This is a genomic window from Dermabacter hominis NBRC 106157 (assembly GCF_001570785.1).
GTDB classification, from domain to species: Bacteria; Actinomycetota; Actinomycetes; order Actinomycetales; family Dermabacteraceae; genus Dermabacter; species Dermabacter hominis.
In genome coordinates this window covers 1-114,973 of sequence record NZ_BCSI01000002.1, presented here as the reverse complement: position 1 = coordinate 114,973, position 114,973 = coordinate 1, and the positions used below count along the sequence as shown (strand labels likewise).

Genomic DNA, 114,973 nt, shown 5'->3' with positions numbered 1-114,973 from the left:
GATCCGAACGCCGTTCAAACCCAGCTGGTCGTCACCGCAGGCCCCCTTCGCGGCACCACGATCCGCCTCGCGGCCTCGCCGATCCTCATCGGCCGCGCCCCGGAATGCACCCTCGTGCTTTCCGACGAATACGCCTCCAACCGCCACGCGCGCGTATTCCCTCACGATGGCGAGTGGTACGTCGAGGACCTGGGCTCAACTAACGGCACGACCCTCGCTGGCAAGCCCCTCGAAGGAGCCTCCGCTCCCTTCAAGCCAGGCGCCGCCATCACGATCGGCAACACTCAAATTGAATTGAGGCGAGGCCCCCGATGACCATCGCGTTGCGCTACGCAGCGAAAACAGACGTCGGGCTCGTACGCTCGAACAACCAGGACTCCGGTTACGCCGGCTCCCACCTCCTCGTCGTCGCCGACGGGATGGGAGGCCACGCCGGTGGCGACGTCGCCAGCTCAGTCGCCGTGGGCACGCTTTCGGAGCTCGAAACCGACGCACCTGGAACCGATATCGTCGCCGCACTCGAGGGCGCCGTCCTTGACGCAAACGATGCCATCCTGCGGCGCGCTCGCGAAGAACCCCTTCTCGCGGGCCTCGGCACGACCGTCACCGCGCTCTTGCGCGCGGGCAACAAGTTCGCGCTCGTCCACATCGGTGACTCGCGCGCCTACCTTGTGCGCGAAGGCACGTGCACCCAGGTCACAAAAGACCACACGTTCGTGCAGCGCCTCATCGACGAAGGGCGCCTCACCCCGGAAGAAGCCGAACGCCACCCGCAGCGCTCCATGATCATGCGCGTCCTCGGTGATGTCGACGCCGATCCCGAACTCGACCTGAGCCTCAAACCAGCCGTCCCAGGCGACCGCTGGATGCTGTGCTCCGATGGCCTCTCGGGACTCGTCTCGTTCGAAACCATCAGCGACGTCCTCTCGAGCATCGACGACCCCGATGAATGCGCCGAGCACCTCGTCGAACTCGCTCTCAAAGCGGGCGGCCCCGACAACATCACGTGCGTCATCGCCGACGTCATCGACATCGACGACCTTCACAAGGGCGATCCCGGCCCGTCGAGTGGAAGCATCGTCGTTGGTGCCGCCGCGCGCGACCGCCATCGCCCCACGGCCGCGACGGGACCCGCCGCACGCGCCGCAGCACTCACGCGGGAAGAAGTGCCGTACGAAGACGAAGACTACGAAGAGGAACCCCCGAGGCGCTCGAACTGGCCGGTGGCGGCGCTCTTCACCCTCATCGCTGCACTCCTCATCGGTGGTGCCTGGTTCGCCTATAACTGGACGCAAGATCAGTACTACGTTGGCACCAACGGCTCACAGGTCGTCATCTATAAGGGCATCGCGCAAGACCTCGGCCCCCTTTCGCTCTCCCACGAAGAGGCCGTCACCGACGTGGTCCTCAGCGACCTCCAGCCCGTGACCCAAACCCAGGTCACAAACACCATCAGCGCAAAGAACAGAGACGACGCCGACCGCATCGTCGCGCAGCTCGCGGCGGAGGGGAGCCTCTCGAAAGACCCGCAGGCCGGCGCAAGCGACAGCGGTGGCGCAAGCGATAGCGGCGGCGAGGCCGAAACCGGCCAGGCTCCCTCGGACGGCGGGCGCTAATGGCGACGGTCATCAGCTATCAGGCACGAACACGGCGCATCTTGCACCTTGTTCTGCTTCTGGCTGCCTTCGCGATCGGTCTCGGCGCGAACGTCCTCGTCGACCTCGGGCGCAACGAACAGATCGCCGCATCAACCTGGTGGCAGATTGGCGGGCTCGGTGTCGGGGCGCTGATCGTGTACATCGTTGCAGCAGTGCGCATCTCGTATGCCGATCCGCTGCTCCTGCCCACCGCTCTCCTGATCAACCTCATCGGCCTCGCCACGATCAAGAGCGTGGATCTCGTCTACGAGAAATACACGTCCTGGGGGCATGGCTTCGCCTCGCGCCAGGTCATGTGGACAGCGCTCGGCCTCGCGTGCGTCGCCGCCGTGCTCATGCTCATGAGGGACCACCGCCAGCTCCGTCGCTACACCTGGATCACGGGTGCCGTCGGACTCCTGTTCCTGCTCCTGCCGCTTGCCCCCGGCATTGGCGCCGCTAACTATGGCGCACGGATTTGGATCCGGATCGCGGGCTATTCATTCCAGCCCGCCGAAGTCGCGAAAATCCTCTTCGCGATGTTCTTCGCCGGCTTCCTCGTCTCGAGGCGCGACACACTCGCCCTCGCGGGGCCGCGCGTCCTCGGCATCACCCTGCCCCGCTGGTCGGATCTCGGCCCGCTCCTTTTCGCGTGGGCCGGCGCGACCGCCGTTCTCGTCTTCCAAAACGACCTCGGCACGTCCCTGTTGTTCTTCGGGCTCTTCGTCGTCATTCTGTACACCGCAACGGACCGCCTGAGCTGGTTCATCATCGGCGCCCTTATGTTCGCACCCCCGGGAATCTACTACGTGCTCAAGCTCGGTCACGTGCAGCGCCGCTTCGAGTGTTGGCTCGACCCCATGGGCAGCGGAAACTTCAGCAACTGCGGGCAGATTAACAACGGCATCTTCGGCATCGCGAACGGCGGCCTGTTCGGCGTCGGCCTCGGCGAAGGCCGCCAGGACACCGTCCCGTTCGCGCAGTCCGACTTCATTTTCGCGTCGGTCGCCGAGGAGCTTGGGCTCGTGGGCGTGTTCGCGCTTCTCGCGCTCTACGCGATCATCGTGCAGCGCGGGCTACGCTCAGCGGTCGGGATTTCCGACGGTTACGGGAAACTCATCGCGGCCGGGCTCTCATTCACTCTGGGCCTTCAAACGTTCATCGTCGTGGGCGGCGTGACGCGCGTGATCCCCCTGACCGGCCTCACGCTTCCCTTCATGGCCGCGGGTGGCTCAAGCCTCGTGGCCAACTGGATCATCGTGGGGCTCCTCATGAAACTGAGCGACGCCGCACGAAGGCCCGCGGCACGCAGCCTCGGCGAAACCGAAAAGCACATCGCGGCCGATCAGCACGCGCCGCACGCGATGAGTGCGGAGGTCACAGCATGAACAAACCGCTTCGCCACGTCTCGCTCGTGCTCACCGTATTGCTCCTCTTCCTCTTTGGCTCCACCACCTATTTCCAGGTCATCAAAGCGGAAGAACTCAACGCGAACGGCCGCAACGCGCGCACGATCTACAACGAGTTTGGGCGGCCGCGCGGGCCGATCGTCGTCGACGGTGTTGCCGTTGCCTCAAGCACGAAAGTCAACAATCGCTACGGGCTCAAGCGTGAATACGCTGAGCCGGGCCTGTACGCACCCGTCACGGGCTACTACAGCGTCGTGTACGGCTTCGGCGGCATGGAAAAAGCCATGAACGAAGAGCTTTCGGGCAAGGCCGACTCTCTCTTCTACGACCGCCTCATGACCGTACTTTCGGGCCACGACCCCCAGGGCGCGCAAGTCGAACTCACGATCAATGCGAAGGCACAAAAGGCCGCCTACGAGGCCCTCGGCGACCATCGCGGCGCAGCCGTCGCAATCGACCCCGATACAGGCGCGATTCTCGCGATGGTCTCGACCCCGAGCTACGACCCGAACGCCCTGGCTTCACACGATTCGAAGTCTGTCAGCAAGGCGTGGTCCAAGCTCAATGACGACCCGAAGAAGCCTCTGAGTAACCGGGCGATTGCGGGCAACCTCTACCCGCCGGGCTCGACATTTAAGCTCCTCGTCGCCGCGGCTGCGCTCGAATCCGGCAACTACACTCCCGAATCGGAAATCCCCGGCCCCGGAAGCTATCAGCTCCCGAACTCGTCCACGTCGATGTCGAACCACCCGAACGGCGATACCTCCCCGTGCGGCCCGAACGACGTGTCGAGCTTGCAGTCCGCGCTCCAGCAAAGCTGCAATACCTCGTTCGCGATGCTCGGCGTCCAGCTCGGCGAAGACGCTCTGAAGAAAAAGGCCGAGGAATACGGATTCGGCACGAAGATGCAGATCCCACTCTCGGTGACACCGTCGTCGATGGCCTCCGATATGGACGATGCCCAACTCGCCCTGAGCTCGATCGGGCAATACGAAGACAAGGTAACCCCGCTCCAAATGGCGATGATGGCGGGCTCGTTCGCCAACGACGGCATCGTCATGGAACCCCAGCTCGTCAAGTCTGTTCGCACGGGCGACCTCAAAGAGGTCAAGGCACTCGCTCCGCGCGAGAAGAGTCAGCCGCTTTCCGCCGCTCATGCCGCGCAGATGCGGCAAATGATGGAAGCAACGGTGACGGATGGAACGGCAAAGCGCGCCCAGATCGACGGGGCCGAGGTCGGCGGAAAAACCGGAACGGCGCAGTGGGCGAAAGGGAAGAAGCCGCACTCGTGGTTCGTTGGCTACGCCATGAAGGGCGACAAGAAGGTTGCGGTGGCCGTTGTCGTCGAGGAGGCCGGCTACGGAAGCACCGTTGCCACCCCCGTCGCGCGAGACCTCATGAAGGCAGTGATCGAGGAATAGCATGAAAACACGTAAAGGACTCGTTCTCGAAGGACGCTACGAACTCACTCGCCTCATTGCCACGGGTGGCATGGGCCAGGTCTGGGAAGGCAAGGACCAGGAGCTCGACCGCCCCGTAGCCGTTAAGGTTCTGCGCGAAGAGTTCGCGGGCGAAGAGGGCTACCTCAAGCGTTTCCGCGCCGAGGCACGCCATACCGCCGCGCTCGCGCACGACGCGATCGCCGGCCTCTATGACTACGGAGAGCTTGACGGGCGCGCCTATATCGTCATGGAGCTCGTGAAGGGCCGCCCCCTCTCAGACATCATCGAAGAAAACCCAGACGGTCTCGACGAAGACCGCGTGATCGCCGTGCTCAAGGAACTCGCGAAAGCACTGGATGCCGCGCATGTCAAAGGCGTCGTCCACCGCGACGTCAAGCCGGAGAACGTGCTCGTGGACGACACGAACGACTGGGCGCTCAAGATCACCGACTTCGGTATTGCCCGCTCTAACGACCAGGCGAAGCTCACGAAGACCGGCCTGGTCATGGGCACCGCCCAATACCTGTCTCCCGAGCAGGCCATGGGAAAGCAGGCCACGAGTCTTTCCGACATTTACGCGCTCGGCATCGTCGCCTACGAGATGCTGACCGGCTCACGCCCATTCACGGGCACGAGCCAAGTCGAGATTGCGATGGCCCAGGTTAAGGAGGCACCACCGGAGCTTCCCGAGCGCATCAACCCGGATCTGCGCCGTCTCGTCATGATGATGCTCGCGAAGGCTCCGGCCAACCGCCCCCGGTCGGCGGCGGTTGTCGCCCGCATTCTCGATTCGATCGAACGAGGCGAGGAGCCGCGGTTCGGGACGAGCAGCGTGCGCGCCCCTGGCGGACGTTCCGATGCCTCCGCCTCCGCCTCCAAGCGCGACGGTGGCCACTCGAGCCGCAAAATCACCTCGAAAGCCAACTCGCGCACGGCGAACCCGATTTCGCCCACTGGAACCCGAACGGCGGCGATGCCGCTCGCGGGCGTCGGCTCAAAGCCGGTCACCATCAGGTCCTCGTCAACGGCAGCGTCGGCACCGAGCGCGCGTTCGGCGGCGAGCGCTAACTCTGCGAGTAGCGCAAGTCGCGATCACAGGGCCGCCGCGCGGCGCGGAACATCCACGGGACAGAGCGTCGGTAGGGTCAGCTTGCCGCTTCTAATCGTGCTTGCCGTCGTTGTGATCGCCATTATTGTGGCGATTCTCGTGGCAACCGGAACGGTATCCCTTGGTGCGGGCACACACTCATTAGAATGGACGGGCGCGGATGTGAGCGCACTCTTGAGGAAGGCTACGGTGGCATTGTGAGCGAAGACCGCATGTTACTCAGTAACCGCTACGAGATTGGGCGTCTCCTTGGGCGTGGCGGCATGGCTGAGGTGTATCTTGCGCGCGACACGCGCTTGCATCGCACGGTCGCCCTCAAAGTGTTGCGCTCGGACCTCGCGCGCGATCCCCACTTCCAGGAACGCTTCCGCCGTGAGGCACAGTCAGCCGCGGGGCTCAACCATCCCACGATCGTGGGCGTCTACGACACTGGCGAGGACCACCGCACCGAGCCCACGGGCGAAGAGGTGACGATCCCCTACATCGTCATGGAGTACGTCGAGGGCGACACGCTTCGATCCTTCATCTCGGCGGAAAACCCCATGAGCGAGCAGCGCGCGTGCGCGATTATGGGGGGTGTGCTGGGCGCCCTCCAGTACTCACATAACGCGGGAATCGTTCACCGGGACATCAAGCCCGGCAACATCATGATCACGAAGAACAACGAGGTCAAGGTCATGGACTTCGGTATCGCACGCGCGGTATCCGAAGCGACCGCGGCCATGACCCAGACGCAAGCCGTTATGGGCACCGCACAGTACCTCTCGCCGGAGCAGGCGCGTGGCCAGCAGGTGGATGCGCGCAGCGATGTGTACTCCGCGGCGGTTGTTCTCTACGAGCTCCTCACGGGTCGCCCGCCCTTCACGGGCGACTCGCCGGTGTCGATCGCATACCAGCATGTGCGCGAAACTCCGGTGGTCCCCTCGACCTACAACCCGAACATCAGCAAATTCATGGACGCCGTCGTGCTCCACGGCCTCGCGAAGGACCGCGAGGTGCGGTACCAAAGCGCCTCGGATTTCGCGAAGGATATTACCGACGCGGCGGCAGGCCGCGAACCGCGGATTCTTGGCACCCTTGCCGCAGGCGCTGCGGGCCCCGCAAGTGCTGAAGCGGCAACCCAGGTGCTGAGCCCCACGGAGTTTGAAAACACGACGGCGTTCCAGGACCAGGAAACCCAGGTCATTCCCACGCATACGGCTCCGATGGCCCCGTCCGCTCCTGCGGCCGCGGCGGTAGCGTCGCCCACGCCGCAAGGGCCGAGGAGTGCACTCGATGAGATTGCGCCGGAAGAGGAAAAGAAACGTCACGTAGGCGCGTGGGTCGCCGGATTGATCCTCCTGCTGCTTATTGTGGCGGGCGCCGCGTGGTGGTTCATCGCGCAGCAGAATCGCGAGCCCGAACAGGTGGGCGTGCCGTCGGTCGTGGGCATGGCGGAAGACGATGCGAAGCGCACCCTTACCGAAGCAGGGCTCACCCCGAAGTTCACTGAAAAGGCGAGCACAGAGGTTGACGAAGGGCTCGTCATCTCAACCGATCCTGAAGCAAAGGCCCAGGTCGTCAAGGGCTCTACCGTCAACGTCGTAGTCTCGAGCGGCCCGGACTCCGCCAGCGTGCCTAAGCTCGAAGGGCTCACGAAGGATGAGGCACAGAAGGCTCTCGAGGACGCCGGCTTCACGATGACCGTTGCCGGCACCGAAGATTCAACCGAGTTCGATAAGGATGTTGTGATCCGTTCCGAGCCGGGCGACGGCGCGAGCGCCCCGCAAGGCAGCGCCGTTAAAGTCTGGATTTCGAGCGGTCAGCTCACCGTCCCGAGCGTGGTTGGGTTCACTCAGGCCGACGCCGAACAGGCTCTCAAGGATGCCGGGTTCGAGGTCACCGTGGCGAGCCGCGAGGCAAAGGATGGGGAAACCGTCGGCACCGTTCTCGAACAGACGCCCGCCGACGGCACCGCAATGAAGGGCTCGACCGTGCGCCTCGTCGTCGCCGCTGAAGCCGGCCCCGTGACCATTCCGAATGTCGTGGGTCAAACTCTCGAGGAAGCGCGCACACGCTTGAGCGTCCCCGAGCTCAACCTCGGCACGCAGGTGCAAGAGGAGTTCTCCCCGACTGTCGAAAAGGGTCGGGTGATCCGCACAGATCCGGAGGTCAACTCCGAGGTGAAGTCCGGGTCGAGCGTCACGATCATCGTGTCGAAGGGCCCTGAGCCCACGCCTACCCCCACGCCGACCGCGACCACAACCCCCGCCGCGCCTTCGGTCACTCCGGTCGACGGTGAAGGAAACGGCAATGGCAACGGAAACGGCAATGGCAACGGAAATGGAGCCGGCAACGGGCGTGGCCGCGGCAATGGCGGCAACTGACCCCACCGGCTCCTCGTGCCGCATCCTCGTGGTCGATAACTACGATTCGTTCGTGTACACGATCATCGGGTATCTCGAGCAGATGGGAGCCGAGTGCGTAGTTGTCCGCAACGACGCCGTACCTGAAACCTCGTCCGGTGCCCCTGATCTTTCGGGATTTGACGGCGTTCTCATCTCCCCAGGTCCGGGCAACCCCCTCACCGCCGGGCGAAGCCTCGACGTGATCGGTGAGTGTGCCCGCACGTCGACTCCGATGTTTGGGGTATGCCTCGGGCTTCAGTGTCTCGGCCATTACTTCGGGGCGATCGTGACGCATGCGCCGCAACTCATGCACGGCAAGACAAGCCTCATCCACCACGAAGGCCAAGGGCCGTTTGCGTCCCTACCCTCACCGTTTGAGGCGACCCGCTATCACTCGCTCGCTGTCGTGCCCGACACGGTCGACGAGGCAGTTCTCGAGGTCACGGCTCGCGCCGACGACGGCAGCATCCAGGGGCTTTCACACAGGAGCCTCCCGCTCCACAGTGTCCAGTTCCACCCGGAGAGCGTGCTTACTAACGGCGGGCACACGATCCTCGCGCACTTCCTCGAACTCGCAGAAGGTCGAGACGGAACGGGGGCTGGCGAGCGAGCCCGCACTTTCGCGCCGCTGCTCACTTCTGCGGCCCCTCACTGAGGGTGTAGGAAAGGGCAGTAGATCCCGTAAGGCAGGGACTGCCTATGCCGTTGTCGACGCCGCGGCTACAGGGCGCCGAGCGCCGAGATCGTCCCCTGGTTGAACGGCATATACGGTGCGATCAAGGGGAACACCCAACCGAAGAGCACCACGACAATCGCCGCGAACAGAATCAGCAGCACCAACACCTTGACCCACCACGGGCCAGGAATAATCCGATAGAGCCAGCCGTACATTACTTCTTAACCTCCGCGAGCTCTTTGGGGATTCCCTTGCTGCGATCAACCCAGTGGTCATACTTCGCGTACGTGATGTACCGCTCCGCAGCCGAATACATGGGGTGGCACGCCGTCATGGTGAGCATCCGCTCCGTTGGCTCCTCCCCCGGCTTATTCGGAACCGGCGCAATCACCTGCACGTCGTTCGGCTGCACAATCTCCGATCCCGTTACGTAGTACACGTAATAGGCCTTCGGCCCCTCAATGATGACCGGGTCACCGGGCTGAAGCCGCGCGATGTCGTGCAGTGGACGCCCGTATGTCGAACGGTGACCCGCAAACGCGAAGTTCCCCACTTCACCCGGGAGGGCTGTGTCGGGATAGTGCCCGTTGCCGATCACGTTAAGGACCTTCTCCATGCTCACGCCCTCGGCCATGGGAGACGTGGCCTTATCGAACTTCGGCACGTGGAGCTCGCCCCACACCTCGTTTTCTTTGACATTCTCGATCTTCGGCGGTTCGCCCTTTTCGGGGGGTGCGATCTTCTTCGGCGCGGGCCCGCCCCACTTCGACTGGAGCTCCTGGATGATGACGGCATGCTCGCGGTCAGCAATAACATCCGTCCACCACAGCTGCCACACGACAAAAAGAAGGAGGAAAGCTCCGACGGTAATCAACAGTTCGCCGAGCACACCAATAATGCTCGAGACCACGCTCCGTTTACGCTCGGGCGCTCGCCTATGGCGGGAAGAAGGCACAATGTCTCCGATTCGGCAGGGGGTTAATCGGCGGGCGTCGGAATAACACCAACCTATTCCTTCGCGCACTGTACCCTAATATATGCCGTTGCCGGCACCGCACCCACCCCTCGGGGCGGCCCGGCGCATCCGTGACCGTTGTGAAAGGTACCCCATGGCCAAGAAAGTTCGGCGTTCCTCGACCATCCCCACCCAGCAGAACCAGCCTGCACGGGATCGAGTGACTCGCGCCGAGGCCGAAACCCGCCGCTCGCGCCGCGCTCAAGAAAGCGCCGCGGAAGCCTACAAGCCAAGCCCAGCCTGGCTGGTGCCCACCGCCGTCACTCTCCTCATCCTCGGAATCCTGTACATGGTTGTGTACTACATTTCGAGCGCCCAGTACCCGCTCCCCATTGGCGACTGGAACCTTGCCGTTGGCATCGGCATCCTTCTCGCGGGCGGCGGGCTCCTGACCTTCTGGAGGTAGCATGAGCAGCGTCCCAGCCACCCCCCTTCACCCGTGGCGGCGATTCGTCGCCATCGGTGACTCATTCACGGAAGGCATCGGTGATCCCGATCCGCACGTGCCCGGAGGGGTTCGCGGTTGGGCAGATCGCGTCGCCGAAGAGCTCGGGCGCACGTGCCCCGATTTCGCCTACGCGAACCTCGCGATCCGCGGCCGGCTCTACAAACAAATCATCGAGGAGCAGCTCGAGCCGGCGATCGACCTCAAGCCGGATCTCGTGAGCTTCTTTGCGGGAGGCAACGACGTGATCCGGCGCGGCGATCCCGACGAGATCGCTTCCGAAATCGACGTCGCCGTCGCGCGCCTCGCTGAGACAGGCACCGACATCATCCTGTGGACAGGGCCCGACGTCGGCAACACCCCCGTTCTCAACCTCATCCGTGGGCGCTCCGCGATCTACAACGAAAACATGCGCACGATCGCCAAACGATACAACGCATTCGTCGTAGATCTGTGGGCTGCGCGCCAGCTCGTTCACGAAAGCATGTGGGCCGAGGACCGCCTGCATTTTTCACCTCTTGGGCACCACACGATTGCGCGCGAAGTCCTCGCCGTTCTCGACGTCCCGAACAACCTCCGCGAATTCACGCCCCACGACCCGCCGCAGCGCACGTGGCGCCAGGCAGCAGAAAAGGACCTCGTGTGGGCGCGCGATCACCTCGGCCCCTGGGTAATGCGGCGCATCCGCGGCGAAAGCTCGGGAGATGCCGTGCATCCCAAACGGCCCGAAGCCTCGCCCGTCTTCGGCGAAGGTATGCCGCCTGGTTCGGCCTCACGGGAAGGCGAAGAATAAGACCATGGTTGTGCGTTAGAGTACAGTCGCGCCCGTCCCTTTACACGCAAGGTCTCCCCATGACGACGACTCAGTCGAACCCCCTGAGAAAGTTCGCTGCGCTCTTAGTGATTCCTTTTCTCCTCCTCATCGCCGGCTGCGGGGACCTCAAAGCAACCATGACAGTAGAAAGCGCCGACAAAGTTGTCCTCGAAGGCGTTGCTCGGGGGTACAGTTCGGTGCTTGAAAAATACGGCATGAAACCCGCGGATGTTTGTACCTCGAAAGATACGACGGGTGCTGGTGGACCAGCCTTCGAAGGCACACTCAAGACCAAGCTGACCGAAACAGGCGACATCTTCGAGTGCGAATTCACCAGTACGATAGAGGATCCCGAACAGCTCAAGCAGATCCTCACTTACGACAAGGACTCGAACACCTACACACTGAAGGGGATCATGCCTGCCCCTGAAATCGCCGAGCGGCTCTCTCTCGGCGCCTTCATGACTAGCGTCACCATCGTCATGCCAGGCAAGGTTACTGAATCGAACGTCGGCAGGATCAGCGGCAACAAGGTTCAGATCAGCAGTATCGAGAGTTTCCTCTCGGACTACGAGATCAAGTCCGAGGGCCCCGGGTTCCCCTGGCTCATTGTCGTCATCATTATTGCGGTGGCACTTGCGCTCCTCTTCTTTGCGGCTCTCGCCATCACGGCTCTCATTGTCATCGCTCGCAAAAGGAAAAAGAGCCCTGCCGCAAACGCCCAAACGTTTCAAAACGGCTCATCTACGCAACAAAGTAGGCCAGGCCAGCAGCCCGAGATACGCGAGCCAAACTATCGAAGTCCCGAAGGCGCCGATTCTCGACATTACAAAGGTCAGGCCAGTATCGATAGCGACCCCCAAGCCCCGGTTCCGCAGGCCGCTGAAGTACCCACAGATTTGTCCACCACATTCCGGATTCCACGAAAGTAGAGGTTCCTTGTGACAGCACCACAGGCCAACCCTTTGAAGAAGATCGCAGCGTTAATGCTCATCCCGTTCATGCTCGTCGTTGCGGGCTGCGGCAAGCTCGACGCGACGGTCACCATCGAGAGCCCCGAAAAGATCACCCTCGAGGGTGTCGTCTCAATAAAGAAATCCTCGCTCGAGGAAATCGGCATGACCCCCTCTCAGTTCTGCGGCGATGAAGCTCTTGAGGAATTTACTGGCGAGACCAAGCCAGATCTCAAGCTAGAGGAGAAAGACGACGAGGTCGTGTGCACTTTCTCTGGCCAAAAGGATGAAAAAAACCCCATGGGCGATGCCTTGAAGTACGACAAGGAATCGGACACCTACACCTACAAGGAAGCCTCCAAAGGGTCGTTTGGCGACCAGGCGGCGGCTGCCGGCTTCAAGGTTGATTTCACCTTCGTTTTCCCCGGCAAGGTCACCGAATCGAGCGTCGGCAAGATCGACGGCAACAAGGTCCACATCACCGACACGAAAGAATACTTCTCAGACATCAACATCAAGGCCGAGGGCAGCAGCTTCCCCTGGCTCATCGTCATCATCGTGGTCGTTGTTGTTCTTCTCCTTGTCCTTGCGGCGGTTGTCATCGGCGCCCTCGTGTTCATGAAGCGCAAGAAGAAGTCCGGTGCCGGCGACGCACACTTCCAGCAGCAGGGATCCTTCCAGAGCTCGACCCACGGAGGCGCGCAGCCGCAGGGGCAGCAGGCACAGCCGGGTGCCCAGCCGAGCTTCGGCCAGCACCCCTCGCAGGGCACCTCGAACGCGCCCCAGCCGCCGAGCTACCAGGCTCCCCAGCAGGGCAGCTACGAAGCACCACAGCAGGGGCACCAGCCGCCTCAGCAGGGCTTCCAGGGGAACTCGTTCGGCGAACCTGGCAATCAGGGACCGCAGGACAACCCCGGCCAGACCTTCGGTAAGCAGTAACCCCTCCGCGCCCTGAGCGCATCGCAGCCGAGGGCTCGTGACTAGACTCACGGGCCCTCGGCTCGCACTTCGGGCCGTACCGGAGTAAAGTAATACAAGTCAGTTCGAGAGAACAGGCAAAAAGCGCCCGTAGCTTAACGGATAGAGCATCTGACTACGGATCAGAAGGTTGGGGGTTCGAATCCCTCCGGGCGCGCCAGCAAAAAGGCCCTCCACTTCGGTGGAGGGCCTTTTGCGCTCTCCATCGTCGATACGTGAATCTGTGCCCAACGTTTGTGGCGGAATGCGACCGGATACCGCCACAAACGTTGGGTTTAGTTTCCTAGACCAGGAAAAGGGCCGAGAAGCCCGGACGGAAGAGGTGAGCCGGGCCGGAGGGGTGGCCAGCGGGCCGGGCGATATGTGCATGGCGGGTCCGCGGTGCCGGGCCGGGATCCGACGCTTGCCCTCCCCCATCGCCCCACAAAGAAACGCCGCACCCCACCCCGTATGGGCGAAGGCGCGGCGTTTTCGTGCAACCTCAATGGCCGCGAGGCAAGCGTCAGGAAACGATCTTGCCGGGGTTGAGGTTCTTGCCCGGATCCTGAGTCTCGTAGAGATCACGCATCATCTTGACGCCGAGAGGACCGGCCTCTTCCTCAATCCAGGGCTGGTGCTCAGTTCCGACCGCGTGGTGGTGCGAAAGAGTGCCGGCGTGCTTCTGGAACTCGCTTTGCACCGCGTGCTTGATCGCCGTGTACTGCTCGAGCATGACCTCGTTGTTCGCATAGGGAACGGCGAACGTGAAGTACAGACATGCACCCTGGTGATAGCTGTGGCTCATGTGGCAGAAGAAGAAGCCGGGAATCCCGAGCTCATCGAGCTTCGCGTAGAACGTGTCATACACCTTCGAGTGCATCTCGTTAATCCGTGCCCACGTGGTGCCAGTATCGGAGACGTCGCCGAACACGTTGAGGCCGAGAAGGAAGTCACGAAGGTAGGGGGTATCGAACTTCTTCTGATCGTAGATCGCCCCGGGGCCCGCACCGAGGGTAATGCCGCCGGCCTTCTTGACGATCTTCTTCACTGCGGCCTGCTCGCGGCTGATCTGGGCCTTCGAGCCTTCGAAGCACACGTAGCTCATGCACATCTCGTTCTCGGTGTCCCAGCCCTTTTTGCGCAGATAGGCGAAAAGGGTGTCCTGGACCTTGCGGGTGATTTCTCCCTTTTTATCCTTGGGCTCTTTGAGCATCGACAGGCTGAAGGCAGTCTCCGGGCCGTCGCTCAGGCGCGTGAACACGGGGTGGACTTCGCTACGGGCAATGGCGTGCATGCCGCGGATGCCGGATTCCCAATCGGGGAACATGTACGCGATGACGACGCGGTTTTCCGCCATGCGATGCACGCGCACGGTGCATTCCGTGATGACGCCGAGGCGACCTTCGGAACCGAGAATCATTTCGTGGATGCTCGAACCGGAGTCGCGGCCGGGGATCGGCTTGGTCTCGACAATGCCGTCGGGGCGCACGACCCTGAGACCCCGCACGATGTCCTCAATGTCGCCGTAGCGATCCGACTGCATGCCGGTCGAGCGTGTCGCGGCCCAGCCACCGAGCGTCGAATAGGTGAACGAGTCGGGGAAGTGCCCCATCGTCCAACCGAGCTCGTTGAGCTGCTCTTCGAGATCGGGACCGTACACGCCGGCCTCAACGCGGGCGAGGCCGGAGGTATCGTCGATCGAGATGACCTCGCGCATACGGCCGAGGTTGATCGTGATGATGGCGCGCTGCTCGTCAACGTTCGGGGTGACGGATCCGGAGATCGAGGAGCCGCCGCCGTAGGGGATCGCCACGAGGTCGTGGTCGACGATGTAGGCGAGGATCTGCTGGACCTCATCGTCGCTCTTCGGGTAGATCACGGCGTCGACGATGCGAGCAAAGTCCCCGGTGCGCGCGCGGAACAGGTCGATCACGGAGCGACCGAAAGAGTGAACGACGCGGTACTCGTCGTCATCGAGAAGGTTGTCTTTGCCAACAATGCCGGCGAGAGCGGCGCGGTCCTCGGCGCCGAGGCGGCTCGCGGGAACGTCGTAGTCGCTCAGTTGCGGCTCCGGTGCCGGCGTGAGCTTCTCAAGGTCCATGCCGATCTTCGACTTTGCGAAGCCGGGGAAAGCGGGCTTGTTGTCCCAGCGGAAGGTGATGTCGTCAAGACCCCACCCCCACCACTTGTGTCGCTTAACCTCGCGTGCCGAAATGGGGCTGTTCATGACGCTTGCTCCTCGGGTGGTTGGGTTCCCATGATGGCTTCGTAATTGTGGGCTCTAAGGGTTCGGACGGCCGCCTGAATCCTCGCGTTGAAGCTGAGTGCGCTTTCGCCTTCCTCAGCTCGAAGGGGCGCACCAATGACGACCCCGACCGGGGGCCTTCCCGGCTTTGGCCAGCTGCGGCCTTTGGGCATCGCTTCATGCGCACCGATCAGTGCAGCTGGAATGACGGGCACGTTTTCGCTGATGGCGAGTGACGCAGCGCCGGGTTTGAACTCGGCCATCTTCCCCGTCTTCGACCGTGTCCCCTCGGGAAAAACAAGCACGGGAATGCCCGCGGTGAGCAGTGTTCGCGTGATGCCCGAGTGCTTGCGGGAGCCGTCGCGGTCGATGGGGAAGGCATTGAAGAGTGCTCGCACGAAGATGCGGCGGTACCAAATGTCAAAGAAGTACTCTCGCGCGACGCCCGTGGAGAGGTATTTTCCCTGGGTAAAGGGGAGGCCTTGCGCCAGCATAGGCGCATCGAGGTGGCTCGAGTGGTTCGCGACGAGCAGGTAGGCACCGCGCACCTTTTTCACTGCGGGATCGACGACGATCTTCTGCGTCACGGCGCTCTTCACGACGCCCTTGAATCCGACTCGCACGAGCAGCGCGCGAAGGTACGCGCGCCAGGTCGAACGGTAAAGGGAGGGGTCGTGATACCTGCTCACTTGCTTCCCTTCGTGACGGATTGAGAAAGCGGCTTCTCGCTGTTGCGCCGTTTGGTGAACCACGCCGCGATTGAATGCATGATGTTCCGGGGAGCGATCCGCGCGAGGAAAGCGAGCACCTTAAAGCGCTTTGAGGGGACCGAGATGAGCTTTCCGCGCGCCACATCCTGCAGGCATTCCCTCACGAGGCGCTCCGGCGAGAGCCACAGGAAGTCGGGGATCGAAGAACCGGAGATACCCGCACGCTCGTGGAACTCGGTACGAACCCAGCCCGGCTGGAGCGAGGTCACTCGCACACCGCTGCCCGCGAGGCGAACCGCGAGCGCTTCGGTGTAGGTATTGCCCCACGCCTTGATCGCAGAGTAGTTGTTTTGCGGGAGATAACCGGAAACGGAGTTCACGTTGATGACCCACCCTTTGCCGCGGCGAGCCATGGCGCGGCCGGCTGCATTAGAGAGGTGGAAGACGGCCCTGATCATCACGTCGATACCCGAGTCGTGAAGCGAGAGGTCCTCGCCGAGAATGTCGCTACGCACGCTGAAACCTGCGTTGTTCACGAGGATGTCGACTGCCGGGTGCTCGCTGCTTTCTTGGGCTAGACGCTCTTCGACGCGATCGCGATCTGCGACAACTTCGAGATCGCACACCATCTCTTCAACATCGATGTCGTAGCGGGTGCGGAGGTCTTGTGCGAAACGCGAAAGACGATCGGCGTTGCGGGCGACCAGCACGAGGTCGACACGCCGCTTGGCGAATTCGCGCGCGAAAGCGGCCCCAATACCAGAGGTGCCGCCGGTGATGAGGGCCCTATGCATGGCCCCTACGATACACTAGGCACGCATGCCCACGCGGGCGCCCCAGTACTTTCACCAATGCTCGATCGCGAGGATTTAAACGCATGTCTGTACCCTCTACCAGCGCAAATACCAAGTATCGCGAAGTTCTTCTCACGGGGGCGACAGGCTTTCTAGGCCAGGCTGTTCTCCAGGCTTTCCTCGAGCATTTCCCCGAGGTTCGCGTGACGGCTATCGTGCGCCCCAAGGGGACGCTCACGGGTAAGAAGCGGCTTGCCACCTTGCTGCGCAAGCCGTCGTTCACCTCGTGGAGTGATCGCGTAGGCGAAGATGCCGTGCGCACAGCCTTCGAGGAACGCACCGACGTCATCGAGGGCGACCTGACGAATCTCCCCCCGCTTGAGCGCACGTTTGATGTCGTTGTGCACTCGGCGAGCTCGGTGAGCTTCGACCCGCCCATTAACGAAGCCTTCGCCACGAATGTGGGTGGAGCGAAGAACCTGTATGAGGCTCTCCTCGAATCGAAGAAGACGCTGCCAGGCGGCCAGGATCCCCACGTCATTCACGTGTCCACCTCGTACGTGAGCGGTCTCGCCAAGGGCCTGTGCCGTGAAGGCCGCCTCACGCACAACGTGAACTGGCGCGAAGAATACGACGCCGCGTTTGCGGCGGCACGCGAAGTCGATGCACTCTCGCGCACGCCCGAACAGATCAAGAAGAACCTGCGCCTCGCCGAGCTGAAGAGCGGAAAGATGGGCCCGAAGGCAATCGCCTCGGTCGCGGAGGACGCTCGCCGCGCGTGGGTGCGCGCTCGCCTGCAGGATTACGGCCTCCAGCGCGCGAACTCGCTTGGCTGGACGGACATTTACACGTTCACGAAGGCCATGGCCGAGCGCGTTGGCGAAGAGATGTGGGCCGATTCAGGCCACCGCCTGAGTTTCGTACGTCCCGCCATCATCGAATCCGCTGTCTCTCACCCCTTCCCCGGCTGGATCGACGGGTACAAGGTCGCCGACCCGCTCATCATGGCCTACGGCAAGGGTCGGCTCTCGGAGTTCCCGGGCCTGCCCGATTCGATCCTCGACATCATCCCCGTCGACCACATCGTCGGTGTCATCCTTGCGCTGGCAACTCAGAACGTTGAGCGCACGGGCGATGAGGCGTACTACCAGGTCGCCTCGGGCAACTCGAACCCACTCCCCCTCCACGAGATGGTGAGCATCGTCCACGACTACTTCGTGGAAAATCCCCTGACGGACGACAAGGGCGAGCCGATTGCGGTTCCCATGTGGACCTTCCCGTCGGTCGATTTGGTAGAGGCGAAGTTCTGGGCCACAAACACGGCAGTCAAGGCGGCCGAGGTTGCCGTCGGACGCCTCCCCGGCACTCGCACTACCCGCTCCTGGGCAGGCAAGCTCCACAAGAACTCCTCCGCCCTCGACACCCTCAAGAAGTTCATGGGTCTCTACAAGGCGTACACGAAGACCGAAATGGTCTTTGACGACGCAAACACGCGCGCGCTGCGCGCATCGCTGCCCAAGGACTTCCTCGAGAAGTACGACTTCGACATCACTGATCTCGACTGGACCTCGTACTTCCGCGATCACCACCTGCCCGCTGTCACCGAGCTTACGAACGCCTACTCACGCCAAAAGGCAGCCCGCAAGGCTCGAGCCGAACACAAGCCGAGTGAGCTGACCGCCTCGAGCGACACTCTCGCCGTGTTTGACCTCGACGGCACCGTGATCGCGCAGAACATCGTGCAGCAGTATCTCGCGATCGTGAAGGAAACCCGTTCAAGCGCCGGTGGCGCAAAGGAAGTCGTCAAGCTCGCGGGGGCGCTCCCCCAGTACCTGCGCAATGAGCAGCACTCGCGCTCGGAGTTCATTCGAAGCGTCATGCGCCGCTACCGCGGTTTCACCACGGCAGAACTCCAGGAGGTTCTCGCGGGTGAACTCGGCGAGAAGGTTCGCGGCCAGATTAAAGCCCAGGCACTCGAACGCCTCAAGGAACACCGCGCCGCCGGGCACCGCACGATCCTCATCACGGGGGCCCTCGACATCCTGGTGGAGCCCCTCGCGGATCTCTTCGACGAGGTCGTGGCAACCCACATGCACGAAGAAAACGGCGTCCTCACGGGCTACCTCGCCACTCCCCCGGTGGTCGGCGAGGCCCGCGCAAATTGGCTAAAGAAGTACGCGCAAAACGGGAACTTCGATCTCGCTCACTCCTACGGTTACGGTGATTCGCATGCCGACGCCGCCTGGCTCGGTGTGCTCGGGAACCCCACGGCGATCTCGCCCGACCTGGGTCTGTACGCCGAGGCGAAGAAGAACCGCTGGCCAATCGTCGAGTGGAAATAGCCGCCAATTTCCACTAAAGCTGGGGCGAAGGCGTAGGCTAGACCCAAGGCGCTTAATGCGCCAAAGGTCCCTTTACCCCTGATCCCTAAAGGAGACGTCCCGTGGACGACCTCGCAAATAAGCTCAATATTCCGCCTGCGCCTGCCATGGCGAAGGCACTTGAAGACGGCATGTACGCGAAGGCCACGATGCCGGCCTGGAAGATTTTCTGGCTCGGCCTCACCGGCGGCGCCTACATTGCGTTTGGCTTCATCATGTTCGTCACCACTCAGCAGGGCGCTCCCGGCGAGTGGCCGCTCGGCATCACGAAGATGATCGGTGGCGCGTTCTTCGCGACCGGCCTCATCATGGTCATCAACTCCGGCTCGGACCTCTTCACTGGTACGACCCTCAACATCATGCCGCTCCTGTCCAAGCGCATTACCGCCGGCCAGCTGCTCCGCCACTGGGGCCTCTCCTACGTCGCAAACTTCATCGGTTCGGTGACGATCGCGATCCTCGTGTTCCTCGCCAACACCCCCGCCACGAACAAGAGCGCGTGGGGCCTCATCGTCCTCAACGTCACGAAGGGCAAGCTCTCGCTCGACTGGGGCAACGCTTTCGTTCTCGGTATTCTCTGTAACTTCCTCGTGTGCATGGCCGTGTGGCTCACCTTCGCGGGTCGCTCGTTCCTCGACAAGGGCCTCGCCATCGTCGTACCGCTCGTGATCTTCGTGTCCACCGGCTTCGAGCACTCGGTCGCGAACATGTTCATGCTTCCCATGGGCTGGCTCATCAAGACCTTCGGCGCGGATGCCTTCTGGGCTGGTGAAGCCGTCACGAACGCCGGCGTCACTGCCGCGGACTTCGACATGATCAGCTGGGACAAGATCATCCTCGGCAACCTCCTCCCCGTGACCCTCGGCAACATCATCGGTGGCGCCCTGTGCGTGGGCTGCTACTTCTGGGTGGCCTACCGCAAGGATGCCATCAAGGCCGAGCGCGAAGCCGCTGTCGCCGCCAAGTAACGGCGCACCTTCCTCGCCAACAGTCAAAGGCCCGGCTCCCTCACATCGAGGGGCCGGGCCTTCACGTTGACCGTGCAGCGGCGAATCAGCCGGTGTTCTTCAAACCAGCGGCAACCCCGTTGATCGTCGTCAGCAGAGCACGCTTTTCCGCATCCGTAATCTCGATGCCTCGTTCGTGCGAATCGCGCACACGCTGCAGCATCGCGACCTGCATGTAGCTAATCGGGTCGAGGTAGCGGTCACGCACCTCGAGGGTCCTCTTGAGCACGGGCGAGTTGTCGAGAAGATTGAGAACGCCAGTGAGGCGTTCGATCTCCGCGACCGTGAGCTCGTACTCCTCGCGGATCGTCTCGAACAGGTGCCACAGGCGCGTCGGCACGAGCGAATGCACATAGTGCGAAGCGATGCCCATGTCGGTCTTCGCGAGCGTCATTTCCACATTCGAAATGACGGTGCGGAAGAAGTGCCAGTTCTCGTACATCTCCTTGAGATCGCCCTCGTAGCCGGCCTCGCGCGCGGCCTTGAGGCCTGAGCCCGCGCCGAACCATCCGGGGACGATCTGGCGGGACTGCGTCCAACCGAACACCCACGGAATCGCGCGCAAACCGTCGAGGCCCTTCTCGCTCGTCGTTCGCTTAGAGGGGCGCGAGCCGATCTTCAAGTCACCAAGCTGCTCCACGGGCGTGGAGGCCACGAAGTACTCGGGCAGGTCGGGATCGTCAATGAGGGTGCGATAGCGCGCGAAGGAGGCGTCGGAAAGACTTTCCATCACCGTGCCGAAGCGCTCCAGATCCTCAGGGCTCGTGCGGGGCTTTCGGTGCAGAGCCGAGCCCTGCATGACCGCCGCGAGCGAAAGGTCGAGGTTTTCGCGTGCGAGCACGGGCAGCATGTATTTATCGGAGATGACCTCGCCCTGTTCGGTGAACTTGATTTCACCCTCGAGAACACCGTAGGGCTGGGCCAGGATCGCGTCATACGTGGGGCCACCGCCGCGTCCGACGCTTCCCCCGCGACCGTGGAACAGGCGTAGGGTCACGTTGTGTTTGGCGGCAACATCGCGAAGGCGACGCTGCGCCTGATGGATCTCCCATTGGCTCGTGATGACGCCCGATTCCTTGTTCGAATCGGAATAGCCGAGCATGATCTCGTGACGATCGCCGCGAAGGCGCACGATCTCGCGGTAGCTCGGGTCACTGAGAAGTTCGTCGAGGATCTCGCCGGCGTGGCGAAGCTCTTCGACAGTTTCGAGGAGCGGGCTAAAGCCGATGTCTGCGCGGGGTTCGTCGCCTGCAAGGTTCACGAGTCCGGCTTCGCGCGCGAGCAGTGCCACGGCAAGGATGTCGTCGGCGCCGCGGGTCATCGAGACGATATAGGTCTGGATGACATCGGGGCCGTACGTACGCTGTGCCGTGCGGATTTCGCGGAACACGTTGAACGTGTTCTGCACCGAGGGATCGAGCGGTGATTCCTCGCCGAGTAGCTGCGCGCTGGCGAGTGGCCGCTTCGACGCAAGCTCGGAGGAGAGCACCTTCGTGCGCTCTTCGCGCGTGAGCTCCCCATAGGCCTTGTCGAGTTCGCCCACGCGGTCGAACATCTCCGCGAGCAGGTCATGATGTTTTTCGGCGTGCTCACGCACGTCCATGATGGCGAGGTTGAGACCGCTGCCAGCGAGAACGGACTGCGCGAGGGCTACCGAACCGTCGGCCATGAGGTCACCGCGGTGGGTACGAAGTGATGCGCGCAGCTCTTCGAAGTCGTCCTGGAGCTCCGCACCCGTGAGATAGTCGACGCCGGGCTCGTGCGCCTCGCCATTGTGGATGCGCTTGCGTGTTGCCGCGAGTTTCGCTCGCATCGAGAACAGCTTGAGCCGGTAGGGCTCGTGGGCGAAGAGCTCGAACTGTTTCTCAGGGACAAACGCGAGGGCCTCTTGATCCTTCTTGAGACTCTCGTTGAACTCCTGGTCTTCGCCGATGAGGGTTGAGCTCATCGACAGTTCAAGCGTGAGCGAATCGAGGAACGCCTCGGCGATATCGATCGCGGCATCGGCCTGAAGTTTGAGGACTTCGCGCGTGACATCGGCCGTCACGTACGGGTTGCCATCGCGATCGCCGCCAATCCAGGAGCCGAAACGCAGCGGCACCTTCCTCACGGGAAGATCCGCGCCGTAGTCGCGCAGTTCGTGGCGAAGAGCGTCGAGGACCTCGGGGAGAGTGTGGAGGTAGAGAGAACGCAAGTAGAAGATGGCGTTGCGCGCCTCATCTTGGGGCGTTGGCTGGGTGCGACGCAGCTCGTCAGTCTGCCAGAGCGCCTCGATCGTCTCTGCAAGGTCGCGATCCTGCTTTTTACGCGCACGCGTGCCTTCGTCGGTGTCGGTTTCGAGGAGGGTGGACACGCGACGCAGCTTCGTGAGAACCGCGCGGCGCGATGCTTCGGTGGGGTGGGCCGTGAAGACAAGGCGCACATCGAGTTCATCGACCGTGCGCTGAAGCTCCTCGGCCCCGGCTTCTTCTGCAATCGACCGCACCGTGCGAGGGATCCACGAATCGTTTTCGTTCTGCCCCTGCAGTTCTCGCACGCGATAGGTCTGCTCGGCGGCATTCGCGAGCAAGAAGTACTGCGTGAATGCGCGGGTGAGTTCCGTCGCCTGCTCGATGGGCAGTTCCGCGAGGCGGCGCTGCACGCGCATCGTGTCCTCGGCCGATTTCGACTGCTTCGATTGCTTCGCAAGTTGGCGCACCTCCTCAACCAAGTCGAGGAGTTCTTGGCCGTGCTGATCGGCGAGCGTTTCACCGAGGAGCGTGGAAAGCCGACGCACAGTCGCGCGAAGCGGCGCGTCAATGAGCGGGTCATCGCCCACCACCGGGAATTCGGCCGTCAACGTGGGCACGTTGTGAAGGCTATCGTCGTGCTGTTCGCGCACCTGAGACCTCTCGTTTGGAAGCGGGTGGCACCCGTGGCGAACCGAAAACACCGGCGCGGCGCCCGCGGTTCCCCATCAGCGCCGAATGAGCCGGGGCCAGTCTACTCCCACACGTGTCCCACCTGCATCCACGGGGTTGAACCGCATCCGCCACGCATTGCAGCGAGTGTTACGCGGCCGTCCAGAGCGTTCGTTACCTGTGCGACGCAACGTGAAAAATCAACGCGGCAAAGGTTAAAAGATGTTCCCCCACCCGCGTTAAAGCGGGCGGGGGAACATCCCATCCGCGGAGACGAGAGGATTTGAACCTCCGAGGCGGCTCTACACCGCCTACTCCCTTAGCAGGGGAGCGCATTCGGCCACTCTGCCACGTCTCCTTGCGCGCACGGCGCTGAGTCAGCCTACCGAACTTCGTCGAGGGGCTCAAATTTTTCGCGGTACGCGCCACATTGCGTGGGGGCGAAGGTCACGGTCTGACGTAGATACCCTTGCTTTCAAGCTTCACGACGGTTAAGCCCATACCGAGCTCCTTACTTTTCACTTCCGCGGTTCCGTCGCCGTGGTCGTCGACGGTAAAGGCAGCCCCGTCGAGGGCCTGTCTGATGGATTGTGCCTTGGCCGGATCCACGGGCGGAACGTTCTGATTCGCGGCGCGTATGCATGCGTCCTTCTCAATTTGGCTCTCGAGCACAAAGTAGGACCCGTTACTCTCGGCGGCCGCCAGCTCGCACGCCACCTGCCAGTTGCTTTCCATGCGCGCCTGGATGTACGCCGCGGTGACTTTTACGGCCTGCTGCTTTTCCTCCTCCGTGAAGGGCGTCGGGCTGAGCTTGAAGGTCGCGCCACCTCCGTCGGCTGGATCTTGCGTGGCCGGCGCGGGCGCAGGGTTCGGCGCGGGTTTGGGAGCGGGACCCCCACTCGGGTTTAGCTGCTTAGGCGCAGGTGTCGAGGTCGTCTCCCCGGCTCCCGGTGTGGGGGCGGGCTTCGAGGATTCCGACGGTTGCTCGCTCGACGTGCTCGCCGAGCTCGACGGCTCACTGCCACCTCGCGAGGAAAGGATGGCGCCACACCCGGTGAGCGTCCCCGCCACGAGAACCGCAGCAAGAGCAGTGGATAGAGGACGGGTTCTCCGGGCGGGGTTCATCGTTTCGCCTCCGTATCGGTGAGGAGTCAGGACCACGTGGGGCGCCGAAAAGCTTTAGAAACCCTCGATCAGGATACGCAGACTACCGTCGTCAAGCCGTACGAGTTTCTCGCCGCTGACCTCGCCATCGCGCTCGTAGGTTGCAGTTCCGTCGCCATTGTCGTGGAGCGTGAAGCGTTTGGGGTCCGAATCTTCCATGATCTTCTCTTTGGGCATCGAGGAGATCTCGCCCTTCTGTATGTTCTCCTCTAGCTCTTGCGCACACAGAGATTTGAGCTCGGGGACATCAGCTCGCAACAGGTCGCCATTTTTCGCGAACACGAGCATGCCGCACGCTTGCTCATACTCCCCCTCGAAAAGTTTCAAGACGAGGTCCTGCGGGAGCTGCTGACCTTTCTTCATCTCTTCAGCGGTGAGAGGTGTGGGATCGAGCTTTGCGTGTGCGTTTTCGGGAATCTCTTTCCGCGACCCGGCATCGCTACCGTTTGAGGAGGTCGGCGACTGTTTGTCGGCGGGATCGGTGGCGCCGCGAGAGTCATCAGCCTCACTGTCGCTCGCGCTTTCGGCAGGCGTGCCTGGCGTCGCGGCCGACGAGGACGAGGTTGCGTCCTTTTCGTCTCTGCCTTCTACATTCAGGGCTCCGCACGACGCGACGCTTGCAGCCAGTGCGCTAGTCGCGACTGCTACTGCGATGGTTCGAGAAATACGATTCTTAACTTTCATCTGGCTCTCCTTCTGTACTATCTCGTCGAGTTCACCGCGTTTTCCCAAGAATCTAGTTCGGCTGGCCAGAGAGATCGACCTGGTCTGCTACAACGCGAACCCCGCCATCCTTGATCTTGAGGATACTGAAGCCAAGGGATTGGCCTTTCATAGACAGGGCAAAGGAACCGTCGCCGTTGTCCTTCAGTTCGAACGTGGCGGGGTCAAACAACGATTTGGCTTGCTCCTCGGAGACTCCGCTTCCTCCTTGACCAGCGCCGCCAGCACCGGCGATCTGCCCCACGAGTTCAGCACACTTCTCACGCATTTCTGGCTTCTTGTCCATGCGGTAGGGGGTTCCGGAAGGGTCCTTGAAAACGGCAATGTCACAAAGTGAAGAGAAATCCCCGGACGTTGAGATCGCGACAAAGAAGTCGGCCATCATCTGCTTGCCCTTTTCCTTCTCCGCCTCGGTAAGAGGAGTGGGGTCAACCTCGACTGGATCGCCCTTGACCGCTGGAGTACCGCCCTTTGGGGCAACGGTACCCGTAGGGTCCTCGCCGGGTTTCGCCGGGGTCGAAGGTGTTGTTTCATCGGTCGACGGTGTCGTGGGCCCATCGACCGAATCCGGAGTTTCACTACCTGAATCCGACGGTTCGTCGGCTGGATTCGAATTGTCGCTGGAGGAGGGCGACTCCGATGAAGTTGCCTCTGAAGAGGAGGATGCGGACGTCTCCTCATCCTTGGATGTCTTCATGGCGCCACAGCCGACTGCGCCGAAAACGAGAAATCCCGCGGCGGCAACAGCGGAGACCGAACGTGTCATACGGAATGTCTTGGTCATGGGAACCTCTCACATGAATGAGGCGCGGAGCACGCCAGGTGGTGTCGTAGGACTAAAGTAACGGGCGTTCCTGGCATATTCCTCGACCACCACACCCACAGTATTTCCAGCCTGCGCAACCTCGGCGGCCACCCGCACATAGCGAACTGGCGCCGTTAAAAGTTGAAGGTGGCTCGGTAGACGAAACTACCGAGCCTCCAAAGCTTCACTCTTTTTCTCGCCTCAACTCGGGGGGATCGCCCCGAACCGTGGAGGCGATCAGGAAGGCATATTCCTCAAGTCGAGGAGCGGGCCTGCGCCCTTCACCTTGACGAGCGAGACGCCAAATTCCTGGCCCTGGATCAAAACCTTGGCAGTGCCGTCCCCGTTCGGCTGAATCTCGATGATGTCTGGCGTGATCAACTGCTTAATCTGCTCAGCCTGCTCGTCGGTGACGCCCTGGCTGGAGAGGAGCCGCTCGCTCTGGGCAGCGCACAGCTCGCGGACCTCATCGGTATCCATGCGCTCGTAGGCGTTCCCGTTCCTCATCACCATGTCCGAGCACGCGTCCTCGAACTTCTTATCGAACGAGCTGGTCAGGGCGTCGGCCACAACCTGTGCGCCCTTCTTTTTGTCTTCCTCCGTGAAGGGGGTTTCGTCAAGCTCCACCGGCGTCCCGTGAATGCTCGATTGGATGTCGTCTCCCGTGACAGCGCCGTTGTCGCCGTCCGAGGCCTCATCCGAGGCTGAGGGTGAGCTCTCGTCCGACTTCGAGTCCTCCTCGTTTGCCGAGTCCTCCTCGGTTGTCGAGTCCTCCTCGTTTGTCGAGTCCTCCTTGGCTTCTGAAGCGGTCGTGGTCTCCTTCGTGTCGGATTCATCCTCCTTCGTTAAGGAGAAGGCTCCACAGCCCGCGAGGCCAAAGGCGAGCACGCCAACGGCAGCAACAGTGGAGAGCGATCGGGTCATACGGATTGTCTTGGTCATGGGAACCCCTCTCATGAATGAGGTGCGGAGCGCACCGGGTGGTGTCGCAGACGAAGCGTAACGGGCGTTCCTGGCACGTTCCTCGAGCACCACACGCACAGTATTTCCATCCTGCGCAACCTCGGCGGCCACCCGCACATAGCGAACCGTCGCCGTTAAAAAGCGAAGGAGGCCCGGTAGACAACACTACCGAGCCTCCCAAGCTTTACTCGTCTCTCACCTCAGAGCGGGTGACCGACCCGAACCATGGAGAGAATCAGGAAGGCAGATTCCTCATGTCGACGAGCGGACCCACGCCCTTCACCTTGAGGAGCGAGATGCCGAGATCCTGGCCCTGGAACAAAACCTTGGCAGTACCGTCGTCGTTCGGCTGGATCTCGAGGTTTTCGGGCTTCATCACCTGCTTAATCTGCTCAGCCTGATCCTCGGAGATACCCATGCTGGAGAGGACTCGCTCGTTCTGAGCAGCGCACTGTTCGCGGATCTCAGGGGTATCCATGCGCTCGTAGGCGTCCCCGTTCCTCGCCACCATGTTCGTGCACGTATCTTCGAACTTCTTATCGAGCGAACTGGTGAAGAAGTCGGCCACGACCTGTGCGCCCTTCTTCTTGTCTTCTTCCGTGAAGGGGGTTTCGTCAAGCTCCACGGGCGTCCCGTGAACGCTCGAACCGACGTCGTCTCCCGTGACAGCACCGCTGCCGGAGTCCGAGCTCTCATCCGAGGACGAGGCTGAGCTCTCGCTCGACGTCGAGTCCTCCTTGGTCTCTGAAGCGGTCGTGGTCTCCTTCGAAGCGGAATCATCCTTCTTCGCGTCGTTGGAGGCGCCACAACCTGCGAGGCCGAAAGCGAGCACGCCGGCAGCAGCGATGATGGAGACCGAACGGTTCTTACGCATGAAAGTAGACATCGTCAACCTTTCGTGTTGGTCAGGGCCAGCAGCCCAAGGGTCTCGCCCTTCGCAGAGCCCTTGAGGCCCACAAAGGAACGCGGACTAACGTAGCACCACCTACTGACGGAAATTCTCAGGTTTAGGGAGGGCCGTCACATTTGCGCATCGAGGTTCAAAGCTTTGCGCACAAACTCCACGTGTTTCGGGGTGCCAACGCGATACTTCACTGCGGTGAGCACGCCATGAGCATCGATAACGAAGCTCGAGCGGATCACGCCCATCTTCTTCACGCCGTACATATTCTTTTCGCCCCAAGCGCCGTACGCCTCCATGACGGCATGGTCCTCATCTGCGGCCATCGCAAAAGGAAGATTTTCTTTTTCCACGAATTCCTCGACCTTGTCAATCGGGTCGGGGGAAATGCCGAGAATGCGGGCACCGTTCGCAGTGAGTTCTTCGGCATGATCTCGAAGGTCGCGCGCCTGACGCGTGCACAGCGAGGTTCCGGCGGCGGGGTAGAACCAGATGAGGGCACTTTCGCCGGCGAGGTCAGCGAGCGTGATTCGACCACCACCAACGAGCGGGAGGTCGAAGTCGGGGGCCTTATCGCCCGGAGCGAGTTTGACGTTCATGATTGTCTCCTTAGTGGGGCTCGACTCTCTCGATCGTACGTATATACGCGGCAGAGAATACAAAACCCCGTCCTCGACGTGCCCAGCACGTCGAAGACGGGGAACAGCACACGGCAAGCCCGTGTGCTCTAGTGCGGAGAGTAAGGGATTTGAACCCTTGGTGCAGGGTTGCTGCACAGCGGTTTTCAAGACCGCCACATTCGGCCGCTCTGTCAACTCTCCTTGCGCCGCTTGCGAGGCGCCCGTACATCCTACCCGACGCGCTATCGGGCTGGAGAAAATTAGCGGGAGTCAGCAGAGAGAAGGTGGCGCAGCACGAGCTCCGCGCCGTGCTCGTCAATGCTGAGGGTCTCGGCGTCGGCGTACGACTTCACGCGCTCGCTCGCCTGACCCATTGCCACGCCGACGGCTGCCCAGTCGAGCATTTCCACATCGTTCGAGCCATCCCCAACTGTCACGGTGTGCTCGGGATCCACGCCAAGGCGCTCGCGCAACGCTTCAAGCGCGCTGGCCTTCGTCGTGCCGGGCGCTGACATGTCGAGCCAGCTCGACCAGCCCACGGCGTATTCACAGCCGCTCACGCCGGCGCGCTCGACGATGCGCGCGAACTCATCGAGGGGAATATCGGGTGCTGTCACGACGACGCGCACGACCTCTTTCGCCCCGAAAAGCTCCTCGATACTCGCAGGCTCCGCTTGGATGCCGAAGTCGAGATCGTCGAAGCTTTCGGTCCCTATAAAGCCACCGCTCGCCCTCTCAATCGCGAATCGCGCCGTGGGGACGGCCTGATACATCGCGCGTAGCGCGGGCTCGGGGTCAAAAGTAACGGTCTCGACAATCTTGTAGTCGTCGTCGCCAGCCCCGGTAATTTTCGTGGTCACGGCACCGTTCGCGCTCACCGACCAACCGTCTGACACGCCCGCCACACGCACGATCGGGAGGGTCGTGTTGAGCGAACGGCCCGTCGCGATCACGATGTGGTGGCCAGCCTCGCGCACCGCGTGAAGCGCCTTCTTCACCCGCGGGTCCATGATGCCGGCGTGGTCAACGAGGGTGCCGTCCACGTCGAGGCCAATCAGGGCCCGGTGCCCCGCGAGAGGCTCGAGCAGAGCGCGAAGGTGCGCCTCGTCAAAGCCCTTGGTGCTGCGCGCGGGACTCATCGAACCTCGAAGATTTCGCGGCCGCCAAGGTAGGGACGCAGCCCCTCGGGAACCACGACGCTGCCGTCGGCCTGCTGGTGATTCTCGAGCAGCGCGACGATGAAGCGGGTCGTGCCAAGAGTGCCGTTGAGGGTCGCGACTGGGCGGAGCGCCCCGTCCACTCGCTCGCGGATGTTGAGGCGGCGCGCCTGGAACTGCGTGCAGTTCGACGTGGACGTGAGCTCGCGGTACGTGTTCTGGCTCGGCACCCACGCCTCGCAGTCAAACTTGCGGGCGGCGGATGTGCCGAGGTCGCCCGCGGCGGTATCGATCACGCGGTAGGGCACATCGATGAGCGCCATCATCTCGCGCTCCATGTCGAGGAGCCTCTCGTGTTCTTCGTAGGAGTCCTCGAGCTTGCAGTACGAGAACATCTCGACCTTGTGGAACTGGTGGACGCGGATGATGCCGCGCGTGTCCTTGCCGTAGCTGCCCGCCTCGCGGCGGTAGCACGCGCTCCACCCGGCGTAGCGCAGGGGCCCATTGTCGAGGTCGAGAACTTCGTCGCGGTGATAGCCCGCGAGCGCGACCTCGCTCGTGCCGACGAGGTAGAGGTCGTCGTCCTTGTCGAGGTGGTAGACCTCATCGGCGTGTTCACCGAGGAAGCCGGTGCCATCCATCGTTTCAGGAAGAACGAGGGTGGGCGTGATGACGGGCGTGAAGCCCGCACGGGTTGCCTTGTCGAGTGCGGCGTTGAGGATCGCGAGCTCAAGTTGCGCACCCACCCCGGTGAGGAAGTAGAAACGCGAGCCGGAAACTTTCGCGCCACGCTGCATGTCGATCGCCTTGAGCTTCTCGGCGATGTCGAGGTGATCGCGCACGTCAAAGTCGAAGCTCGGGATCTCGCCGTGGGTCTCGCGGACCTCAAAGTCCTCTTCGAGCCCTTCGGGGGCGCCTTCCGCGATGTTGGGGATCGCACGCAGCGCCTTCTCGCGCGCCTCCTCAGCTTCGCCTGCGCGCTGCTCGAGGTCCTTGACCTTCTGACTCAGCTCTTTCGCTTCGGCAACGAGAGCCTGCTTTTCCTCACCCTTGGCCTGGGCGACCTTCTTGCCGAAGGATTTCTGTTCGGCACGCAGCGACTCAAACGACTGCGTGGCCTCACGCCAGGCCTGGTCGGCTTCGAGCACGGCGTCAACAGTTTTGGGGTCGCGGCGACGCGCTTTTTGGGCCTCGCGCACGCGTTCGGGGTTCTCACGGAGCAATCGCAGATCGATCATGTTTTCCAGGGTACAGTGCCACGCCGCCCCCGTATGCTGGAGCGGTGGAAAAACTACACGTTGGGGTCGTCGTCAACCCGTCAAAGCTCAAGGATGTCGCCGAATTTCGCGGCCGGGTCGTGAGCCACGTCTTCAGTGTGGACCCGGATGCGCAGGTGTCGTTCTACGAAACAACCGTGGAGGATGCGGGCTTTGGTCAGGCTCAGCAGGCGGTGTCCGACGGCTGCTCGGTTGTCCTCGCGGCCGGTGGCGATGGCACGGTGCGCCTCGTCGCCGCGGGGCTCGCCCATACTGGCGTGGCGCTCGGCATCATCCCGATGGGCACCGGTAACCTTTTTGCGCGCAACCTCGACATTCCGATCGATAATCTGCGCGGCGCGGTCAGGGTCGCCCTCACGGGTGAAGCCCTCACTGCGGACCTCGGCTACCTGCAGCACGGCGAGAGCCTCGAGGATGCGAGTGGTGCGAAGGAAGAACCGTTCCTCGTGATCGCGGGCTTCGGTTTCGATGCGGTCATCATGGAGAACACCAACTCGAAGCTCAAGAAGGCCGTGGGCTGGCTCGCCTACGTGGTGGCGGGAGCGAAGAAGATCGTGGGGCGCGGGCAAAGCGTCGACCTTGAGCTCGATGGTCGGTCTCCGAAGACGCTCAATGCCCGCACGGTCATGATCGGCAACGTGGGGCGCCTCCCGGGCGGAATTACGCTCATGCCCGGAGCTGATCGCTCAAACGGCTCCCTCGAGATTCTCGCCCTCGACTGGAAGGGCGCGGCGGGCTTTTCCCAGATCCTCGGCCAGCTCGTGCTTCCGGGAGGACCCAAAACTCTCGCGAAAATCTCCAACCACCGCACGTTCCAGGCCCGCGAGGCTGTCGTGAGCACGTCGAAGGCTCTCCCCGTTCAGGTCGACGGCGACTACGTCGGCAACGCCACGCACCTCGTGACGCGCGTCGATGCGGGCGCGCTCCTCATTCGCTGCGCCCGCTAAGCGGCGTCAGTCTCTCGCGATGAGCGCCTCGAGGCCCGCAACGAAGCTGCGGGCTTCCTCGTAGGCCGTGTCGGTGTTGTGGTCCACAACGTAGGGCACGGAACCGTCGGCCCGACTGTACGAGCCGAGGAACACGATGCGCGAGCAGATGCGATGCAAGCCGCGCAGTGCCGAGGCGACTCGGCGGTCCTCGATGTGACCCTCGAGGTCGAGGGAGAAGGAGTAGCGGCCAAGCGCGTCACCGATGGGCCTTGATTCGATGCGGGAGAGGTTCACGCCGTTGGAGCTGAGCACCTCGAGCATCTCGAGGAGGGAGCCAGAGCGGTCGTGGGCGAGGTGGGCGACGATCGTTGTTTTGTCCGCGCCCGTGCGCGCGGGGATGAGACCGTCGCGCTCCACGAGCACAAAGCGGGTTTCGGCACCCTTCGTGTCCTCGATGCCCTCGGCGACGACGTGCAGCCCAAAATGTTCGGCGGCGAGCGGCGAGCAGATCGCGGCGGCGGTGCGGGCACGCGGATCTGCGTCGTCGAGCTCCGCGATCTCGCGGGCCGCAGCGGCGGTCGAAAGCGCGGGCTGGGGCGATGCGCCGGGAATGTTGTCACGCACGAACCCCTGGCACTGCGCCTGCGCATGCGGGTGAGAGTAGACGGCTTCAAGATTCTCGAGGTTCGACGGCACGCGCGTCGCAAGCACAAAGGTGATGGGAACTATCTGCTCGGCCACGATCGTGATGCCGCCGGTCGCGGAGAGGACGTCGAGGGTGCCGGAGACGCCTCCCTCGACTGAGTTCTCGATCGGGGCCATCATTGCGTCGACGTCGCCGGCAACGAGATCGCCAATCGCTTCGGCAACGCTTCGATAGGGCACGAGCGTGTGCTCCCCATCGTCGGGTCGCACCGGCAGCGGGCCCATGAGCGCTTGGAGGAGTGCCTGATGGGTGAAGGTTGTCTCGGGGCCGAGGAATCCATATCGCATGTCACTAAGAGTACGGGCATGTGCTCGATCGCTACGCTTGAGTCCATGCACGACACCTCTCATGCGCGTGAGCGCCTCGCGGGCGCGGCCATTGTGGCCGCATGCCTCGCGCTCCTCGCTGCACTCATCCTTGCCCCTTCCCTCCACTGGGGAAGTCTTCGCAAGGACGCGGCACCCCCCGAGCGCGCGGTCCGCACGGTGTTCGTGACAAGCGGCCTCACGTGGAATGACATCACAAAAGAGGACACCCCGGCCCTGTGGTGTTTTGCCGAGAATTCCGGCACGGCAGGGCTCGCCCTCTCGAGCGAATCGGTCATGCCCACGAAACGTCAGGGGCTCGCTACTCTCGCCACGGGCACGCGAACACCGGCACTGACGCACACGAGTACCAATGGGGCGAGCGGCACACCGGGAGAAGTCGAGCTGTCCGACGCCACCTCCGCCCTCGCCGAAGCCGGCATCTCTCTCGTCGATCTCGGCGACGTCGCAACCGGTCGAGGAGTAAGCAGGCTCGAGCACGAACGAAGTGTTCGCGACATCGATGCAGCGTTCGCGAAGCACGCGGGCGACTGTGGCGAGCGCGGAGTGGCACTCGCAAGCGTCGGCTCCCTCAACCCCTCCCCCGCGGACACGTACGAGGTGGAGCACACGCGCGGCTACGATGCGCTTCCCACACCGCTCAACCTTCAGGTGTACATCGATTCGCGCTGGGGTCCGGCGTTTCTCACGAGCCCGTCGACGCGCCAGGTCGGCGTCGTCATGAATCTCGACCTCGCGGCGAGCTTCACCGGCACGGAGCAACTCGGTATCGGCCGAGCCGCCGTCGGAACCCCCACCACCAAAGGCACCCAGCTCGCGCACGCTCGCGAGATCACGTTCGCGTCCCGCACCACCGAGGATTCCCTCGCCCCTCTGCTCGGCGCGATCGTCGCTATCCTTCTTATTTCGGGTGCCCTCGCGCGACGCGTCCCGGCGGCGCGGCATATCGCGAACGTCAGCATTCTCGCGCTTCCCGTGGGTTACACCTCGAGCGTCATGCCGCTCAGCGCCCTCATTAACCTAGGCGTTCATCCTCTTTTCGCGATCGCGGCGTGGACGATCATCGGCACAGCTACGCTCGGCGCAGGCCTCACATTCGGCGTACGTCTACTCGCCTCGGCGCTCCCCGAACACAGTCGCCGGCTCCTCACCCCCGCACTCGCGGCTCTCATGACGGCCGGCGCGATCCTCCTCGACGCCGCGCTCGGCTCACACGCGAGCTTCACCTCGCTGCTCGGAAATCAACCGATTTACGGCGGACGGTTCTACGGGTTGAGCAACCACATCACGGGCATCACACTGGCGGCATGGGCGCTCGGGGTAGGCATGCTCATACACGCACTTCCCGCCTTCACAGCCGGCCGGCGAGCGGGGTTGGCGCGCGTCACTCTCGTGGCAGCAACGGGCCTGATCGTGGGGCTTTGTTCGATCGCGCCGGGCATGGGTGCCGACGCCGGAAGCGCCCTCATCTACGCCCCGGTGACCCTCGTGGCCTGCCTCGCCCTGAGTGGGATCCGGCTGCGACCGTGGCACGTTCTCGCCGCACTCGCGGCGGGCACAGGGGTGTTTGCCCTCGCGGGTGCTCTCGACTACATGCGCCCCGCCTCCTCGCGCACGCATCTCGGCGAGTTCGTCGCCACGCTCGTGGACGCAGGATCGCTCGCGGGCGCCGCTTCACAGTTCTGGACCGTGTTTGCGGATCGCACGATGCGCATGCTCGAGCCGCTCACGCTCTATTCGCCACTTCTCATGGCCCCGCCCGTGCTCGCGGCCATCGCGCTCACCTACGGCGCGGTGCGGCGGGGACGCCTCGCGCACGAACTCCCCCACCTCTATGCCATACGCCTCGCAGCCATAGCTGGCGCGTGGATTGGGGCGCTCACGAACGATACCGGTCTCGTTCTCGTGGGCCTCGCCTATGTCGTGGGCCTCGCATTCAGCCTTGCGGCTCGCGCGGCTCTTATTGTTCGGGCTCCTCGCGAGGCTCGTCCACCGTCTCCTCCGAAGGAGCTTTAACCTGCGCGTTCTTCTCGAGGGACGGCACCGCGAAGTGCTTCACGGGAGGGTTCTCCACGAACTCGGGCGCCTCGGTGCGATCGCCCGTGAGCGTGCGCACCTCGCCGTCCTCGCCAAGCGGATCATTCGGCGAAAGAGACCGCCGCTTCGAGAGCGCGCGCATGACGTCCTTCAGCTGGTTTGCGCGATGAAGCTGCGAGCGCAGGTCCTTGCCGGTAGCGCGATGCGTGAGGTCGGCAGGGATCTCCTTGACCCAAAACCCCTGGTGAAGCGCGTCAATCGTCAAGCCGGTTTCCACTCCCCACCCGGCGGCGAGAGGCTGCACGGCATCCCAGGTTTCTCGCGTGATACAGCGCGTGCCACTGAGAGGCTGCACGGTCTCGAACCCGGTGGCCTTGCGGATTCCGTTACGGGCAGTTTTCACCACGAAGCCCATGCCAGCTGCGCCCTCTTGCGCGGGGAGCGTCGCGATCGCCATATCCACGCCGTCCTCAAGGACCGCCTCGACGAGCGGTTGCGCGCCTGAGGCCGAATCCTGCATGTCGGCATCGATAAAGAGAAGCGCGCGTGGCGGCTCAACCGCCTGGCTGGGGGTAGCGGACTCGTTGAGCCGTTCGGCGTGCTCGGTCTCCTCTCGCATGTGCACGACCCGGGCACCGGTCGCCATCGCTGCCGCCTTGCCGCGATTGGTGCGGTGACGCACCACTACCGCGCCGGCACCCTTCGCAAGAGCCGCCGTGGCATCGGATGAGCCATCATCGACAACGACAACGAGGTCGACGCCGCGGATCGCGAACGAGGCGGCAACGGTCCGTTCGATGCGTTCAGCCTCGTCCTTCGCGGGGATGACAACCGCGACCCGCGTGGGTCGCGCACCTCCCATCTGCGCGGCGTCGACGCCGGTCATCGCAGAGTCACCTCGCGCGCGACGATACCGCCGCGAGCGCGTCGCTCAAGTGCCGTGAGCGGCTCCTCGCTCGACAGCGCCTCTTCGAAGCGCTTCAGGAACTGGGGAACCTCGTTTTCCACACCCTCGACTCCGAAGCCCTTCGGCAGATCCCACACGGGAATCGTGAGGCCATCGGCGCGGAACGAGCCCACGTAGCGCGTGCCTTCGCCAATGCCAGACTGACGCTTCGCGTGCAGGCGCGCAACCGCGTCGATCACGCGGTCTTCGCTTTCGTCGAGAACCCAGCGCAAGTGCTCCTTCGGGCCGGCATCAACCCAGTACGCGTGCGGCAGCCCGCCGACGGCGGCCGTCGGCATAATCGCCTCGTTCGCCTTCTCGAGCCCCTCCTCGATCTGCTCGGTACGCTCCGCTCCCGCTCCGAGCCAGTACTCGAACGAGTCGTGGACATCGACGGTGTAGTTCTCATCGATGACGAGGAGATCCTGGAGACGCGGGGAATCATCCGCGACCTTCACCGTCGTTACTGCCGTTCCGGGCTCCGAATCAAGCGCCTGCATGAGCGCTGCGCCGAGACCTCGGGACGTATCGTTGCCGGGAACGCTCGCCTGCATCCCGAGCATGACGGTGCCGTTATCACGCTTGATCGCCGCCCAGTTCATGGGAAGGATCGTGGCGATGATGACGTCGCCGCCACCGAATTCAGGGGCGAGGGTCGCGTCGAGAGTCGCCGACGGGATGAGCTGGCGCATCGCAACGAGATCATGCTCGGCAACGAGGCCTTCGAACGGGCGGCGAACGAGAGTGGTGCTAGAAGTCATGGCCCAAGTCTAGCGAGGCGGAGGAGGAACCTCCCGAACGGCCACGATCAACACGCGAGGAATCCTCGCGTATCCACGTTTCGTGTGGATAGTGACCGTTTCCTCGTCTGTTTCAACAACGTAGCCGAGGGCATCTGCGACCTTCTCGCGCCCCTTATGGGTCCGCGGATCGAGCGCGTAACGAGCCGTCACGCGAGTCCCCGGGGTGAGGATCGGCGCCCAGCCCGTACGCACTCTCTCGGACGGTTGCCCGGCGGTCATCGCGTAGAGGTGGCTTCCGCTGTCGCTGAGCGTGCGTCGGAATTCTCCTCAACCTCAGTGCCCGTGACCTTCCCAATTACCGTCATGAGGTGGTAGATCACGAGCGCCGCAAGGGTGCCGAGCGCGATGCCGTTGAAGGTGATGCCGGCGTCCTTGGGGCCGAACGTCCACGTCACGTTCGCGATGCCCACGACGAGGGCGACGCCTGCCGTCATCTGGTTGCGAGGCCGAGAGAAATCGACCCGTCCGTCGACCCACATGCGCACGCCCACGATGCCGATGAGGCCGTAGAGCACGAAGGTCACGCCACCGAGCACCCCAGCCGGGATCGAGAAGATGAGCTGGCCGATCTTCGGCGACATCGACAGGGCGATCGCGGCAATACCGGCAACCCAGTAGGCAGCGGTCGAGTAGACGCGAGTTGCGCTCATGACGCCGATGTTCTCGCCGTAGGTGGTTGTGGGCGAACCACCGAACGTCGCCGAGAGGGCCGTCGCGATGCCGTCAGAGAAGAGGGTGCGGCCCACCATGTGGTCGAGATCCTCGCCGGTCATCGACCCCACCGACGTCACGTGCCCCACGTTCTCGGCGATGAGGACGAGAACCACCGGAAGGAACATCGGAAGAACCGAGAGATCAAAGTGCGGGTGGTGGAACTCGGGAAGGCCGATCCACGGCGCCTTATAGAAGGCAGTGAGGTCAACTTCGCCGCGCGCAAGGGCGAACAGGTAGCCCACGAGAACGCCGAGGAGAACGGAGACGCGCCCGAGGATGCCCTTGAAAAGCGCCGTGCACAGGACGACCGCGAAAAGCGTCACCGTCGCGGTAAGGGCCGATTGCTGGAAGTTTTTGTAGGCCGTGGGCGCGAGGTTGAAGCCGATCAGGGCGACGATGGCACCCATGACGACGGGCGGCATGAGCACGGCGATCCACCGTGTGCCGACGAACTGCACGATCACTCCGACGAGAGCGAGCGCGAGGCCCGTGAGAAGCACGGCGCCGAGCGCAGTGCCCATGTCGTGAGCCTTTGTAGCCGCCACAATCGGGGCGATGAACGCGAACGAGCTTCCTAGATAGCTGGGGACTCGATTACGCGTAATGACGAGGAACAGGATCGTGCCGAGGCCCGAAAAGAGAAGCGTCGTCGATGGGGGGAATTTCGTCAGGAGCGGGACGAGGAACGTCGCGCCGAACATCGCAATGACGTGCTGGGCGCCGATCCCAATCGTGACCGGCCATGCGAGCCGTTCGGAAGGAAGAACGACTTTTCCTGGCTCAACGGTGAGCCCATTTCCATGAATTTTCCACAGTGGCATGGCGGCCTTTCTTTTGGGGATAGGGGTTACGACTCCTTGGCGGGGTCGGGATCAGGGGTGGCCGGCGAAAGCGCCTCGGGGGAAACGCTCGAGGGGAAACGGTGCGTCCGACGCCGGGCTTCGGACACATCGGGAAGGAAGGCTGTCGCGCCAGCTGCGCCGTTGATGCGCGCACGGAACTCGGCGAACGTGCGTTCGAGATCCGGAACGCCATGTTCGTCACGCACGGGCGCGGGGACGGTGATCATCAAGGCAGCGGTGATGCCCGCAACGAGGCCGAGTCCACCGTTCGTAAGGCCGGCAGCGGCGCCAGTGACGACCGAGAACACGATGACACCGAGGAAGCCGAGCAGCGTGAGAGCCGCGCCGATCGATACGGCGTGACCGCGCGCCTTGACCGCGTTCTTTCGCACGAGAGCCTTGCGACCGAAGTGAGACAGGAGCGCGAGAAGAGCCACGAGGAGAAGTTGGAGAATCACGAGGCCCGAACCACCTCGCGCGTCGTAGCCCACAAGAATCGCCGCGAAGTAGACGAGCACAGCCGCGAAAGCCACACCGTGCATGGTGCGAGAAAACTCGAAAGTGCGCGCCGCGTACATGAGCCAATCGACGCGTTTGAAGTTGTGCGTACTCGAGCGCACGTAGGAGCGCGAGAGAAGCAGGCCGAATGCCGCGAACGCGAACGGAAGCCACACGTACGAGGTCGAGAAGCTTCCCGGTGCGGCATACTCGAGCCGCAGCGAGTTGTCGGCCGCTGCGCCGACGACCATGGCCGCCGTAGCCCCCACGAGGAACACGTACCACGAGGGCTGCTCGTTGAGCTTCGGATTAGCGATGAAAAGCCCAAGCGCGAGCGAGCCGAGGGAGTTCGAAAGCGTCACGAGTGCGAACGCCGGATCACCGTTGACGGCCTTACCCACAACCATGACGAGAGACAGAGCAAAGCTCACGAGCAGAAGCACGCGAAGCACGAGTATCCATCGACCTGCGCGCGCCTTTGCTGCGGCATCAGGAACATACCCCTCGAAGCCGCGCCGCTCGGAGCCCATCACCGCCCCCAAGAGAAGCAGCGCAACGGAGACGCCGACGCCCACGCGCGGCCCTTCAAGGAGCGGTGTAAGGAGGTCGGGAATAGACGCGGCAAGGTCGTAGCCGAGCACCCCAATCGACGCCGCGAACGCGGGAAGCATGCCGACCTTCCGCACGATGCCCAGGTATGAAAAGTGTTCCGGGCCCCTGGGCTTCGGATCCTTCATGTAAGCGGGCACCCACCGCAGGAGATACACCGCGAGGATCGTCGCAATACCAATGCCCCCGGCGAGGGCAGGGATCCACCCGGGCAGCGCATCGGGGGCGTGCGTATACGTCGTCGTGAAGCTCGAGCCGAATGCGAGAACGGCGATGATGTCACGCAACGCATCCCAACCGCTCAAGTCGCTAAATTGCGGCGGAAGCTGCATGGAGCGGGGTTTCGGCGCTGCCGAGGGGGTTGCGCCCGAGCGCGCGTACGCGTGAGGGGCCGGCGCAGGTGGAAGCGCGATCTCCGCGGTCTCGGTCGCGGGCTCGTGCGGCGCGAGGCCTGGCGCGAAATAGTGCTCGGCCTCCCCCTCGAGGTTCGCGCGCTGCATCCTGAAGCGCTCGAAATCCTCACTATCGGGGAGCTTTTCGGTGGGGAGCGTGCCCGGTTCGGGAACAAAAATCCAGCCCTCAGCGGGGTCGGTTCCCGCCTGGACTCGATCGTCGCTGTTCTCCGGCACCTGATCCTTCGCCATGGGCTCCCTCATTAGTGTCGCGCGGCACGCCGGTGCAGGGAAGCGCCGAGAAGGCGGCACGGCACAAACGCGCGCGTATCGCGAATATTGTAGAGGTGTAGGGGTGGATCTGCGCGCCGCCTACGCCGAGCGTGTCGCGAATCTCTTTGACGCCCTACAGACTCGCATATCGCTTTGAAAATCTCACGAGCGGCGAGCGTGCAGGCCCCTGATGCACCTCACGCACGCGGCACACAAAGAGCGTGTGGGTCGCAGCTTCGTGCGACGACTCGACCTCGAGACTGAAAGTCGCGAGCGATCCCTCGATGAGGGCGTTGCCCACTCCGTCACGCGTGTGCGCAACCGACTCGAGCATCCCCTGCAGCGGGAGACCGGGCTCACCAAACCGCTCGGCGAGACCCTGCTGTTGATCGCCAAGGACGCTCAGCGCACACGTACCCGTCTGTTCAAGAGCCTCCGCCGCCCGCGAAAGGGAATAGAGACTCACCACCATCGTGGGAGGGTCATACGACACATCAAGGAACGAGTCGATCGGGGTGACGAGATCCCAGCGCCCCACGCGCGCGCTCAGGAGCGCGATCGCCGAGGCGATGTCCTCGCTCAGTCGCCGATAGTCCTCGACATCCACTTCGCCTGCGCTCATGGCCGCCTCCTCAGATCCCTCGGTCGCAATGGTGTGCGGGCAAGCGTCGGACCCCGCTCCTACGTGTGAGCGTAGCGCCCGCGCTCCCCAAACACCCGTGACTCCCCTCGCCACGTCACACACCACACCCGCACCTCCACCACCGATTCTGCGCACCTATTACTCTGGAGACCATGACCGGACCCGCACGCACCACAAGCCGGCGCGCCTTTCTTACGGCAGGCGCCTCTCTCAGCGCTCTTGCCCTCGCAACTACCGCCGCGGGCTGCCAAAGCTCACCGAACACGGACAACCTCTCGGTCGCAGAGCAGTTCAATCTCCCCGTCCCCACAGGGCACCTCGACGTTATTCTCAGCGCGCCGCTCGGAAGTGACGGCCTCAGCCCGTTCACGACGCGCTCCCTTCAGAACACCGCTGCGCTGTGGCACGTGTACGAGGGCTTGTCCATCATGGATCCGACGACCGGCACAACGCAGCCGGGCCTCTCGCAAAAGCTCTTCAATCCCGCCGACGTCGTCATCGATGTGTTCCTTCGCGACGGCGCAATCTTTCACGACGGCATGCCCGTAACCCCCGCCGACGTCATCTACTCTTTCGAGGCCGCACTCGACGAAAAAAACAAATTCCCCAACCGCGAGCTTCTCGACTTCTTCGACCACGCCGTCCAGGTGGCCGACAATATCGTCCAGCTCCGCCTCAAGTACTCCACTCCCGAGATCAACGAGCGCCTCTCCCTCGTCAAAATCATCCCCGAGGGCACCGACCCCGCCTCACTCCTCGACCATCCCAATGGCACCGGGCCGTGGCGCATCAAGGAGCACGACGCCGCGAGCCAAACACTAGCTTTTGAAGCATTCGACCAGTACTCGGGAGTGTTCCCGGCGCTCTACGAAACCATGACCTGGCACGTCGAGCACAGCGAATCCGCGATCGCTGATGCGGTCATGGACGGCAGCATGCAGGTGGCATTCCCCTTGCCCCCAGCGAAATACCGCGAACTAGCGAAAAGCTCCCGGGCCAAGACCAGCACGCTCCACCTCGGCTCCCAGAAAAGCAAAGCCACGGTGTACGCGATGTTCAACCATGATGAGGGCCGGGCGTTTTCCACACTCGAAGCTCGACGCGGCTTTATGAAGGCCTTCGACTATCAAGGATGCGCAAAGCAGGTCTTCGCCACATACGTCGATCCGGTCAAGAGCCCCATGTACCCCGGCACCCCCGGCTTCAACGCCGCTACGAGCGTTTACACCTACGCCCCGAAGGAAGCGCGCGACCTCTTTGCGCGCGCGAAGATCAGCACGCTTCGCTTGCTCGCGAGCAACGAGCCCTGGACCCGCGCCGTCGCCGAGTTCCTCAAGAGCAATCTCAAGGAGGTCGGGCTCGAGGCCGAGCTCGAGATACTTCCCTGGTGGGATGCCGTGAAGCGCATGGAGGAGGATTCCGACGGCTGGGACGCCGCCCTCGTGTGCCTGGATCCAGCATTCACGGGCTTTCATCCCGACACGCTGCTGCGCTCCCTCTACGCTTCACCTTTCTGGGCTGATTCTCGATTGCGCCTCGGCGAGAGCGAACTTCTCGCCGATATTCGCGACGTGCTCGACCGCAGCGCGCGCCTCGACCTAATGGGTGAGGACCTCCAGCGCGCATGGCAAAAAGTGATGGATCGAATTGCCACAGAACTTCCCCTGTACCCACTCATGTGGCTGCGCGCGCTGAGCGCAATCGACACCTCCAAGGTTGCCGACCTCCCCGACACAAACGCCCTGGGCTTCATCGCTGCGACGGCGACCCCGCCCTCGCAGATGGAGAAGAAGCGCTAGTCGGCGGGAAACCGTCGGACCTTCCACCTCCAAACGCGGGACGGCGTGACGAAACCGTCGCTCCCCGCGCCCCCTTCCGGCGTGCCGTAGCACCGCAAAACACCGTAGGCTTGTGTTATGACTGCACCGGAACTTGCCCTCACTGAACGTTTCCAGAATGCCTTCGCCGAGGCTTTCGGCGAGGAGTACCGCACCGCTGACCCGATTATCAGGCCGGGGAAGTTCTCGGACTTCCAGTGCAACGCGGCGATGGGCCTCGCGAAGAAGCTCGGCGCGAAGCCGCGGGACCTTGCCCAGCAGATTCTTGACAACGTCCAGCTTGACGACATCGCGGAGACGCCCGAGATTGCCGGGCCGGGCTTCCTCAACATCACGCTCAAGACCGAATGGGTCGCCTCCCAGGCGGCTGGACTCCACGAGGATGAGCGCCTTGGCGTCACGACCCCCGAGAAGCCAGAGACGATCGTCATCGACTACTCGGCGCCGAACGTCGCGAAGGAAATGCACGTTGGCCACCTGCGCACGACGGTCGTGGGCGATGCGCTCGCACGCGTGCTCGAGTTCGAAGGCCACACGGTCGTGCGCCAGAACCACATCGGCGACTGGGGGACGCCCTTTGGGATGCTCATCGAGCACCTGCTCGAGGTCGGCGAGGCTTCTGAGGAGGCGAAGCTCCTCGAGACCGATCCGAACGCGTTCTACCAGGCGGCGCGGGCGAAGTTCGATGCAGACGTTGAGCAGACGGATTTTGCGAAACGCGCTCGCGCTCGCGTCGCGACCCTCCAGTCGGGTGATGAGGCAACGCTCGCGATGTGGACGAAACTGGTGGGCCTTTCGAAGCAATACTTCCACCGCATTTACGACATGCTCGACGTGACCCTTACCGACAAGGATCTCGCGGGCGAATCGACCTATAACGACGCGCTTGCGGGCGTGTGCGACGACCTTGAACAGGCCGACATCGCACGCGTGTCGGACGGCGCGCTGTGTGTGTTCCCGGACGGATTTAAGGGCCGTGACGATCAGCCTCTTCCGCTCATTATTCGCAAGTCCGACGGTGGCTACGGCTACGCGACGACCGATTTCGCGGCGATTCGCCACCGCGTGAATGACCTCCATGCCGATCGCATCGCTTACGTTGTGGGTTCCTCGCAGGAGCTGCACTTCCAGATGGTGTTCACGACGGCCCGCGAGGCGGGCTGGCTTCCCGAGAGCGTCGATGCCGAACATGTGAAGATCGGTTCGGTGCTGGGTGAGGACGGCAAGATCCTTCGCACGCGTTCCGGCTCGTCGCTGCGCCTCATGGCGCTTCTTGAGGAGGGCGTCGTCAAGGCGCGTTCGGTTATCGATGAACTTCGCCCGGACCTGCCCGAGGATGAGCGGGCGACAATCGCACGCCAGATTGGCATCGGCAGCATCAAGTACGCGGATCTTTCGACCGCGCACGATTCCGATTACGTGTTCGATCTCGACCGCATGCTCGCCCTCCAGGGCAATACTGCGCCGTACCTCCAGTACGCCGTGGCGCGCATCCGCTCGATCCAGCGCAAGGCCTCCGAGAAGGGCATTTCCGCCGAGCAGGTGGAGGCGGCAGCCCCGCGCGTGGTCGATGATCCCGAGCGGGCCCTCGCGCTTCAGCTCCTGCAGTTCGCGCCGACGGTTGCCGAGGTGGGCACCCAGTACGTCCCGCACAAACTCGCGGCGTACCTCTTCGATCTCGCGCAGGCGTTCATGAGCTTCTACGAGAAGTCGCCAATCCTCAAGGACGCGAGCGACGACGTGCGGCTTGGCCGCCTCGCCCTTGCGAAGCTCACCGAGCGCACCCTCGTCGCGGGCCTCGACCTGCTCGGCGTGCAGGCTCCCGCGCAGATGTGACCGTGGCCGAGGCCGCTCGGGGATCTACTTCCCGGGCGTCTCGGCGAGGTTTGCCTCGAGGAACTCTCGCTGTTCCTCGAGAAGTCGGGCCATGTCGGCGCCGCGGCGAAGCCGGGGGTTGACGCTGATTTTTCCGGGGATCTCGCGGTAGGTGAGTTCGACTTCTTCGCGCTCGAACTGGTGCGTGACGATCCTCGAATCGGTGAGGAACAGGTCCTTCGTGCCGACGCTCAAGTGCACGGGCGGCAGTCCTTGGAGGTCCCCATTGAGCGGCGAGAGCGCCGGATCATCGAGCGGGGTGCGCCCCGCGTACTTCTTTGCAGCGAGCTGCATGATGCGGCGCTCATGCACGGGGTCGTGCTGGTTCGTTTCGCTCAGTTCGAGGTTTGTGAATTCGAGATCGAGCAGGGGGTTCATGAGCACGATGCCGGCGGGCTTAGCCTTGGCGTTTGCGAGGCCACCGTCGACCCTCGTGTTCACGAGCGATGCGAGCGACAGTGCGAGCCCCGCACCACTCTGGTGGCCGGCGACCGCCCAGTTGCCCTGGGTGATGAGGCCCTCGGCGGCGAGTGCCTTGATGACTTCGAAGGTGTCCTCGAGGGCCGTGGGGTGCATGTAGTCGGGGCCGTAGCGGTAGTCGATGAGGAGCCCTGCGCACTCGCGCTCGTCGACCTGCTTGCTGAGCCACTCCCAGTCGCCGACGAACGGTCCCGCCATGTAGCTGCCGCCGTGGAGGTACACGATGATGCCGCGATCGGTCTTGTGCTTGTCGAGCCACACGGTTCGCGTGCGGTTGATGAGTTCGATGTCGATCGCGTGCCGCTTCTGCACGGGTGCGGGTGGCTTGGCGATTCGCACCTTGCCGAACCCAATTTCGTACACGAAGTTGGGAAGCGGGGTGCGCGTGAGTGTGCGGCCCGCGATGGCGGCGTAGTGCTTGATGCGACCCATAGTGGGATCCTCCTGGCTCGATGCGCGAATCACCTTAAGGCTAGTGTTTCGACCTTACGAGATACTGGCTCCATGACTTCTCACGTTGATGTTCTCGTTGTCGCGGCGATGGCTGAAGAGGCTGCCGCCGTCTCGTCCCTCTGCACAGACCTTCGCGCGGCCGCTCACCCATTCGCGGGCGGCGGGCAGGGACGCGGTGCGGGCGCGTCCGGCGAGGTAAGCGCATCGGTGGGCACACTCGAGTGTGCGGGCTCCGGGGCGCAGGGGTCCGACGGTTGCCAGGCTCCCATCGCGCTTGTGACGACGGGCGTCGGCACGGCAGCCGCGAGCGCCGTGCTCGCGTGGGCCGTGGGCGAGTTTTCGCCGCGCCTCATCGTGAATGTGGGTAGCTGCGGCGGCCTCGCTGAGGACATCGCCGTGGGCACGGTCGCCGTTGGTTCCTCCTATGCGTATTCGATCGCGGAGGCCACGGCTTTCGGTTACGAGACTGGCCAGGTACCGGGTGCTCCCGCACAGTTCGGCGGGGAGGAGTGCGAAGCGCGTGCACGCCGCGCCCTCGAGGCTGTCGAGACCGCGGGCCTTCCTGCTCGTTCGGGCCTCATGCTTTCGGGCGACGCCTTTGTCACGGCGGACATCGCTGACGGCATGCGCGCGAAGTTCCCGGGCGCCATCACCGCCGACATGGAGTCATGTGCGTTTGCGCATGTCGCGCACCTGATGCAAGTGCCGTTCCTCGCGCTACGCGCAGTCAGCGATCTGTGCTCGCCGCGGGCGAACGAGGAGTTTCATATTGGCCTCGAGGTGGCTGCGCAGGCGTCGGCCCAGGCCCTCGCGCAGGCGCTGCCTGCCCTGCGGTAGCCCATCCCTCCTCTCTGCCTCTTTCGCCTTCCCTTATCCGAAAGTGGTGAAAAATCGCCAACTCACGCGCAAAAACCGGACCCTAACGCCGTTTTTCACCACCCTCACCACCGGCAAGACCAACCGAGCGAGCGGGGCCCGGCCGACCAGGCTTCTTGGTGAGGCCGTTCACCGAAGGGCGCTTCCAAAACCGCTTTTCATGTACGGTGGGGAGGCAAGGACAGCCCTCGGGGCTGTTTTTTATTGCCTTTTACCCACATCGAAGGAGGATGGCCTTGACGAGCGCAACGGCCACAAAACCCACGCGCCCCGAAACCCCGCCCGGCGAGAAAGAGCCGCGGCACTACGGCATGGCGAAGGGGGTCTTTTACCCCTCGGCCGCGATCATCGTCGTCGCGGTGCTCTTCTCCGTGCTTCTGCCCGAGCAGTTCAGCCAAGTCGTGAGCACGATCAACACGACGATCGTGGAAAGCGTTGGCTGGTACTACATCCTCGCGGCGACGTTCTTCGTTGCCGCAGCAGCCGTTCTGGCGTTTTCGCGCCTCGGCTCGATCAAGCTCGGCAAGGATGACGAGGAGCCGCAGTACGGTCTCCTGTCGTGGTTCGCGATGCTTTTCGCGGCCGGCATGGGCATCGGGCTGGTGTTCTGGGGAGCCGCGGAGCCGCTGACGTTCTTCGCCTCAAACCCGCCGCCGAACATCGCGGAGCTTCCCGATGCGGCACGCGCACCTAAGGCTATGGCGCAGGTATTCCTTCACTGGGGCCTGCACGCGTGGGGCATCTACGTCGTCGTAGGCCTCGCCGTTGCGTACGCAACGCACCGTCGCGGCCGCCCGCTCTCCGTGCGCTGGGCGCTCGAGCCGATCCTTGGCCGCCACACCGATACGTGGATCGGCAACGTCATTGACACGATCGCCGTTGTCGGCACCCTCTTCGGTGTCGCAACCTCCCTCGGCTTCGGCGTGAACCAGATTTCCGCGGGTCTCGTGCACCTCGGTTTGCTGCCGGATAACCCGTGGCTGCGCTTCGTCATGGTCATCGTCATCACGGGTCTCGCGACCCTCTCGGTCGCCTCGGGCCTCGAGAAAGGCATCAAGTTCCTCTCGAACACGAACCTGATTCTCGCGGGCGTGCTCCTCGTCATCATGCTGATCCTGGGGCCAACCCTGTTCCTGCTTCGCGACTTCGTGTCGGGAATCGGCAACTACCTTCAAAACTTCATCTCGTTGAGCTTTCAGACCCTACCGTTCTATGGCGATGAGGGCGCGTCCTGGCTCAATGGCTGGACGACGTTCTACTGGGGCTGGTGGATCTCCTGGTCGCCGTTCGTGGGCGTGTTCATCGCGCGTATTTCGCGTGGCCGCACCGTTCGCGAGTTCATCATGGGCGTCATGCTCGTTCCGACCCTCGTGACGATTCTGTGGTTCACGGTCATGGGTGGCACGGCCATCTACAAGAGCGTGTTCGAAGGCGTCAACTTCCTCAACGCCGAAGGCGCTATCGACAAGGACCTCGCACTCTTCCAGGTGTTCGAGACGATGCCCGCGAGCACCCTCCTTTCGGGTCTCGCGATTCTTCTCGTGACGATCTTCTTCGTCACCTCGGCGGACTCCGGCGCATTCGTGGTCGACATGATCGCGCACCGCGGCGACCCGGAACCGCCCCGAGGCACCCGTATTTTCTGGGCTGTCACGAGCGGCGCGATCCCCGCGGCACTCATCGGCATTGCGGCCTACACAGGCTCAGGCGACGCATCCGGCATGAGCGGCCTTCAGGCGCTTGCGCTGATCGCTGCGCTTCCGTGGTCGGTCGTCATGATCGCGATGGTCGTCTCGATGTTCCGCGCTTTGCGCCACGAGGTCCGCATGATCGAGCGTCTCGAGCTGCAGATCCGCCGGCGCGAGCTCGTCGAGCACGTGACGGAGCACGTCACCGAGCACGTCACGGATGAGGTCGCCGACAGGGTTTACGAGCGCGTGGCCACGGAAACGGGCCAGCTTGAACTCCCGGCGGTCGATGCAAGTGAGGCAGCCCCCACCGAGGGCGCCCGCAAGCGCGGTTTCCTCGATCAGTTCACACAACGCCACAAGGACTGATCCGTCACAGAAGGGGCGTGGCGCTTAGCTCATTGCAGCTTCGCGCTACGCCCCTTTCGCTCTCCCTTGGGCCCTTAGGCCCTCTTTTCGCTCTCCTAGGTAGTTAGGTTTAAGTCATGGCTACCTCAAGTTCGGCGTATTCCAAACGCCAATTCAACGTGCAGCTGCCGATCGAACTCATCACGCAGATTAAGCACGCGTCCATCGACGAATCGATGACCCTCTCGGAGTTCGTCGAGGAACTCCTGCGCGCCGCGCTGAAGGAGCGCACAGCCTCCACAGACGAGAGCGCGGCCGCAGCTTAAAGGTGTCCGGTTCCGACGGTTGCTCAGCTAGCGTCGGACACGTCCCCTTCCCCCGTTTCCACCGCACGTTCGGGGTTGCGCGACCATTCGGAATATGAGCCTGCGTAGAGGTAGACGTGGGCGAATCCGGCGTAGTCCATCGCGAGCGTATTGAACGCCGCACTCACTCCCGAGCCGCAGTAGTTGAAGGTGATTCGTTCGGTCGTGGCTCCCACTGCTTCAAATGCGGCGCGAATATCGGCGCGTGAACGAAGGGTGCCGTCAGCTTCCAGTAGCGAGGTAAACGGCACGTTTTTCGCGGTCGGGATGTGCCCGGGTCGCGGGTCGAGGGTTTCGGATTCGCCGCGATAGCGTTCGGGTGGGCGTGCATCGATGAGGAGTGCGCCTTTTGTGGGGATCGCGTGTTGGACTTCGTCCTCGCTCACGAGCCGCACGTATGGCTGCCACGGAAAGTCGCTCGGCTCACGCTGTACGTCTCCGCTTTCGAGCGCATCCTCGTCGGCTGCCCGCACGTAGGCCTCGAGGCCTCCGTCGAGGACGGCGGCGTTCACGCCCACGAAGCGCAGCATGAGCGCGAGGCGCGCGGCGCCCATGGGGTCGCCCGCCCCGTAGCAGATGACCGTGTCCTCGAAGTTGATGCCGAGGCTGCCGAGCTTTTCGGAGAGTTCGTCGTCGGGGAAGGGGTGCCGCCCGCGTTCCGGTGCGCCGGCACCGGTGAGGTCGAGTTCGAGATCCACGAAGATGGCACCGGGGATGTGGGCCTCGAGGTAATGCTCGCGCAGGGAGCCTTGGGCGACGCTCCATCGAACGTCGGCGATCACAAGGTCCCCGGTGCCGGGCTCGAGGCTCCCAATGCCGTCGCTTCCCCTTCCGGGAGCGCGGCCTCCCGTGCGCTCGAGGAGGGCGGCGGCGCTCACGAATGGGGGAAGGTCGTGCCAGTCAATGTCGCTCATGCTCCCAGCGTAGTGCGGGCGAGGGCGCGGGCTTTCAGGGCGGTATCGATCACGTGGGCCACTGCGGCGTCCGTGTTCGCGGGGGCGATCGCATCGGCGTGGGCGAGCACGTCGGGGTGGGCGTTGCGCACGGCAATTCCGACGCCCGCCGCGCTCAGCATCGGCAGGTCGTTCGGCATGTCGCCCACGGCCCAGATCTGCGCATGAATGATTTCGCGCGTACGGCAGGCGTGGTCGAGAGCTGCGGCTTTCGAGATGCCGAGGGGGCTGAGCTCGGCAAGGCCATCGGATGTGGAGATGTGCAGTTCCGCGAGTCCCTCGATGCGGGCGCGCACCTCCCTATAGAAGTCCTCCGCCGAAAGGGCGCTCGATACTGCAAGGATCTTGCCCGCGCCACAGGAGATTTCGCGCAGCGGGGTGAAGCTGGCGTCGGAATCGTGGTCCCTCTCCCCCGCCGCCGGCGCTGAGGGAAATTCCCGTTCGCGCACGAACCCGGTCGCCGTTTCGGCAGAGAGGGCGAGGCCGGGGATCAGGGCGAGCCTGCGGGCGAGAAGGCGGACCTCGTCTGTTGAAAAACCGCGGTCCTCGAGGATTTCCCCCGTCGCGGCGTCAAGAATGTAGGCGCCATTGGCGGCGTAGATCGCGCCGGCGCTGAGGCCTCGAAACCGCGCAAGCCACCGTGGCGGCCGGGCCGTGACGAGGCAAAAGTCGAGTCCTGAGGCGTGGGCGCGCTCGATCGCCATGAGGTTGCGGGCGGGGATGTTTCCTCCGTCGTCCACGAATGTGCCGTCGATGTCGGCGGCGATGAGGGCGGGGGCGGGCGGCGCAAGAGGGAGCATTGCCTCATCGTAGTGCCCGTACACTCGAGACATGCCCCGAGTTCTCCATACCGCCCAGGCGCTCGTTGACGTCATGATCGAGGTGCCCGCGCTTCCAAGCACGGGCTCCAACGTGAATGCGGTTGGCGTCCCGAGATCCTATGCAGGCGGCGCCGTGACGATTTCTCTCGCTGCGGCCCGCGTGGGCGCGACGGCCGTGCACGGTGGAGCCCACGGTGAGGGGCCGAACGGCGATCTCATCCGCGCGGTGCTGCGCGAGAACGGGATTGGCCTGTCGAGCCCCGTGGTCGAGGGCAAAGATACGGGCAGCTGCTACGTGTTCGTGGAACCGTCCGCTGAACGCACGTTCGTGACGTGCTACGGCGCTGAACGTGACATCACCGCCGAGTCGCTCGCTCTGCTTGAGCCGTCCAAGGGCGACCTCGTGTGCGTGAGCGGGTACAGCTTTTTTGAGCCCACGCGCGACCCGCTTCTCGCGTTCCTCGACGCCCTCACACCGGGCGCCCTCCTGGTTCTCGACCCTGGCGCGCCGTTTGCCTCGTTCCCGCGCGGCCTTCGCGACCGGGTTCTCGCGCGCACTGACGTGTGGACATCGAATGCGGATGAGGCTCGCGAGATCACGGGAATCGACGACGTCGCGGGGACCCTGCCCGCCCTCGGCCGACTCCTCGGTACGGGCGCGGTCGTGATCGTGAGGGATGGGTCCGACGGTTGCTATCTTTTCGAGCGCGGCCACCTCGACTACGTGCCCGGGTACCCGCAAAAAGCGGTCGATACGAATGGCGCCGGCGACACCCACACGGGGATTGTGCTCGGCGAGCGGGCGCTTGGCCTGTCCTGGCTCGATGCTGCGCGCCGCGCCAATGCAGGGGCCGCCCTCAAGGTGACGCGCAAGGGACCGATCACGGCCCCCACGCGCGAGGAGATTGACGCGTTTCTTGCAACGAATCCCTCGACGTCCCTTGAGGCACGCTGAGGGCTTCACGCTATCCTGGTATCGCACGTCACACGCCCCCGTTTAAGGATCTTTCGTGAACTCTGCCCACACCGAGCAGTCCGCTCCCGCGACCTTGTTCGACTTCACGGTCGAAGGCGCAAACGGCGAACCGCGCGACCTCGCCGAGTTCGCCGGCAAGGTGACGCTCGTTGTGAATACCGCGAGTGAATGCGGGTTCACGCCCCAGTACGAAGGTCTCCAGGAGCTTCAGGACCGCTTCGAGGAACAGGGATTCAGCGTTCTCGCATTCCCCTGCAACCAGTTCGGCAACCAGGAGCCCGGTTCAATGGACGAGATCATCGACTTTTGCGAGACGCGCTTTCGCACAAGCTTTCCCGTGTTTGCGAAGGTCGAGGTGAACGGCAAGGGGGCTGATCCCCTCTTCACGTGGCTCGAAGACCAGCGCGGCGGCATGCTCGGCGGCCGCATCGCGTGGAATTTCACGAAGTTCCTCGTGGGCCGGGACGGACACGTAATCCGTCGCTTTGCGCCTCCCATCCCTCCCGCGCGCATCGCCACATCCATCACCAAGGCCCTCGCGGCCTAACAACTCCCACCCATTCAGAAAGGACTCTCATGGAAGCCCTTCTCGGCCTTGGCGTCAGCGCCATCGTCGTCATCGTCATCATCCTCGTGGTGCTCGCTCTGCTGTTCGGCGGTCTGCGTTCCTCGATCCTCTTTACCGTGAAGACGCAGGAAAACGTCATCGTGGAGCGTTTCGGAAAGTTCCTGCGCGTCGCGAAGCCTGGTCTCAACACAAAGATTCCCTTCATGGACACGCTCACGAAGCCGATCTCGCTGCGCATCCGACAGCTCGAGGTCAATATCGAGTCGAAAACGAAAGACAACGTTTTCGTGACGGTCCCCGTAGCCGTGCAGTACGTGATCCGCGAGGAATCGGTCCAGGACGCCTACTACCGCCTCTCAAACCCCGAGGCACAGATCCGCAGCTACGTGTTTGACACGGTGCGTTCGGCACTGTCGGGCCTCGATCTTGACGCGGCGTTTGAGTCGAAGGACGACATTGCTCGCAGCGTCGAGGCGACCCTTTCGACCCGCATGCAGGAATTTGGTTTCCACATCGTCAACACGCTCGTTCAGGACATCTCTCCGGATCAGCGCGTGCGCGACTCGATGAACTCGATCAACGCCGCGCAGCGCGACCGCGTCGCCGCGCAGTCGCTCGCCGAAGCCGACAAGATCAAGCGCGTCACGCAGGCTGAGGCGGAGGCCGAATCCAAGCGCCTGCAGGGTGAAGGCGTTGCCGCGCAGCGCCGCGCGATCGCGATGGGTATCGCTGAGCAGTACGAAATGCTCAAGCAGGTTGGCATCGAGAACACTGCCGAGCAGCTTCTGCTCATGACCCAGTACTTCGACACGATGCAGGACGTCGCCCGCAACGGTCGCTCGAACGTGCTGTTCCTCCCCTCGAATCCCGCCTCCGTGGGTGCGATGGGCGAAGAGATCCGCTCGGCGCTTCTCCAGGCGCAGGTTGCCAACGACACGATCAACGGCGATTCCACTCCCGTGAGTCCCGCCGAGCCCGTTGACGGGGAAGGCAATTCGCGCGAGCACATTGAGCGTCTTCGCAACGAGGCGAAGGAGCGCGCCCGCCGTGCGAGGGAAGAAGCGCGCCAAAGGGCTGAGGAAGCCGCGAACACCACCCGCGAGCACATGGGCGATACGGGCCCGGACTTCTAGGCGCTCCTCAATCCGTTAAAAGCGGCGGACCCGGATCATTCCGGGCCCGCCGTTTTTGACGTGTACAGCACCTCGCTTTAGCGCTTCGGCAGCAGTTCCTTGTTGAGGGCGTCCTTCTCACCGGACTCGAGTGCAAGGCTCATCGCCTTCGCCGAATCCGCAACGGATGCGGGCCTCGAAGCACCGGGAATCGGCAGTACGTGGTCGCCGAGTGACATTTCCCAGGCGAGAACGACCTGCTGGGGGCTCACACCGCGTGCGCGAGCGATCTCGGCGATCACGGGGAAGCGCTCACCGACCGCGAAGGCTCCCCCGCCTGTGCCGCCTAGCGGAGACCACGGCACGAACGTAATGCCGTGCTCGCCGCACAACTGCAGCTCGTCCCAGCTCGTGTGGTTGAAGCGCGGCGAAAACTCGTTTTGCACGGCCGCGAGGTTGCCCTCACCGAGCACGTCGAGGGCAATCTCGATCTCCTCGACGCTCGCGTTCGAGATCCCGATATTCTTCACGTGCCCCTCGTCCTTGAGCTCGGCGAGAGTCTCGATCGCCTCCGAGTACAGGCGCGTGCGGTCGGGACGGTGCAGGTAGTACAGGTCGATGGCCTCGACTCGAAGATTCTTCTTCGAGCGCACCACCGCGGTGCGGAAGTGGCCGACGGAACTGTCACGGCCCCACTTCTCACCTTCGGCGCGCGTGATGCCGCCCTTGGTCGCAACCGTGATGCCCGCCCGGTCAAAGTCCGGATGTGCCTCGGCGTAGGCCTCGAGGGCGTCGGCCACCTGCCGCTCGTTATGGCCAACCTTGTTCCATGCGGGCGCGTAGATGTCGGCGGTGTCGATGAGGGTGATGCCCGCCTCGAGAGCAGCGGCAACCGTGGCGCGCGCGTTCTCGGTGTCGTCGGCTTTCTCCTCGAACGAGAGAGGCATGGCTCCAAGACCAAGCGGTGTCACCGCGAGGCGTCCAATGGACCGCAAAGGATAGGCGAATGACGGAGTGCGTGAGTGTTCTGCTGTGGACATACCCCCAGCCTAGCGACCGTGCGCCTCGGCCAAACGGACGAGCGCCTCTTCTAGCACTCGCGTCGGCGTACCGAGGTTGAGACGCTCGAAACCGGGCGCGCCAAAGCTTCGCCCATGCTCAAAGAACACGTGCGCCTCACGGTCGTGAAGGCGCGTAAGCTCACGTTCATCGAGCCCAAGCGGGCGAAAATCGATCCACTGAAGGAACGTTCCCTCGAGCGGCGCGATCGCCACCTCCGGGAAGCGCTCAGCAAAGAACTCCCTGCTCACCTTGTCGTTGCGGGCGATCAGTTCGAGCAGCCCCTCGAGCCACGCACTCGCCTCCGTGTAGGCGATCTCGACCGCGCGATACCCGAGGCAGTTCGCAAAGTGGAAGCCCCACGCCTCGAGTTCGCGCTCGTAGGCGGCGCGCAGCTCGGCATTTTCGATTATCGCCCAGCTCGTTTGCACGCCGGCAAGATTGAAACTCTTGGACGCCGACGACAGTGTGATCGTCCGCGACGTCGCATCCTCGCTCATGGCTGCGAAGGGGATGTGCTCGAACCCCTCGTGCACGATATCCGCGTGAATCTCATCGGCAATGACCGTCACGTCATTGGCGCGAGCAAGATGCGCGATCTCTTCGAGCTCCGTGTGCGTCCACACGCGGCCGGTCGGGTTGTGCGGCGAACACAGGATGAGCACCGTGACGTCTTCGTTCTCGAGAGCATCGGCAAGAGCGGCAAAATCGATTCGGTATCGCCCACCCTCGCCGTCGAGGGGCACCGCCACGAGGCGCCGCCCCGTCTTCTCGATCGCATCGACCATGGGAGGGTAGGCGGGCGTCAAGAGAGCGACCCCGTCGCCGGACTTACTTGCTGCGCGAACACCGGCGAACAACCCCGTGACTACCCCCGGCATCATCGAAATCCAGCGCGTATCGATCGCCCAGCGGTGACGCACGGCTTGCCACATTTGAATCGCCGAGAACAGTGCAGGCGTCGGACCCGTATATCCCAGGACCGCACCCTCGAGGTGCTCGCGCAGCCCCCGCGTAATCTCCGGGGCGGGCAGAAAATCGAGATCCGCCGTCGACAGTGGCGCGATCCCCGCGGGGACGTCTCCCCCGCGTTCACGCATAAGCTCCCATTTCACGGACCCCGTCCCCGAGCGGTCCACGAGCGTTTCAAAGTCACATGCGGGCGGGCGGGTCACTGTGCGTACCTCTCTTACGTCATCGTCGGATGGGAAGCACTCTCAATCGTAGCCGCGCCTCCTCACGGTTCGGGGATCTACGATAGATCCCATGCAATCTTCCCCCCTGATCTCCTTCGTTGTGCCGTGCTACAACTCAGCGCAGTACATGCGCCGGGCCATCGACTCGATCCTCCTCGACGGAGACGAACCCCGCGAGCGCATCCAGATCATCCTCGTCAATGACGGCTCGACGGACGAGACCGAACGCATCGCGCGGCAGTACGAGGAGTGCCACCCCCGCATCGTTCACGTCGTGAGCCAGCCGAACGGGGGTCACGGCGCAGCCGTTATGGCAGGAGTCCATGCGGCGAATGGCATCTACCTCAAGGTCCTCGATTCCGATGACCGACTCGACACCCGCGCCTTGAGCGAGCTGCTCCACACGGTCGAGTCGTTCCCGCCCGACAATCTCCCCGACCTCGTCCTCACCGACTACGTGTACGACAATCACGCGCTCAAAAAGAACCGTCGGATCGGATACCGGCGCACCGTGCCCACCCGGCGAACACTCACGTGGGACCAGGTGTCGCGCCCCAGAATGGGCAGCTACTTCCTCATGCACGCGATTCTCTACAAGCGCAGTGTGATCATCGAATCAGGGCTTGAGCTTCCCCGCCACACGTTCTATGTCGACAACCTCTACGCGTCGATTCCCCTTCGCCACACCCGCACCCTCTACTACCTTCCGGTTCCGCTGTACTACTACTTCATTGGCCGCGACGACCAGAGCGTCAACGAAAAAGTCATGATCTCGCGCCTTGACCAGCAACTTCGCGTCAACAGAATCATGATCGATGAACTGCGCGTCGACGATATTTCCTCACGCTCGCTACGTCGCTACCTCCTGCACTACCTCACGATCATCACGAGCATCTCCCTCACGTTCGCGGTGCTCGCAAAAACACCGGAGGCAAAAGCCCAGGGCCGCGACCTCCTCGCGTATCTCAAATCGCATAACTATCCCGCGTACCGCGCCTACCGCCGCACACCCATGAGCATGGGACTCAGCGCACGTGGGCCCGGCGCGCACAGGTTTATCCGCACCACTTACGGGGTCATTCGCAAGCGGTTTGGGTTCAATTAGGTCCGACGGTTGCCGGGCTACCGTCGGAATTTTTTCGCACACACCGAACCACGCAACCGAGTTGAGGGCGCTCCCGCTTCCGCGGCACCCTGCCGCCCCGATGCGTTCGCTTAGAAGAAGTTCACGAGCAGCACGAAGGCGAGGGTCCCGGCGGCGACGCTCACGAGGGTGCGGCGCCCACCGAAAAGGTGCACGGCGATCGTGACAGCCGACGCGATGAGAAGGTGGATGATGCTTCCGGGCTCTTCGGCAAGGGTGCTCTTGAACGTCGCGAGCGCAAGGATCACGAGGATTCCCGCGGGCATCCACACGGCCATGACGCGCACGAACTGGGATTTGCGCAGCGGTTCGAGGATCGCGAACGGGAGCGCGCGCAGCGTGAAGGTGACGGCGAAGGCAATGAGGAGAACTGAGGCGAGGTACCAGAAGGGGATGTCAAGCTGCATCGTCGCTCTCCATCTCTGCCGGCAGGGGTCTCGTGAGGCGCACGGCGATCGTGTAGCGAGCCGCGAGGGTTGCAACGAAGCCGATCATCGCGGCGAAGATCGGCTGGCTCGGGAGCAAAAGGAGCGCGAGGCCGAAGGCGGCAGCACCGAGGAGAAGCGACGGGATTTCCTGTTTCGTGCGGCACGCATCGAGCGTGAGCGTGATGAACAGGGCGCACAGCGCGAAACTCAAGCCGCGGATCTGGAAGGGAATGAAGCTCGAGAGGAGCACGCCCATGAGGCCGCCACCCACCCAGCAGATCTGGAGTACGGCCCCTGCGGAGATCACGCGCGGCTGAGTCCATCCCTTCGGATTCGCAACTGTAACCGCGAAGATTTCGTCGGTGAGCGAATACATCGCGTAGAACTTCAAAAACGGGTTCTTCACGACCTTAAGCGGGAAGTTGAACGCGTAGAACACGTGGCGGAAGTTCACGAAGAACGATGCCGCGGCGATCGTCACGAGCGGCGTGAGCGACGTGATGAGTGTGATGAGCAAAAGCTCGAGCGAGCCCGCGTACGCGAAGAACGAGAGGGCGGGTGCCATCCACCACGGAAGTCCGGACTGCACAACGAGAAGTCCAAAAGCGATGCCGATCGGGATCATGCCGAGACCCGCCGGGAGAATCAGCAGGGCTCCCTGCGCGATTTCGTGGCGCACCGAATAGGGAGGCTCATGCGCGCTAGGCTGCGCCGCAACGCTCATGCGTGCTTCCCTTTCACTCACATCTGTTCTGAATCCCGCGGCGAGCGGGCGTCTTTAATCTTCGCACGAACGCCGTGCGAAGTTCAGCTGCACAACCCTCTGACCTGTGTATACATTGCCTCACTCGGGGTCGAACGCACGCTGAGGGGCCGGCTGCGCGTCGCCTTAAACCCCCTTCACGACGGTGGGCGGTAACCGTCGGACCCCGCTCCCTACAGTGACTGTTCGCGGATCGTGCCGAGCGTGCGCGGGCGGATGCTCGGATCCGACTGCAACCACTCGCCAACCTCGCGCGGTCGAACATCGACCGTGTGGAGGTCGTTGATCTCGATCCACTTGACGCCCACCTGGTGCTTATCGTGCCCTTCCCCGATGTGCGGCTCGCTACCGGGCTCGAGGTCGCACCAGAACAGAAGATTCTGCTGGTGGAACACTTGCCCTGAGTCGCGGTGGCGGCCCACCTTCGCGCTGATGAGATCGAACGTGCACGCAAGGTCGTACACACGCACGGCCGCGCCGACCTCCTCCTCGCATTCGCGCCTCAGCGCCTCAATCTGGCTTTCGCCGTGCTCCTGCCCGCCGCCGGGCAGCACGAACACGCGGTTGCCGTTGATGTCAATGTTTTCGTTGAACAGCACGCTGGTTCCGCGCACGATGATCGCCTTGACGCCCACGCGCACATTTGAATAACCGGGATCGAGTTCCATATTTCCATCGTAGGGGTCCGACGCCAGCGCGCGATCCGCGCGTCTCAGTTTTTCGCCGCGGTGCCGCGCGGGACAATGGGGGCATGAGTGCAAAAAATCCAGCGACGAAGGGAAACCGTGCGCACGGCGCGGCGCCGCGTGCACCGTGGTGGGCGATCGCCATCATCATGGCAGGGGGCGTTCTCGCCGCTCTCCAGTCCCGTATCAACGCGGATCTTGCGGGGCAGCTCGAGAGCCCCTATCTCGCGGCCTTCGTGAGCTTCGGCATCGGCTGCCTTGGACTTTGCGTAATCGTGCTGTCTCTGCCCGCTGAGCGACGTGCGGCGCGGGACTACGCGCGCGACATCGCGACGGGTCGCTTCGATTGGCGGTACGCGATCGGCGGCCTTGGCGGCGCCTTCCTCGTTTTCACGCAGTCCCTCACGGTAGGGGTGCTCGGCGTCGCCCTGTTCATCGTGAGCGTTGTCGCGGGGCAAACTCTCGCTGGGGCCGCTCTCGACCGCGTCGGTTTCGGACCCGGTGAGCCGCGGCGCTTGAGCACCTCGCGCCTTGTCGGCTCAGCCCTCATGGTCGCCAGTGTCGCCTTGGCGCTTGCCTCTGGGCTCACGAACGCCGTGCCGTGGCTCCACCTGATCCTGCCGTTTGTCGCGGGAATAGGCGTCGGCCTTCAAACAGGCGCCAACGGCATCGTCACGGCGCACACGGGAAGTTTTCTCGTTTCGGCGCTCGGCAACTTCACGCTCGGCTCACTCGCGCTCGGCATAGCGGCAGCGATCAGCCTCGCGCTCACCCCGCTGGGTGGGGCGTTTCCCACCAATCCGGTTCTCTACCTCGGTGGTCTGATCGGCCTCACCTACATTGCCGCGTCCGCCGCCCTCGTGCGGTACACGGGCGTGCTCGTGCTGAGCGGCGCGGCGATTGCGGGCCAAATCATCGGGTCAGTCATGCTCGATGCGCTCGACCCGAGCGTGCACCTCTCCCCGCTCACAGTGATAGGGGCGGCGCTCACGCTGCTCGCGGCTGTCATCATCGCGGGCTACATCCCCCTGCGCTCACCACGACCTGAATAACGCCCACACCTTCAGCCGTATCCCGGGGCGCGCAGCGTGAGTATCGAGGTATCGAGCAAGCGCCTCGAGGCTGCAAGGGAGCGAAAAAGTTCGGGTAAACCTCACCTGATCACGCTTGATCCGCGACGAGGCGCGCACTGAGGCCGTCGGCGGCGAACTCAACGTGTGAGGACAGATCCTCAACCGATTCGAGAACGGTAAACGTCGAGCGCTTCGATGCCGCAACCGCACGCCATACATCCTCCGCCGGCTCGCTTGCCTCGGGGCTGAGTGCAGCGATCGCGCGCGCAACGGTATCCACGTATTCATCGAGGCTCGTCGCTAGCAGATGCATGTCGAGCTCCTCGTCGATCCACCACACGCCACCCGGGATGCCCTCATCATTGAGCGTGAGAATCACGGCGTCGTCGACGGTCTCGAAGAGGGGATAGTACGACGTCGGCTCGCCCAGCAACGTGAAGGGGCCCAGATCCGTGCGATCCTCAGCCAGAAGGTTCAGCTCAAACTCCTCCCCCACGCGTGCCCCCGCCATTTCATCGGCGAGATCTTTGAGGGCGGGGGGAACATCGGCCCCGGATTCTTCGGGGTCGATCGATTCAGCAAGACCATTCGAGGAGGCGACTGCGACGGCAAGCCGCTCGAGTGCCGCCCGCATTTTCGAGGTGTCGACGTCGGTGGTAGGAGTGGGCCAGTCAAGTTTTACGGGCTGATTCACGTGCATCCTCCTCGGGGCGCCAGGCCATGTGTAAAGGTTTCGTGAGGAACCACGGTAATCGTACCGTGACCTCAGCCACGATTCCCAGACTCTAGCTCGGCAAAATGCACGACTACCAGCACAAACGACGAACTCGCGGGCGCTCCTTGCAGGAACACCGCGGCGCTCCCAGCGATTTGCTAGGCCAGGCACAGCGCCCGGGAAGAAAGAGGCGGTTATATGTAATCACGCGTTAGCGGCGTACCGATTCTTTGAGGAGAGGATCCGTACATCAGGCCCTAGCGCGGGGGAAAGGGATACGGCGCCGGCTCGTGGGGACGAGTCGGCGCCCTCTTTATGCGCTGACGCCCTGGGGTACCAGCAACCTCGGCCCGGCCTCGCACGGTTCGCCGCCAGACGGGCACGGCTCGTCGCCGAAAACCGGACCCAACATTTGCGGCTGAATTCGAGCGCAAACCGCCGCAAACGTTGGGGTTAGTTTCCTAGGCCGCGAACGAGAGGGCTGGGTCTGAGGTCAAGGACCCGCCCAAGCCGAGGTCAGGGTTCCGACGGCGCCTCACGAATATCGATCCCGAAGACCCGTTTCACCTGGGCCGTCACGAGTTGCGGGTGGCGTCGGTCGCTCGGGGTCGAGGCCCACGGGGCGAACAATCCCGGGAGATCGGGGTGGGTGATTTTGCCGTGGGTCGATCCCGAGGTGGTGACCACGAAACCGTGCTCTTCGAGTCGACGTTTGAGCGCGGCGCGATCGCCGGGGTGGCGCGTTCCCTTCTTTTTGCGGTTACTCGGGCCCGCGAAATCCGCGGGGTCGAACGAGTCCACCTCCTCGGGCCTCACCGAGAGGGCGTAGGCCGTGGGAAACGCGCCAATCACGTGGTTGTCGGCGCGCCTGACCTGCACGGTCCAGGCTCCGCGCTGGAAGTGATCGCTCGCGCCGTTGTCGCTCGTCCACGCATCCTCGGGGTCAGCGACGGTGAGCACGATGATGTCGTGAGTGATGCGCGCGAAACTCGCCCCCGAAACCGTGCGCACTTCCTCCTCGCGAACGGTCAGCGGGCGGGTGAAGGGGCGCGGGTCGGTGGGATTGAGCGTGACGACGGTACCTGCGGGAGGCGCACCGAAGCCTCGATCGATGTCGAGGCTCTCCGCTTCATTAGCCTTTTCGCGCGCGGCCTTCGCAGCACTCTTGGTCTCACGCTGTTCCTCGCGCTGTTCTTCGCGCCTCTTTTCGGCTTCGGCGAGGAGATCCGCGAGGTCCTCGCCCGCCGCCCTGCGCCTCGCGAGCTCGGGGAGGGCGCCGTAGTCGACCTGGCGCACCTCGCGTTTAGCGCGCGTGCGCCCTGCGAGGGCCGCGGGGCTCGGTGCGCCCGGGCGGGTCGTGTCTCGCGGTGAATCTGCCATGTCCCCCACCGTACCGCGGTGAGACGTCCACCTCGCGCGGAGCCGATGCGGTTAACCTGGTACTCGTCTCATTTCACCCTAGGAGGACATTCGTGCGTGTTTCCACCTCGCTGCGGGCACTCGCGGCATGCAGCTGCTTTGCTCTCGCTCTTGCCGGCTGCGGCTCCCCCAACGAGCCGCAATCCTCTCCGTCGGCGTCCAGCGCAGCGGAGGCGAGCGACGGTGGCGGCCCGAGCGTCGTGATCAATGAGTCCGAGGGCGACGGGGATGCGCCACCGGTCCCCGAGATCACCGCCGGAGGCCTCGATCATGCCGAGCTCGGCGACTCCTGCAGCGACGAGGGCATGGTGAAGATCCCGCTGCACGGCGCCCCCGATCCGGCGCTCGAGGGTTTCAACGGCTCGTTCACGTACAACGGGTGGAAGGAAAACGGCGGCTCCTCGGAAGCGACGTTCACGATCAACCAGGGCGGCGGCAAGCAGCAGTTCGGCCCCCTCCAGGTTGGGGACCAGTTCGAACTCGGTGGCGCAATCTACTCCGTCACGAGCATTTGCAAAGATAATGCCCAGCTCGACGTCATCGGCTAGCCGATGTCCGCTTTCGCGCACCCGCGGATCGACCCCGAAAGCGGGATCTGCGAGTACTTTTCTGCCGGGCAATGCGAATCGTGCAGCCTCATGCGCACCCCGCACGATGCCCAGATACGTGAGGCGCGAAACCATCTTCACTCGCTTCTCGCCCATGCGATGACCCCCGCCACCGTGTGGGAAGAGCCGCTCGTGAGCGCACCGTGGGGGTTTCGCACGAAGGCGAAGATGATGGTGCGCGGCACGGCGAACGCTCCGGTTTTCTCGTTTCCGGGCACGCACGAGGGCGTCGATCTCGCCGACTGCCCCCTCTACCCCGCACTCGTCACCGACGTTCTTGACAGCGCCCGCGCGCTCATTCGCCGCGCCCAGGTCCCGCCCTACAACCTCGACAAACGCCGCGGCGAGATCAAGTACGTGCTCGTCACCGCCACCCAGACCGAAGCCATGGTGCGCCTCGTCCTGCGCAGTACCTCGGCGCTCGAGAGGATTCGCGAACACCTCGCGCTCCTCGACCCTCGCGTGAGCGTCGTGAGCGCAAATATCCACCCCGAGCACGAAGCCCTGATCGAGGGGGCCGAAGAGATCCACCTCGCAGGTGCCGACCGTCTACGACTGCCGGTTGGCGGGATCGACGTCGACGTGCTCCCCCGTTCTTTCACGCAAACCAACACCGCCGTCGCGAGCGAACTCTACGCCCAGGTTGCGCGGTGGATTCTCGACGCGGGCGCTCACAAGGCGTGGGACCTCTACTGCGGCGTGGGTGGCTTCGCCCTCAGCATCGCCCACGAGGCCCGCGCCCGCGGCGCGCACATGGACGTCACGGGAATCGAAATCACGAATGAGGCGATCGAAAGCGCACGTGGCTCGGCGAAGCGGCACGGTTTCGCGGGCGCCGTCGGACCCCTCACCGCACCCGGACCAAGCGTTCGCGCGCACTTCGACACCGCTGACGCAACCGAGTGGGCGAGGCACCAGCCAAACCTGCCCGAAGCGGTCGTCGTCAACCCACCGAGGCGCGGCATCGGCGATGCACTCGCCACTGTCCTCAACGGCTCGGGGGCTCGCACCATCGCGTATTCGAGCTGCAACCCGGAAACACTCGCCGCGGACCTCGCGCGCATGCCGAACTACCGCATCGCACGCGCACGTCTCATCGACATGTTCCCGCACAGCGCGCACAACGAGGCTCTCGTTCTTCTTTCGCGCGTCGCGCCCGAGAACGATTAGCCTTCGTGGTCGAAGGCCGCCTCGACGTCGTCATCGACCCAGTCGAAGGTGCGCTCCACGGCCTTGCGCCACAGGCGCATGCTCCGCTCGCGCGTCTTGTCGTCCATCGACGGGGTCCAGCGCACGTCCTCTTCCCAGTATTTCTCGAGGTCGTCGGTCGAATCCCAGAAGCCAACGGCAAGGCCCGCCGCATACGCGGCGCCGAGCGCCGTTGTCTCGATGATCTTCGGGCGAATCACGTCGACGCCGAGGATGTCGGCCTGGAACTGCATGAGCGTCTCATTCACGGTCATGCCGCCGTCAACGCGCAACTCCTTGAGCGGCACCTTGGCATCCTCATTCATCGCGTCGATCAGCTCGGCGCTCTGGTAGGCCGTGGCCTCGAGAACGGCACGCGCGATGTGATGCTTGTTGACGTAGCGGGTGAGACCCACGATCGCCCCGCGAGCATCGTCCTTCCAGTAAGGAGCGAACAGGCCCGAGAACGCGGGCACAACGAAGCAGCCGCCCGAATCGTCGACCTTTGTCGCGAGTTCTTCGACTTCTTTCGCGCTCGAGATCAGGCCGATGCTGTCGCGGATCCACTGCACGAGCGAGCCCGTGACGGCAACCGAGCCCTCGAGTGCATAGACGGGATCGGCGTCGCCGAGCTTGTAGAGCACGGTCGTGAGCAGGCCGTTGTCCGAGGAAAGCGCCTCGTTCCCGGTGTTCACGAGGAGGAAGTTACCCGTGCCGTACGTGTTCTTCGCGGTGCCCTTCTCAAAGCATGCCTGGCCGAACGTCGCCGCCTGCTGGTCGCCGAGGATGCCCGCGATCGGCACGTTCGTGAGCAGGCCGCGCTTGCGGCCCTTCCCGTATACCTCGGACGACGAGCGGATCTCGGGGAGCATCGACATGGGGATTCCCATCTCGCGCGCAATGCCTTCGTCCCAGTCGAGCGTGTGCACGTTCATGAGGAGGGTTCGCGAGGCATTCGTGACGTCGGTGACGTGCACGCCGCCCTTCGTTGCGCCCGTCATGTGCCACAAAAGCCACGTGTCGATCGTGCCGAAGAGCAGATCGCCCGCCTCGGCCTTCTCGCGCGCGCCCTCGACGTGGTCGAGGATCCACTTGACCTTCGGGCCCGCGAAATACGTCGTGAGCGGCAGACCGGTGACCTCTTTGAACCGGTTCACGCCCTCCTCACCCGCGAGCTCGTGCACAATTCGCGCCGTGCGCGTGTCTTGCCACACGATCGCGTTATAGACGGGCTTGCCGGTGTTTTTATCCCACACGACAGCGGTCTCGCGCTGGTTGGTAATGCCGACGGCTGCCAGGTCATCCCGGTTCACTTCAGCCCTGTTCAGTGCGAGCGCGATGACCTCGCGGGTGTTGCTCCAGATTTCCATCGGATCATGCTCGACCCACCCTGAGCGCGGGAAGATTTGCTTGTGCTCGAGCTGGGCCTGCGACACCGCGTGGCCGTCGTGGTCGAACACCATCGCTCGCGAGCTCGTTGTGCCCTGGTCGATGGCGAGAATGTATTTCTGGTCTGAGGTCTCTGGCATGAGCGGTCCTTTCGGCTCCCGCGGGCACCGCTGCCCGCGCTTGATCGTGGGTGCGCTTTCGCGCGCGTTGGTTAGCGCGCGGGAATCTCGCGCACGTTCTCGAGGAGGGCAGCGGCTTCGGCATCGCTCGTCGTGTGCTCCGCCTCGAGGCGGGCGGCGATAAACGCCGAGTACGCCTCGATCTCGGCCTCGCGCCGCGCCTCGTCCCAACCGAGCTCGCCCGCGAGGATCTCCACGACCTCGCGAGCAGCGCTCACGCCACGATCACGCGTCTCGTAGTCGAGGCGCGTGCGGCGCATGAGGGCGTCGGCGAGGTGAAGCACGCCCTCGCTCCGGGCGGCGTACACAATTTCGGCACGGAGATAGCGAGGGGCATCCGTGAGCGGTGACGCGAGCTCGGGGTTCTCGTCCATGAGGGCAAACAGATCCTCGAGCAACGAGCCGTAGCGGAAGAGCAAGCGCTCGAGGCGCACCTCGTCGATTCCGTACTTCCCCGCGAGTGCGTTTGCACGCACCCGCATCTCTTCGTAGCCGGCACCACCGATGACGGGGATGTCGCGAGTTTTGGTCTTCGGGGCATTGGGGGTCCCGCGAAGGGCGAAGTCGACGACGTCCTCGGCCATGACGCGGTAGGTCGTGTACTTGCCGCCAGCGATCGCGCTCAGCCCCGGCTCGACCTCCATCACCGTGTGTTCGCGCGACACCTTCGTCGAGGCGCCGTCGGACTTTTTCACGGGCTGAAGAAGGGGGCGCAAACCGGCATAAACGCCGATGACATCCTCGCGCGTGAGCGGGCGGCGAAGCACATCGTTGGCCTTCTCGAGTACGTAGTCGATGTCGCTGCTCGTCGCAGTGGGCACCGAGACGTCCTCTTTCCACGGGGTGTCGGTCGTGCCGATCAGCCAATATTCGTCCCACGGGATGATGAACAGCACCGATTTCTCGGTTTGCGTGATGATGCCCGTATTGTCTTTCGCCTCAATCGCCTCGCGCGGCACCGTGATGTGGATGCCTTTCGAGGCAAGCACCTGAAGGCCCGAATCGGCACCGGCGCGATCCTGTTCTTCACCGGTCCACACGCCGCCGGCAAGAATGACCTCGCGCGCGTGCACCTCGTATTCGTTGCCGGTCTCGAGGTCCGTGATGGCGGCGCCCACGACGCGGCCACCGTCCTTGAGGTAGCGCGTGACCTTCGTGTAGTTCGCGGCGGCGGCGCCGAGGTTCACGGCGGAGCGCACGAGCATCGCGACGAAGCGCGCGTCATCCATGCGGGAATCGTAGAACTCGATCGCGCCGGAGTTCTTTTCGGGGTCGAGCCCCGCGAAATCCTTCGCGAGGCCCTTGGAAAAGACATGCTTGTGGATCGGGACCTCGCGGTGGCCGATCTGCATCGCGTCGTACAGGGCGATGCCGGAGCCAATGAAGCCGCGCTCAAAAACGTTCTTCATGGGGAACATGAAGCTGATGGGCTTCACGAGGTGCGGCGCGGTCTTTGAGATGAGCAGGTCACGCTCGCGAAGGGCTTCGGCAACGAGCGTGAAATCGAGCATTTGCAGGTAGCGAAGGCCGCCGTGCATGAGCTTCGACGAGCGCGAGCTCGTGCCACTCGCCCAGTCGTTCATCTCGACGATGCCGACGCTGAGGCCACGCGTCGCGGCATCGAATGCTGCTCCCGCGCCGTTGACGCCGCCACCAACGATGAAGATGTCGAGGGGCTTGTTGGCGCTCGTCGCGGCAAGCTTCTCGAGGTGTGCGGCACGCGAGCTGGGATTGAGTGCGGAGCGGGCGGATGAGGACATAACCACTTCTTTCGTCGGGTGTGCTCGGTTCGCCGTTGAACCACATTTCGCAAGCTCCGGTGAGGCTAACACCGCTACATCACCGTTCACGGAGAGTCACCGGCCAGCTCGGTTCTACACTGATCTCACGCGCACCGGCACGCATAGGAGCACCCATGACCGCGACAGTCCGCATTCTCGTTCTCGGCCTCGGCGGCACGATCGCCATGAGCCAAAACCAGCCGGGTGGGCACGCCTCACCCGCGGCACAGCCAGATGCGAGCATGTTCCCCATCCCCGGCATCGAGTTGGAGTTTCGGGAAATCGCGAACGTGGGTTCGCCCTCGGTCACGTTCGCGCACGTGCGGGAGGTTCTGCGGGTGGCACGGGAGGGGTCCGACGCCGGCTTTCGCGGCATCGTGCTCACTCACGGCACCGACACTCTCGAAGAGACGGCGTTCTTGCTCAATCGCTATTGGAACCTCGATACGCCCCTTGTTGTCACGGGCGCGATGCGCCCCGCGAATGCCCCCGGCGCGGATGGGCCCGCGAACCTTCACGACGCGATCATCACCGCCGCGAGCGAGCAGGCGCGCGGCCTCGGCGTTCTCGCGGTTTTCGATGCGCTCGTGCACGCCGCCGATCGCGTGACGAAGGTCAGCTCTCGAAGTATCGACGCGTTCGATTCGGAGCCCTCGGGTCCCCTTGCGCTCGTGAGCGAGGAGGGGATCCGCGCGATGTATGCGCTGGAGGCGTCGGACTGCGTGATGCCCACCGTGCCCGCCGAGCTTCCTTCCGTGCCTCTCATTGGGACGGGCCTTTTTGATCGCGGCGAGGCGCTCGGGGCGCTCGTGCATCAGGCCGAGCCGCCCGCGGGGATCGTGATCAACGGTGTGGGGATGGGGCACGTGCCCGAGGTGGTCATGCCGCTCGTGCGCGAGGCCCGCGAGCGCGGCATCCAGATCGTTGTCGCGACACGAATCCCCGAGGGCGGCACGTCGACCTACCACTACTCCTACCCGGGCGCGGAAGTGGATCTCATCAATTCGGGCGCGTGCATGGCCGGCATGTTGAGCGCGCACAAGGCGCGTCTGCTGCTCCAGGTTCTGCTCGCTGCCGGCGCGAGCCGCGAGGAGATCAGCGGCGCGTTCGCGAGCTTCGCCTACTGATGCTCTGTGGAAGCCACCCCGACCCTACTTTTCATAAATTTCATAAATTTCAAAGCAATTCATAAAACTCATAGATCTTCATAGGTGCTGCGGCCTACTCTTGAGGTATGACCGGTGCACGCAACCCCTTCCGCGCAACCCTCGGCGCCACTCCCCCGCTTCTTGTCGGTCGCAACGAAGCGGTACAGAACTTTGCCTTCGCGCTCGATGACGGTCCCGGAGCTCACGAACGCATCTCGCTCATTGTGGGCCCAAGGGGAATCGGGAAGACGGTGCTTCTCAACGCATTCGAGGACACAGCGAAGGAGCACGGGTGGTTCGTCATAAGTGAGACGGCGACACAGGGCTTTGTGGAGCGCATCCGCAGCGAGATCATCCGCCGCTTGGCACGTCAGCGCTCGCAACTCAAGGGCCTAGGGCTCTCTATCTTCGGCGTTGGCGGCTCCGTCACCTGGGACTCCTCCTCGATCTCGGAAACGTCGTATTCCTTGCGCAATGCCCTCGATGACTACCTCGCGTACAAGGCCGATCTCGATCGCTCTGCGGGGCAGCCCGCGAGCGGCGTGCTCATTACCCTCGACGAAATGCACCACCAACGCAACGATGAACTGATCGAGTTCGGTGCGACCGTTCAGCACCTTGTGCGCGAGGGAAAAGACATCGCTGTCGCGATGGCCGGGATCCCCTCGGCGATCAAACCGTTGCTGTCCAGCCGAACGAGCGAGAGTGAAGGACCGAACCCCATCACGTTCTTGCGCCGTGCCGAGAGAATTGAACTCGACCGGGTATCGGACGATGACGTGCGCCTGGCGCTCGAAACTCCGCTAGCCGAAGCGGAGATCACCTGGACGCGCGAGGCACTCGAGACCGCGGTCAACTCGTGCCAGGGCTACCCCTTTATGATCCAGCTCGTCGGGCAGTGGGCATTTCGCGAGGCTCAAGGGAGGAGCATCACGCGAGAAGCTGCCGAACGAGGGGCAGAGAAGGCCCGACGAAAACTCGGCCAACTTGTTCACGAACCGGCGTTGGCGGACCTTTCCGATGTCGATCGCTCGTTTCTCATCTTTATGGCGCGAGACGACGGTCCTACGGAAATCGCCGATCTCAAGGCACGGTTCGGCCGCTCAGACTCCTACGTCAGCAACTACCGCAGGCGCCTTATCGATGCCGAAATGATCGTCAAAGCTGGGCGTGGTCGCATTGATTTTGCGCTGCCGTATCTGCGCGAATACTTGCGCGAGCATGCCGCCAGCCTCGTGGACTAGGTGGACTAAGTGTACTGACCGGAGACGTTGATCGACGGTCAGGAGCTTGACCTTGACGCAGCGTCAATGTTTAGCGTCGTGGGCATGACAGTGACGATGATTGACAGTGCCGCTGGGATGCGGGCGATGGTGAACAGTTCTCCGGAGCAGTGGAAGGACGCAGCTCGCAGGCTGTGGGAGCCGATGGCGGGAATGTACTTCTTCATTCCCGGTGGACCTGATCTGGCCGCGGTTCACAGCCAGAACTTCGGTTTCGGACCCTCCGTAGCGGCAGACAAGATCCTCGGCGCGGCCGACGCTTTGGAACGCGCCGATGCTTGGGGCCGTGTCGAGCGAGCGCTCGAAACGGGGCTGCGGGAGCTGAACGCTGCCGATCCGACTGTGGCGATGCCTGACCTGACGGTGTTGCTCGTGCTCGGGGATCCCACCAACAAGCACTTCATGGATGAGATCCGCGGCCTGTCGGCCTTCGGTGGGATCAGCGGGTACATCGCCATCACGATCTGGCCCACCGACGAGGTTCTGGCGCGGCTGGAGGGCATCGCCCTGCACGAGCTCCACCACAATGTGCGGTACTCGCCCGGAGGCGTGGTGTGGAACCCGCAGACGGTCACGGTTGGCGAGCACGTAGTGGCTGAGGGTCTCGCGGACCTGTTCGCCGCCGACCTCGTGGGCGAGCAGGGATTCACGCACTTCGTCAGCGACCAGACCCGTACCAGTGACGAGGTGCTGCGCCGCGTCACCGAAGGCCTGGACGTGACTGGCATGCAGGATTTCGCGGCTTGGGTGTTGGGCGATCCGAGCGCTTGCCTGTTCGGCGCAACACCGGTCGGGCTGCCCACCGGGGCCGGTTACGCTGCCGGGGCACGCTTCGTGTCCGCCTATCGGGAGGCCACCGGACAGTCACCCGCCAGGGCCGTGGCCACGCCCGCCTCCGAGATCCTGGCCGTGGCACTGCCACAGTTGGGTCTGACAATGCCAGCCCGCTGACGAGAGAGGCCGAAATGATGGAGTGGACCGTCCAAGAACTCGCTGACCGCGCCGGCATCAGCGCCAGGACATTGCGTCACTATCACCAGATCGGCCTGCTCGTCCCGGACCGGATCGGCGCGAACGGCTATCGCTACTACGGGCCTGTCGCCGTGGCACGCCTGCAACGCATCCTGCTCCTGCGTGACGCCGGCCTGGCCCTGGGTGCGATCGGCGAAGCGCTGGCAAGCGACGCGAACCCAGACGAGGAGATCACCGCCCTCGAGACGCACCTGGTACACCTCGAGCACGAGCGGGAAGCGCTGGAACGTCGTATCGCGTCCGTCGAGCACACCGTGACGATGCGACGCGAGGGGCGCCAACCGCGGATGGACATGGTGCTCGAAGGCTTCAACGACCGCTATGAGGCCGAGGTGACCCAACGATGGGGACGCGTGGTCTTCGAGCAGTCCAACCGGTGGTGGCATAGCAAGAACCTCACCCAGCAACGTCAGTTCCAGGCCGACGCCGAACAGCTCCTGGCGCGGTGGGGCGAACTCCACCAGTCGGGTGTCTCCCCATTGAGCGACCAGGCCCAACAGCACGCAGCCGCCCATGCCGCCTGGTTCGCCCAGATCCCCGGGACGCCCGGGCATGCTGGCGACCTGGACAAGACCCGCGCCATGCTCACTGGCATGGCCAACCTCTACGCCACCAACCCAGACTTCCATCCCGCTTTCGGTGGTGCAGAAGCCGCCGGCTTCGCCGCCCAAGCGCTGCGCCACTACGCCCAGAGCCACTGAAAAGCACCCTTCGGGATGGTCGCTGCGACCGAAGGGAATGCCGCCATGACTCATGCCAATGCAGCACTCACTCCACGTCACCGCCTCAAGGTTGCGCGGCTCGTCGTTGACGAGGGCCGGTCTGTCAGCGAGGTCGCCGCACGATTCCAGGGCTCGTGGCCGACGGTGAAGCGCTGGGCCGACCGCTATCGCGCCGGGCAGTCCATGCAGGACCGCTCCTCACGGCCACATCAGTCGCCGAACAAGACCAGCCAGGCGATGGCGAAGCGCTGCATCCAGCTGCGCCTCCGACTGCAGGAAGGGCCTGTGCAGTTGGCCTGTCGGCTGGGGATCGCGCCCTCGACGGTTCACCGGATCCTGGTCGATGCCGGCCTGAACCGGCTCTCGCACGTTGATCGCGCCACCGGGGAGTCAGTGCGCCGTTACGAGCATGACCATCCCGGGGCGATGCTGCATGTCGATGTGAAGAAGCTGGGCAACATTCCCGACGGCGGGGGCTGGCGCTACGTCGGCCGATAACAGGGCGAGAAGAACCGCGCCGCCACCCCGGACAAGCAGAAGAACAAGTACCGGGACCCGTTGATGGGCAAGACCTACGTCCATACCGTCATTGACGACCATTCCCGTGTCGCCTACGCCGAGATCCATGACGACGAAACCGCCATCACCGCCACCGCGGTCCTGGTGAGGGCTGTCGAGTGGTTCAACGCCCGCGGTGTGAGCGTCGAGCGAGTCCTGTCCGACAATGGCGGCGCCACCGGTCCCACCTGTGGCGAGACACCTGCACCGAACTCGGGATCACGCACAAGCGCACCCGTCTGTATCGTCCGCAGACCAACGGGAAGATCGAACGCTTCGACCGCACCTTGGCCGACGGCTGGGCCTATGCCCGCTGCTACACCTCAGAGGCCGAATGCCGGGGCGAGCTCGACGGCTGGCTGCACTACTACAACCATCACCGGCCACACACCGCCTGCGGCAACCAGCCGCCGTTCTCGCGATTGACCAACGTCCCCGGTCAGTACAACTAGGCCCGCGCGCGGCGGGCGATGAGCACGTGCGCGAACCAGAAGACGGCACCGCCGGCCGAAAGAGCGAGCCCACCGATACCGAGCTTCACCAGGTCGGCGCCGAGCATCGGCACCATCGCACCGGAAACGATCGCCGCGACGATGAGGTTCACGAACGTCGCGAAGCTCGTCGCGGCGCCGCGCTCTTCGGGGAACATGTCGAGAACCTCGAGCTGCACGGGCGCCATCATGAGCGCCGCCCCCATGCCAAGAAGGCCCGGGCCAATCATGACCAGAAGGTGCCACACACCAAACTGCGAGGTGAGTTCGGGGGTGAGCATGGGAATGAGCACCGAGAGAACCCCTCCGAGAACCGCGGTGATGAAGGCGATCGTGATGAGGCGCGAACGGCTCATGACGAAGGCGAGGCGCCCCACGAGGTAATTGCCGAGGATCATGCCCGCGATGATCGGGATGAACAGCACCCAGTAGTCCTGTTCGCCAAGGTGCATGACGTCGGGAACGATGATCGGCGCAGCCGAAATGAAGATGAAGTCGGCCTGGCTTGCGAGGCCAAGCGCGAGCGACAGGCGCCAGATGACCGGCGAGCGCAGTACGCGCCCGAGCGACGTGAGGATGCCCTTCGCGTTAAACGGCTGGCGCTTCTCGGGAAGGAGCGTCTCGGGGATGACAATGAGCATGAACACGAGGGTGACGAGCGCGTAAAGGAGCATCGCCCCGAAAATCCAGCGCCACGGTCCGAGCAGGAGGATCCAGCCGCCGAAGATCGGCGCCGCCGCGGGCGCGAGGGCGAAGATCATCATGACCTGGCTCATGAGCTTTTGCGCTTTGCCGCCTCCGTAGAGGTCGCGGATCACGACGCGAGAGACGATCGTCGCCCCGCCCGCACTGAGCCCCTGGAGCACGCGGAAGGCGAACAGCATTGGGAGATTGACGGCGAGCGCCGCACCGAGCGAGCCGATCGAGAAAACGATGAGCGAAATGCTCATGACGCGCTTGCGCCCGATGGCATCGGAGAGCGGGCCGTGAAACATGCTCATGCACGCGAAGGAGATGAGATACAGGCTCGTCACCTGCTGCATCGCGGCCGCGTCGGTGTGGAAGTCGCCCCTCATCGCTGGGAAACCCGGGAAGATCATGTCGATCGAGAACGGGCCGAGCATCGCGAGCAAGGCCATCGCAAACGTGAAACCGAAGGTGACCTTTTCTGTGCGCCCCAGGTGGAGGCGGAGCGCGGCCGTCTCGGTCGCGACTTCCTCGACCTGCTCGATCGGGCCGGTCACGTGCGAGACGTTGTCGGTGGGGTTGGCGAAAGCGACCTGCGGAATTTCTTCCGTTAGCGGCCGCGGCTCCTCGGTCGCGAGGCTTTCGGCGGCGCGCTCATCGGCAAGCCGCGCAAGTTCGAGTGCGCTGGTGTCGGTTTTCCTCTGAGAATCGTCTGTCACTTGGTCAAGTTTATGGAACTCTCGCGGCCTTCCAACCCCTCTCGCACAACATCACTCATGACGTCGGCGACACTCTTGCAACACTTCACCGCACAAGCGCGACCGTCAGTCGTTGAGGCGCAGATACTTTCTATTTCTGCTTTGCGGCGGAGCAGTCGCCTTAACTAACCCCTCGTCAACGAGCGTTCGTAGCGCCGGCCTGAGCGAGGCCGCTGGTCGCCCTGTCATGTCTTCGAGTTCACGAATTGAGCGCGCATCTCGCAGGTCAAGTGCGCGAAAAACCTCGCCTTTAACACCTTTCAACGGGAGACCTTCGCACTGTCTAAGCTCCTCGGACTCACGTACGTGTCTCGCGAGCGACACCGTCACGCGAGCGGTGGTGGAAGCGCTGTAGTCCGGCTCGGGGAGTCCACTCTCCCGCATCGCATTAATCATGCGAGGTACTCCCGACCCTTGATTCTCTCCAACGGTGTCCGAGGAATCCGGCAGCGGCACGTCTGTGAGCAGTCGAGAAAGAGCAGCGTTTCGTGAATCGGAACGCCCTTCTCCCACATTTTCTTTGGAGCGATCCCCCCAAAAACCGCCGGGATTCGAGATATCAATTCGATCGGGATATATATCGACCGACACCTGCTGCCCAAGAACGAAAGCGGAGTAGTCACGATGCGTCACGGCGTTAGTGATAGCCTCACGAACCACTTCCTCGGGAATCTCTGGGACGTCTTCACCTCGCACCCCATTCACAGTCCGCGCGGTGGTGAGATTCCGCATGACCGCGTGAACAGCATCGCGAATCGCCACAGGGATTGGGCCGTCGCACACCTGGCGATCCAGGAATCTGACTGCTGAGGAAGCCGACTTATTGCTCCGGGGGTGGGCCGTCACATCAATCGTGAGTTGAGGGAATCGCTGCTGAGGGTATTGCCCCAGCGCGAGGTAGCCCGCAAGAGTCGCACGCCCCTCGTTATCAAGCACGTTCAGTCTCGTTAGCGCCTCAGTCACATCGTCCTCACGGACACCGGCAAGTGCGTTGGAGCGGCTCGAACGTACTCGATCAAGCGTGCGGCGAACGCTAGCGGAGTCCAATGAGTCGACGTTCGTTGCCTCGACTGGTTCACGATCCGTGTAGTCGCGCCGGTGCGAATTTTGCATCGTGTACACCTCGTATGCGGTGAGATGCCTGTCGGCGTCGCCGAGACGTATGTAACTACCGCGCCCGATTCCTTGCGCAGTGACATAGCACGGTCCGATTTCTCCGAGACTCGCATTGAGCGGTTCGACGCGTATTCGCACGATGGGCGCCCCGTCGATCTCGTCGATATCCACATCGCAACTTGGCACCGGAGAGACCTTCGCGTGGACAGATCCATGCCGTTTGTCGACTCCCGAGAGGAATTCGTCACGCACGCGTTTGGCATCGAAACCCGGTGCAGCTTCAAACCTCTTTTGCTCATCTAGCCCGAGAATGATGAGACCACCTTCACCGTTGGCGAACGCTGATACGGTTTCCCACACTGTTTTAGGCAGTTTCCGGGAAGAGGCCTTGATCTCAACGCGCGCATCGTCGGTTCCTAGGCGTCGCGCTCGTTCGACTTCTTCACGCCAGTCACTGTCAGTCATGCCCTCACTGTACATCACTGAAGCAGTCACTTATGTAAGTGAGAATGTCACTCATGTAAGTGAGGATGTTACTGAATCCTCCTGATATGCCGAAACTCGGGGTGCCCGCGCCAATCCCGAACGCCGAAAACATTGATATCGCCGCACTTCTCAATGCGACTCGTTTTCACGGGCAGGCGAGAGAGGGAGCGCTCTAAGGTCCCGCGAGTGATGCAGCGGACCTCGCGGTCGCGCACGAGCGCACTCACGCGTTGCGCGAACAGCTTGTTAAGCTCGAGCCACACATCGCAGCGGAAGAAGGAGGAAAGCCATGCGGCGTCGCGCTCTTCTCGGCGGCGGCCTTCTCGCCGCGCTCGGCGCCTCGGCCCTGTACGTGGAGCGCGACAGCATCGCCGGCCTCTTCCCGCACGACGCGCACGAGGACCTCTATTCCCTCGGCGTCGCCTTCTCATCCGCGCCGGATTCACTCGCGAGTGAGGTCCAGGCGCACGGCGCGGCATCCGTTTTGCACGCCGGGAGCATCCCGGGCGTGGAGCGCACGTTCGTTCAACCTGATTCACCCCCGCTCATTGAGGGCACACGCACTCTGAGCACTGCACACGGCGCCGAGACCCTCACCGCGATCACGCAAGCATTCCTCGAGAAAGCTTCACGACCCGCGCCCACTCCCGCGCTCACGAGTCTCGACCGCTCGGCGCTCCTCGATGTTTTCACCCTCACGTGGGCGCTTCCCTCCCCCATCGCGGCGCTCAGCCCGAACTGGCGTTACACGTGGCCGCGCGATACGGCCCACGTGATCGTGGCCCTCGCCGAGCGCGGCTTCGACGACTGGGCGCTGGGCCTTCTCGAACACCTCGCGCGCATCCAGCGCCCTGACGGCACGTTCGAGGCTCGCTACCGCCCCGGCACTGCACGCGCTCCCGATGCCCGCTCGCCACAGTTCGATGGAGTCGGCTGGTTCCTCTGGGCAGCGGCAACGCTCGCCAGGCTTGGGGTGCTGACCTCCGACGCCTCCCCCGCTTCCTCGAGCCCAACTCTTAAACGAGCACTCGCACGCTCCGCTCGCGCCGCCGTCGACGCCACGACCACCGCGAGCGGGCTTCCAAAGCCGAGTCCCGACTATTGGGAGGTACCCGAGCGGCGCCTTACCCTCGCAACGGCAGCCATGACGCTCAGCGCGCTCGACAGCGCGGCGCAGCTTTCGGAGCTGGGGTTACTTGAGGGCGAGGCAGGCGTCGGAACGGAAATGCTCGAGAGACGTGCCCGGGAAACCGAGCGCGCCCTCCTGGAAACTTTCGGCCCCGGTGCCTTCCAGCGGTACGCGCGCGGCGGCGGTTTCGACGCGGGGCTGCTCATGCTCCTGCCGCCGTACCAAACGCAGGAGTGTGCCGAGCGCAACCCAGCGATTGCCGGCCACATCGACGAGGCTTTCGAGGCGATGCAGCGCCCCGCGGGCGGTGTCGCTCCGGGCGCGCGCTGGAAACGCGACGGCATCAGTTGGACCCCGCAAACGGCGATGTTCGCCCAGGCCTATGCGCGTCTCGGCGAGCGCGAGCGCGCTCTCGACATCCTCGAATGGCTCGCCGCCCACCGCACGAGCGCCGGAGCAATCAGCGAGAAAATCCTTGCCGACGGTAGCCCCGCCGCCGTCGCACCCCTTTCGTGGCCAGCGGCGCTCGCGCTCAGCACACTCGAGGCGCTGCACAGCTAGGAAGCGCTTGCGGGTGGACGCACACGGTCAAACTGCATGCGATCGAGCTCGTACACGCTTGTGCACAGCTCGTCGATGTCCTCCTGGTTGTGGCTGGTCATCACAATCGTGCGCCCTTCTTCATGGAGCTCATGGAGAAGCGCACGAATATCGCGAACGCTCGTCTTATCGAGTCCGTTGAAAGGCTCGTCTAAAAGCAGAAGCGGCTGCCCTTCCATAAACGCTTGGGCAAGAGCGAGCTTTTGTTTCATGCCGAGAGAATAGTGGCGAACAGACTGGCGTAGGTTCGGCGCAAGGCCCACGCGGTGAAGAGCCTCTTCTATGTGCTCGTCTCCAATGAGCCCGCGAATAGACGCGAGCCGACGCAGGTTGTCGAACCCCGTGAGACCACCGATGAAGCCTGGGCGATCGATAATAATGCCAATTTTGGAGGGGAAGTCCTCGCCCGCACTTTTCAACTTTGGTGAGACGACGACGCGACCCGAATCCGGCTTGAGGAAGCCGACGATAAGTTTGAACAGCACGGACTTACCCGAACCGTTAGGGCCTTGCACTCCCATGAAATCGTGTTCATCGATTGCAAGCGAGGCATGACTCAAGACCGGAGTCGAACCGAAAGCGATCGAAACGTCTTTTACATCAACAAGATTGACCATTCGGCACCTCTACAATCATGAATCAAACTGAGGAATACGGGTATTGCTCAGCACGAACCGGAGAAACACAACACTGGCGACTCCTACTGTCGCCGTTACGATAATGGCACCTGCCGTAGCCGGAAAGGCCCCATAAAAGCCCAGGGCAAATGGGGCCGGCCACAGCGGGTTCAACCACGGCAGCGTGAGCGCCGCGCATACGACCAAAGTTATGGCGGCTACCGCCATCGACCCAAACCTCCACGCAGCAGCCATTGAGAGCAATGTCGTCGCCACTACGGTCACGATCGAGCCCAGCCATACCTGCAGGGCTGGCAAGAGCTCCGTGGGGTGATGAGCCATGCTGCTTGAAACACCACCGAGCAACACAAGCACAAGGGACAGCGCAGTGATCGCAGTGACAAGCGAACCCCCTATTGTGCGAGTGAAGAGTTTCCACGGGTCTCCCGTGCGGATCGCCACCAGCGATGCCGCGGGTGCCGTCTCACCCGCAAAACGTACGAGCGCGGCATACGAAGCCCCGAAGACTAGCACCATGTACATGAACCATGCCGTAAAGGAAAACTCTTCGCGCGCCGAACCGTAAGTGAGATACATGAAAAGGTCGGCACCGTCGGGCCGCAAGAAACTCATGAGAGTCGCCGCACCTACGGTTGCGATACACCAAAATCCGAACGGCCCTGTCCGCACGAAGACTTTCCGAGCGCGCATCAAGACTGACGATCCACTCACACCAATAGTCAGGATCGTCGCGGCGGCGAAGAAAAGCGGAACACACCATAGGGCGCCAAATGCTTCGACACCCGCGAAGGGCACAAGGGCCACATCGGGATTGCTCCACTGCGGAAACGGCCATACATGGGCGAGCACAAGCGGCACAAAACCTACCCCGACCCCAGGGATCCATGGCTTCACTCGAGTATTCACGATAAGGACCCCTAGTAGGGTCGCCGCAAGCCCAGCGAGCCCGACCTCGAACGCGATTCCGTACGCTATACAGGCCACAGGGCTTAGGTGTCGACTGGCATAGGGCTGCAGAATCCCCTGCCATATTGTCGCCGGCTGCAAAGAGAGCACTTCCGGGGTCCAGGACATGCGCCACGTGTATCCAGACGACGTCGCCAAGACCCCTAACAATTTGCTCGCTCCGAGCAGCGCTGCTATCCCGGCGCCACGCATCCACAGCGCAAGAAGTCCGTGCCGTTTTGACCCGAAACGAGACAACGCAAGCGGGTTCGCCACAAAGGCACACTGCCGCAAAAGCAGAATAATGAGCAGAGGCCATTGAAAGTAATGGAAGTAGTACGGGTCTTGCCCGAAGGCAAGCTCTCGTTCCCACAGCGAGATGCCGACGACCGCATCGAAATCGACGTCGCCTTTGAGCAGGGGCTGCGACGACGTCACGATAGCGAGCAGTGCGCACATCCCGCAGATGAGCCCCCACCCAGCTACCGGACGCAAACGGTTCACAGCCCCCATCAGCACAAGGCCTTCGGCAGCTTCGCTGAGAACGCGGCATAAGCAGCAACGACTCCAGCGATGAGGAAAACAACAAGGCCTACGACCACGGGGATGAGAGGATCTTGTTGGGTGACACCAGTTGGAATGAATGATCGTATAAGGCTGAAGTGGTCAACCCGAAGAGCCCCCGCGACAAACTCGGAGAGAAGCACGACGACAGGAAGCCAGAGGAGTGCAACAAATCGATTCTCAAAGAACATCGCTCCTACCGCTGCCAGCGTCGATAATGCCGCACCGCCGATCCCCACCCATATCGACTGGAATGCAAAGTACAGCACCGGGGAGACGGCATAGAGCTGCGAGAATGTTAGACGTTCTGCTACCGGTTCAAGATCGTCACCGAAAGGGTTGAAGAAATCGACGGGGATGAGGTGCGGGTGGATTCCGTATGACATGACAGCGACGAGAGCGACACTTCCCGCGAAGACGATAAAACCAGCGCACGCAGCGCGAACCGCGTGGCGAACAACGTAGGGGCTGCGCCCTCGCCTTGCCATGATAGGCCCCCACGCACCCCCAGTGCCGACCTCCTGCATCACCACTGGCGCGTACAGCAGGGCGGCAAAAATTGGCATGAAGAAGGGCAGAAAATCCGATATCCCTAATGTGAATAGGGAGAACTGATCGGCGACCGCACCATTAGCGCGGGAGACCTCCATAAAAACGCTGGGACTCAATAGGACAACTATTGACATAAGAAAAGTGGAAGTTTTGACAAGGTTTTTCACGGGCGCCATTCCTGAAGCATGCCGAATCACAGTTCACATCGCCGTTTTAATTACTGCGCCACTTCTCGGCAGGACGCCCAGCATAAGTTTTCGATTGGTACGACGCGCAGCCGTCGTACCAAACATTGAGAGGAAGATCCCGCATAGGCGGATGTTGCCATAAAACCAGCCCCCGTAACGATGGCCCCTAAGCGCCTTGCATGTCTACGCTTCACAACAGTCCCCCTCGTCCTGGAACATCATTCAGACAGCGAGAATTCTACCCCCCCCCAGTGGCTTACGCCATACGCCGTGCTCTTTATCGTGTTCTTCGGGTGCTGGCCCTTTCTTGAGCTGAAACCAGACAGACCTAGCGCGTTCCATCGTGACCGCGTGCAAGCACTATCTGTCTAGTGGTCGGTTCGCTCCGGAAGTTCCTTTTGCTAGCCCCTCAACACTCGAGGCGCTCGAGCATTGACGCTTCCCTTAGTCCCCGGAAGTGACCAGAGGGCGGGGCTAGAGTGGTAGATCGGGATCGAGGACGATCCGCATCGAGTTTCGAGGAGAGGTCATGAACGAGAAGGCTAGTGCGCCCGATCTTCGCGCGGAACGCGTGAATTACACGAAGGGCCAACTCACCAAAACGCTCGCGGGCAACGACCCGCACGCACTGTTTGACGAATGGATGAGAGACGCGATCGAGCGTCGCGACCGCGAGGGCGATGTGCTCGAACCGAATGCGATGGTCGTCTCGACGATCAACCCGGAAACGGATTGGCCGGATTCGCGCGTGCTGCTGCTCAAGGAACACAAGAACGAGAAGTTCGTGTTCTTCGGCAACTACGAGTCTCAAAAAGGACACGACCTTGACGTGAACCGCAAGGCCGCCCTGAACTTCACGTGGCTGCCGCTTCAACGCCAGGTGCGCATCCAGGGCAAGGTGCGCCGCATCAGCCCCGAGGAATCCGACGCCTACTTCGCGGTTCGCCCGCGTGGTTCGCAGATCGGCGCCTGGGCAAGCTCGCAGTCGGACATCATCGACTCACGCGAAGACATCCAGCTCGCAAACGAGCGCGCTGAAAAACGCTTCGACGGCAAAGACGTTCCCCGCCCGCCGCACTGGGGCGGCTGGGCACTCACCCCGCACGTCATCGAGTTCTGGCAGGGTGGCGCTTCGCGCCTGCACGACCGCATCCGCTTCACGGCTTTGGATTCGGAAGAAGGCCGCTGGCAGGTCGACCGCCTCGCTCCGTGAGGACCGAAGGTGCACTTTGTGGGGCTCGGCTGTCTGCGCGGCAGCCGAGCCTCTTCTTCTAGGCGAAGGGGTTCCAGAACCTTCCACCATTGACGATCGCGAGCACGATCGGCACCGCGAGCACCGCGAAGGAGAGGGCCATGATGAGCCAGTCTCGCCACGTCAGGGGCTTTTTGCCGTACCACGTGCGCCGCTTGCCGCGCCCAAAACCGCGCAGCTCCATCGCACTCGCCACTTCCTCGATGCGGTCGAAGGCGCCGAGCAAAAGCGGGATGATGACGCCCACGATGTTGCGGGCGCGGGTCGCGATACCCGCTTTCGACGAGGTCTCGAGGCCGCGCGCCTGATGCGCCTTCGAGATCGTCACGAAATCACGCTGAATATCGGGGATGTACCGAAGAGCGATCGAGACGGAGTAGGCGATCTTGTAGGGAACGCCGATGCGGTTCAGCGACTGCGCAAACTCAGGCGGGCGCGTCGTCGCAATGAACAAAAGCACGGGTGGAAGCACCGCGAAGTACTTGAGCGTCACAACGAGCTGATAAAAAAGCTGCTCACTCGTGATGTCCCAGTGCCACGGGCCGTTCACGAGCACGGTGCGCGTGCCGTACAGTTCGGTTCCATAGCCGGGCGCGAACAGGAAAATGAACACGTTGTTGAGCAGCATCAGGCCGGCAATGATGACGAGCACAACGGCGAGGTCGCGCAGCTTCACGCGACTGAGAACCCACAGCACGATGTTGAGCACGAGCATCGCCGCAAGATAACGCGCATCGAATCCCACGAGCGCACCCACGACGCTCGCGACGGCGAGCATAAGCTTCGAAAGCCCCGAGACTCGGTGCAGGAAGCCCGGCCGATCGACGTACCCGAGCACGGACTTAGCGGGCATCGCCCACCTCCCGCCTCTCGCGATCAACCGCGATCACGGCCTCGACAAACTCGCTGCGGCCACACTCTTGGGTGCCGCCGTCACCGGTGGAAACGGGAAGTCCGACGGCTGCCGCGAGCGCATCGAGACTCGTGCGCACGAGGTTCGCGCACGTCGTCACGTCATCGTCGACGAGGATTCGCGCGGGCGAAGAATCCGCGATGATCTCCCCGTCGCTCAAAACGACGGCGCGCGGCACATACTCGAGGGCAAGGTGCATGTCGTGCGTGATGAGCAGGATCGTCGTGCCCGCACGGTTGAGGCCGCGAATGAACTCCATGAACTCCGTGTAGTGGCGGAAGTCCTGGCCCGCGGTCGGCTCATCGAGAATAAGGACTTCGGGCTCGAGCGCAAGCGCGGCCGCGATCGTTACGCGCTTCTTCTGGCCGTGACTGAGGGCGCTCACGGGCCAGGTTTTGAACGGGGCGAGCCCGCACGTCTCGAGGGCAGATTCCACGCGCCGGCGCACCTCTTCCTCGTCAAGGCCGTGGGCGCGCGGGCCGAGCGCGACCTCGTCGAAAATGAGCGGCTTCGAGATCATGTGGCCCGGTTCTTGAAGCACGAAGCCCACGCGCGTGCCGATCTCGGCGATACTCAAGTTCAGAACGTCGTCGCCGAGCACCTCGACGGTGCCCGAGTTCGGCTTCGCAAAACCCGTGATCGCGCTCGCGAGCGTCGATTTTCCAGCGCCGTTGTTGCCGAGGATCGCGAGCATCTCCCCGCGCCGCACCTCGAGGTCGATTCCCCGCAGCGCGTGCACGCCCTCGTGGTCTTTATCGTGGCCGTGCACCACGTGAAGATTGCGCACGCTAATGACCGCGGTGGCGTCGGACCCCTCCCCCGGCATTTCCTGAGCCGAAACCGAGCCGAACCTCGCGGACCACTGCTCACGCCCCCACTCTCGCACCCGTGCGCATTCGCTCTCGCTCAGGCGAAGGGTCTCGAGCCGAGCGGGGTGCGCCGACGCTGGCGGTTCGATCCCCGCGTAGTTGAGGGCCGTGAGGTGCAGCGGGCGGCGAATGCCGTGCTCGTTGAGGAGACCGGAGGTCACGAGCTCATCCGGAGTTGTATCGGCAACGAGGCGGCCGCCGGCCATCATGAGGATCCGATCGACCCCCCTGTGCAGCACTTCTTCGAGACGATGCTCGATGATGACGACACTCGCACCGCTCTCCCGATTGAGGTCGTCAGCCAGTTCGATCATCGCGCGACCCGTCGCCGGGTCAAGGTTCGCAAGCGGCTCGTCGAACAGGAGAATCGGCACGTCGTCCACGAGCACGCCCGCGACGGCGACGCGCTGCTTTTGCCCGCCACTCAGTTCGTGCGGCGAGTGCTCAAGAAGCTCCGTGAGGCCCACGCGCTTGGCGACCCGCTCGACGATGCCCGGCATGTCGCCCGACGCAACCTCCTGATTCTCGAGCGAAAAGGCGATGTCCTCCGCGACCGTGAGGGCGACGAACTGCGCGTTGGAATCCTGGAGAACCGTGCCGGCCACACCGGCGGTGCGCACGAGCGGTGCACGCACCGGATCCACGCCACCGACCCTCACGCTGCCACTCACGCTTGCCTCGAAGCGATGCGGCACGAGACCGTTCATCACGTGCAGCAGGGTCGACTTTCCCGAGCCACTCGGCCCCACGATCGCGACCTTCTCACCCCAGCCAATCGTGAAGCTCACGTTCTCGACCGAGGGAAGTTTTTGGGTGCGGTAATGCACGCTCACGTCATCGAACACGATGGCGTGAGCGGCACGGTTCGCCTCGGGCGAATGGGAGGAAAGAGCCATGCGGAACGCTTAAGCGCCCACCTCGAGCGAACCCGAGCGGGTGCGCGTCTTCGCATACAGCGCGAGGATGATCGAGCCAAACACGCAGGTGAGAATCGCGTTCGTCACGAAGGCCACGAGGCCCTGCACGACGACCTTGTCGAACGGTTCGCCCATGAGCGTCACGTCCAGAATCCACGCGAGAATGCCCCATGCAACGAAGTGGCCCACGATGACCGCGAGGTTGAAGCGCACGAGATCCCGGCGCGGGAACTCCCCTTCGTTTACGCGGTTGCGAAGCATGAAGAAGCCCACGATGAGGCCAAAGACAGCCGTCGGAATCTCCCACGAAAGCCAAATGCCGTAGCCGGTGGCGTCGGCAAGAATATGCCCCACGAAGCCGGCGATGGCCGCAACGTACGGGCCGTACAGGACCGCGAGAACCGCAAGAAAGGCGTACTGGAACGTGATCGCAAGATTCGGCACGGGGACGGGAATCGCGACGAAGCGGCTCAGGACGAAAAAGAGGGCGGCACCGATACCGATGGCGACGACCTGCGTCACGGGAGAGACCTTGCGGGTCACGGGTAGCGGTGCACTGGACGTGGGGGTTTCGGGAGTAGACATGAGGGGATCCTTTACTTTTCGACCTTCTCGAACGCGACGTGCCAGCTGTTGCCGCGCCCGAGGTGGAAGGCATTCGCGTACGAGCCACGATTGATCGCGACAGCCACGCGATCAAGGGAATTCACGTAGATGAGCGATTCGCCAACCTCGACGTGCGCGAAGCTCGGCGCATACACGAGGCTCGTCGCGTGAACGGTTTGCCCGTTATGGGTGATGGTGAGGCGCACGTAATCGCCGTGGCAAATGCCGGCCTCTTCAAAAAAGGTGCGCGGGATGGACGTCCACAGCGAGCCGTAACGGTTATCGTGCGCGTCAATCGTGCCCGTGAGTGCGTTGCCCTCGATCTTCGGTGCAAGCACCGGGAGTGTCACGAGCTCACTCACCTCGCGGCTCGGGCCGACCTGCTCGTACGTGATCGTTCCGCTCGCGAGCCGCGCGCCGGTAAACGCGTAAATGTCACGCCCGTGGAACGTGTAGGAATGCGCCGAACCTTCGCGCCGATTGAAGTGTTCGTCGATCTCGCGCAGCTCCTCGATCCCGAAAAGCTTCTCGATGTGAGTGAGGGTGCCGTTGTTCGGGGTTACGACGTAGTGGCCGGTCAACGTGCGCGCCACCACGCTCAAGCGATCCGAGCCGACACCCGGATCCACGACCGAAACGAACACCGTGCCTTCGGGCCAATACGACACGACCTGCGCAAGGCGGTAGGAGCCCTCCCAAATGTCATAGGGAGGAATGTTGTGGGTGACATCGTGGATGCGCAGTTCGGGGTGCACGCCCGTGGCGACGCCGTACATCGCGCTCACGGCTCCATCGACGTACCCGAAATCCGATTGCAGAACGAGCGGTTTCACCGCGCACCCTCCCTCTGTTCACCTGCGCTGATACCCCCACAAGGATAGCGAGCAAGGCACGGGGCATGAAGCTTCGTGGCGAAATGTGAACACCGCCGCGCGGAGCCTGTTGACATCTGTCATTCGCACGCGTGACAAAACCCAGCGAAGCTCCTGACGTTTTCCACTACTGGGTTCGCGAGCGATCGCGAAGAGTGGAGACATGAACACAGCACACACCCCCATCACCGTCTCGAACCTGACCCGCACCTACGCGGGCGCGAAGAAAAAGAAAGCCTTCACCGCGGTGGACGGCATTTCCTTTCACGTCACCGAAGGCGAGGTCTACGGCCTCCTCGGCACGAACGGCGCGGGCAAAACGTCAACTCTCGAAGTCATCGAAGGCCTCGCACCCGCCACAAGCGGGAGCGTATCGGTCCTCGGCATGGACTCCACGAAAGACCGCGCGAACGTTCGCCCCCACACGGGGACCATGCTCCAATCCGGCGGCCTCCCCACCCAACTGACCGTCGCTGAAACGATTCGCATGTGGGCAGGAACCTGCTCGCGGCCGATGCCCTCGGAGCAGGCCCTCGACGCCGTCGACCTTACGCACCGCGCGAAGGTCAAGGTCGGCTCGCTCTCCGGCGGTGAACAGCGCCGCCTCGACCTCGCGTGCGCTCTCGTTGGGCAGCCCTCGATCCTCTTCCTCGACGAGCCCACAACCGGCCTCGACCCCGAATCTCGCCGCCGCGTATGGAAGCTCCTTGAGAACCTCAAAGCGCAAGGGGTCACGATGATCCTCACGACCCACTACCTTGAGGAAGCCGAGCGCCTCTGCGATCGAATCGGGATCATGCACCGAGGAGCGATCGTCCTCGAAGGCAGCCTGCGAGACATCGTCTCCACGGAAGCATCGGTGATCCGCTTCGGCATCGGGGAGGGGTCCGACGCCACCGACGCCTCCACCGCCCCTCAGCCTCCCGCCCTTGCCGGCGCTCAGGTCACTCGCTCCGGCTCCACGTACGAGGTGCGAACCGATCACCTTCAGGAGCACTCGCTCGCCATTTTGCAGTGGGCGCAGAGTGAGCGCCTCGCCCTGCGCGACTTCTCGGCGACCCCCGCATCCCTCGAGACCGTCTTCATGCGCGTGGCAGGCGAGCAGAACTGACGAGCGCAGTAGTCACCAAAGCTTCTACCGAAAGGACACCCCATGACCACGGCAACAGCCACAGCACATTCCACACCCCGCTCGAGCCGCCTTTCCCGCACGATTGCCCTCGCGCGCGCCGAGCTCACGCAGTTTTTGCGCAACCCCACTCTCCTGTTCACGGCGCTTCTCTTCCCGCTTGGCCTCACGGTCATCATGTTCGTGTCCACTCCCGCGAGCAGCGGTAAGACCTTCGCCGCCTCGCTCGCGCTCGAAACGTCGGTGCTTATGACGATGCTTCTCGTCGTGTACTACTCGGTTCTCTCGATGTCGACCACTCGGCGTGACGAGAAGGTCCTCAAGCGGCTGCGCACCGGAGAGGCGAAGGACTCGGATATTCTCGTGGCGATTGCCGCCCCGAGCTCCCTCCTCGCCGTCGTGTTGATGGTGCTCGCCCTGATCCTCCTCATCGTTCTCGGTGCTCCCGCACCAGTCAACGTCGTTCCTCTCATCGTCGCTGTCCTCGGCGGGATCGCCGTGAGTGCGGCACTCGGATTCCTCACGAGTGCCTTCACGATCAACGCCGAAGCCGCCCAGATCACCTCGCTGCCCGTCATGATCCTCGCGATTGCCTCCCAAAGCACCTTCCGCGCGCTCATGCCCGAACAGGTCACGCGCATCATCGACCGCACGCCCTTCGCCCTCATGGGAGACCTCGCACACTTGGCATGGTCGGGAACGACGGTCACCGGTGGGTTCGAGCCGCTCGACGCTGGCGCGGCGCTCGCGGCAGCAACCGCCCCCATGCTCATGCTCGCCCTGTGGGCCGTAGCGCTCCTCGTGCTCGTGCCGAGGGTCATGAAGTGGGAATCTAACCGGTAAACCGCCGGCTACGACCCGTGGGACACTGGTGGGGCTTCTCTCGGCCCCGCCAGCTTCCCCTTTTCCGCCAACGAACAGAGGACACCGCATGAGCACCGCCACGGGCAATCACACCGCAGAACCGGCGCGCGTTCGTAGCATGGAGAAATACGCGCTCTACACGAAGTGGTCCGTCGCGCTTGCGGCAGTCTTCACTTGGTTCCTCTTTGCCATCCCCAGTATCACGGCAACAACCTCGAAGCATGCGGGCCTCACACCTCTGCTGTGGGCAGTCGGCACGGCCGCCCTCACGCTCCTCGTGAGCATCACTCTCCTACGCGAACCCGCATTCGAATTATTTCCTGAAAGACGGGGACGCGCACGTGGAGCGAGGGTCAGTTTCATTCTGGTGCTCGTGAGCTGGATCGTGTGCATCCTCGTGCCCGTCCTCGCGCCCGTTTCGATCGGGGCGTGGGCAAGCGTCTACGCGATTCTGTGCACCGCGCTCTTTGCACTCGCCCACGCGCCGTGGATGCGGCACAAGTGGCTCGCCGTCACCGTCACTGCCCTTCTCACGTGCGCAACGCAGCTCAGGATTGACGCCAGCACCGCCCTCACGTCAATCTGCATTCCCCTCATCTTCCTCACCGCCACCCTCTCCGCCTTCTGGGGCCTCGACGTTTTGCGCGACGCTGACCGCGCCCGTCAGCTCGATGCCGAACTCCACGTCAGCGCGGAACGACTCCGCTTCGCCCAAGAGCTTCACGACACCATGGGCCAGAGGCTCGCGGCGATCAGCCTCAAAACACAGGTGGCGATCGCCCTCGTCGACCGTGGCGATAGGAACGCCATGAAGGAACTTCGCGAACTCCAGGAACTCGTGAAGGCCAGCACCGCCGATATGCGCGCCGTCGCCCACGGCTACCGGCGCATCAATCTCGCCACTGAAATCGCCGAAGCCCGGGCGCTCCTTGGCGCCTCGCGCATCAACGTCCACGTCGACGGCGACTCCCTCGACGTTCCCGAAGGCCGTCGAGAGGACGCCGCCTGGTTCGTCCGCGAAGCCACCACCAACATCCTCCGCCACTCCCACGCCACGAGGGCGCGCCTCACTCTTGCCGAGAACAGCGTGGCTATGACGAACGACGGCGCACTCGAAAGCCCCGGCCCACTCTCGGGTCTCGAGTCGCTCCGCCGCCGCGTGGCCGCAGCGGGCGGAAGCATCACCGTCGAGCATGACGCCCCGCACTTCACCGTGCGACTATGCTTCGACGAGGGGCCGGCGAGCGTCGGACCCGCCCCCACCCACACACCCGAGGAGAGCGCATGATCCGCATCGCCATCGCCGACGATGAAACCCTCGTTGCCTCTTCCCTCGCGACCCTGCTCGGGCTCGAAGAGGATTTCGAGATCGCCACCGTGTGCGGCTCGGGCGAGGAGATACTCGAGTGGTGGGCGCGAGACTCCCGCGGGGCCGACGTTCTCGTGTGCGACCTGCAGCTTGGCGGGATCGACGGCATCGAAACTGCGCATCGCGTGCGAGAGAAACATCCCGGTGTGCAGGTGCTCATCGTGACGAGCCACGCACGGCCCGCGGCCCTCAAGCGCGCGCTCGAGCGCGGTATCGCGGGGTTCCTCCCGAAAACGTCGGATGCGAAAGAGTTCGCCGCGGCCATCCGCACCGTCCACGCCGGGCGGCGCTACCTCGACCCCGAAACAGCGGCCCTCGCGATCAACGCGGGCGACAGCCCCCTCACGGTCCGCGAGCGGGAACTACTTGAACTAGCGGGGCGTGGCCTCTCCATCGACGACATCGCCTCCGAAGCGCACCTCGCGGCCGGAACCTGCCGAAACTACCTCTCGAACGCGATGGCAAAAGTTGGTGCGGCCAACCGCTTCGAAGCCTTCACCGTGGCGCGCGAGCGGGGCTGGCTCTCATCATGACTGAACGGACCGTACGGATCGAGAACGACACGGTCACGAGGCCCGCGGGCCCCTGGACACCCACGGTGCACGCACTCCTTGAGCAGGTAGCTGGGCAGGGGGTGCCGGTTTCACGGCCTTGAGGGTGGAGGAAACAGACTAGAGAGCCCCTTCAGGTGTCGAAACGTCGCTTTTCTCCCCCAGTAATTAAGGCAAAACCAGGGAGGGGCCTCGCGCCGCAGCGCGAGACCCCTCCCGTTCAAGCCCTAGAGCTCAGCGGATCATGCTCAGGCGTCGGCCTGGCCGTCACCTTCAGCTTCGGTTGCAGGCTTAGCGTCCTTGGCGGACTTCGCCGCCATCATGCCGCCGGCTGCGAGCAGAGCCGCGGCGCCTGCGGCGACCGGAGCGGCCTCGAAGCCGGTGCGCGGAAGCGGGCCACGGTTCGTTTCGGCTTCCTTCCTCACCTTCTTGACAGGCTTCTTCGGCTGCTTCTTCTCGGGCTTCTTGGGAGCGGGCACTACCGGAGCAGCCGCGTCGCTCGGATCCTTGCCGGGCGCAGGCTGTGCCGACGGCTCCTCGGGCTTGGGCTCCTCAGGCTTCGGCTGTTCCGGCTTCGGCTCGGGCTTCGGCTCGGGCTTGGGCTCTTCCGGCTTCGGCTCGGGCTTCGGCTCTTCCGGCTTCGGCTCGGGCTTGGGCTCCTCAGCCTCATCCCAAATCGGCAGAACCTGCACGACCGTCGGGCGCGGGCCGGTCTGGTTGTACTCAGGGAAGAAGGAGTGCTGCTCGCTGAACTTGCCATCTTCACCCGGGTGCTGAACCGACACGAAGGCCGAGTAGTCCTCGTCGCGCACGATCGGGCCACACGTTTCGGCCTCGCGAGGCACAGAGAGGAACTGCTCGACGTTGCCACGCATGTCTCCCTCGAGGGTCACACGGAACAGACCGTCGTTGTAGCCGATCCCACTCGGGGCGCCGTCGGTCGAAATCCAGAGGTTGCCCACCGAGTCGAACGCGAGGTTGTCCGGGCAAGAGATCGGCGAGACCGACTTCGGGTCAACATTGCCGTAGAAGGTCTGGTCGCCACCGTTCGGGTCGCCGGCCACGAGGAGGAGGTTCCACGCGAACTCGGTGCTCGTCTGGTCACCCTGCTCGTCGAGCTCGAGGACCTGACCGTCGCGGTTCTTCGCGCGCGGGTTGACTTCATCCACCTGGAAGATCTCGCGCTTCGAGTTGTTCGTGAGGGCCGCGTACACCTTGCGCGAGTGGTGCGAGGGCTCGACGTCCTCGGGGCGGTCCATCTTGGTGGGCTCCACCTTGTCGGCAGCGGTGCGGGTGTTGACCGCGATCTCTTCGACAGTCATGCCCTCAACCTGCGACTTGCCGTCGAGGATCAGCGGGACCCATTCGCCGGTGCCGTCGAACTGACCGTCCGAAGGAACGGCGCCGCTGCCGTCGATTTCTTCCTTGGGCGAGTTGCCGTAGAAGCGCGCGACGTAGAGATCGCCCTCGGAGAGGAGCGTCATGTTGTGCTTGCGATCGCCCTCGACGTACTTCTCCTTGGAGACGAACTTGTACATGTACTCGAAGCGCTCATCGTCACCCGAGTACACGACCGCGCGGCCATCCTCCGCGATGATGACGTTCGCGCCCTCGTGCTTGAAGCGGCCGATCGCGGAGTGCTTCTTCGGGGTCGAGGTGGGGTCCCACGGGTCAATCTCGATAGCGTAACCGAAGCGGTTGACCTCGTTTTCGTAGCCGGGGTTCGTCGCATTGAAGCGAGGGTCAATCATTTCGAAGCCGTACACCGACTCTTTCGAGTCGATGCCGAGGCGGGCGTTCGACTGAATGTTCTCATCGGCAACGAAGTAGCCGTGGAAGTTTTCTTCGCCCGAAAGGAGCGTGCCCCACGGGGTGAGGCCACCCGAGCAGTTCGCGAAGGTGCCGAGGATCGTGCGTCCCTCGGGGTCCTTCTTCGTCTTCACGAAGTCGGAGCCCGCGGCGGGGCCGGTGAGTTCATACTCCGTGTCGAGGAGGAAGCGGCGGTTGAGTTTTCCGCCCTTCACGTAGGTGTAGGGCGACTTGCGGTCCTTGCGCTCGAGCTCCACGACGGTGAGGCCCTGGGCTGCCATGGTGATGGCGACCTGATCGTGCTTCGGCATGTCCTCCGGGAACATGATGTTCGCGTTCGTGTACTCGTGGTTCACGAACATGACGGCGCGCAGGCCATCCGAGCCGGGGATCTCCTGGATCTCCGTGTAGTCGTTGTTGTACCCGAACTGCTTCGCCTGGGCTTCGGGAGTCTGTTTGTTCCAGTCGAACTCAGGCGAGTCGTCGAAGAGGGGGTCGCCCCACTTGATGACGGGCTCCCAGCGGTAGCCCTCGGGCACGTTGAACTCGTCGACATCCTTGTTGACGGGGGCGATCGGGGTGAAGCGGAGCTTCGAGCCGTTCGGCGCTTCGGGCGCCGAGCCGATCGTGGGGTTCGGGGCGCTCGGGTCGGCAGCGAAGGCGGCCTGACCCATGCCCTGCGTACCGCCGGCGGCGATCACGAGGGCGCTTGCGGCAGCACCGCCGAGGAGCGAGCGGCGGCTGATCGCAGCGGAGACGATGTCACCGATGTAGGAGTTGTTGCTCGTATTGCATGCGGGCTTCGCGCACTGGTTGTCGCACTTGAGTGCACAGGTCACTGCGGAACGCTTGCCGCGAACGTGATCCTTCATGAGGAGCGGGAGGTGGAGCACCATTGGAGGCATCCCTTCAATGTGGTTGGTGATCTGACGCAGTTACAGTGCTCTACGCGAGGGACCAACATCCACAGTAAAAGTGACGCCCACGTGAATTCTTTTTCAAAGAACAGTCAAGACGTGCGTGTGCCGCCCACAACGAGGGCGGATGAGGCGCCTGCCTACACCCTCACGAAGAAGACACAGGCGGGCGGCGAAAAAGCCCCTGGAAGAGCCGCGGCGCCGTGCGCGGGGTCGCATCGCGCACCTCAGCAAGCGCGGGAATGCGCTTCTCGAGCGCCTTCTCAATGCGCAGGTGGAGCGTCACTTCGGACAGCTCGCAGCCCTTGCACGCCCCTGCGAACTCGACGCTCACCACCGGCCCGGCATCGCCCCACTCGACGTCAACGATGTGCACTTTTCCGCCGTGCGAGGCGATGTAGGGCCCGAGGTCACCGTCAATCACATCTGTCGCGGCAAGGCGCACGGCCTCGACGCGCCTGTCCACCCCGATTTGCGCCTCGAACTCCGCGAGGTGGGGCGCCGCCTCGTCAAGCATGCGCGCAAGTCCCTCGCGAACAGCCTCGGCCTCGTCGCGCCAGGAATATCCCGCGCGCAGCCACACCCAGAGCCCGTGAGGCTCCGCCACGATTCGCTCGAGCTGCGGCAGCGCGTCCGGAATCGGCTCCCAGCCAAGCGGCAACGACGCCCCCTGCACGCTCCACCTGAGCGCTCGCTCCGCCCCGGTCACGCTCGCCGGAGCGGGGGTGGCATGGCCAAGACTTGGCACGGCACGCTGGGAGTGGTCGGGCAAAGCGTGAGGTCCGACGCTTGCCGGGGAACCGTCGGAACCCACGCCCACTACAGCGCTCCCACCGCGAGCTTCGCGATAAACGCTCCCACCCACGCGAGCGCGAACATGTAGCAGAAGGCGAGGGCAGGCCATGTCCACGAACCGGATTCGCGGCGCAGCGCCGCGATGGTACTCGTGCACTGCAGCGCGAACACGAAGAATACGAGGAGCGCGGCGATCGTGCCTGGCGTGAAGAGGAGCTGGCCTTCGTGAGGGCCGGGGCCCCACGTGAGAGAGGAGAGGGTATCGCCGGGGTTTTCTGGATCGGACGCACTCGCGATCTGCCCGAGCGTCGAGACGAACACTTCGCGCGCGCCGAGCGAGGCAACGACACCGACGCTCACGCGCCAATCGAAACCGAGGGGCTCGAACACAGGCTGGACGGCCTTGCCGAGGCCCGCACCGTAGGAGTGCTCAAGCTGGTAGGTCGCGACGGCCGCCGAATCGGACTGGTCGATACCCGCGGCCGCGAGCTCCGCATCGCCCACGGCAGGGAGGTTGAGCAGCGCCCACAGCACGAGTGTGAGCAGGAGGATGATGCGCCCCACCTTCGTGAGAAAGCCCTTCACGGGAATCCACGTGTTCGTCACGAGCTCGCGCAAGGTCGGGATGCGGTAGGTGGGCATTTCCATATAAAAGGGAAGGCTCGCCCGACCGCGCCCAAAAATCTTCGAGAACACCCACGCCGAGCCCATCGCGGAGCATGCCCCGAGCACGTACAACCCAAAGAGCGTCGCGCCCTGCGCGCCGATCACTCCGCCGAGGCGGGCATCGGCCGGGATCAGCATCGCAATCAACATCGTGTACACGGGAAGGCGTGCCGAGCACGTCATGAGAGGGATCGTGAGCATCGTCGCGAGTCGATCCTTCGCCGAAGGAAGCGAACGTGTGGCCATAATCCCCGGAATCGCACACGCGAGGCTCGAGAGCATCGCGACGAACGCCCGGCCCTCGAGGCCCGCGCCTGCCATGACCCGATCCATAAGGAACGCCGCCCGCGACATGTAGCCGGACGCCTCGAGGATGGCGAGCGCGAAGAACAGCAGGAAAATCTGGGGAACGAACGTGAGAACGCCGCCCACGCCACCGATCAAGCCATCGGCCACGAGACCGGCGAGCCAATCGATACCAATATTTTCGCGCGCGACATCTCCGAGGAACGCGAAGCCCTCTTCGATCCAGCCCTGAATGGGCGCAGCGACCGTAAAAATGAGCTGGAACAGCGCAAACATCGCCGCAAAGAACACGAGGCTGCCCCACACGGGATGCAGCAACACCGCATCGAGCTTGCGGGTGCGGGCGTGGGAGCCGGGCGCGCGATAGTGCGCGGCCTCGAGCACCGAATCGATCCACGCGGCGGAGCCCTTCGGGTTGGTGGGAGCGGCAACGGCAGGGCTCGGCCAGTCCTCTTCCGACGCCAGCTCGGCTTTCAGCGCGTCGAGCTCTCGGTGGTTTCCAGCCGTCACGACGAGAACGCGGTGGCCAAGCGCCTTCGACAGTGCCGCGACGTCCACGCTGCCGCCGCGCGAGAGGAATTCGTCGGCATGGGTGAGCGCCACAAGGATCGGCAGACCCGTGCGCTGAAGCTGTGCGATGAGCCCGAGCGAGCGGCGCATGCTCGTCGCGTCAAGCACCGCGATGAGCGCATCCGCGCGGCTTTCATCGCTGAGCGATTCGAGAACAACCTGCTCATCGGGGCTAATGGGGTCTAGCGAGTAGGTACCCGGGAGGTCCTCCACCTGGGCATCGATTCTCGCGCCGGAGGCGTCCTGCACTTCGACGCTACCCACGAACCTGCTGACCGTGACGCCCGGGTAGTTCGCAACCTTCGCCCGCATGCCCGTGAGGGCGTTGAACACCGTGGATTTACCGGCGTTCGGGTTGCCCACGAGCGCAAAACGGCGCGCACCGGTATCGCGCGGCGCTACCGGCGCCGCATCGTGGCAGGTCATGCTGCTTTCTTCTCGACCGAGTTGTTGGGGTGCTCATCCCCAACGTGCACGAGGATGCGTGCCGCGTCGCGCTTTCGAAGGACGATTTCGCAATCGGCAACGCGGAACACGAGCGGGTCACGCATGGGCGCCTTGCGCACGAGCTCGACCTCGAGACCCGGGTGGAAGCCCAGGTCAAAGAGACGGCGGCACAGAACAGAGTGCGAGTCGCGATATGCCGCGATGATCGCCGTGACCCCCTTCGGCACATCACTCAAGGCGATCGTCGAAGCGAAGGGACAGTCGAGGGTGCACACGAGCGCACGCGAGGTGAGCTCGTTGGCGAGCGACGTCATCTCGGGATAGGCAACTGACATATTTGCAAGGTTAGCATTGCCTAATCTAACTAGGAAGGGACATGGGGCACGCCACCGTCGGACCGAAGCACCCCGGGCAGAGCCGCAGATCTGAATACTCAGTGAACGAGCTGCAACATTTCACCTCCTGCCTTGCCGTAAATTCCCCGCCATTGGTTTTCTTAAAGAGGTTTTAGAAAACCGTTCACTTCTGCCACTCTCCGAAACCCCTTACCCACAAAGGAGACCATCATGGCCACATCCCCGATCGCCCGCCGCTCCCTCCTCGCCGCTGGCGGGGCCGCCTTCGCCGCCGCCGCCGCAGGATGTGGCGGCGGAAACAAGGCCGCCATCAAGGACGCCACGAACGAAATTGGCGACGACCCGAAGAAAATCAAAGGTGCAATCACCTACGCCTACTGGGATATCAACCAGGAGGCCATGCTCACCGACGTCATGAAGGCCTTCAACAAGAAATACCCGAACGTCAAAGTCCAGCTGAACATGGTGCCGTTCAAGGACTACTTCACAAAGCTCCGCGCGCAGGCTTCGTCGAAGGCTCTCCCCGACGTGTTCTGGATGAACGGCCCGAACTTCCGCTCCTACGCTGAGAACGGCCAGCTCGCCTCCCTCAAAGCCCTCGTCGACGACGGGCTCATCGACCCGAACAAATACCCGAGCGCACTCGTCGACATGTACACGGTCGACGGCGAACTCTTCGCGACGTGCAAAGACGTCGACTGCGTAGGCATCTGGTACAACAAGAAGCTTTTCGACCAGGCCGGCGTTGCCTACCCGGACGAAACCTGGACACTCGACACCTACAAGGAAAAGGCACTCGAGCTCACCGACAAGCTTCCCGACGGCGTGTGGGGCTGCGCGGAGGTCTTCTCGCGCACCGCTTCCTACTACCACTCGATCGCCATCAACGGCGGATGGGTGATCTCCGACGACAAAAAGAAATCCGGCTACGACGACCCCAAGACCATCGAGGGCGTGAAGTTCTGGCGCGACCTCATCGAGATCGGCGCATGCCCCAGCCGAGAGTTCCTTGCCGAAAACTCGTGCTACGGCATGTTTGAAGGCGGCCAGGTAGCCATGCAGTGGTCGGGCAACTGGCGCGTTGGCGCACTCATCGGGTCCTCCGTGAAGAACGACTGCGCCGTCGCCTACCTCCCCGGCGGCGACGACCGCAAGACGGCCGTGCACGGCCTCGGCCACGTGATCTCTGCAAACACCGAGAATCTCGCTGCGTCCCAGGCCCTCGTGACCTTCCTCGCGGGTGAAGAGGCCGCCAAAATCAGCGCGGAATCCGGCATTGCGCTCCCCGCTCTCGAAGGCACCCAGGATCCATACGTCGATGCTCAGCCCGGCTATGACCTCAGCGTGTTTGTTGACCAGGCAGAAAACTACGCCGTGCCCTTCCCCGTCTCCAAGACCTGCCCCGAATGGGAAGAGCTCGAGGGCGAACACCTCTCGAAGGTCTTCGACGGGGAGATCTCCGCAGAAGAAGGCTGCAAGGCACTCGCGAAAGCCATGAACGAGGTGCTCAAGAAGGAAAATAGCTAAACCGTCACACGCGCGCACGCGCACTGGCCCGCCTCCCCTGTTGGGGAAGCGGGCCAGTAGCGTAAAAGGAGGTACCGCATACGGCATGCAACCGTCGGAACCCAAGCCCTAACCGGGCTCAGACGCGCAGCTATCCCTTAACCGAACCCTCCGTGAGGCCACCACGCCAGAAGCGCTGCAACACGAGAATGAGGATCGCGAGCGGGATCACCGACAGCAGCGCGCCGCCGGTCGTGAGCTGGAAGAACTCCGGCAAACGGTCCGTTTGCGCGCGCCAGTTATCGAGGCCCAGAGTGATCGGGTAGAGCTTCTCGTCGGCAAGCATCACGAGGGGCAGGAAGTAGTTGTTCCAAATCGCCACGAATTGGAACAGCAGGATCGTCACCACCGCCGGCGTGAGCTGAGGAAGGGCAAGCCTGTGGAACAGCCCAATCTCGCTCACGCCGTCGAGACGCCCCGCCTCAAGCATCGAATCCGGAACGGCCGCACTCGCGTAGATTGACGCGAGGAACAGACCGAACGGGCTCACGAGCGACGGAATAAGCACGGCCCAGTACGTGTTTGTGAGCCCCACGCTCGAGAACAGGAAAAACAGCGGGAGCGCGGTCGCGGTGCCCGGCACGAGCACACCACCGAGCACGAACGCGTACACGGCCCTGCGGCCGGGGAAGCGGTATTTCGCGAGCGCATACCCCGCGGCGACCGCGAAGTAGGTCGCGAGCACCGAGCCCACTCCCGAATACAGAAGCGAGTTGAGCGCCCAGCGCGAGAAGATCCCGCCATTGGCCGTGAACACAGCCTTGAGGTTGTCGAACAGCAGGAACTCTTTGCCAAACCAGAAGCCGCTCGTACCAAACAGGTCCTCGGTCGACTTCGTCGCGTTCACGATCACCCAATAGACCGGCACGAGGAAGTACATCGCGACGATCGCCAAAAGCGCCGTCACAATGATCGTCGTCGCCGGCTTGCGGCCAGCCGAGCGGGCACCCGAACGCTGATCCCGCTCAAGGCGCATAGCCTGCTTCTTCCTCGAACGTTCGCTGACGTGCGTCGTTTGCGTAGCGCTCATCGCTTCCTCTCCGCCCACGAGGAGACCCCGAGAGCAATGGCCGAAAGAACAAAGGCCGAGACCGCGATGATCACGGCCTGCGCCGCCGCCATCCCAACCTCGTTGTACTGGAACGCGTACGCGTAGGCGCTCATATTCGGCGTGTACTCGTTCGTGATGCCCGAGCTCATCGTCATCAGTAGGCGAGGCTCCGCGAACAGTTGGAGCGTGCCGATGATCGAGAAGATGATCGTCAGCAAAAGCGCCGGCCGAATGAGTGGCAACTGAATGGAGGTCACGATCTTCAAGGGGCCGGCCCCGTCGATGCGGGCGGCCTCGTACAGCTCACCGGGAATGGCCTTGAGCTGGGCGATGATGATGAGCATGTTGTAGCCCGTATACGTCCAGGTCACGATGTTCGCGATCGACCACAGCACCATGTCTGGGCTCAGGAAATCGGCCTCAATTCCCACGAGCTGAAGCGCATCAACGATGGGGCTCAGACCCGGGATATACAGGAACGACCATAGGATAGTGGCGATCACGCCCGGAATGCCGTAGGGCAAAAAGTAGGCGCTTCTAAAGAATCCCGGCCATTTCGCCGCGGCACTTTCGAGAAGGAGCGCGAGGATCGTTGCGGCGACGATCATGACGCTCACCTGCACGACGCCGAAGAGGATCATGCGCCCGATCGAGGCCACAAAGTTCTGGTTCGCGAGCGCGGCGATGTAGTTATCGAAGCCCGCGAACGAAGTCTCGATACCTCCCTCGCCGAGGAGGCCGTGGCGCTCCACGGTCGTGAAGCTGTAGCCAATCGCCATGATGATCGGCACCACCATCGTGCCGATGAACAGCACCAAAAACGGTGCCATAAGTACCCAGGGTGCCCACTTCGATTTCATCGCGCCTCCTCCGCGTTGAGGCCCATGCCTTGCATAATCTCGGTGATGTCTTTCTGAGTGACCGCAAGGAGGTCCACGAGGGGCTGCTCACCGTTGATCGCTTTCGTCATTCCGGTGCCCACGACGTCCATGAAGCGCTGCATAAGCGGCGCCCACGTCCATTCGAGGTTCTGCCCCTCGGCCATGGGCACCATGACCTCTTCGTTGTAGTTTTGGCCCGAGAAGAACTCTGACGGTTGTGTGCGGGACTCACCGATGTAGTCCGCCGACGGCGACCAGCCGATACCGCAGTTCTCGATCATCGCGTCGATTCCCTCGGGGCTCGTGCACATCCACGTGCAGAATTCGAGGGCCTCGGCCGGGTGCTTACTCGTGGAGAGGATTGCCGCTGACGAGCCGCCGTGGGCTCCCGAGGCGTAGCCATCACCCCACGTTGGCATGGGCGCGACGGCCCACTTACCTTTGGCGCCAGGCACCGCTTCGATAAGGGCGTCGCTCCACGATCCGGAGATCGTGCTGAGGACCTTGTCGTCACCCGTGGCCGCCATCCACGGCGTCGAAAACGCGCCGTATCCGGTTCCAACGAGGTTGTCGGCGAGGATGCCATCCCAGAACTCGGCGACCTTGAGCGATTTCTCGTCGGTCATGTTGATGATCCATCCATCGCCCTCGGGCTTGAACCACGTGGCACCCGCCTGCATGGCCCACATGACGAAGTAGGAGCCGTCGCTCGGATCGAGGGTAAAGATCGTCTTACCCGCATCCTTGACGGCCCCCGCAACCTCGCGGAACTCGTCCCATGTGGACGGTGGCGTAAGGCCAAGCTCCCCTTCGAGCACTTCGCGGTTGTAGAAGTTTGCGACGGGGCCCGTGTCTTGCGGAACGGCCCACACGGACTCGCCCACTTGCGCTTGCGCGAAAGCGCCCGGATCAAATTTGTCTTTGACAATCCCGTAGCGAGAGAGGTCCACGAGGGCGCCCGCGAGCGCGAACTCGGGGACGGAGCGGAGCTCAACCTGCGCAATGTCGGGGCCGCCCCCTGCGGCTACAGCGGAGAGAAGTTTGGCGTAGCCGCCACTTCCGCCGCCGGGTATCCATGAGGCTTCCACGTGGATGCGGTCTTGGCTCTTGTTGAATATGTCAGCGACTTTTTGAAGGTCTTTGACCCATGCCCAGTAGGTGAGCTTTACGCGATCCTTCGACGGTGGGATTGTGGCTTCGGCGTTCACCGAGCCGGGGTTTGGTGGGGCGCAGCTCGCGAGGGCACCCGCGAGTGCGGCGCCTGTTCCGGCGAGCGCGGTACGCCGGGTGATGGGTTTCATGGGACCTCCTTGTCGATCCGCAACGGTGCGGCCCTCGACGTCGGGTCGGCCAGCACCCATGCGGCCTGCATCACATTTCATCATACGCTCACCCTTCGAGACCTGGGTAAACGCCACGCCATCCAACCGAAAAGGTCGAAGAAAGGGGCCGCGGCGTCGCTAGTTTTGACGCGCTTGACGGGCTACCTCCACCCCGAAAACCGAGCAGCTGAAAGAATGGGGCCATGGCTGAATTGGTGGATGTCGCGCCCGGAGTCCTCGTGCACACCTCGCGCAACGAGTCACTCAATAGCGTTGTGCTCGCCTCGATCAGCGAGGCGATGCTCATCGATCCGGGATGGGAGGTCGATGAGCTCGACGACATCGCCGCCCAACTCGACGAACGCGGCCTGAGCGCCCTTTCGGGCTTCGCCACCCACGCCCACCACGATCACGTCCTATGGCATCCGGCGTTTGGCGATGTCCCACGACTCGCCTCTGAAGCAACCGTGCGCCTGGTGGATGCCGATCGCGCCCGCCTCCTCGAGCGCGCCGCTGCGGACGACCCAGCCCTCGATTCTCGGCCCGACATCGCCGGGCTGCTCGGCCGGCTCTACCCCACCCCACAGGCTCCGGCCGACGCCCACCGCACGTGGCTCCCAAAGGGTGCGGCACCGGATGGTTTTGAGCCCGAATTGCTCACTCACGACGCCCACGTCCCGGGCCACACAGCGCTATGGCTACCCGACCAGCGCATCCTGATCGCGGGCGACATGCTCTCGAGCATCGAGCTCCCTTTGCCCGATCTCGACGGCTGCGACTATCGCGCACGCGTGCTCCAAAAGCGCAGCTTCGACCCTTTCCGCGCCTACCTCGATGCACTCTCGCTGCTCGAGCCCTACGCACGTGAGGCGCGACTCGTCGTTCCTGGCCACGGCCCCCTTGGCACCGATGCGCTCGACAGGCTCGAGCGCGATCGGGCCTATCTCGCGTCGATTCTCGAGGGCGGCGATCCCCGCGATGAACGCCGATCGATGCCGCGCATGGAGGCGTGGCACGCGCGCCTTCGGGAGGCAGTAGGGCGCGGGTAACCGTCGGACCCTTCTTCCGTGTGGAGAAAAATTCGCAGGCATGCGCGAAAGCAGGGAAATAGCGCAGGTATCTACACGTCGATTACGCGAGGCACAATAGGGAAACCCCCGGCCTGCCTTCACGAGGCACAACCGGGGGTCAATCCCTTTACCCTTATCCCCGCACGACGAGACCCCACTTTGCGGGATCCGTGCGCGATGCATTAAGGCAACTACGTCTGCCTTGAAAAAACCGGGAAATGGGCTCACGATTGGCTGTATTTCCTGCAATTCCCCTCGGAAGCGCAACAAACTGCCTGGTCAGCGCCTTGAGCGAGTCGCGAAATATTACGCGAGTCACACCATCCGTGCGCCACTTCGCGCCACTCACACCCCTGCGCGCGGGCCGGGCGCGTCTACTCGCGCGGCCCGCGCGAGGCCGACGCCACCCACTCCAAGAATGTGCTAACTTCATCAATACGTGGCCCGGCTCACGCGAATAACGTGACCTCTGAAACCTCAAGCTGCAATGGACCAAAGTCCCGCCTACGCTTAAAGCGTCACAGACTCAACGCTGGTCTTTTCGGCGTTTTCGCCGCGGGCCAGGCGAACATCCGCGAAAGGGATGAAACTCCATGGCGAAAAAGACACTCGCCCAGCACACCGTCGATCAACTCGTTGCTATGGGCGTCGAGCGCATTTACGGCGTTGTTGGCGACTCCCTCAACCCCATCGTGGATGCCGTGCGCACGACCAAGGGCATCGAATGGATCCACGTGCGCAACGAGGAGGCCGCGGCTTTCGCGGCAGGCGCCGAGGCCCGCGTCACGGGCAAGCTCAGCGTATGCGCCGGCTCGTGCGGCCCCGGCAACACGCACCTCGTTCAGGGTCTTTACGACGCCCACCGCGACTCTGTTCCGGTTCTCGCGATTGCGTCGCATATCCCTAGCGAAAAGATCGGAACCGGCTTTTTCCAGGAGACCCACCCCGAGCTTCTTTTCAACGAGTGCTCGGCCTTCTGCGAAATGGTCAATTCGGGCAACCACGGCGCACAGATGCTTCATAACGCCGCGCAAACCGCGCTCGCGAAGAAGGACGTTTCGGTCCTCGTGATTCCCGGCGACATCGCCAGCCAGGAGGTCACGATTGAAGCGACCCGCACCCTCACCACGACCTTCGGCGCAATCCAGCCGCAGGCCTCGGTCGTCGAGGACCTCGCCCGCCTCGCGAACTCGGCTAAGAAGATCACCCTCTTTGCCGGGGCCGGTATCGAGGGGGCGCGCGCGGAAGTCCTCGAGCTCGCCGACACCCTCAAAGCGCCCATCGGACACGCTTTCGGCGGCAAAGAATTCATCCAGTACAACAACCCGTTCGACGTGGGCATGAGCGGCCTGCTCGGCTACGGCGCCGCCTACGAGGCAACCCACGAGTGCGATCTTTTGATCCTGCTCGGCACGGACTTCCCGTACTCGGAGTTCCTTCCCCGCGAAGGCAAGCCGAAGGTTGTGCAGATCGACGCCGACGGCTCGCGCCTCGGCCGCCGCGTGCCTCTCGATCTGGGTGTGCACGGCGATGTGGCCCTCACGATCCGCGCGCTGCTGCCCCAGCTCAAGCAGAAGAAGAACCGCTCGTTCCTCAACTCGATGCTGCGCAAGCAGGAGAAGGAGCTCACGCACGTCGTCAACTCGTACACGAAGCGGGCGTCGCGCCTCAAGCCGATCCACCCGGAGTACGTTGCGAGCCTCCTCGATGAGTTCGCGGACGACGATGCTGTGTTCACGGTCGATACGGGCATGTGCAACGTGTGGGCCGCACGCTACATCGAGCCGAACGGTAAGCGCCGCATCTTCGGCTCGTTCCGTCACGGCACGATGGCTAATGCCCTCCCCCAGGCGATCGGCGCCTCGGCCGCACAGCCGAACCGCCAGGTCATTTCGATGAGTGGCGACGGCGGCCTCGGGATGCTCATGGGCGAACTTCTCACGGTGCGCCTGCACCAGTTGAACACGAAGATCGTCGTGTTCAACAACTCGAGCCTCGGCATGGTGAAGCTCGAGATGCTCGTGGCGGGCCTTCCCGATTTCGAGACTGACCACGATTCGGTGAACTTCGCGAAGATCGCCGAAGGCGCCGGCATTCCCTCGATCCGCATTGAGAACCCCAAGACCCTGCGCAAGGATCTCAAGAAGGCCCTCGCGGCACCTGGCCCGATGCTCATCGACATTGTGACGGACCCCGACGCGCTTGCGATGCCTCCGAAGATCACGCTCGAGCAGATGAGCGGTTTTGCGACCGCGGGCGGAAAGATCGTGCTCGAGGGTGGCGTGGGCAAGATGGTGAATCTTGCGAAGTCGAACGTGCGTAATATTCCGCGACCCGGAGCGTTCTTCTAAGAACTCTCGCGAACGCGTAAGGCGAAAGGCGGTCTCCTTTAGGAGATCGCCTTTTGCAGTTGATCTGCGGCGACGCGCACGGCCTCGAGCATGTCGAGGTCGCGCGAGGAGTCACTTCCCTGCCAGGTGACGGCCACCGCGGCAACGGGCCAGCGGGCGCCGTCAAAAACGGGAAGCGCCACCGAGCGGTGCCCCTCGAGAACCTCACCGTTTTCCACGGCGTAGCCGCGCGTGCGTGTGTCGCGTGCGTCAGCGAGCGCGCGCGCCACGGGGAACGCGGGGCCCACCTCGGCGCCGAGGTGGGGTTCGAGAACCGTTTCGCCGGTAAAGACGGCGGCGAGCTGATTGGCGGGTAGGGCGCTGAGAATTGCCCGCCCACTTGCGGTGAGGTGGGCGGGCACGCGCACGCCGACGTCGGTGGGGTAGGAGGCGGGTTTGCTGAGGCGCGCTTCGACGACGTAGAGCACGTGGCGGCCCTGAAGCACGGCCACATGCGAGATTTCGCCAACTCGATCCGTGAGACGTTCGGTCACGCGCTTGCCGAGGCGAGCGAGCGGAGCCTGCCGGGTGTAGCCGAAGCTGAGTTCATAGGCGGATGGGCCAAGGCCGTAGGCGTGCAGGTCCGAGTAGTGGAGAACGAAGCCCTGATCGAGGAGTTCGGCGAGGATGTCGTACGTGCTCGAGCGCGGAATATCGAGTTCGCTCGCGATGCGCGAGGCGGCGATGGGCCTCGAGCGCTGCGCGAGGTAGGTGAGGATCCTCAGCGTTGAGGCGGCTGCGGGTACTTTCGACGGCATAGGGCACACACTATCGGGCGCGCCTGGAGCGAATCTATTTGGATACAGTCCATCCGCCCATAATGGTGGGTGTGAACACCATGAGCAGCACCAAAAGAAGTCCGTGGCAAGGCCGAGTCGACGGCGAGGGGACGGCGCATGCGCGCTGGCATCAGCGCGTGTCGCTCGTGAGCGAGGATCGCCCGCCCGAGAGCCCGCACGTGGCTCTCGCGGGTTTCGCCTCGCACGAGGGGGTGCGCCGAAACCACGGTCGCGTAGGAGCCGCCGAAGCGCCGGCGGCACTGCGTTCGGCTCTTGCAAGCATGGCTCTTCACGGCTCGCTCGCCTCGGGTGAGGTGGCTCTTGCCGACTGGGGCGATGTTGCAACGATCGGCGAGGCTCTCGAGGAGGCGCAAGCGGCGATGGGGAGCCTGACGGCCACCGCGCTCGGCACCGAGGGCAACCGCCTCACGCTCGTGCTCGGTGGCGGCCACGAGACCGCATGGGCGAGCTACCTCGGGCTTCGCGAGCACCTTGGCGGCGAGGGATCCGACGCTTGCCGCCTCCCGTCGTGGGGTGTTCTCAATCTCGACGCTCATTTCGATCTGCGCAGCGCCCCGACCCCGACGAGCGGGACTCCGTTCTTGCAGATGGCTGAGGCGGAGGCGGCCGAGGGGCGCGCCCTCAATTACGCCGTGCTCGGGATCGCGGAGCCGGGCAATACGCGCGCTCTGTTTGAGACTGCCGATGCGCTTGGGGTTGAGTACCGCACGGACCTGGAGTGCCTTGAGATGGGTGCCGAGGGCGTCGCGCGGTTCGTCGAGGAGTTCGCCGCCCGTATCGACGTTCTCTACCTGACGATCGACCTCGACGTGCTGCCCGCCCACACGGCGCCCGGGGTGTCGGCCCCGGCGGCGCTTGGCGTGGATTTGCCGATCATCGTGGCGGCGGTGCGGGCCGCTGCGCGCACCGGGAAACTCTCGCTCATGGACATTGTCGAGCTGAATCCGCGCTTTGACGTGGATGGACGCACCGCGAAGTCCGCGGCCCGGCTCGTGAGCGAGGCCGCGCACATCCTCGCTCGCTGACTAGGATGTGACCTAACCCCCTTCCCTTCGCGCGACTGGAGCTGTTCATGAGCACTCACGCATCCTCCTCCCCCACGCGTTCCACGAGCCCGGGGCTCATGGAACGCCAGGGCATCGAGATCGTCGCTGAATCCGAGCGCACGGCGAAGCCAAGCGACCTGTTTTGGCCGTGGTTCGCCGCAAACATCTCGGTGTTCGGCATGGGCTACGGCAGCTACATCCTCGGTTTCGGCGTGAGCTTCTGGCAGGCCACGCTCGTGACCCTCATCGGCATCCCGATCTCGTTCTTCCTATGCGGCCTGATCGCGATCGCCGGCAAGCGCGGGAGCGCCCCAACGATGGTGCTCTCTCGTGCGGCGTTCGGTGTGCATGGCCAGAAGGTTCCCGGAATCGTCTCGTGGCTCACCTCGATCGGGTGGGAGACGTTCCTGTCGATCATGGCGGTTCTTGCGACGGCAACCGTGTTCTCACGCCTTGGCCTTCCCAGTGGCACGCCCGTGCTCGTTGCCGCGACGGTTGCGGTTGCTGCGCTCATCGTCGTCGCGAGCGTGCTCGGCTATCACACGATCATGAAGCTGCAGTCGGTTCTGACGTGGATAACTGGCGCCATCACGATCCTGTACGTGCTCCTCACGTTCTCTCACATCGATGTCGACGCGGTCCTCGCCGTCCCGAACGGCACGCCGCAGCAGGTCATCGGCGCGCTCGTGATGGTCATGACCGGCTTCGGCCTCGGCTGGATCAATATCGCCGCCGACTGGTCGCGGTACCAAAAGCGCGAGACCTCCGATGCCTCGATCATTTGGTGGAACACGCTCGGCGGTGCGATCGCCCCGGTGCTCCTCGTGTTCTTTGGCGTGCTGCTCGTCGCCTCGGATCCCTCACTGAGTGGTGGCATCGTGAATGATCCGATCGGCACGCTCGCCTCGATCCTCCCGATCTGGGTGCTCATCCCGTTCTGGCTTACGGCGGTTCTTGCACTCGTGTCGGGGGCCGTGCTCGGCATCTACTCCTCGGGCCTCACGCTGCTGAGCCTCGGCATTAACATCCCGCGCCCCGCCGCGGCCGCGATCGACGGCGTGATCCTCACGGCGGGCACCATTTACGTCGTGTTCTTCGCGCACGACTTCCTCGGCCCGTTCCAAAGCTTCCTCATCACGCTCGGTGTTCCGCTCGCGGCATGGGCGGGCATTCTTATCGCCGATATCCTCACGCGCCGCGTGGACTACGACGAACAGGCATTGTTCGATGCACAAGGCCGCTACGGCTCGGTCGATTGGATCTCGATCCTCACACTCATCGTGTGCTCCGTGCTCGGCTGGGGGCTCGTGGTCAACGGCTTCGCGGAAGCGGCGGCATGGAACAACTGGCAGGGCTACCTGCTTGGTCCGCTCGGTGGGCGAGATAGCAAGTGGGCGGACGCGAACCTCGGCGTTCTTCTCGCACTCGTCCTCGGCTTCGCTCTCACGTTCGTGCTGCGCCGCGGAACGATCCGCCGCCAGGAGTGGGCATGAGTACGGCGCCGACGCCTTCCGGCGTCACATCGGCTTCGCATTCTCGCGGCGTTCCCGGCGACGATTTCTCGGATGCGTGGCTTCTCGTCATTGATCCGCAGGTGATTTTTGCCGAGCAATCGTCGGACTGGGCCTCCCCCATGTGGGAGGCGGCCTGGGCGAATATCGCGCGCCTTGCGGAGGGGTTCGAGGGGCGCGTGATTCTCACGCGCTGGATTCCGACGGCGGACCGCTCGACCTCGTGGGGCGAGTATTTCGAGGCGTGGCCGTTTGCGGATGTGCCCGCGAGCGATCCACTGTACGACCTCACCCCCGAGGCGGCCGCGCTCGACGCCCCACACGTGATTGATGAGCCAACGTTTGGCAAGTGGGGCGCCCAGCTCACGGCGATTACGGGCGGGAGTCCGCATCTCGTCGTGGCGGGAGTGTCGACCGACTGCTGCGTGATCTCGACAGTTTTGCCCGCGGCCGATTCGGGTGCGTGGATCACCCTCGTCGGCGATGCGTGCGCAGGCTCTGACCAGGGAAATCACGAGCGGGCGCTCTCAATCATGGGGCTTTTTGCGCCGCAGGTGCGTATCGCTACAACGAACGAGGTGCTGTCCCTGGGTTGACGGGAGGAGGCTCCCTATGTTGTTAATGATAGCGACTCTCATTAACAACCGTTGCTCGCGTTTTTCGCCGGGCGACATAGAAAGGTGCTCCCTTGGTCCAGACAGCCACGGCGCCGGCGCGCACTCGCGCCGCGTTGCGCGCGCTCCTCGCGGCGTTCGCTTCGCTCGCCGTTATTCTCATTCCTCTCGGCTCGGCGCACGCCGCCGGGCGCCTCGTGATCGATTCCGGCCACGTCGATGCCTTCAACGTCACCGCTAAGGGCGACGCGCTCAAGCTCGACCTCAAAGAAGACGTCACGGGCTCGCACAAGACACACGCTGCGGAAGACGTCGAGCTTCACGTGAAGTCGGCGGCTCTCACGGACGTGCCCAAAGGGTGGCCCGGAGAAGGTAAGGGATATGCTCTTCCGCTAACGCAAGACCCGAATCTGCTGTGGCCCGGATGGGACACACTGGGGGCACAAGGCACGGGCTTCGATGAGTCGATCAAGCTCAAGTTCGACAAGGTTGAAGGCCCCGGCAAGATCCATCTGTTCAGTCAGGCCACTTTCCAAGGCGCCACCCCCCTCCTCGAGAACAACAGCACGGAACTTAAAACCGGTTCCATGCTCAACCAAGCTAAGTTCGCACACACCCACGCCAACTGGGTCTTCACGAAGCCCGGCGTGTACACGCTGACCCTCCACGCCGAGGGCACGAAGGGCGGCAAGAAAGTCTCCTCGAACAAGGCGACCTACACCTTCACCGTGGGCGATGAGTTCAAGGGCAAGGCCGACGCCAAGGCTGAAAAGCCGGCACCGGCTCCTGCCCCCAAACCGGAGGACTCGACGACACCGAAGAAGCCGTCGGACGAAGCACCGGCTCCGGCTCCTGAAGCTCCCGCGAAGCCGGAGAAGCCGTCGGACACCGCACCCACCGCGGAAGCGCCTGCGCCGAAGGACTCCACCAAGCCTGCCGCGCCCGCAAATCCCGCACCCGCGGATGAGTCGAAGCCTCGCACTTCCGCACCGAAGGCCAAGGCGCCGGAAAAGCCCGCCGCACCCGCGCCGAAGGCGAAAGCTAAGGCTAAGGCTGCGGCCCCGGCTAAGGAGGCCAAGGCCAAGCCCGCTGCTCCCGCGGCACCGGCGATGCCGGAAGCCCCCGCTAAGGAAGAGCCGAAGGCGCCCGTGTGCACCGCGACCGAAGTCGTGCGCGACGCCACGCAGGACGAAATCAAGGCCGCGACGAGCACCTCCAAGGCCAAGGCCGGCGGCTCCTACACGATTCCCGCAAACACGCACGTGCACCCCAACTGGGTGTTCTCGAAGCCCGGCACCTACAAGCTGACGATCCGTCAAAGCGTCAAGGGCAAGGATGGCAAGAGCTACTCCGACACCTCGACCCTCACGTTCAACGTGGGTAGCAGCTCCGGCGCAACGAGCGGCCACTTCGACTTCGGTTCACGTTTCGAGAACGGCAAGCTCATCTCGTCGATCAAGGACGACCGCAAGTCACCCGCGCAGTGGGTTGAGCCCTCCTCCATCTCGTTCGGCCTCGGCAATGCCGCAAAGGCAAAGGCACCCGCGGGCATCGAATACATTGCCCCCGCAGGCTCGGACGTGTGGATGATCGGCTCGACTCAGGCCCCGAGCGTTCCGTGGGTCGGCGCGAACTCGATGCACCCCTCGATCATTCAGAACACGACCGGCGAAATCACGCAGACCCTCGTGTCCGCGAGCGGCCCGGGCAACGTGGGCGTGTTCACCTCGGGCAACTTCGGCCAGATCGTTGGCCAGAAGTGGTACTCCTCGACCGCCGGCTCGGGCTCGAGCGTGAGCGCCGCAAAGGACCGCAAGAGCGCGAAGATCGGCCAGATCTTCAAGGACGGCAAGGGCTACAAGATCGTCGACCTCAAGGGCAAGACCGAGGACGGCGCCGACTGTGACCTCAGCGCCGACCAGATCGTGGAGGCGGGCGGCTCCGCCGACTACGCCAAGTCCGTGACGGGCGACGCTCCCGCGGGTGACTCCGCTTCGGATCTTCCGCGCACGGGCGCTGAGGTGACCGGCCTCGCCGGCACCGCCGCAGCGCTCATCATCGTGGGCGCTGGCACGGCAGTGGCGAGGCGCCGCTTCCAGTGACCTCCACCCCTAAACTGCGGCGGCGCTCCGTGCTCCTGGGCGCCGCCGCCTGCTCTCTCGGCGCGATCATTCTGCCTGGCCGCACCGCGCGCTCGAGCGAGGATCCTCGCCCGCGCGTCGTGGCAACGACCGGCATTCTCGCCGATCTCGCAAAGAACGTCGCGGGTCCCGATGCACTCGTCACGTCCCTCATCCCCGAGGGTGGCGACCCGCACTCGTTCGAGCCTCTCCCCCGCAACGTCCGCGACATCGCCTACGCCGATCTCGCGCTGTCGAACTACCTCATGCTCGAGGAACAGGCGCTGATCCGCACGATCGACGCGAACCTTCCCGCAGGCTCGACGCATCTCGCACTCGCCGAGGAAGCCTCGACGCGCGGCGCCACAATCATCCCGCTCGTCGAGAACCGCTCTCTTGACACGGTGTGGCTCGGCCTTCGCGTCGCGGGCCGCGAACGTGGCGCCGGGCGCCTCACGCAAGTACGTCTCGCCCTCACCGAGAGCGACGGACCCGGCGCCCTGCACGGGTACGTGACCGGAACATTCGGGGAGCCCCAGCGCGTCTTTGATTCGTCCGACGGCGTCTCAGCCCGCACCGATGCCATCGACCTTCCCATGGATGCCCACACGCATATGAGCTGGGCCTTTACTAAGGCAGGCGTGTATCGCGCGCGCTTTAGGGGAACGTGGAGCGGTGGTGCGCTCGGCGCCGAATCCTCCGCCGAGGGCGACGTCTGGATCTGCGTCGGCATCTCCCCCGAGGAAGCGGCGAAAAAAGGCGCCCACGCCTCCCTTGCGAAGCGACAAGTGATTTCCGCGGGCCACGCCGACATCACGGTCGACGTTCCCTCTGGCGCGCTCGTGATGCGCATCGACGACCCCGAAGCCAACGGCGGTACGCGCGACATCGCGCTCGACGACATGGTGATCCACGTGCCCCCGAAAGCGTTACTTCCGGTCCCCGCCGATCCCGCCTTCCGATTCATCGCCCGCGGCGGAACAGACGTCTACCAGCTGCCGCAGGCCGTCCTCGGCAAGCACGTGCACGGCGAGATCGACCCGCACCTGTGGCAAGACGTCACGAACGCCCAGGCCTACGTCGAGGTCATCCGCGACCACCTGTGCGGCCTCGACCCGGACCACGCGGGAGGATACCGCTCGCGGGCGGCCACATACTTGCGCGAACTCGACGACGTCGACTCCTACGTCCAGCGTTCGATCGATTCAATCCCGAAGGCCGGCCGCGAACTCGTGACGACCCACGACGCCTACGGCTACCTCGCGAACCGCTACGGGCTTCGTATCGCCGCCGTCGTCTCCCCTTCCCCGGGGCAAGAGCCTTCCATCGCGGACCGCCGCCGCCTCGCCGCGACTCTGCGCGACCTCGCCCCGAAAGCGGTCTTCCTTGAAGCCACAGCGGGACCGGTATCGACGAGCCTCGTTGATGCCGCCCGCATGGAAAAGATTCCCGTCCAGCCCATCTGGGGCGACTCCTTCACGCGCGAGGTCAATACCTACGCCGCGATGATGAGGGCCAACGCCGACTCCCTCGCGAGGGGGCTCGGTGGAAAACCCCTGGGCGATGGCGACCGGCAAGCGTCGGAATAAAACCCTCCTACCAACGAAAGATGAGCTCATGACTTCCCGTTCTTCTCGCGCCCTCACGCGGCGCCACTTCGCGGCCCTCGGCGCCGGCGCACTCGGCGCCCTGGCCTGCGCCCCCGCTGCCCTCGCGGCCCCCGCACGGCCCCTCCCGCTCGATCCGACCGACGGCGCGACCGACGGTGCCGACGACCCGGCTCTCAAGCAGAAAGTGAGCGATGACGAGAAGATCGTCGAGGGCGAGAAGGTCGTGATCGATGCGCATCACGTCGATCTTGGCCCGCGCCTCATCGACGGTGAGTGGATCTTCGCCGCGCGTGACGACACGGGGGAAACCCCCACGTGGCGCATGCTCGAGGACATCGTTTTCCAGGTCCATGACCAGGGAATTCTTCCCGTTCCGGACGATGAAGCGTACTCGTTCATCAAGGCCGAATCTGGCTCTGAGGTATACGTCGTGCCCCAGACCGAAGTGTCGGGCGTCGTGTGGCTCGGGTGGAATACGCAGGATCCCGCAGTCGTCAAAGCATGCCCGCGCGGCGTCACGCTGCGCTTCACGCACGTGTCCGGTCCCGGCCACTTCAGCCTGTTCCTCCAGCCGGGCAACTTCGCGCCGCCGCAGCAGCTCGCCGATGGCGACACGCTCGAGCAGACCCCCGCCGACGTGTTCGTGGACATCAACACGCACACGCACGCGAACTGGGTGTTCACGAAGCCCGGCGTGTATCTCCTCGCCGTGGAGGCGATGGCCGAGGGCGAGGTCGGCACGAAGTACTCCGCTGGCGGCACCCTGCGTTTCGCGGTCGGCGATGCGACCGCGCCGGATGAAGCGATGCAGGCGACGCCCGCGTGGGGCAACGACGGTGCACCGGCCGCGGGAAGTGCGAGCGATGGCGGGTCCGACGCCTCCTCGGCTCCCGGCGCCGCGAAGGATGACGCGAAGGCTAAGCCCTCGAAGGGCGCTGCCGATGACGGCGCGAGCGAAAAGACGAGCTCGAACTCTCTTCCGTGGATCGTGGGCGGCGGCGCCGCCGTGGTTGCTGCCGCGGGCGGCGGAGCCTACGCGCTCAACAAGAAGAAGAATGAGCGCGCGCGAGCCGAAGCCGAAAGCGAAGCCGCAGGCACCGGATCCTCGGCTGCGAACCAGCCGGGCGAAGGTGGCAGGAAATGACCTCCGCCCTCAGCGCACACCCGCGTGAGGCGGCTGGCGCGACCGCGGCGGGCCACGCGGATCGCGCACGTCCGCTGTCGTGCTCGCAGCTGCGCGTGAATCTCGGTGGGCGCACGGTCCTTGACGACATCAGCCTCGATATCGAGGCGGGAAGCGTCACGGTGCTGCTCGGACCGAATGGCGCCGGTAAAACCACCCTCGTGAAGAGCCTTCTCGGGGTGCTCCCCCTCGCTTCGGGATCCGTCGAGGCGCGTGGGGAACGTGCGTACGTTCCGCAGCGCAGCGAAATGGAGTGGGATTTCCCCGCGACCGCGCACGACGTGGTCATGCTCGGGCTTATTCGCAAGCTCAGCCGCTGGCGCTCCCCCGGGAAGGAGCACTACAAGGCCGTCGCGCACGCCCTTTCAAAGGTCCGCATGGACGCCATGAAGGATCGCCCGATCGGTGAGATGTCGGGCGGTCAGCGCCAACGCGTCATGATCGCTCGCGCACTTGTGCTCGAGCCTGCCGTTCTTTTGCTCGACGAGCCGTTCACGGGGCTCGATATGCCCTCGCAGGAACTCCTGAGTGACCTGTTCGTGTCGCTCGCGCGCGAGGGCTGCGCCGTGGTCATGTCGACGCACGACCTCACGCATGCGCTGCACGTCGCCGATCGCGTGGTGCTGCTCAATCGCCGAGTGATCGCCGATGCCCCGCCAAGCGAACTGCGCGACCCCGAACCGTGGCGGGAGACCTTCCGCGTTTCCGAGCACTCACCGCTTCTCACGCACGTCGCCTCCGCGGTCGACGCCGAATCGAAAGACCATTGATGCTGACTCCTCTCGACTTCCTCACCGACCTCACGAACCCGCAGCTGACGTTCCTACCGAAGGCTCTCGTCGTGTCGATGCTCGCGGCGCTCGTGTGCGCCGTTGTGGGCACGCACGTGGTGCTGCGCGGCATGACGTTCATCGGCGACGCTGTCGCGCACGCGGTGTTCCCCGGGATTGCGGTGGCGTTCGTGCTCCAGGGCTCGTTCCTCGTGGGCGGAATCGTCGCGGGCGTCATCACGGCGATCCTTATCGCCGTTTTCGGTAACCATCACCGGTTGCGAAGCGACGCCGTGATCGGCGTGTTCTTCGTCGCGGCGTTTGCACTCGGCATCGTGGTCATGAGCCGCGCCCCCGGCTACGGCGGCTCACTTTCGAGCTTTTTGTTCGGGGCGATCACGGGCATCGAGGATTCGGCGCTCGTCACCTCAGCGGTGTTCACGGCGATCGTGCTCGCCCTCCTCGTCATCCTTCACCGTGATCTCGTTGTCGTCGGCATGGACCGCGGCTACGCCGCGGCGCTCGGCCTGCCCGTGATGCTCCTCGACATCGCCCTCTCGGTGCTCGTGACCCTCGCGGTCGTCATGAGCATCCACACGATCGGCAACATCCTCGTCCTCGCCCTGCTCGTCACGCCGGCGGCCTCGGCGCGGATGCTCACCGACCGGATCATGCCGATGATGGCGTGCGCTGCGGGCATCGGCATGGGCAGTGCCCTGCTCGGCGTGTACTTCTCGTGGGCGCTCGATCTCCCGACGGGCGGCACGATCGTGCTTGTTGCGACGGCGATCTTCGTTCTCTCGTGGGCGCTGAGCCCCCGCCACGGGGTGCTGCGCAACAAGCGCCGGGGCGAACTCGATAACGGCGCCGAGGGAACGGAGCTCGAGGCGGCGGTCTAGGGCCGGCTGCGGCTTCCGTAAGGGCCGGCGCGCCACGGCTTCGGCGCCCCGCCCCTTCCCTTCCCTCCCCTTCCCGTCCCTTCCCTTTCCCGGTCTAGGAAACTAACCCCAACGTTTGCGGCGCTATTCGCCATCTTTCCACCGCGAATGTTGGGTTGAGTTTTAGCTACCGGCGACGGCTATCCCGCCGACGGCCACGGGCGGTTTTCTAGCCCGACACCTCTCGCTTCCTGCAGCGCCTTTTGCCCTATCGAGCTGCGGCCGCATCTCTCCTCCCGGGAATTGCCGCTTAGCCCTCTTGGGGCGGCGACATCGCCGACCACCGGTGATGGATATGCGAATGTGGCGGGGGTTCGGGATTTTTCCCGGTCCCCCGCCACATGTGTGCGAGTCAGGGATGAAGCTTTAGAGCCTCATCGCCTCGGTGCTCACTTCTGCGAGCGTGACCTCCGGCGCCATGCCAATGCGCCTACGCCACCGAGCACGAGAAGTGCGGCGAGGCCAGCAGTCGCGGCAATCTCGGCACCTGTGCGAGGCAACGGCAGGCTCGGCTCCGACGGCTTGCTCGGGTGAGCCGGATTCGCAGACTTAGCCGGCTCCTCAGGCTGACCAGGCTCCGTCGGATCCTCAGGCTCACCAGGCTGCACAGGCTGACCCGGCTGCTCGGGCTCACCCGGCTCACCCGGCTCCTCAGGGTTGCCCGGCTCCTCGGGATTACCCGGTTCCTCAGGCTGACCAGGCTGCTCAGGCTCCTCAGGGTTGGTCGGATTGGTCGGATCGTCCGGCTTACCCGGATCCTCAGGGTTGCCCGGATCCGTCGGGTCCTCAGGGTTGCCCGGCTCCTCAGGATTACCCGGCTCTTCCGGCTTGCCCGGTTCCTCAGGGTTACCCGGCTCTTCAGGCTTACCCGGTTCCTCAGGGTTACCCGGCTCCTCAGGGTTACCCGGCTCTTCAGGATTGCCCGGCTCTTCAGGATTGCCAGGTTCCTCAGGGTTGCCCGGCTCCTCCGGCTTACCCGGATTCGTCGGATCCTCGGGGTTGCCAGGTTCCTCCGGAGTCGGCTTGTCGCAGTTGCACTTGGAGCCCACGCGGATCTTGCGCGGTTGCGGATCCTTAAGAACCTTCTCGGATACTTCCGGATCGCCTACTGGCTTACCGTTTTCGAGCTTCCAGGTCTTGGTGATTTCCTTCTCGCCGAAGGAACCAGCCTGGTCCTCAACCACCTTGCCGACCTCGAGGTTCGGGTCGTACTCGATGAGGGTGTCGTACGGGGTCTTCTCGGTGTGCTTATCGGTGAGCTCGGTCTGGTTCTTGGCCGGACCAACCTCGACGATGTGCTTGACCGGATCGCTGATCTTCTCGGAGGTGTCCTCCGTGGAGACCTCACCGTTTTCGGCGTTCACCTTGACGGTGTGCTTGACCTCGCCCTGCTTGCCTTCCTGGACAACCTTGGTTTCACCAGGCTGGAGGTCAGGGTTGACGCGTACTTCGACTTCGAACGGAGTCTTCTCAATCCACTCGAACTCGGTGGAGGCAGGCTTGCCCTTCGTACCGACCTTGATGATCTTCTTGACCGGATCGGTCACACGCTTGGTTTCGGTCTTGGAGTCCACAACCTTCGAGTTCTCGATGGTCAGGGTAGTGGTGACCTTGTCCTTACCGAGCTGGCCTTCCTGAACAGTTTCCTGCTTTCCGGCTTCCATCGTGTCATCGAAGATGACCTCGGTCTCGAACGGCACGTCCTTTTCGTACTCAGTCGTGTGAGTACCTTCGGACTTGGTGCCGACGCGGATGATCTGCTTGACCGGTTCCTTGGTGCGTTCAGTCGTCACTTCGGGGTCGCCGG

General features: G+C 63.6%; 99 protein-coding genes, 3 tRNA genes and 1 pseudogene (1 of these 103 cut by a window edge). 50 read left to right on the top strand and 53 right to left on the bottom strand.

Annotated elements, in window-relative coordinates; translation table 11 throughout:
• The 7 genes in view from DEHOM01_RS03245 to DEHOM01_RS03215 are tightly spaced (at most 1 nt apart) and all read left to right on the top strand, a layout consistent with a single transcriptional unit that may run on beyond the window.
• Positions 1-315, top strand: the 3' portion of a protein-coding gene (locus DEHOM01_RS03245) for an FHA domain-containing protein FhaB/FipA (RefSeq protein ID WP_016663340.1). Its footprint begins 201 nt before the window's first position; the window shows 315 of its 516 coding nt (coding positions 202-516); its start codon lies off the left edge, out of view; the stop codon is at positions 313-315.
• Entirely contained in the window at positions 312-1,616 is a 1,305-nt protein-coding gene (locus tag DEHOM01_RS03240) for a PP2C family protein-serine/threonine phosphatase (RefSeq protein ID WP_061211481.1), read from the top strand. The genes DEHOM01_RS03245 and DEHOM01_RS03240 overlap by 4 nt, the downstream gene beginning before the upstream one ends.
• On the top strand, positions 1,616-3,025 hold the full coding sequence (locus DEHOM01_RS03235; RefSeq protein WP_061211480.1) for an FtsW/RodA/SpoVE family cell cycle protein: 1,410 nt from the start codon (positions 1,616-1,618) through the stop codon (positions 3,023-3,025). Before DEHOM01_RS03240 ends, DEHOM01_RS03235 begins: the two co-directional genes overlap by 1 nt.
• Positions 3,022-4,467: a peptidoglycan D,D-transpeptidase FtsI family protein gene (locus DEHOM01_RS03230; RefSeq protein ID WP_061211479.1), complete on the top strand. Its 1,446-nt coding sequence runs from the start codon at positions 3,022-3,024 to the stop codon at positions 4,465-4,467. Before DEHOM01_RS03235 ends, DEHOM01_RS03230 begins: the two co-directional genes overlap by 4 nt.
• A gap of 1 nt (position 4,468) precedes the next feature.
• On the top strand, positions 4,469-5,797 hold the full coding sequence (locus tag DEHOM01_RS03225) for a serine/threonine-protein kinase (RefSeq protein ID WP_061211478.1): 1,329 nt from the start codon (positions 4,469-4,471) through the stop codon (positions 5,795-5,797).
• On the top strand, positions 5,743-7,962 hold the full coding sequence (pknB, locus tag DEHOM01_RS03220; protein WP_276325409.1) for a Stk1 family PASTA domain-containing Ser/Thr kinase: 2,220 nt from the start codon (positions 5,743-5,745) through the stop codon (positions 7,960-7,962). The genes DEHOM01_RS03225 and pknB overlap by 55 nt, the downstream gene beginning before the upstream one ends.
• On the top strand, positions 7,949-8,638 hold the full coding sequence (locus DEHOM01_RS03215) for an anthranilate synthase component II (protein ID WP_061211639.1): 690 nt from the start codon (positions 7,949-7,951) through the stop codon (positions 8,636-8,638). Before pknB ends, DEHOM01_RS03215 begins: the two co-directional genes overlap by 14 nt.
• 65 nt (positions 8,639-8,703) lie before the next feature.
• Here the strand turns inward: DEHOM01_RS03215 and DEHOM01_RS10045 are convergent, their stop codons facing one another.
• Together DEHOM01_RS10045 and DEHOM01_RS03210 are read right to left on the bottom strand one after the other, a co-directional pair.
• Positions 8,704-8,874, bottom strand: a complete 171-nt coding sequence (locus DEHOM01_RS10045; protein WP_167346640.1) for a hypothetical protein — start codon at positions 8,872-8,874, stop codon at positions 8,704-8,706.
• Positions 8,874-9,569 carry a class E sortase gene (locus tag DEHOM01_RS03210; RefSeq protein WP_061211477.1) on the bottom strand — a complete coding sequence of 232 codons (696 nt, stop codon included), beginning with the start codon at positions 9,567-9,569 and terminating at the stop codon, positions 8,874-8,876. The genes DEHOM01_RS10045 and DEHOM01_RS03210 overlap by 1 nt, the downstream gene beginning before the upstream one ends.
• A 199-nt stretch (positions 9,570-9,768) precedes the next feature.
• Between DEHOM01_RS03210 and DEHOM01_RS03205 the strand changes: the two genes are divergently transcribed.
• From DEHOM01_RS03205 to DEHOM01_RS03185, 5 genes are all read left to right on the top strand, one after another.
• Positions 9,769-10,080 carry a cell division protein CrgA gene (locus DEHOM01_RS03205; RefSeq protein ID WP_016663349.1) on the top strand — a complete coding sequence of 104 codons (312 nt, stop codon included), beginning with the start codon at positions 9,769-9,771 and terminating at the stop codon, positions 10,078-10,080.
• 1 nt (position 10,081) lies between these two features.
• Entirely contained in the window at positions 10,082-10,912 is an 831-nt protein-coding gene (locus tag DEHOM01_RS03200; RefSeq protein ID WP_061211476.1) for an SGNH/GDSL hydrolase family protein, read from the top strand.
• A 59-nt stretch (positions 10,913-10,971) separates the two neighbouring features.
• Complete coding sequence (locus tag DEHOM01_RS03195; RefSeq protein ID WP_061211475.1) at positions 10,972-11,865, top strand: hypothetical protein; 894 nt, start codon at positions 10,972-10,974, stop codon at positions 11,863-11,865.
• A 9-nt stretch (positions 11,866-11,874) separates the two neighbouring features.
• Positions 11,875-12,825, top strand: coding sequence for a hypothetical protein (locus DEHOM01_RS03190; protein ID WP_156468294.1), 951 nt, complete (start codon positions 11,875-11,877; stop codon positions 12,823-12,825).
• A 123-nt stretch (positions 12,826-12,948) separates the two neighbouring features.
• Positions 12,949-13,024 (top strand) — tRNA-Arg (locus DEHOM01_RS03185).
• Between the two features lie 342 nt (positions 13,025-13,366).
• On the opposite strand, the gene DEHOM01_RS03180 is transcribed toward DEHOM01_RS03185, so the two are convergent.
• Genes DEHOM01_RS03180 through DEHOM01_RS03170 form a run of 3 tightly spaced genes read right to left on the bottom strand, consistent with a single transcriptional unit; the run spans position 13,367 to position 16,592 of the window.
• A complete protein-coding gene (locus DEHOM01_RS03180) occupies positions 13,367-15,070 on the bottom strand; it encodes an FAD-binding oxidoreductase (protein ID WP_061211473.1) in 1,704 nt (567 codons plus the stop codon).
• Positions 15,067-15,777 carry a lysophospholipid acyltransferase family protein gene (locus DEHOM01_RS03175; RefSeq protein WP_061211472.1) on the bottom strand — a complete coding sequence of 237 codons (711 nt, stop codon included), beginning with the start codon at positions 15,775-15,777 and terminating at the stop codon, positions 15,067-15,069. Before DEHOM01_RS03175 ends, DEHOM01_RS03180 begins: the two co-directional genes overlap by 4 nt.
• Positions 15,774-16,592 carry an SDR family NAD(P)-dependent oxidoreductase gene (locus DEHOM01_RS03170; protein ID WP_061211471.1) on the bottom strand — a complete coding sequence of 273 codons (819 nt, stop codon included), beginning with the start codon at positions 16,590-16,592 and terminating at the stop codon, positions 15,774-15,776. The genes DEHOM01_RS03175 and DEHOM01_RS03170 overlap by 4 nt, the downstream gene beginning before the upstream one ends.
• 83 nt (positions 16,593-16,675) lie before the next feature.
• Between DEHOM01_RS03170 and DEHOM01_RS03165 the strand changes: the two genes are divergently transcribed.
• Together DEHOM01_RS03165 and DEHOM01_RS03160 are read left to right on the top strand one after the other, a co-directional pair.
• Positions 16,676-18,934 (top strand): HAD-IB family hydrolase, encoded by a 2,259-nt coding sequence (locus DEHOM01_RS03165; RefSeq protein ID WP_061211470.1) that lies wholly within the window; start codon positions 16,676-16,678, stop codon positions 18,932-18,934.
• A gap of 101 nt (positions 18,935-19,035) precedes the next feature.
• The gene (locus DEHOM01_RS03160) at positions 19,036-19,941 is read left to right on the top strand and encodes a formate/nitrite transporter family protein (RefSeq protein ID WP_061211469.1); all 906 of its coding nucleotides are present in this window, start codon (positions 19,036-19,038) and stop codon (positions 19,939-19,941) included.
• A gap of 85 nt (positions 19,942-20,026) precedes the next feature.
• On the opposite strand, the gene ppc is transcribed toward DEHOM01_RS03160, so the two are convergent.
• The 11 genes from ppc to serS form a co-directional block, all read right to left on the bottom strand.
• On the bottom strand, positions 20,027-22,828 hold the full coding sequence (gene ppc, locus DEHOM01_RS03155) for a phosphoenolpyruvate carboxylase (protein ID WP_061211638.1): 2,802 nt from the start codon (positions 22,826-22,828) through the stop codon (positions 20,027-20,029).
• A gap of 320 nt (positions 22,829-23,148) precedes the next feature.
• A tRNA-Ser gene (locus tag DEHOM01_RS03150) sits at positions 23,149-23,238 on the bottom strand.
• An 89-nt stretch (positions 23,239-23,327) separates the two neighbouring features.
• Positions 23,328-24,005, bottom strand: a complete 678-nt coding sequence (locus DEHOM01_RS03145; protein WP_061211468.1) for a hypothetical protein — start codon at positions 24,003-24,005, stop codon at positions 23,328-23,330.
• Between the two features lie 54 nt (positions 24,006-24,059).
• Positions 24,060-24,728 (bottom strand): hypothetical protein, encoded by a 669-nt coding sequence (locus DEHOM01_RS03140; RefSeq protein ID WP_061211467.1) that lies wholly within the window; start codon positions 24,726-24,728, stop codon positions 24,060-24,062.
• Positions 24,729-24,780: 52 nt separating this feature from the next.
• On the bottom strand, positions 24,781-25,533 hold the full coding sequence (locus DEHOM01_RS03135; protein ID WP_061211466.1) for a hypothetical protein: 753 nt from the start codon (positions 25,531-25,533) through the stop codon (positions 24,781-24,783).
• 276 nt (positions 25,534-25,809) lie between these two features.
• Positions 25,810-26,514: a hypothetical protein gene (locus DEHOM01_RS03130; RefSeq protein WP_061211465.1), complete on the bottom strand. Its 705-nt coding sequence runs from the start codon at positions 26,512-26,514 to the stop codon at positions 25,810-25,812.
• 256 nt (positions 26,515-26,770) lie between these two features.
• Positions 26,771-27,421 (bottom strand): hypothetical protein, encoded by a 651-nt coding sequence (locus DEHOM01_RS03125; protein ID WP_061211464.1) that lies wholly within the window; start codon positions 27,419-27,421, stop codon positions 26,771-26,773.
• 134 nt (positions 27,422-27,555) lie between these two features.
• The gene (locus DEHOM01_RS03120) at positions 27,556-28,035 is read right to left on the bottom strand and encodes a peroxiredoxin (protein ID WP_061211463.1); all 480 of its coding nucleotides are present in this window, start codon (positions 28,033-28,035) and stop codon (positions 27,556-27,558) included.
• 134 nt (positions 28,036-28,169) lie between these two features.
• Positions 28,170-28,257: transfer RNA gene (locus tag DEHOM01_RS03115), tRNA-Ser, on the bottom strand.
• A gap of 59 nt (positions 28,258-28,316) precedes the next feature.
• Positions 28,317-29,195: an HAD-IIB family hydrolase gene (locus DEHOM01_RS03110; RefSeq protein ID WP_061211462.1), complete on the bottom strand. Its 879-nt coding sequence runs from the start codon at positions 29,193-29,195 to the stop codon at positions 28,317-28,319.
• Entirely contained in the window at positions 29,192-30,451 is a 1,260-nt protein-coding gene (serS, locus tag DEHOM01_RS03105; RefSeq protein WP_061211461.1) for a serine--tRNA ligase, read from the bottom strand. The genes DEHOM01_RS03110 and serS overlap by 4 nt, the downstream gene beginning before the upstream one ends.
• A 44-nt stretch (positions 30,452-30,495) precedes the next feature.
• Between serS and DEHOM01_RS03100 the strand changes: the two genes are divergently transcribed.
• Positions 30,496-31,437, top strand: a complete 942-nt coding sequence (locus DEHOM01_RS03100; RefSeq protein WP_061211460.1) for a diacylglycerol/lipid kinase family protein — start codon at positions 30,496-30,498, stop codon at positions 31,435-31,437.
• A gap of 6 nt (positions 31,438-31,443) precedes the next feature.
• On the opposite strand, the gene pheA is transcribed toward DEHOM01_RS03100, so the two are convergent.
• Positions 31,444-32,412, bottom strand: coding sequence for a prephenate dehydratase (gene pheA, locus DEHOM01_RS03095; protein WP_061211459.1), 969 nt, complete (start codon positions 32,410-32,412; stop codon positions 31,444-31,446).
• Positions 32,413-32,430: 18 nt separating this feature from the next.
• Between pheA and DEHOM01_RS03090 the strand changes: the two genes are divergently transcribed.
• The gene (locus tag DEHOM01_RS03090; protein ID WP_061211458.1) at positions 32,431-34,467 is read left to right on the top strand and encodes a hypothetical protein; all 2,037 of its coding nucleotides are present in this window, start codon (positions 32,431-32,433) and stop codon (positions 34,465-34,467) included.
• On the opposite strand, the gene DEHOM01_RS03085 is transcribed toward DEHOM01_RS03090, so the two are convergent.
• The 6 genes from DEHOM01_RS03085 to DEHOM01_RS03060 all read right to left on the bottom strand — a co-directional run bounded on the left by DEHOM01_RS03085 (position 34,412) and on the right by DEHOM01_RS03060 (position 40,187).
• Positions 34,412-35,374, bottom strand: a complete 963-nt coding sequence (locus DEHOM01_RS03085; RefSeq protein ID WP_061211457.1) for a glycosyltransferase — start codon at positions 35,372-35,374, stop codon at positions 34,412-34,414. The genes DEHOM01_RS03090 and DEHOM01_RS03085 overlap by 56 nt on opposite strands.
• On the bottom strand, positions 35,371-36,195 hold the full coding sequence (locus DEHOM01_RS03080; protein ID WP_061211456.1) for a DUF5926 family protein: 825 nt from the start codon (positions 36,193-36,195) through the stop codon (positions 35,371-35,373). The genes DEHOM01_RS03085 and DEHOM01_RS03080 overlap by 4 nt, the downstream gene beginning before the upstream one ends.
• Before the next feature lie 9 nt (positions 36,196-36,204).
• Positions 36,205-36,429 (bottom strand): acetyltransferase, encoded by a 225-nt coding sequence (locus tag DEHOM01_RS03075; RefSeq protein WP_245630643.1) that lies wholly within the window; start codon positions 36,427-36,429, stop codon positions 36,205-36,207.
• Positions 36,430-36,452: 23 nt separating this feature from the next.
• On the bottom strand, positions 36,453-37,772 hold the full coding sequence (locus tag DEHOM01_RS03070; protein ID WP_061211454.1) for a uracil-xanthine permease family protein: 1,320 nt from the start codon (positions 37,770-37,772) through the stop codon (positions 36,453-36,455).
• A 26-nt stretch (positions 37,773-37,798) separates the two neighbouring features.
• Positions 37,799-39,544 carry a DUF7937 domain-containing protein gene (locus tag DEHOM01_RS03065; RefSeq protein WP_061211453.1) on the bottom strand — a complete coding sequence of 582 codons (1,746 nt, stop codon included), beginning with the start codon at positions 39,542-39,544 and terminating at the stop codon, positions 37,799-37,801.
• Positions 39,545-39,698: 154 nt separating this feature from the next.
• Positions 39,699-40,187 (bottom strand): flavin reductase family protein, encoded by a 489-nt coding sequence (locus tag DEHOM01_RS03060; protein WP_061211452.1) that lies wholly within the window; start codon positions 40,185-40,187, stop codon positions 39,699-39,701.
• 173 nt (positions 40,188-40,360) lie between these two features.
• On the opposite strand from DEHOM01_RS03060, the gene DEHOM01_RS03055 reads away from it, so the two are divergent.
• Together DEHOM01_RS03055 and argS are read left to right on the top strand one after the other, a co-directional pair.
• Positions 40,361-42,007: an ABC transporter substrate-binding protein gene (locus DEHOM01_RS03055; RefSeq protein WP_061211451.1), complete on the top strand. Its 1,647-nt coding sequence runs from the start codon at positions 40,361-40,363 to the stop codon at positions 42,005-42,007.
• Positions 42,008-42,124: 117 nt separating this feature from the next.
• Positions 42,125-43,882: an arginine--tRNA ligase gene (argS, locus tag DEHOM01_RS03050; protein ID WP_061211450.1), complete on the top strand. Its 1,758-nt coding sequence runs from the start codon at positions 42,125-42,127 to the stop codon at positions 43,880-43,882.
• A 24-nt stretch (positions 43,883-43,906) separates the two neighbouring features.
• On the opposite strand, the gene DEHOM01_RS03045 is transcribed toward argS, so the two are convergent.
• Positions 43,907-44,833, bottom strand: a complete 927-nt coding sequence (locus DEHOM01_RS03045; RefSeq protein WP_061211449.1) for an alpha/beta hydrolase fold domain-containing protein — start codon at positions 44,831-44,833, stop codon at positions 43,907-43,909.
• A 72-nt stretch (positions 44,834-44,905) separates the two neighbouring features.
• On the opposite strand from DEHOM01_RS03045, the gene mtnN reads away from it, so the two are divergent.
• From mtnN to DEHOM01_RS03030, 3 genes are all read left to right on the top strand, one after another.
• The gene (gene mtnN, locus DEHOM01_RS03040) at positions 44,906-45,691 is read left to right on the top strand and encodes a 5'-methylthioadenosine/S-adenosylhomocysteine nucleosidase (RefSeq protein ID WP_061211448.1); all 786 of its coding nucleotides are present in this window, start codon (positions 44,906-44,908) and stop codon (positions 45,689-45,691) included.
• A gap of 269 nt (positions 45,692-45,960) precedes the next feature.
• A complete protein-coding gene (locus DEHOM01_RS03035) occupies positions 45,961-47,787 on the top strand; it encodes a BCCT family transporter (protein ID WP_259910319.1) in 1,827 nt (608 codons plus the stop codon).
• Between the two features lie 116 nt (positions 47,788-47,903).
• Positions 47,904-48,092, top strand: coding sequence for a hypothetical protein (locus tag DEHOM01_RS03030; protein ID WP_061211447.1), 189 nt, complete (start codon positions 47,904-47,906; stop codon positions 48,090-48,092).
• A 23-nt stretch (positions 48,093-48,115) separates the two neighbouring features.
• Here the strand turns inward: DEHOM01_RS03030 and DEHOM01_RS03025 are convergent, their stop codons facing one another.
• Both DEHOM01_RS03025 and DEHOM01_RS03020 read right to left on the bottom strand, forming a co-directional pair.
• On the bottom strand, positions 48,116-49,045 hold the full coding sequence (locus DEHOM01_RS03025) for a sulfurtransferase (protein WP_061211446.1): 930 nt from the start codon (positions 49,043-49,045) through the stop codon (positions 48,116-48,118).
• Complete coding sequence (locus DEHOM01_RS03020) at positions 49,042-49,917, bottom strand: HAD-IIB family hydrolase (RefSeq protein ID WP_061211445.1); 876 nt, start codon at positions 49,915-49,917, stop codon at positions 49,042-49,044. Before DEHOM01_RS03020 ends, DEHOM01_RS03025 begins: the two co-directional genes overlap by 4 nt.
• Between DEHOM01_RS03020 and DEHOM01_RS03015 the strand changes: the two genes are divergently transcribed.
• From DEHOM01_RS03015 to DEHOM01_RS03005, 3 genes are read left to right on the top strand one after another with little or no spacing between them, the layout of a single operon-like run.
• Positions 49,916-50,860: a PfkB family carbohydrate kinase gene (locus tag DEHOM01_RS03015; RefSeq protein WP_061211444.1), complete on the top strand. Its 945-nt coding sequence runs from the start codon at positions 49,916-49,918 to the stop codon at positions 50,858-50,860. The genes DEHOM01_RS03020 and DEHOM01_RS03015 overlap by 2 nt on opposite strands.
• A gap of 55 nt (positions 50,861-50,915) precedes the next feature.
• The gene (locus DEHOM01_RS03010) at positions 50,916-51,428 is read left to right on the top strand and encodes a glutathione peroxidase (RefSeq protein ID WP_016663400.1); all 513 of its coding nucleotides are present in this window, start codon (positions 50,916-50,918) and stop codon (positions 51,426-51,428) included.
• Positions 51,429-51,457: 29 nt separating this feature from the next.
• Complete coding sequence (locus tag DEHOM01_RS03005; RefSeq protein ID WP_061211443.1) at positions 51,458-52,582, top strand: SPFH domain-containing protein; 1,125 nt, start codon at positions 51,458-51,460, stop codon at positions 52,580-52,582.
• Positions 52,583-52,659: 77 nt separating this feature from the next.
• On the opposite strand, the gene DEHOM01_RS03000 is transcribed toward DEHOM01_RS03005, so the two are convergent.
• Complete coding sequence (locus DEHOM01_RS03000) at positions 52,660-53,601, bottom strand: aldo/keto reductase (protein WP_061211442.1); 942 nt, start codon at positions 53,599-53,601, stop codon at positions 52,660-52,662.
• Positions 53,602-53,610: 9 nt separating this feature from the next.
• Positions 53,611-54,795 (bottom strand): MalY/PatB family protein, encoded by a 1,185-nt coding sequence (locus DEHOM01_RS02995; protein WP_061211441.1) that lies wholly within the window; start codon positions 54,793-54,795, stop codon positions 53,611-53,613.
• A gap of 91 nt (positions 54,796-54,886) precedes the next feature.
• On the opposite strand from DEHOM01_RS02995, the gene DEHOM01_RS02990 reads away from it, so the two are divergent.
• Positions 54,887-55,921: a glycosyltransferase family 2 protein gene (locus DEHOM01_RS02990; RefSeq protein WP_061211440.1), complete on the top strand. Its 1,035-nt coding sequence runs from the start codon at positions 54,887-54,889 to the stop codon at positions 55,919-55,921.
• A 110-nt stretch (positions 55,922-56,031) separates the two neighbouring features.
• Here the strand turns inward: DEHOM01_RS02990 and DEHOM01_RS02985 are convergent, their stop codons facing one another.
• From DEHOM01_RS02985 to DEHOM01_RS02975, 3 genes are all read right to left on the bottom strand, one after another.
• Positions 56,032-56,367, bottom strand: a complete 336-nt coding sequence (locus DEHOM01_RS02985) for a branched-chain amino acid transporter permease (protein WP_034371092.1) — start codon at positions 56,365-56,367, stop codon at positions 56,032-56,034.
• Positions 56,357-57,112 (bottom strand): AzlC family ABC transporter permease, encoded by a 756-nt coding sequence (locus tag DEHOM01_RS02980; protein WP_016663406.1) that lies wholly within the window; start codon positions 57,110-57,112, stop codon positions 56,357-56,359. Before DEHOM01_RS02980 ends, DEHOM01_RS02985 begins: the two co-directional genes overlap by 11 nt.
• A gap of 212 nt (positions 57,113-57,324) precedes the next feature.
• Positions 57,325-57,819, bottom strand: coding sequence for an NUDIX domain-containing protein (locus DEHOM01_RS02975; RefSeq protein WP_061211439.1), 495 nt, complete (start codon positions 57,817-57,819; stop codon positions 57,325-57,327).
• Positions 57,820-57,902: 83 nt separating this feature from the next.
• On the opposite strand from DEHOM01_RS02975, the gene DEHOM01_RS02970 reads away from it, so the two are divergent.
• Positions 57,903-58,889, top strand: a complete 987-nt coding sequence (locus DEHOM01_RS02970; protein WP_082738675.1) for a DMT family transporter — start codon at positions 57,903-57,905, stop codon at positions 58,887-58,889.
• A gap of 109 nt (positions 58,890-58,998) precedes the next feature.
• Here DEHOM01_RS02970 and DEHOM01_RS02965 read toward each other — a convergent pair whose 3' ends face one another.
• Complete coding sequence (locus DEHOM01_RS02965) at positions 58,999-59,604, bottom strand: hypothetical protein (RefSeq protein ID WP_061211438.1); 606 nt, start codon at positions 59,602-59,604, stop codon at positions 58,999-59,001.
• A 537-nt stretch (positions 59,605-60,141) separates the two neighbouring features.
• On the bottom strand, positions 60,142-61,005 hold the full coding sequence (locus DEHOM01_RS02960) for a hypothetical protein (RefSeq protein ID WP_061211437.1): 864 nt from the start codon (positions 61,003-61,005) through the stop codon (positions 60,142-60,144).
• A gap of 92 nt (positions 61,006-61,097) precedes the next feature.
• On the opposite strand from DEHOM01_RS02960, the gene DEHOM01_RS02955 reads away from it, so the two are divergent.
• Together DEHOM01_RS02955 and DEHOM01_RS02950 are read left to right on the top strand one after the other, a co-directional pair.
• Positions 61,098-61,592 carry a hypothetical protein gene (locus DEHOM01_RS02955; protein ID WP_061211436.1) on the top strand — a complete coding sequence of 165 codons (495 nt, stop codon included), beginning with the start codon at positions 61,098-61,100 and terminating at the stop codon, positions 61,590-61,592.
• Positions 61,593-61,682: 90 nt separating this feature from the next.
• Complete coding sequence (locus DEHOM01_RS02950; protein ID WP_245630642.1) at positions 61,683-62,822, top strand: methyltransferase domain-containing protein; 1,140 nt, start codon at positions 61,683-61,685, stop codon at positions 62,820-62,822.
• On the opposite strand, the gene glpK is transcribed toward DEHOM01_RS02950, so the two are convergent.
• Both glpK and DEHOM01_RS02940 read right to left on the bottom strand, forming a co-directional pair.
• Positions 62,819-64,369 carry a glycerol kinase GlpK gene (gene glpK, locus DEHOM01_RS02945; protein WP_061211434.1) on the bottom strand — a complete coding sequence of 517 codons (1,551 nt, stop codon included), beginning with the start codon at positions 64,367-64,369 and terminating at the stop codon, positions 62,819-62,821. The two genes, DEHOM01_RS02950 and glpK, sit on opposite strands and share 4 nt — an antisense overlap.
• Positions 64,370-64,440: 71 nt before the next feature.
• Positions 64,441-66,168: a glycerol-3-phosphate dehydrogenase/oxidase gene (locus tag DEHOM01_RS02940; RefSeq protein WP_061211433.1), complete on the bottom strand. Its 1,728-nt coding sequence runs from the start codon at positions 66,166-66,168 to the stop codon at positions 64,441-64,443.
• A 155-nt stretch (positions 66,169-66,323) separates the two neighbouring features.
• Between DEHOM01_RS02940 and DEHOM01_RS02935 the strand changes: the two genes are divergently transcribed.
• The 5 genes and pseudogenes from DEHOM01_RS02935 to DEHOM01_RS02915 all read left to right on the top strand — a co-directional run bounded on the left by DEHOM01_RS02935 (position 66,324) and on the right by DEHOM01_RS02915 (position 71,384).
• On the top strand, positions 66,324-67,316 hold the full coding sequence (locus DEHOM01_RS02935) for an asparaginase (RefSeq protein ID WP_061211432.1): 993 nt from the start codon (positions 66,324-66,326) through the stop codon (positions 67,314-67,316).
• A 107-nt stretch (positions 67,317-67,423) separates the two neighbouring features.
• The gene (locus DEHOM01_RS02930) at positions 67,424-68,581 is read left to right on the top strand and encodes an ATP-binding protein (protein WP_061211431.1); all 1,158 of its coding nucleotides are present in this window, start codon (positions 67,424-67,426) and stop codon (positions 68,579-68,581) included.
• Positions 68,582-68,665: 84 nt separating this feature from the next.
• Positions 68,666-69,571, top strand: coding sequence for a DUF2268 domain-containing putative Zn-dependent protease (locus tag DEHOM01_RS02925; protein ID WP_061211635.1), 906 nt, complete (start codon positions 68,666-68,668; stop codon positions 69,569-69,571).
• A 14-nt stretch (positions 69,572-69,585) separates the two neighbouring features.
• Positions 69,586-70,353: a MerR family transcriptional regulator gene (locus DEHOM01_RS02920; RefSeq protein ID WP_061211430.1), complete on the top strand. Its 768-nt coding sequence runs from the start codon at positions 69,586-69,588 to the stop codon at positions 70,351-70,353.
• Between the two features lie 45 nt (positions 70,354-70,398).
• Positions 70,399-71,384 (top strand): annotated as a pseudogene (locus DEHOM01_RS02915) (IS481 family transposase).
• Here DEHOM01_RS02915 and DEHOM01_RS02910 read toward each other — a convergent pair.
• Positions 71,381-72,829 (bottom strand): multidrug effflux MFS transporter, encoded by a 1,449-nt coding sequence (locus DEHOM01_RS02910; protein ID WP_061211429.1) that lies wholly within the window; start codon positions 72,827-72,829, stop codon positions 71,381-71,383. The pseudogene DEHOM01_RS02915 and the gene DEHOM01_RS02910 overlap by 4 nt on opposite strands.
• A 105-nt stretch (positions 72,830-72,934) precedes the next feature.
• On the bottom strand, positions 72,935-74,449 hold the full coding sequence (locus tag DEHOM01_RS02905) for an ATP-binding protein (RefSeq protein ID WP_082738694.1): 1,515 nt from the start codon (positions 74,447-74,449) through the stop codon (positions 72,935-72,937).
• Positions 74,450-74,759: 310 nt separating this feature from the next.
• Between DEHOM01_RS02905 and DEHOM01_RS02895 the strand changes: the two genes are divergently transcribed.
• On the top strand, positions 74,760-76,160 hold the full coding sequence (locus tag DEHOM01_RS02895; RefSeq protein WP_061211426.1) for a glycoside hydrolase family 15 protein: 1,401 nt from the start codon (positions 74,760-74,762) through the stop codon (positions 76,158-76,160).
• On the opposite strand, the gene DEHOM01_RS02890 is transcribed toward DEHOM01_RS02895, so the two are convergent.
• From DEHOM01_RS02890 to DEHOM01_RS02880, 3 genes are all read right to left on the bottom strand, one after another.
• A complete protein-coding gene (locus DEHOM01_RS02890) occupies positions 76,157-76,816 on the bottom strand; it encodes an ABC transporter ATP-binding protein (protein ID WP_034371140.1) in 660 nt (219 codons plus the stop codon). The genes DEHOM01_RS02895 and DEHOM01_RS02890 overlap by 4 nt on opposite strands.
• 15 nt (positions 76,817-76,831) lie before the next feature.
• Positions 76,832-78,220, bottom strand: coding sequence for a hypothetical protein (locus DEHOM01_RS02885; RefSeq protein ID WP_156468293.1), 1,389 nt, complete (start codon positions 78,218-78,220; stop codon positions 76,832-76,834).
• A 74-nt stretch (positions 78,221-78,294) separates the two neighbouring features.
• Entirely contained in the window at positions 78,295-79,065 is a 771-nt protein-coding gene (locus tag DEHOM01_RS02880) for a hypothetical protein (protein ID WP_061211424.1), read from the bottom strand.
• A 550-nt stretch (positions 79,066-79,615) separates the two neighbouring features.
• Here DEHOM01_RS02880 and pdxH point away from each other — a divergent pair.
• On the top strand, positions 79,616-80,299 hold the full coding sequence (gene pdxH, locus DEHOM01_RS02875) for a pyridoxamine 5'-phosphate oxidase (RefSeq protein WP_061211423.1): 684 nt from the start codon (positions 79,616-79,618) through the stop codon (positions 80,297-80,299).
• A gap of 58 nt (positions 80,300-80,357) precedes the next feature.
• Here the strand turns inward: pdxH and DEHOM01_RS02870 are convergent, their stop codons facing one another.
• From DEHOM01_RS02870 to DEHOM01_RS02855, 4 genes are read right to left on the bottom strand one after another with little or no spacing between them, the layout of a single operon-like run.
• Positions 80,358-81,191, bottom strand: coding sequence for an energy-coupling factor transporter transmembrane component T family protein (locus DEHOM01_RS02870; protein WP_061211422.1), 834 nt, complete (start codon positions 81,189-81,191; stop codon positions 80,358-80,360).
• Positions 81,181-83,016, bottom strand: coding sequence for an ABC transporter ATP-binding protein (locus DEHOM01_RS02865; protein WP_061211421.1), 1,836 nt, complete (start codon positions 83,014-83,016; stop codon positions 81,181-81,183). The genes DEHOM01_RS02870 and DEHOM01_RS02865 overlap by 11 nt, the downstream gene beginning before the upstream one ends.
• Before the next feature lie 9 nt (positions 83,017-83,025).
• Positions 83,026-83,622 carry an ECF-type riboflavin transporter substrate-binding protein gene (locus tag DEHOM01_RS02860; RefSeq protein ID WP_061211420.1) on the bottom strand — a complete coding sequence of 199 codons (597 nt, stop codon included), beginning with the start codon at positions 83,620-83,622 and terminating at the stop codon, positions 83,026-83,028.
• Positions 83,623-83,633: 11 nt separating this feature from the next.
• On the bottom strand, positions 83,634-84,476 hold the full coding sequence (locus tag DEHOM01_RS02855; protein ID WP_061211419.1) for an SAM hydrolase/SAM-dependent halogenase family protein: 843 nt from the start codon (positions 84,474-84,476) through the stop codon (positions 83,634-83,636).
• Positions 84,477-84,678: 202 nt separating this feature from the next.
• Between DEHOM01_RS02855 and DEHOM01_RS02850 the strand changes: the two genes are divergently transcribed.
• From DEHOM01_RS02850 to DEHOM01_RS02835, 4 genes are all read left to right on the top strand, one after another.
• Entirely contained in the window at positions 84,679-85,626 is a 948-nt protein-coding gene (locus tag DEHOM01_RS02850) for an ABC transporter ATP-binding protein (RefSeq protein ID WP_061211418.1), read from the top strand.
• A 42-nt stretch (positions 85,627-85,668) separates the two neighbouring features.
• On the top strand, positions 85,669-86,487 hold the full coding sequence (locus tag DEHOM01_RS02845) for an ABC transporter permease (protein ID WP_061211417.1): 819 nt from the start codon (positions 85,669-85,671) through the stop codon (positions 86,485-86,487).
• Between the two features lie 88 nt (positions 86,488-86,575).
• A complete protein-coding gene (locus tag DEHOM01_RS02840) occupies positions 86,576-87,796 on the top strand; it encodes a sensor histidine kinase (RefSeq protein ID WP_061211416.1) in 1,221 nt (406 codons plus the stop codon).
• The gene (locus DEHOM01_RS02835; protein WP_061211415.1) at positions 87,793-88,410 is read left to right on the top strand and encodes a response regulator transcription factor; all 618 of its coding nucleotides are present in this window, start codon (positions 87,793-87,795) and stop codon (positions 88,408-88,410) included. Before DEHOM01_RS02840 ends, DEHOM01_RS02835 begins: the two co-directional genes overlap by 4 nt.
• Before the next feature lie 266 nt (positions 88,411-88,676).
• Here DEHOM01_RS02835 and DEHOM01_RS02830 read toward each other — a convergent pair whose 3' ends face one another.
• The 4 genes from DEHOM01_RS02830 to DEHOM01_RS02815 form a co-directional block, all read right to left on the bottom strand.
• The gene (locus DEHOM01_RS02830) at positions 88,677-91,133 is read right to left on the bottom strand and encodes a PhoX family protein (RefSeq protein ID WP_061211414.1); all 2,457 of its coding nucleotides are present in this window, start codon (positions 91,131-91,133) and stop codon (positions 88,677-88,679) included.
• 169 nt (positions 91,134-91,302) lie between these two features.
• On the bottom strand, positions 91,303-91,974 hold the full coding sequence (locus tag DEHOM01_RS02825) for a NifU family protein (protein ID WP_061211413.1): 672 nt from the start codon (positions 91,972-91,974) through the stop codon (positions 91,303-91,305).
• Positions 91,974-93,917: a ferrous iron transporter B gene (feoB, locus tag DEHOM01_RS02820; protein ID WP_061211412.1), complete on the bottom strand. Its 1,944-nt coding sequence runs from the start codon at positions 93,915-93,917 to the stop codon at positions 91,974-91,976. Before feoB ends, DEHOM01_RS02825 begins: the two co-directional genes overlap by 1 nt.
• The gene (locus DEHOM01_RS02815) at positions 93,914-94,273 is read right to left on the bottom strand and encodes a FeoA family protein (RefSeq protein WP_016663455.1); all 360 of its coding nucleotides are present in this window, start codon (positions 94,271-94,273) and stop codon (positions 93,914-93,916) included. Before DEHOM01_RS02815 ends, feoB begins: the two co-directional genes overlap by 4 nt.
• A gap of 231 nt (positions 94,274-94,504) precedes the next feature.
• On the opposite strand from DEHOM01_RS02815, the gene DEHOM01_RS02810 reads away from it, so the two are divergent.
• Entirely contained in the window at positions 94,505-95,821 is a 1,317-nt protein-coding gene (locus tag DEHOM01_RS02810; protein WP_061211411.1) for an ABC transporter substrate-binding protein, read from the top strand.
• 130 nt (positions 95,822-95,951) lie between these two features.
• On the opposite strand, the gene DEHOM01_RS02805 is transcribed toward DEHOM01_RS02810, so the two are convergent.
• The 3 genes from DEHOM01_RS02805 to DEHOM01_RS02795 are packed head-to-tail and all read right to left on the bottom strand — an operon-like array spanning position 95,952 to position 99,093.
• On the bottom strand, positions 95,952-96,890 hold the full coding sequence (locus DEHOM01_RS02805; protein WP_016663457.1) for a carbohydrate ABC transporter permease: 939 nt from the start codon (positions 96,888-96,890) through the stop codon (positions 95,952-95,954).
• Entirely contained in the window at positions 96,887-97,771 is an 885-nt protein-coding gene (locus tag DEHOM01_RS02800; protein WP_061211410.1) for a carbohydrate ABC transporter permease, read from the bottom strand. Before DEHOM01_RS02800 ends, DEHOM01_RS02805 begins: the two co-directional genes overlap by 4 nt.
• Complete coding sequence (locus tag DEHOM01_RS02795) at positions 97,768-99,093, bottom strand: ABC transporter substrate-binding protein (protein WP_061211409.1); 1,326 nt, start codon at positions 99,091-99,093, stop codon at positions 97,768-97,770. Before DEHOM01_RS02795 ends, DEHOM01_RS02800 begins: the two co-directional genes overlap by 4 nt.
• A gap of 224 nt (positions 99,094-99,317) precedes the next feature.
• Here DEHOM01_RS02795 and DEHOM01_RS02790 point away from each other — a divergent pair, with 224 nt between their 5' ends.
• Together DEHOM01_RS02790 and DEHOM01_RS02785 are read left to right on the top strand one after the other, a co-directional pair.
• Positions 99,318-100,163: an MBL fold metallo-hydrolase gene (locus tag DEHOM01_RS02790; RefSeq protein ID WP_061211408.1), complete on the top strand. Its 846-nt coding sequence runs from the start codon at positions 99,318-99,320 to the stop codon at positions 100,161-100,163.
• 614 nt (positions 100,164-100,777) lie between these two features.
• Positions 100,778-102,535: a pyruvate dehydrogenase gene (locus DEHOM01_RS02785; protein ID WP_061211407.1), complete on the top strand. Its 1,758-nt coding sequence runs from the start codon at positions 100,778-100,780 to the stop codon at positions 102,533-102,535.
• A 38-nt stretch (positions 102,536-102,573) separates the two neighbouring features.
• On the opposite strand, the gene DEHOM01_RS02780 is transcribed toward DEHOM01_RS02785, so the two are convergent.
• On the bottom strand, positions 102,574-103,332 hold the full coding sequence (locus tag DEHOM01_RS02780) for an IclR family transcriptional regulator (protein WP_061211406.1): 759 nt from the start codon (positions 103,330-103,332) through the stop codon (positions 102,574-102,576).
• A 62-nt stretch (positions 103,333-103,394) separates the two neighbouring features.
• On the opposite strand from DEHOM01_RS02780, the gene hutG reads away from it, so the two are divergent.
• The 8 genes from hutG (at position 103,395) to DEHOM01_RS02740 (ending at position 113,127) form a co-directional block, all read left to right on the top strand.
• Positions 103,395-104,399: a formimidoylglutamase gene (gene hutG / locus DEHOM01_RS02775; RefSeq protein ID WP_061211405.1), complete on the top strand. Its 1,005-nt coding sequence runs from the start codon at positions 103,395-103,397 to the stop codon at positions 104,397-104,399.
• 47 nt (positions 104,400-104,446) lie between these two features.
• Positions 104,447-105,913, top strand: a complete 1,467-nt coding sequence (locus DEHOM01_RS02770; RefSeq protein WP_061211404.1) for a purine-cytosine permease family protein — start codon at positions 104,447-104,449, stop codon at positions 105,911-105,913.
• The gene (locus tag DEHOM01_RS02765; RefSeq protein WP_082738672.1) at positions 105,910-106,527 is read left to right on the top strand and encodes a cysteine hydrolase family protein; all 618 of its coding nucleotides are present in this window, start codon (positions 105,910-105,912) and stop codon (positions 106,525-106,527) included. Before DEHOM01_RS02770 ends, DEHOM01_RS02765 begins: the two co-directional genes overlap by 4 nt.
• A gap of 92 nt (positions 106,528-106,619) precedes the next feature.
• The gene (locus tag DEHOM01_RS02760; protein ID WP_061211403.1) at positions 106,620-108,647 is read left to right on the top strand and encodes a choice-of-anchor M domain-containing protein; all 2,028 of its coding nucleotides are present in this window, start codon (positions 106,620-106,622) and stop codon (positions 108,645-108,647) included.
• Positions 108,644-110,254 carry an anchored repeat ABC transporter, substrate-binding protein gene (locus tag DEHOM01_RS02755; RefSeq protein ID WP_217997995.1) on the top strand — a complete coding sequence of 537 codons (1,611 nt, stop codon included), beginning with the start codon at positions 108,644-108,646 and terminating at the stop codon, positions 110,252-110,254. The genes DEHOM01_RS02760 and DEHOM01_RS02755 overlap by 4 nt, the downstream gene beginning before the upstream one ends.
• Positions 110,211-111,419 carry a choice-of-anchor M domain-containing protein gene (locus DEHOM01_RS02750; RefSeq protein ID WP_156468292.1) on the top strand — a complete coding sequence of 403 codons (1,209 nt, stop codon included), beginning with the start codon at positions 110,211-110,213 and terminating at the stop codon, positions 111,417-111,419. The genes DEHOM01_RS02755 and DEHOM01_RS02750 overlap by 44 nt, the downstream gene beginning before the upstream one ends.
• Positions 111,416-112,228, top strand: a complete 813-nt coding sequence (locus DEHOM01_RS02745; RefSeq protein ID WP_156468291.1) for an anchored repeat-type ABC transporter ATP-binding subunit — start codon at positions 111,416-111,418, stop codon at positions 112,226-112,228. The genes DEHOM01_RS02750 and DEHOM01_RS02745 overlap by 4 nt, the downstream gene beginning before the upstream one ends.
• Complete coding sequence (locus tag DEHOM01_RS02740) at positions 112,228-113,127, top strand: anchored repeat-type ABC transporter permease subunit (protein ID WP_061211401.1); 900 nt, start codon at positions 112,228-112,230, stop codon at positions 113,125-113,127. Before DEHOM01_RS02745 ends, DEHOM01_RS02740 begins: the two co-directional genes overlap by 1 nt.
• Positions 113,128-113,555: 428 nt before the next feature.
• Here DEHOM01_RS02740 and DEHOM01_RS02735 read toward each other — a convergent pair.
• Positions 113,556-114,973, bottom strand: a 1,418-nt coding sequence (locus DEHOM01_RS02735) for a G5 domain-containing protein (protein WP_156468290.1), incomplete at its 5' end; no start/stop codon positions are given.

Bases quoted from the DNA above. Each gene is read 5' to 3' on its own strand.
- DEHOM01_RS02860 (WP_061211420.1), bottom strand. From the start codon at position 83,622: ATGTCTACTCCCGAAACCCCCACGTCCAGTGCACCGCTACCCGTGACC.
- DEHOM01_RS02740 (WP_061211401.1), top strand. From the start codon at position 112,228: ATGCTGACTCCTCTCGACTTCCTCACCGACCTCACGAACCCGCAGCTG.
- DEHOM01_RS03025 (WP_061211446.1), bottom strand. From the start codon at position 49,045: ATGAGCGACATTGACTGGCACGACCTTCCCCCATTCGTGAGCGCCGCC.
- DEHOM01_RS02765 (WP_082738672.1), top strand. From the start codon at position 105,910: ATGAGTACGGCGCCGACGCCTTCCGGCGTCACATCGGCTTCGCATTCT.
- DEHOM01_RS03090 (WP_061211458.1), top strand. From the start codon at position 32,431: ATGTGCTCGATCGCTACGCTTGAGTCCATGCACGACACCTCTCATGCG.
- DEHOM01_RS03015 (WP_061211444.1), top strand. From the start codon at position 49,916: ATGCCCCGAGTTCTCCATACCGCCCAGGCGCTCGTTGACGTCATGATC.
- DEHOM01_RS03200 (WP_061211476.1), top strand. From the start codon at position 10,082: ATGAGCAGCGTCCCAGCCACCCCCCTTCACCCGTGGCGGCGATTCGTC.
- DEHOM01_RS02980 (WP_016663406.1), bottom strand. From the start codon at position 57,112: ATGAGCGTTGCGGCGCAGCCTAGCGCGCATGAGCCTCCCTATTCGGTG.
- DEHOM01_RS02770 (WP_061211404.1), top strand. From the start codon at position 104,447: ATGAGCACTCACGCATCCTCCTCCCCCACGCGTTCCACGAGCCCGGGG.
- DEHOM01_RS03235 (WP_061211480.1), top strand. From the start codon at position 1,616: ATGGCGACGGTCATCAGCTATCAGGCACGAACACGGCGCATCTTGCAC.
- DEHOM01_RS02795 (WP_061211409.1), bottom strand. From the start codon at position 99,093: ATGAAACCCATCACCCGGCGTACCGCGCTCGCCGGAACAGGCGCCGCA.
- DEHOM01_RS03070 (WP_061211454.1), bottom strand. From the start codon at position 37,772: ATGCCACTGTGGAAAATTCATGGAAATGGGCTCACCGTTGAGCCAGGA.
- glpK (WP_061211434.1), bottom strand. From the start codon at position 64,369: ATGCCAGAGACCTCAGACCAGAAATACATTCTCGCCATCGACCAGGGC.
- DEHOM01_RS03135 (WP_061211466.1), bottom strand. From the start codon at position 25,533: ATGACACGTTCGGTCTCCGCTGTTGCCGCCGCGGGATTTCTCGTTTTC.
- DEHOM01_RS03145 (WP_061211468.1), bottom strand. From the start codon at position 24,005: ATGAACCCCGCCCGGAGAACCCGTCCTCTATCCACTGCTCTTGCTGCG.
- DEHOM01_RS03085 (WP_061211457.1), bottom strand. From the start codon at position 35,374: ATGACCGGCGTCGACGCCGCGCAGATGGGAGGTGCGCGACCCACGCGG.
- DEHOM01_RS02890 (WP_034371140.1), bottom strand. From the start codon at position 76,816: ATGGTCAATCTTGTTGATGTAAAAGACGTTTCGATCGCTTTCGGTTCG.
- DEHOM01_RS03080 (WP_061211456.1), bottom strand. From the start codon at position 36,195: ATGACTTCTAGCACCACTCTCGTTCGCCGCCCGTTCGAAGGCCTCGTT.
- mtnN (WP_061211448.1), top strand. From the start codon at position 44,906: ATGACTTCTCACGTTGATGTTCTCGTTGTCGCGGCGATGGCTGAAGAG.
- DEHOM01_RS02785 (WP_061211407.1), top strand. From the start codon at position 100,778: ATGGCGAAAAAGACACTCGCCCAGCACACCGTCGATCAACTCGTTGCT.
- DEHOM01_RS02800 (WP_061211410.1), bottom strand. From the start codon at position 97,771: ATGAAATCGAAGTGGGCACCCTGGGTACTTATGGCACCGTTTTTGGTG.
- DEHOM01_RS03225 (WP_061211478.1), top strand. From the start codon at position 4,469: ATGAAAACACGTAAAGGACTCGTTCTCGAAGGACGCTACGAACTCACT.
- DEHOM01_RS03215 (WP_061211639.1), top strand. From the start codon at position 7,949: ATGGCGGCAACTGACCCCACCGGCTCCTCGTGCCGCATCCTCGTGGTC.
- DEHOM01_RS02840 (WP_061211416.1), top strand. From the start codon at position 86,576: ATGAGCACCGCCACGGGCAATCACACCGCAGAACCGGCGCGCGTTCGT.
- DEHOM01_RS02985 (WP_034371092.1), bottom strand. From the start codon at position 56,367: ATGCAGCTTGACATCCCCTTCTGGTACCTCGCCTCAGTTCTCCTCATT.
- DEHOM01_RS03195 (WP_061211475.1), top strand. From the start codon at position 10,972: ATGACGACGACTCAGTCGAACCCCCTGAGAAAGTTCGCTGCGCTCTTA.
- DEHOM01_RS02990 (WP_061211440.1), top strand. From the start codon at position 54,887: ATGCAATCTTCCCCCCTGATCTCCTTCGTTGTGCCGTGCTACAACTCA.
- DEHOM01_RS02905 (WP_082738694.1), bottom strand. From the start codon at position 74,449: ATGACTGACAGTGACTGGCGTGAAGAAGTCGAACGAGCGCGACGCCTA.
- DEHOM01_RS03120 (WP_061211463.1), bottom strand. From the start codon at position 28,035: ATGAACGTCAAACTCGCTCCGGGCGATAAGGCCCCCGACTTCGACCTC.
- DEHOM01_RS03060 (WP_061211452.1), bottom strand. From the start codon at position 40,187: ATGAGCGCAGGCGAAGTGGATGTCGAGGACTATCGGCGACTGAGCGAG.
- DEHOM01_RS02810 (WP_061211411.1), top strand. From the start codon at position 94,505: ATGGCCACATCCCCGATCGCCCGCCGCTCCCTCCTCGCCGCTGGCGGG.
- DEHOM01_RS02870 (WP_061211422.1), bottom strand. From the start codon at position 81,191: ATGCCCGCTAAGTCCGTGCTCGGGTACGTCGATCGGCCGGGCTTCCTG.
- DEHOM01_RS03125 (WP_061211464.1), bottom strand. From the start codon at position 27,421: ATGTCTACTTTCATGCGTAAGAACCGTTCGGTCTCCATCATCGCTGCT.
- pknB (WP_276325409.1), top strand. From the start codon at position 5,743: ATGGACGGGCGCGGATGTGAGCGCACTCTTGAGGAAGGCTACGGTGGC.
- DEHOM01_RS02920 (WP_061211430.1), top strand. From the start codon at position 69,586: ATGATGGAGTGGACCGTCCAAGAACTCGCTGACCGCGCCGGCATCAGC.
- feoB (WP_061211412.1), bottom strand. From the start codon at position 93,917: ATGACCTGCCACGATGCGGCGCCGGTAGCGCCGCGCGATACCGGTGCG.
- DEHOM01_RS03005 (WP_061211443.1), top strand. From the start codon at position 51,458: ATGGAAGCCCTTCTCGGCCTTGGCGTCAGCGCCATCGTCGTCATCGTC.
- DEHOM01_RS02780 (WP_061211406.1), bottom strand. From the start codon at position 103,332: ATGCCGTCGAAAGTACCCGCAGCCGCCTCAACGCTGAGGATCCTCACC.
- DEHOM01_RS02975 (WP_061211439.1), bottom strand. From the start codon at position 57,819: ATGGAACTCGATCCCGGTTATTCAAATGTGCGCGTGGGCGTCAAGGCG.
- DEHOM01_RS03165 (WP_061211470.1), top strand. From the start codon at position 16,676: ATGTCTGTACCCTCTACCAGCGCAAATACCAAGTATCGCGAAGTTCTT.
- DEHOM01_RS02850 (WP_061211418.1), top strand. From the start codon at position 84,679: ATGAACACAGCACACACCCCCATCACCGTCTCGAACCTGACCCGCACC.
- DEHOM01_RS02935 (WP_061211432.1), top strand. From the start codon at position 66,324: ATGACCGCGACAGTCCGCATTCTCGTTCTCGGCCTCGGCGGCACGATC.
- DEHOM01_RS03205 (WP_016663349.1), top strand. From the start codon at position 9,769: ATGGCCAAGAAAGTTCGGCGTTCCTCGACCATCCCCACCCAGCAGAAC.
- DEHOM01_RS02815 (WP_016663455.1), bottom strand. From the start codon at position 94,273: ATGTCAGTTGCCTATCCCGAGATGACGTCGCTCGCCAACGAGCTCACC.
- DEHOM01_RS03170 (WP_061211471.1), bottom strand. From the start codon at position 16,592: ATGCATAGGGCCCTCATCACCGGCGGCACCTCTGGTATTGGGGCCGCT.
- DEHOM01_RS03055 (WP_061211451.1), top strand. From the start codon at position 40,361: ATGACCGGACCCGCACGCACCACAAGCCGGCGCGCCTTTCTTACGGCA.
- DEHOM01_RS03000 (WP_061211442.1), bottom strand. From the start codon at position 53,601: ATGTCCACAGCAGAACACTCACGCACTCCGTCATTCGCCTATCCTTTG.
- DEHOM01_RS02805 (WP_016663457.1), bottom strand. From the start codon at position 96,890: ATGAGCGCTACGCAAACGACGCACGTCAGCGAACGTTCGAGGAAGAAG.
- DEHOM01_RS02790 (WP_061211408.1), top strand. From the start codon at position 99,318: ATGGCTGAATTGGTGGATGTCGCGCCCGGAGTCCTCGTGCACACCTCG.
- DEHOM01_RS03110 (WP_061211462.1), bottom strand. From the start codon at position 29,195: ATGAGTCCCGCGCGCAGCACCAAGGGCTTTGACGAGGCGCACCTTCGC.
- DEHOM01_RS02835 (WP_061211415.1), top strand. From the start codon at position 87,793: ATGATCCGCATCGCCATCGCCGACGATGAAACCCTCGTTGCCTCTTCC.
- DEHOM01_RS03020 (WP_061211445.1), bottom strand. From the start codon at position 49,917: ATGTCTCGAGTGTACGGGCACTACGATGAGGCAATGCTCCCTCTTGCG.
- DEHOM01_RS02745 (WP_156468291.1), top strand. From the start codon at position 111,416: ATGACCTCCGCCCTCAGCGCACACCCGCGTGAGGCGGCTGGCGCGACC.
- DEHOM01_RS03030 (WP_061211447.1), top strand. From the start codon at position 47,904: ATGGCTACCTCAAGTTCGGCGTATTCCAAACGCCAATTCAACGTGCAG.
- hutG (WP_061211405.1), top strand. From the start codon at position 103,395: ATGGTGGGTGTGAACACCATGAGCAGCACCAAAAGAAGTCCGTGGCAA.
- DEHOM01_RS02960 (WP_061211437.1), bottom strand. From the start codon at position 61,005: ATGGCAGATTCACCGCGAGACACGACCCGCCCGGGCGCACCGAGCCCC.
- DEHOM01_RS02930 (WP_061211431.1), top strand. From the start codon at position 67,424: ATGACCGGTGCACGCAACCCCTTCCGCGCAACCCTCGGCGCCACTCCC.
- serS (WP_061211461.1), bottom strand. From the start codon at position 30,451: ATGATCGATCTGCGATTGCTCCGTGAGAACCCCGAACGCGTGCGCGAG.
- DEHOM01_RS03130 (WP_061211465.1), bottom strand. From the start codon at position 26,514: ATGACCAAGACAATCCGTATGACCCGATCGCTCTCCACTGTTGCTGCC.
- DEHOM01_RS10045 (WP_167346640.1), bottom strand. From the start codon at position 8,874: ATGTACGGCTGGCTCTATCGGATTATTCCTGGCCCGTGGTGGGTCAAG.
- DEHOM01_RS02940 (WP_061211433.1), bottom strand. From the start codon at position 66,168: ATGTCCTCATCCGCCCGCTCCGCACTCAATCCCAGCTCGCGTGCCGCA.
- DEHOM01_RS02865 (WP_061211421.1), bottom strand. From the start codon at position 83,016: ATGGCTCTTTCCTCCCATTCGCCCGAGGCGAACCGTGCCGCTCACGCC.
- DEHOM01_RS03140 (WP_061211467.1), bottom strand. From the start codon at position 24,728: ATGAAAGTTAAGAATCGTATTTCTCGAACCATCGCAGTAGCAGTCGCG.
- DEHOM01_RS03240 (WP_061211481.1), top strand. From the start codon at position 312: ATGACCATCGCGTTGCGCTACGCAGCGAAAACAGACGTCGGGCTCGTA.
- DEHOM01_RS02970 (WP_082738675.1), top strand. From the start codon at position 57,903: ATGAGTGCAAAAAATCCAGCGACGAAGGGAAACCGTGCGCACGGCGCG.
- DEHOM01_RS02830 (WP_061211414.1), bottom strand. From the start codon at position 91,133: ATGGTGCTCCACCTCCCGCTCCTCATGAAGGATCACGTTCGCGGCAAG.
- DEHOM01_RS03065 (WP_061211453.1), bottom strand. From the start codon at position 39,544: ATGGCGAAGGATCAGGTGCCGGAGAACAGCGACGATCGAGTCCAGGCG.
- DEHOM01_RS03035 (WP_259910319.1), top strand. From the start codon at position 45,961: ATGGCCTTGACGAGCGCAACGGCCACAAAACCCACGCGCCCCGAAACC.
- DEHOM01_RS03230 (WP_061211479.1), top strand. From the start codon at position 3,022: ATGAACAAACCGCTTCGCCACGTCTCGCTCGTGCTCACCGTATTGCTC.
- DEHOM01_RS02950 (WP_245630642.1), top strand. From the start codon at position 61,683: ATGCGCACCCCGCACGATGCCCAGATACGTGAGGCGCGAAACCATCTT.
- DEHOM01_RS03045 (WP_061211449.1), bottom strand. From the start codon at position 44,833: ATGGGTCGCATCAAGCACTACGCCGCCATCGCGGGCCGCACACTCACG.
- DEHOM01_RS02925 (WP_061211635.1), top strand. From the start codon at position 68,666: ATGACAGTGACGATGATTGACAGTGCCGCTGGGATGCGGGCGATGGTG.
- DEHOM01_RS03180 (WP_061211473.1), bottom strand. From the start codon at position 15,070: ATGAACAGCCCCATTTCGGCACGCGAGGTTAAGCGACACAAGTGGTGG.
- pheA (WP_061211459.1), bottom strand. From the start codon at position 32,412: ATGCGATATGGATTCCTCGGCCCCGAGACAACCTTCACCCATCAGGCA.
- DEHOM01_RS02845 (WP_061211417.1), top strand. From the start codon at position 85,669: ATGACCACGGCAACAGCCACAGCACATTCCACACCCCGCTCGAGCCGC.
- argS (WP_061211450.1), top strand. From the start codon at position 42,125: ATGACTGCACCGGAACTTGCCCTCACTGAACGTTTCCAGAATGCCTTC.
- DEHOM01_RS02895 (WP_061211426.1), top strand. From the start codon at position 74,760: ATGCGGCGTCGCGCTCTTCTCGGCGGCGGCCTTCTCGCCGCGCTCGGC.
- pdxH (WP_061211423.1), top strand. From the start codon at position 79,616: ATGAACGAGAAGGCTAGTGCGCCCGATCTTCGCGCGGAACGCGTGAAT.